General features: G+C 63.1%; 106 protein-coding genes, 1 tRNA gene and 2 pseudogenes. 62 read left to right on the top strand and 47 right to left on the bottom strand.

Annotated elements, in window-relative coordinates; all coding sequences use genetic code 11:
- Nucleotides 1-471: polyprenyl synthetase family protein (locus X726_RS153805; protein WP_023670157.1), on the bottom strand; the 471-nt coding region annotated here is incomplete at its 3' end.
- 132 nt (nucleotides 472-603) lie between these two features.
- On the opposite strand from X726_RS153805, the gene X726_RS153810 reads away from it, so the two are divergent.
- From X726_RS153810 to X726_RS153825, 4 genes are all read left to right on the top strand, one after another.
- Entirely contained in the window at nucleotides 604-1,311 is a 708-nt protein-coding gene (locus X726_RS153810; protein ID WP_050588540.1) for a transglycosylase domain-containing protein, read from the top strand.
- Nucleotides 1,312-1,464: 153 nt separating this feature from the next.
- Entirely contained in the window at nucleotides 1,465-1,647 is a 183-nt protein-coding gene (gene rpmF / locus X726_RS153815; protein WP_008834724.1) for a 50S ribosomal protein L32, read from the top strand.
- Between the two features lie 196 nt (nucleotides 1,648-1,843).
- Nucleotides 1,844-2,791, top strand: a complete 948-nt coding sequence (locus X726_RS153820) for an agmatinase (protein ID WP_023670155.1) — start codon at nucleotides 1,844-1,846, stop codon at nucleotides 2,789-2,791.
- Between the two features lie 192 nt (nucleotides 2,792-2,983).
- Complete coding sequence (locus tag X726_RS153825) at nucleotides 2,984-3,385, top strand: hypothetical protein (protein WP_023670154.1); 402 nt, start codon at nucleotides 2,984-2,986, stop codon at nucleotides 3,383-3,385.
- A 248-nt stretch (nucleotides 3,386-3,633) separates the two neighbouring features.
- Here the strand turns inward: X726_RS153825 and X726_RS153830 are convergent, their stop codons facing one another.
- The 3 genes from X726_RS153830 to X726_RS153840 form a co-directional block, all read right to left on the bottom strand.
- Nucleotides 3,634-4,065, bottom strand: a complete 432-nt coding sequence (locus X726_RS153830; protein WP_023670153.1) for a heme-binding protein — start codon at nucleotides 4,063-4,065, stop codon at nucleotides 3,634-3,636.
- Nucleotides 4,066-4,231: 166 nt separating this feature from the next.
- Nucleotides 4,232-4,465: a hypothetical protein gene (locus X726_RS153835; RefSeq protein WP_023670152.1), complete on the bottom strand. Its 234-nt coding sequence runs from the start codon at nucleotides 4,463-4,465 to the stop codon at nucleotides 4,232-4,234.
- A gap of 79 nt (nucleotides 4,466-4,544) precedes the next feature.
- Nucleotides 4,545-5,072 carry a helix-turn-helix domain-containing protein gene (locus X726_RS153840; protein WP_023670151.1) on the bottom strand — a complete coding sequence of 176 codons (528 nt, stop codon included), beginning with the start codon at nucleotides 5,070-5,072 and terminating at the stop codon, nucleotides 4,545-4,547.
- A gap of 114 nt (nucleotides 5,073-5,186) precedes the next feature.
- Here X726_RS153840 and X726_RS01000000166945 point away from each other — a divergent pair.
- The 5 genes and pseudogenes from X726_RS01000000166945 to X726_RS153855 all read left to right on the top strand — a co-directional run bounded on the left by X726_RS01000000166945 (nucleotide 5,187) and on the right by X726_RS153855 (nucleotide 8,001).
- Nucleotides 5,187-6,017: pseudogene (locus X726_RS01000000166945) on the top strand (alpha/beta hydrolase).
- 116 nt (nucleotides 6,018-6,133) lie between these two features.
- Nucleotides 6,134-6,790 carry a glutathione S-transferase family protein gene (locus tag X726_RS153845; RefSeq protein ID WP_023670150.1) on the top strand — a complete coding sequence of 219 codons (657 nt, stop codon included), beginning with the start codon at nucleotides 6,134-6,136 and terminating at the stop codon, nucleotides 6,788-6,790.
- Nucleotides 6,791-6,795: 5 nt separating this feature from the next.
- Nucleotides 6,796-7,122, top strand: a complete 327-nt coding sequence (locus tag X726_RS0135230; protein ID WP_023699361.1) for a metalloregulator ArsR/SmtB family transcription factor — start codon at nucleotides 6,796-6,798, stop codon at nucleotides 7,120-7,122.
- A gap of 23 nt (nucleotides 7,123-7,145) precedes the next feature.
- Complete coding sequence (locus X726_RS153850; RefSeq protein ID WP_032893136.1) at nucleotides 7,146-7,520, top strand: nuclear transport factor 2 family protein; 375 nt, start codon at nucleotides 7,146-7,148, stop codon at nucleotides 7,518-7,520.
- A gap of 16 nt (nucleotides 7,521-7,536) precedes the next feature.
- Entirely contained in the window at nucleotides 7,537-8,001 is a 465-nt protein-coding gene (locus tag X726_RS153855; RefSeq protein ID WP_023670148.1) for an SRPBCC family protein, read from the top strand.
- Nucleotides 8,002-8,030: 29 nt separating this feature from the next.
- Here X726_RS153855 and X726_RS153860 read toward each other — a convergent pair whose 3' ends face one another.
- The 3 genes from X726_RS153860 to X726_RS153870 all read right to left on the bottom strand — a co-directional run bounded on the left by X726_RS153860 (nucleotide 8,031) and on the right by X726_RS153870 (nucleotide 9,856).
- A complete protein-coding gene (locus tag X726_RS153860) occupies nucleotides 8,031-8,294 on the bottom strand; it encodes a metalloregulator ArsR/SmtB family transcription factor (protein WP_023670147.1) in 264 nt (87 codons plus the stop codon).
- Nucleotides 8,295-8,326: 32 nt separating this feature from the next.
- The gene (locus tag X726_RS153865; protein ID WP_023670146.1) at nucleotides 8,327-9,565 is read right to left on the bottom strand and encodes an MFS transporter; all 1,239 of its coding nucleotides are present in this window, start codon (nucleotides 9,563-9,565) and stop codon (nucleotides 8,327-8,329) included.
- 96 nt (nucleotides 9,566-9,661) lie between these two features.
- Nucleotides 9,662-9,856 carry a DUF1192 domain-containing protein gene (locus tag X726_RS153870; RefSeq protein WP_023670145.1) on the bottom strand — a complete coding sequence of 65 codons (195 nt, stop codon included), beginning with the start codon at nucleotides 9,854-9,856 and terminating at the stop codon, nucleotides 9,662-9,664.
- A 146-nt stretch (nucleotides 9,857-10,002) separates the two neighbouring features.
- On the opposite strand from X726_RS153870, the gene X726_RS153875 reads away from it, so the two are divergent.
- From X726_RS153875 to X726_RS153880, 3 genes are all read left to right on the top strand, one after another.
- On the top strand, nucleotides 10,003-11,013 hold the full coding sequence (locus tag X726_RS153875; RefSeq protein WP_033001843.1) for an NAD(P)H-quinone oxidoreductase: 1,011 nt from the start codon (nucleotides 10,003-10,005) through the stop codon (nucleotides 11,011-11,013).
- A gap of 357 nt (nucleotides 11,014-11,370) precedes the next feature.
- Nucleotides 11,371-11,511: a DUF1127 domain-containing protein gene (locus X726_RS1000000168945; protein ID WP_023670143.1), complete on the top strand. Its 141-nt coding sequence runs from the start codon at nucleotides 11,371-11,373 to the stop codon at nucleotides 11,509-11,511.
- A 326-nt stretch (nucleotides 11,512-11,837) separates the two neighbouring features.
- Nucleotides 11,838-12,530, top strand: coding sequence for a DUF1013 domain-containing protein (locus X726_RS153880; protein WP_023670142.1), 693 nt, complete (start codon nucleotides 11,838-11,840; stop codon nucleotides 12,528-12,530).
- A gap of 63 nt (nucleotides 12,531-12,593) precedes the next feature.
- Here X726_RS153880 and X726_RS153885 read toward each other — a convergent pair whose 3' ends face one another.
- The 3 genes from X726_RS153885 to X726_RS1000000168940 form a co-directional block, all read right to left on the bottom strand.
- On the bottom strand, nucleotides 12,594-13,313 hold the full coding sequence (locus X726_RS153885; RefSeq protein WP_023670141.1) for a YafY family protein: 720 nt from the start codon (nucleotides 13,311-13,313) through the stop codon (nucleotides 12,594-12,596).
- 126 nt (nucleotides 13,314-13,439) lie between these two features.
- A complete protein-coding gene (locus X726_RS153890; RefSeq protein WP_031205930.1) occupies nucleotides 13,440-13,850 on the bottom strand; it encodes a hypothetical protein in 411 nt (136 codons plus the stop codon).
- Between the two features lie 181 nt (nucleotides 13,851-14,031).
- On the bottom strand, nucleotides 14,032-14,202 hold the full coding sequence (locus X726_RS1000000168940) for a hypothetical protein (protein WP_023670139.1): 171 nt from the start codon (nucleotides 14,200-14,202) through the stop codon (nucleotides 14,032-14,034).
- 204 nt (nucleotides 14,203-14,406) lie between these two features.
- On the opposite strand from X726_RS1000000168940, the gene X726_RS1000000168935 reads away from it, so the two are divergent.
- Nucleotides 14,407-14,568 (top strand): hypothetical protein, encoded by a 162-nt coding sequence (locus tag X726_RS1000000168935; protein WP_023670137.1) that lies wholly within the window; start codon nucleotides 14,407-14,409, stop codon nucleotides 14,566-14,568.
- Between the two features lie 9 nt (nucleotides 14,569-14,577).
- Here X726_RS1000000168935 and X726_RS153895 read toward each other — a convergent pair whose 3' ends face one another.
- The 8 genes from X726_RS153895 to tkt form a co-directional block, all read right to left on the bottom strand.
- Nucleotides 14,578-14,802 carry a hypothetical protein gene (locus X726_RS153895; RefSeq protein WP_156941406.1) on the bottom strand — a complete coding sequence of 75 codons (225 nt, stop codon included), beginning with the start codon at nucleotides 14,800-14,802 and terminating at the stop codon, nucleotides 14,578-14,580.
- A gap of 121 nt (nucleotides 14,803-14,923) precedes the next feature.
- Nucleotides 14,924-15,637: an SGNH/GDSL hydrolase family protein gene (locus X726_RS153900; protein WP_023670135.1), complete on the bottom strand. Its 714-nt coding sequence runs from the start codon at nucleotides 15,635-15,637 to the stop codon at nucleotides 14,924-14,926.
- A 62-nt stretch (nucleotides 15,638-15,699) separates the two neighbouring features.
- Nucleotides 15,700-16,440: a thioredoxin family protein gene (locus X726_RS153905; protein ID WP_023670134.1), complete on the bottom strand. Its 741-nt coding sequence runs from the start codon at nucleotides 16,438-16,440 to the stop codon at nucleotides 15,700-15,702.
- A 172-nt stretch (nucleotides 16,441-16,612) separates the two neighbouring features.
- Nucleotides 16,613-17,638 carry a class I fructose-bisphosphate aldolase gene (locus tag X726_RS153910; RefSeq protein ID WP_023670133.1) on the bottom strand — a complete coding sequence of 342 codons (1,026 nt, stop codon included), beginning with the start codon at nucleotides 17,636-17,638 and terminating at the stop codon, nucleotides 16,613-16,615.
- Between the two features lie 120 nt (nucleotides 17,639-17,758).
- A complete protein-coding gene (locus tag X726_RS153915) occupies nucleotides 17,759-18,961 on the bottom strand; it encodes a phosphoglycerate kinase (RefSeq protein WP_023670132.1) in 1,203 nt (400 codons plus the stop codon).
- A gap of 145 nt (nucleotides 18,962-19,106) precedes the next feature.
- Nucleotides 19,107-20,993, bottom strand: a complete 1,887-nt coding sequence (locus X726_RS153920) for a potassium/proton antiporter (protein ID WP_023670131.1) — start codon at nucleotides 20,991-20,993, stop codon at nucleotides 19,107-19,109.
- A gap of 206 nt (nucleotides 20,994-21,199) precedes the next feature.
- Nucleotides 21,200-22,210, bottom strand: coding sequence for a type I glyceraldehyde-3-phosphate dehydrogenase (gap, locus tag X726_RS153925; RefSeq protein ID WP_023670130.1), 1,011 nt, complete (start codon nucleotides 22,208-22,210; stop codon nucleotides 21,200-21,202).
- A 155-nt stretch (nucleotides 22,211-22,365) separates the two neighbouring features.
- The gene (gene tkt, locus X726_RS153930; RefSeq protein ID WP_023670129.1) at nucleotides 22,366-24,357 is read right to left on the bottom strand and encodes a transketolase; all 1,992 of its coding nucleotides are present in this window, start codon (nucleotides 24,355-24,357) and stop codon (nucleotides 22,366-22,368) included.
- A gap of 273 nt (nucleotides 24,358-24,630) precedes the next feature.
- Between tkt and X726_RS153935 the strand changes: the two genes are divergently transcribed.
- The 4 genes from X726_RS153935 to X726_RS153950 all read left to right on the top strand — a co-directional run bounded on the left by X726_RS153935 (nucleotide 24,631) and on the right by X726_RS153950 (nucleotide 27,149).
- Nucleotides 24,631-24,903 (top strand): DUF4164 domain-containing protein, encoded by a 273-nt coding sequence (locus X726_RS153935; RefSeq protein ID WP_023670128.1) that lies wholly within the window; start codon nucleotides 24,631-24,633, stop codon nucleotides 24,901-24,903.
- A gap of 12 nt (nucleotides 24,904-24,915) precedes the next feature.
- Nucleotides 24,916-25,281 carry a cell division protein ZapA gene (locus X726_RS153940; RefSeq protein WP_023670127.1) on the top strand — a complete coding sequence of 122 codons (366 nt, stop codon included), beginning with the start codon at nucleotides 24,916-24,918 and terminating at the stop codon, nucleotides 25,279-25,281.
- 190 nt (nucleotides 25,282-25,471) lie between these two features.
- The gene (locus X726_RS153945; protein ID WP_023670126.1) at nucleotides 25,472-26,131 is read left to right on the top strand and encodes a peroxiredoxin; all 660 of its coding nucleotides are present in this window, start codon (nucleotides 25,472-25,474) and stop codon (nucleotides 26,129-26,131) included.
- Between the two features lie 145 nt (nucleotides 26,132-26,276).
- Entirely contained in the window at nucleotides 26,277-27,149 is an 873-nt protein-coding gene (locus X726_RS153950; protein WP_023670125.1) for an MBL fold metallo-hydrolase, read from the top strand.
- A gap of 151 nt (nucleotides 27,150-27,300) precedes the next feature.
- Here X726_RS153950 and rpoH read toward each other — a convergent pair whose 3' ends face one another.
- Both rpoH and X726_RS153960 read right to left on the bottom strand, forming a co-directional pair.
- Nucleotides 27,301-28,212 (bottom strand): RNA polymerase sigma factor RpoH, encoded by a 912-nt coding sequence (gene rpoH / locus X726_RS153955; RefSeq protein WP_023670124.1) that lies wholly within the window; start codon nucleotides 28,210-28,212, stop codon nucleotides 27,301-27,303.
- Between the two features lie 244 nt (nucleotides 28,213-28,456).
- Entirely contained in the window at nucleotides 28,457-29,515 is a 1,059-nt protein-coding gene (locus X726_RS153960) for an RluA family pseudouridine synthase (protein WP_023670123.1), read from the bottom strand.
- Nucleotides 29,516-29,540: 25 nt separating this feature from the next.
- On the opposite strand from X726_RS153960, the gene X726_RS153965 reads away from it, so the two are divergent.
- From X726_RS153965 to X726_RS153990, 6 genes are all read left to right on the top strand, one after another.
- Nucleotides 29,541-29,921, top strand: coding sequence for a hypothetical protein (locus X726_RS153965; RefSeq protein ID WP_023670122.1), 381 nt, complete (start codon nucleotides 29,541-29,543; stop codon nucleotides 29,919-29,921).
- Nucleotides 29,922-29,934: 13 nt separating this feature from the next.
- Nucleotides 29,935-30,342 (top strand): VOC family protein, encoded by a 408-nt coding sequence (locus X726_RS153970; RefSeq protein WP_023670121.1) that lies wholly within the window; start codon nucleotides 29,935-29,937, stop codon nucleotides 30,340-30,342.
- Between the two features lie 91 nt (nucleotides 30,343-30,433).
- Nucleotides 30,434-30,508, top strand: a tRNA-Glu gene (locus X726_RS153975).
- 594 nt (nucleotides 30,509-31,102) lie between these two features.
- Complete coding sequence (locus tag X726_RS153980) at nucleotides 31,103-31,684, top strand: VOC family protein (protein WP_023670120.1); 582 nt, start codon at nucleotides 31,103-31,105, stop codon at nucleotides 31,682-31,684.
- Nucleotides 31,685-31,709: 25 nt separating this feature from the next.
- Entirely contained in the window at nucleotides 31,710-32,585 is an 876-nt protein-coding gene (locus X726_RS153985; protein WP_023670119.1) for a glutathione S-transferase family protein, read from the top strand.
- A gap of 226 nt (nucleotides 32,586-32,811) precedes the next feature.
- The gene (locus tag X726_RS153990; RefSeq protein ID WP_023670118.1) at nucleotides 32,812-33,180 is read left to right on the top strand and encodes a hypothetical protein; all 369 of its coding nucleotides are present in this window, start codon (nucleotides 32,812-32,814) and stop codon (nucleotides 33,178-33,180) included.
- Nucleotides 33,181-33,288: 108 nt separating this feature from the next.
- On the opposite strand, the gene X726_RS153995 is transcribed toward X726_RS153990, so the two are convergent.
- Entirely contained in the window at nucleotides 33,289-33,504 is a 216-nt protein-coding gene (locus tag X726_RS153995) for a hypothetical protein (RefSeq protein WP_023670117.1), read from the bottom strand.
- A 292-nt stretch (nucleotides 33,505-33,796) separates the two neighbouring features.
- On the opposite strand from X726_RS153995, the gene X726_RS154000 reads away from it, so the two are divergent.
- Entirely contained in the window at nucleotides 33,797-34,708 is a 912-nt protein-coding gene (locus X726_RS154000; protein WP_023670116.1) for a DUF2865 domain-containing protein, read from the top strand.
- 118 nt (nucleotides 34,709-34,826) lie between these two features.
- On the opposite strand, the gene X726_RS154005 is transcribed toward X726_RS154000, so the two are convergent.
- Entirely contained in the window at nucleotides 34,827-35,183 is a 357-nt protein-coding gene (locus X726_RS154005) for a hypothetical protein (protein ID WP_023670115.1), read from the bottom strand.
- 242 nt (nucleotides 35,184-35,425) lie between these two features.
- Here X726_RS154005 and X726_RS154010 point away from each other — a divergent pair, with 242 nt between their 5' ends.
- The 7 genes from X726_RS154010 (at nucleotide 35,426) to phoB (ending at nucleotide 46,623) form a co-directional block, all read left to right on the top strand.
- Nucleotides 35,426-39,934 carry a PAS domain-containing protein gene (locus tag X726_RS154010; RefSeq protein WP_245272111.1) on the top strand — a complete coding sequence of 1,503 codons (4,509 nt, stop codon included), beginning with the start codon at nucleotides 35,426-35,428 and terminating at the stop codon, nucleotides 39,932-39,934.
- 496 nt (nucleotides 39,935-40,430) lie between these two features.
- Nucleotides 40,431-41,459 carry a substrate-binding domain-containing protein gene (locus X726_RS154015; protein ID WP_023670113.1) on the top strand — a complete coding sequence of 343 codons (1,029 nt, stop codon included), beginning with the start codon at nucleotides 40,431-40,433 and terminating at the stop codon, nucleotides 41,457-41,459.
- A 96-nt stretch (nucleotides 41,460-41,555) separates the two neighbouring features.
- Nucleotides 41,556-43,016, top strand: coding sequence for a phosphate ABC transporter permease subunit PstC (pstC, locus tag X726_RS154020; protein ID WP_023670112.1), 1,461 nt, complete (start codon nucleotides 41,556-41,558; stop codon nucleotides 43,014-43,016).
- Complete coding sequence (gene pstA, locus X726_RS154025) at nucleotides 43,013-44,329, top strand: phosphate ABC transporter permease PstA (RefSeq protein WP_023670111.1); 1,317 nt, start codon at nucleotides 43,013-43,015, stop codon at nucleotides 44,327-44,329. Before pstC ends, pstA begins: the two co-directional genes overlap by 4 nt.
- A gap of 17 nt (nucleotides 44,330-44,346) precedes the next feature.
- Complete coding sequence (pstB, locus tag X726_RS154030) at nucleotides 44,347-45,171, top strand: phosphate ABC transporter ATP-binding protein PstB (protein ID WP_023670110.1); 825 nt, start codon at nucleotides 44,347-44,349, stop codon at nucleotides 45,169-45,171.
- Nucleotides 45,172-45,212: 41 nt separating this feature from the next.
- Nucleotides 45,213-45,917 (top strand): phosphate signaling complex protein PhoU, encoded by a 705-nt coding sequence (gene phoU / locus X726_RS154035; RefSeq protein ID WP_023670109.1) that lies wholly within the window; start codon nucleotides 45,213-45,215, stop codon nucleotides 45,915-45,917.
- A 16-nt stretch (nucleotides 45,918-45,933) separates the two neighbouring features.
- On the top strand, nucleotides 45,934-46,623 hold the full coding sequence (gene phoB, locus X726_RS154040; RefSeq protein WP_031193203.1) for a phosphate regulon transcriptional regulator PhoB: 690 nt from the start codon (nucleotides 45,934-45,936) through the stop codon (nucleotides 46,621-46,623).
- A 30-nt stretch (nucleotides 46,624-46,653) separates the two neighbouring features.
- On the opposite strand, the gene X726_RS154045 is transcribed toward phoB, so the two are convergent.
- Nucleotides 46,654-47,889: an ROK family protein gene (locus X726_RS154045; RefSeq protein WP_023670107.1), complete on the bottom strand. Its 1,236-nt coding sequence runs from the start codon at nucleotides 47,887-47,889 to the stop codon at nucleotides 46,654-46,656.
- A gap of 265 nt (nucleotides 47,890-48,154) precedes the next feature.
- Here X726_RS154045 and xylF point away from each other — a divergent pair, with 265 nt between their 5' ends.
- The 4 genes from xylF to X726_RS154065 all read left to right on the top strand — a co-directional run bounded on the left by xylF (nucleotide 48,155) and on the right by X726_RS154065 (nucleotide 53,269).
- Nucleotides 48,155-49,195 carry a D-xylose ABC transporter substrate-binding protein gene (xylF, locus tag X726_RS154050; RefSeq protein ID WP_023670106.1) on the top strand — a complete coding sequence of 347 codons (1,041 nt, stop codon included), beginning with the start codon at nucleotides 48,155-48,157 and terminating at the stop codon, nucleotides 49,193-49,195.
- Between the two features lie 144 nt (nucleotides 49,196-49,339).
- On the top strand, nucleotides 49,340-50,656 hold the full coding sequence (locus tag X726_RS154055) for a sugar ABC transporter permease (RefSeq protein WP_023670105.1): 1,317 nt from the start codon (nucleotides 49,340-49,342) through the stop codon (nucleotides 50,654-50,656).
- Between the two features lie 12 nt (nucleotides 50,657-50,668).
- Nucleotides 50,669-51,466, top strand: a complete 798-nt coding sequence (locus X726_RS154060; RefSeq protein ID WP_023670104.1) for an ATP-binding cassette domain-containing protein — start codon at nucleotides 50,669-50,671, stop codon at nucleotides 51,464-51,466.
- A gap of 156 nt (nucleotides 51,467-51,622) precedes the next feature.
- Nucleotides 51,623-53,269, top strand: coding sequence for a CHASE domain-containing protein (locus X726_RS154065; RefSeq protein ID WP_023670103.1), 1,647 nt, complete (start codon nucleotides 51,623-51,625; stop codon nucleotides 53,267-53,269).
- A gap of 39 nt (nucleotides 53,270-53,308) precedes the next feature.
- On the opposite strand, the gene X726_RS154070 is transcribed toward X726_RS154065, so the two are convergent.
- The 6 genes from X726_RS154070 to X726_RS154095 form a co-directional block, all read right to left on the bottom strand.
- On the bottom strand, nucleotides 53,309-53,551 hold the full coding sequence (locus X726_RS154070; RefSeq protein WP_023670102.1) for a YMGG-like glycine zipper-containing protein: 243 nt from the start codon (nucleotides 53,549-53,551) through the stop codon (nucleotides 53,309-53,311).
- A gap of 83 nt (nucleotides 53,552-53,634) precedes the next feature.
- On the bottom strand, nucleotides 53,635-53,961 hold the full coding sequence (locus X726_RS154075; RefSeq protein WP_023670101.1) for a hypothetical protein: 327 nt from the start codon (nucleotides 53,959-53,961) through the stop codon (nucleotides 53,635-53,637).
- A 142-nt stretch (nucleotides 53,962-54,103) separates the two neighbouring features.
- Nucleotides 54,104-54,280: a hypothetical protein gene (locus tag X726_RS1000000171105; protein WP_023670100.1), complete on the bottom strand. Its 177-nt coding sequence runs from the start codon at nucleotides 54,278-54,280 to the stop codon at nucleotides 54,104-54,106.
- Between the two features lie 129 nt (nucleotides 54,281-54,409).
- Nucleotides 54,410-55,444 (bottom strand): PAS domain-containing sensor histidine kinase, encoded by a 1,035-nt coding sequence (locus X726_RS154085; RefSeq protein ID WP_023670099.1) that lies wholly within the window; start codon nucleotides 55,442-55,444, stop codon nucleotides 54,410-54,412.
- A 163-nt stretch (nucleotides 55,445-55,607) separates the two neighbouring features.
- Entirely contained in the window at nucleotides 55,608-55,775 is a 168-nt protein-coding gene (locus tag X726_RS1000000168930) for a DUF1328 domain-containing protein (protein WP_023670098.1), read from the bottom strand.
- Between the two features lie 220 nt (nucleotides 55,776-55,995).
- The gene (locus X726_RS154095) at nucleotides 55,996-56,790 is read right to left on the bottom strand and encodes a response regulator (protein WP_023670097.1); all 795 of its coding nucleotides are present in this window, start codon (nucleotides 56,788-56,790) and stop codon (nucleotides 55,996-55,998) included.
- Nucleotides 56,791-57,002: 212 nt separating this feature from the next.
- On the opposite strand from X726_RS154095, the gene X726_RS154100 reads away from it, so the two are divergent.
- Entirely contained in the window at nucleotides 57,003-57,206 is a 204-nt protein-coding gene (locus tag X726_RS154100) for a NepR family anti-sigma factor (RefSeq protein ID WP_023670096.1), read from the top strand.
- A 3-nt stretch (nucleotides 57,207-57,209) separates the two neighbouring features.
- On the top strand, nucleotides 57,210-57,761 hold the full coding sequence (locus X726_RS154105) for a sigma-70 family RNA polymerase sigma factor (protein WP_023670095.1): 552 nt from the start codon (nucleotides 57,210-57,212) through the stop codon (nucleotides 57,759-57,761).
- A gap of 55 nt (nucleotides 57,762-57,816) precedes the next feature.
- On the opposite strand, the gene X726_RS154110 is transcribed toward X726_RS154105, so the two are convergent.
- Nucleotides 57,817-58,134 (bottom strand): response regulator, encoded by a 318-nt coding sequence (locus X726_RS154110; RefSeq protein WP_050485906.1) that lies wholly within the window; start codon nucleotides 58,132-58,134, stop codon nucleotides 57,817-57,819.
- Between the two features lie 339 nt (nucleotides 58,135-58,473).
- Between X726_RS154110 and X726_RS154115 the strand changes: the two genes are divergently transcribed.
- The 3 genes from X726_RS154115 to X726_RS154125 all read left to right on the top strand — a co-directional run bounded on the left by X726_RS154115 (nucleotide 58,474) and on the right by X726_RS154125 (nucleotide 60,159).
- On the top strand, nucleotides 58,474-59,235 hold the full coding sequence (locus X726_RS154115; protein ID WP_023670093.1) for a Crp/Fnr family transcriptional regulator: 762 nt from the start codon (nucleotides 58,474-58,476) through the stop codon (nucleotides 59,233-59,235).
- A 124-nt stretch (nucleotides 59,236-59,359) separates the two neighbouring features.
- On the top strand, nucleotides 59,360-59,686 hold the full coding sequence (locus X726_RS154120) for a DUF883 family protein (RefSeq protein WP_023670092.1): 327 nt from the start codon (nucleotides 59,360-59,362) through the stop codon (nucleotides 59,684-59,686).
- An 11-nt stretch (nucleotides 59,687-59,697) separates the two neighbouring features.
- Complete coding sequence (locus X726_RS154125) at nucleotides 59,698-60,159, top strand: hypothetical protein (protein WP_023670091.1); 462 nt, start codon at nucleotides 59,698-59,700, stop codon at nucleotides 60,157-60,159.
- Nucleotides 60,160-60,322: 163 nt separating this feature from the next.
- Here the strand turns inward: X726_RS154125 and X726_RS154130 are convergent, their stop codons facing one another.
- Nucleotides 60,323-61,855 carry an HWE histidine kinase domain-containing protein gene (locus tag X726_RS154130; RefSeq protein ID WP_023670090.1) on the bottom strand — a complete coding sequence of 511 codons (1,533 nt, stop codon included), beginning with the start codon at nucleotides 61,853-61,855 and terminating at the stop codon, nucleotides 60,323-60,325.
- Nucleotides 61,856-62,009: 154 nt separating this feature from the next.
- On the opposite strand from X726_RS154130, the gene X726_RS154135 reads away from it, so the two are divergent.
- Nucleotides 62,010-62,237: a hypothetical protein gene (locus tag X726_RS154135; protein WP_023670089.1), complete on the top strand. Its 228-nt coding sequence runs from the start codon at nucleotides 62,010-62,012 to the stop codon at nucleotides 62,235-62,237.
- A 26-nt stretch (nucleotides 62,238-62,263) separates the two neighbouring features.
- Here X726_RS154135 and X726_RS154140 read toward each other — a convergent pair whose 3' ends face one another.
- A complete protein-coding gene (locus X726_RS154140; RefSeq protein WP_023670088.1) occupies nucleotides 62,264-63,184 on the bottom strand; it encodes a diacylglycerol kinase family protein in 921 nt (306 codons plus the stop codon).
- Between the two features lie 258 nt (nucleotides 63,185-63,442).
- Between X726_RS154140 and X726_RS154145 the strand changes: the two genes are divergently transcribed.
- Entirely contained in the window at nucleotides 63,443-64,747 is a 1,305-nt protein-coding gene (locus tag X726_RS154145) for a PRC-barrel domain-containing protein (protein ID WP_023670087.1), read from the top strand.
- An 88-nt stretch (nucleotides 64,748-64,835) separates the two neighbouring features.
- Here the strand turns inward: X726_RS154145 and X726_RS154150 are convergent, their stop codons facing one another.
- Nucleotides 64,836-66,383: an alkaline phosphatase family protein gene (locus tag X726_RS154150; protein ID WP_023670086.1), complete on the bottom strand. Its 1,548-nt coding sequence runs from the start codon at nucleotides 66,381-66,383 to the stop codon at nucleotides 64,836-64,838.
- Nucleotides 66,384-66,600: 217 nt separating this feature from the next.
- Between X726_RS154150 and X726_RS154155 the strand changes: the two genes are divergently transcribed.
- The 4 genes from X726_RS154155 to X726_RS154170 all read left to right on the top strand — a co-directional run bounded on the left by X726_RS154155 (nucleotide 66,601) and on the right by X726_RS154170 (nucleotide 69,770).
- The gene (locus tag X726_RS154155) at nucleotides 66,601-67,533 is read left to right on the top strand and encodes a VOC family protein (RefSeq protein ID WP_023670085.1); all 933 of its coding nucleotides are present in this window, start codon (nucleotides 66,601-66,603) and stop codon (nucleotides 67,531-67,533) included.
- Nucleotides 67,534-67,537: 4 nt separating this feature from the next.
- Nucleotides 67,538-68,170, top strand: a complete 633-nt coding sequence (locus tag X726_RS154160) for an alpha/beta hydrolase (protein ID WP_023670084.1) — start codon at nucleotides 67,538-67,540, stop codon at nucleotides 68,168-68,170.
- Nucleotides 68,163-68,462: a GNAT family N-acetyltransferase gene (locus X726_RS154165; protein ID WP_023670083.1), complete on the top strand. Its 300-nt coding sequence runs from the start codon at nucleotides 68,163-68,165 to the stop codon at nucleotides 68,460-68,462. The genes X726_RS154160 and X726_RS154165 overlap by 8 nt, the downstream gene beginning before the upstream one ends.
- 249 nt (nucleotides 68,463-68,711) lie before the next feature.
- The gene (locus X726_RS154170) at nucleotides 68,712-69,770 is read left to right on the top strand and encodes a dipeptidase (RefSeq protein ID WP_023670082.1); all 1,059 of its coding nucleotides are present in this window, start codon (nucleotides 68,712-68,714) and stop codon (nucleotides 69,768-69,770) included.
- A 3-nt stretch (nucleotides 69,771-69,773) separates the two neighbouring features.
- Here the strand turns inward: X726_RS154170 and X726_RS154175 are convergent, their stop codons facing one another.
- The 4 genes from X726_RS154175 to X726_RS154190 are packed head-to-tail and all read right to left on the bottom strand — an operon-like array spanning nucleotide 69,774 to nucleotide 74,471.
- Nucleotides 69,774-70,019: a hypothetical protein gene (locus X726_RS154175; protein ID WP_023670081.1), complete on the bottom strand. Its 246-nt coding sequence runs from the start codon at nucleotides 70,017-70,019 to the stop codon at nucleotides 69,774-69,776.
- Between the two features lie 2 nt (nucleotides 70,020-70,021).
- Nucleotides 70,022-71,248, bottom strand: a complete 1,227-nt coding sequence (locus X726_RS154180; RefSeq protein ID WP_023670080.1) for an aminomethyltransferase family protein — start codon at nucleotides 71,246-71,248, stop codon at nucleotides 70,022-70,024.
- A gap of 51 nt (nucleotides 71,249-71,299) precedes the next feature.
- Nucleotides 71,300-72,865 (bottom strand): NAD(P)/FAD-dependent oxidoreductase, encoded by a 1,566-nt coding sequence (locus X726_RS154185; RefSeq protein WP_023670079.1) that lies wholly within the window; start codon nucleotides 72,863-72,865, stop codon nucleotides 71,300-71,302.
- Nucleotides 72,852-74,471, bottom strand: a complete 1,620-nt coding sequence (locus X726_RS154190) for an NAD(P)/FAD-dependent oxidoreductase (protein ID WP_023670078.1) — start codon at nucleotides 74,469-74,471, stop codon at nucleotides 72,852-72,854. Before X726_RS154190 ends, X726_RS154185 begins: the two co-directional genes overlap by 14 nt.
- Nucleotides 74,472-74,673: 202 nt before the next feature.
- On the opposite strand from X726_RS154190, the gene X726_RS154195 reads away from it, so the two are divergent.
- The 5 genes from X726_RS154195 (at nucleotide 74,674) to X726_RS154215 (ending at nucleotide 79,808) form a co-directional block, all read left to right on the top strand.
- Entirely contained in the window at nucleotides 74,674-75,474 is an 801-nt protein-coding gene (locus X726_RS154195; protein ID WP_023670077.1) for a class I SAM-dependent methyltransferase, read from the top strand.
- 27 nt (nucleotides 75,475-75,501) lie between these two features.
- The gene (gene betI / locus X726_RS154200) at nucleotides 75,502-76,182 is read left to right on the top strand and encodes a transcriptional regulator BetI (RefSeq protein ID WP_023670076.1); all 681 of its coding nucleotides are present in this window, start codon (nucleotides 75,502-75,504) and stop codon (nucleotides 76,180-76,182) included.
- 58 nt (nucleotides 76,183-76,240) lie between these two features.
- Nucleotides 76,241-77,323 (top strand): ABC transporter substrate-binding protein, encoded by a 1,083-nt coding sequence (locus X726_RS154205; protein ID WP_023670075.1) that lies wholly within the window; start codon nucleotides 76,241-76,243, stop codon nucleotides 77,321-77,323.
- 116 nt (nucleotides 77,324-77,439) lie between these two features.
- Nucleotides 77,440-78,516 carry an extracellular solute-binding protein gene (locus tag X726_RS154210; RefSeq protein WP_023670074.1) on the top strand — a complete coding sequence of 359 codons (1,077 nt, stop codon included), beginning with the start codon at nucleotides 77,440-77,442 and terminating at the stop codon, nucleotides 78,514-78,516.
- Complete coding sequence (locus X726_RS154215; protein WP_023670073.1) at nucleotides 78,513-79,808, top strand: flavin monoamine oxidase family protein; 1,296 nt, start codon at nucleotides 78,513-78,515, stop codon at nucleotides 79,806-79,808. Before X726_RS154210 ends, X726_RS154215 begins: the two co-directional genes overlap by 4 nt.
- Before the next feature lie 40 nt (nucleotides 79,809-79,848).
- Here the strand turns inward: X726_RS154215 and X726_RS154220 are convergent, their stop codons facing one another.
- From X726_RS154220 to X726_RS154230, 3 genes are all read right to left on the bottom strand, one after another.
- Complete coding sequence (locus X726_RS154220) at nucleotides 79,849-80,922, bottom strand: ABC transporter ATP-binding protein (RefSeq protein WP_023670072.1); 1,074 nt, start codon at nucleotides 80,920-80,922, stop codon at nucleotides 79,849-79,851.
- A 91-nt stretch (nucleotides 80,923-81,013) separates the two neighbouring features.
- Complete coding sequence (locus tag X726_RS154225) at nucleotides 81,014-81,838, bottom strand: ABC transporter permease (protein ID WP_023670071.1); 825 nt, start codon at nucleotides 81,836-81,838, stop codon at nucleotides 81,014-81,016.
- Nucleotides 81,835-82,752, bottom strand: a complete 918-nt coding sequence (locus X726_RS154230) for an ABC transporter permease (protein WP_023670070.1) — start codon at nucleotides 82,750-82,752, stop codon at nucleotides 81,835-81,837. The genes X726_RS154225 and X726_RS154230 overlap by 4 nt, the downstream gene beginning before the upstream one ends.
- Nucleotides 82,753-83,045: 293 nt before the next feature.
- On the opposite strand from X726_RS154230, the gene X726_RS154235 reads away from it, so the two are divergent.
- Complete coding sequence (locus X726_RS154235; RefSeq protein ID WP_023670068.1) at nucleotides 83,046-84,458, top strand: aminotransferase; 1,413 nt, start codon at nucleotides 83,046-83,048, stop codon at nucleotides 84,456-84,458.
- Nucleotides 84,459-84,473: 15 nt separating this feature from the next.
- Here the strand turns inward: X726_RS154235 and X726_RS154240 are convergent, their stop codons facing one another.
- Nucleotides 84,474-85,676, bottom strand: coding sequence for an aromatic ring-hydroxylating dioxygenase subunit alpha (locus X726_RS154240; protein WP_023670067.1), 1,203 nt, complete (start codon nucleotides 85,674-85,676; stop codon nucleotides 84,474-84,476).
- 503 nt (nucleotides 85,677-86,179) lie between these two features.
- Here X726_RS154240 and X726_RS154245 point away from each other — a divergent pair.
- Nucleotides 86,180-86,560: a hypothetical protein gene (locus X726_RS154245; RefSeq protein WP_023670066.1), complete on the top strand. Its 381-nt coding sequence runs from the start codon at nucleotides 86,180-86,182 to the stop codon at nucleotides 86,558-86,560.
- A gap of 228 nt (nucleotides 86,561-86,788) precedes the next feature.
- Here X726_RS154245 and X726_RS154250 read toward each other — a convergent pair whose 3' ends face one another.
- Both X726_RS154250 and X726_RS154255 read right to left on the bottom strand, forming a co-directional pair.
- Nucleotides 86,789-88,879, bottom strand: a complete 2,091-nt coding sequence (locus X726_RS154250; protein WP_023670065.1) for a hybrid sensor histidine kinase/response regulator — start codon at nucleotides 88,877-88,879, stop codon at nucleotides 86,789-86,791.
- Between the two features lie 223 nt (nucleotides 88,880-89,102).
- Nucleotides 89,103-89,831, bottom strand: coding sequence for a response regulator transcription factor (locus tag X726_RS154255; protein ID WP_023670064.1), 729 nt, complete (start codon nucleotides 89,829-89,831; stop codon nucleotides 89,103-89,105).
- 94 nt (nucleotides 89,832-89,925) lie between these two features.
- Between X726_RS154255 and X726_RS154260 the strand changes: the two genes are divergently transcribed.
- The gene (locus X726_RS154260) at nucleotides 89,926-90,630 is read left to right on the top strand and encodes a response regulator transcription factor (protein ID WP_023670063.1); all 705 of its coding nucleotides are present in this window, start codon (nucleotides 89,926-89,928) and stop codon (nucleotides 90,628-90,630) included.
- Nucleotides 90,631-90,701: 71 nt separating this feature from the next.
- On the opposite strand, the gene X726_RS1000000168920 is transcribed toward X726_RS154260, so the two are convergent.
- Both X726_RS1000000168920 and X726_RS154265 read right to left on the bottom strand, forming a co-directional pair.
- Nucleotides 90,702-90,872 (bottom strand): hypothetical protein, encoded by a 171-nt coding sequence (locus tag X726_RS1000000168920; RefSeq protein WP_023670062.1) that lies wholly within the window; start codon nucleotides 90,870-90,872, stop codon nucleotides 90,702-90,704.
- A 33-nt stretch (nucleotides 90,873-90,905) separates the two neighbouring features.
- Entirely contained in the window at nucleotides 90,906-91,238 is a 333-nt protein-coding gene (locus X726_RS154265; RefSeq protein WP_023670061.1) for a hypothetical protein, read from the bottom strand.
- Between the two features lie 331 nt (nucleotides 91,239-91,569).
- Between X726_RS154265 and X726_RS154270 the strand changes: the two genes are divergently transcribed.
- Entirely contained in the window at nucleotides 91,570-92,031 is a 462-nt protein-coding gene (locus X726_RS154270; RefSeq protein ID WP_023670060.1) for a L,D-transpeptidase, read from the top strand.
- 164 nt (nucleotides 92,032-92,195) lie between these two features.
- Here the strand turns inward: X726_RS154270 and X726_RS154275 are convergent, their stop codons facing one another.
- Nucleotides 92,196-95,279 carry an efflux RND transporter permease subunit gene (locus tag X726_RS154275; protein ID WP_023670059.1) on the bottom strand — a complete coding sequence of 1,028 codons (3,084 nt, stop codon included), beginning with the start codon at nucleotides 95,277-95,279 and terminating at the stop codon, nucleotides 92,196-92,198.
- Complete coding sequence (locus tag X726_RS154280; protein ID WP_023670058.1) at nucleotides 95,276-96,580, bottom strand: efflux RND transporter periplasmic adaptor subunit; 1,305 nt, start codon at nucleotides 96,578-96,580, stop codon at nucleotides 95,276-95,278. Before X726_RS154280 ends, X726_RS154275 begins: the two co-directional genes overlap by 4 nt.
- 149 nt (nucleotides 96,581-96,729) lie before the next feature.
- Between X726_RS154280 and X726_RS154285 the strand changes: the two genes are divergently transcribed.
- The 7 genes and pseudogenes from X726_RS154285 to X726_RS1000000171680 all read left to right on the top strand — a co-directional run bounded on the left by X726_RS154285 (nucleotide 96,730) and on the right by X726_RS1000000171680 (nucleotide 103,536).
- Nucleotides 96,730-97,266 carry a TetR/AcrR family transcriptional regulator gene (locus X726_RS154285; RefSeq protein WP_023670057.1) on the top strand — a complete coding sequence of 179 codons (537 nt, stop codon included), beginning with the start codon at nucleotides 96,730-96,732 and terminating at the stop codon, nucleotides 97,264-97,266.
- A 348-nt stretch (nucleotides 97,267-97,614) separates the two neighbouring features.
- On the top strand, nucleotides 97,615-98,403 hold the full coding sequence (locus X726_RS154290) for a 3-hydroxybutyrate dehydrogenase (protein ID WP_023670056.1): 789 nt from the start codon (nucleotides 97,615-97,617) through the stop codon (nucleotides 98,401-98,403).
- A 140-nt stretch (nucleotides 98,404-98,543) separates the two neighbouring features.
- Nucleotides 98,544-99,362: a sulfurtransferase/chromate resistance protein gene (locus X726_RS154295; RefSeq protein WP_023670055.1), complete on the top strand. Its 819-nt coding sequence runs from the start codon at nucleotides 98,544-98,546 to the stop codon at nucleotides 99,360-99,362.
- The gene (chrA, locus tag X726_RS154300; RefSeq protein WP_023670054.1) at nucleotides 99,359-100,750 is read left to right on the top strand and encodes a chromate efflux transporter; all 1,392 of its coding nucleotides are present in this window, start codon (nucleotides 99,359-99,361) and stop codon (nucleotides 100,748-100,750) included. The genes X726_RS154295 and chrA overlap by 4 nt, the downstream gene beginning before the upstream one ends.
- Nucleotides 100,751-100,987: 237 nt before the next feature.
- Nucleotides 100,988-101,974 (top strand): methyltransferase, encoded by a 987-nt coding sequence (locus tag X726_RS154305; RefSeq protein ID WP_023670052.1) that lies wholly within the window; start codon nucleotides 100,988-100,990, stop codon nucleotides 101,972-101,974.
- Between the two features lie 343 nt (nucleotides 101,975-102,317).
- Nucleotides 102,318-102,458: pseudogene (locus X726_RS1000000171685) on the top strand (hypothetical protein); the annotation flags it as partial.
- A gap of 376 nt (nucleotides 102,459-102,834) precedes the next feature.
- Nucleotides 102,835-103,536 carry a hypothetical protein gene (locus X726_RS1000000171680; RefSeq protein WP_245272112.1) on the top strand — a complete coding sequence of 234 codons (702 nt, stop codon included), beginning with the start codon at nucleotides 102,835-102,837 and terminating at the stop codon, nucleotides 103,534-103,536.
- The last annotated feature ends 52 nt before the right edge of the window (nucleotides 103,537-103,588 follow it).

The following is a 103,588-nucleotide window of genomic DNA, read 5'->3' as shown; positions in this document are numbered from 1 at the left end:
GCGCGCCAGCGCCAGCACCAGCGCCGCCCTGCGCTCCGCCGGCAGCGCCGTCGCCTCATCGGCGAGGACATCGAAGGCAAGCGTCAGAAGCGCATCGCCGGCAAGTATGGCGGTGGCTTCATCGAAGGCCTTGTGCACGGTCGGCTGGCCGCGGCGCAGATCGTCGTCGTCCATGGCAGGCAGATCGTCATGGATCAGCGAATAGCAATGCACGCATTCGAGCGCCGCCGCCACGCGCATCGCCGCCTCGCCATCGGCGCCAAAAAGGGCGGCACTTTCCATGAGCAGGAAGGGGCGCAGCCGCTTGCCGCCGTTCAGCACGCCATGGCGCATGGCCGCCATCAGACGCTCCGGCCGGGCGATCTCGCCGGCAAGCGTGCGGCCGTCGAGCAGCAGCCTGAGCCCGGCCTCGATCGCCGCCGCCCGCCCCAGAAGTGCGGCCTCAAAGGCCAATTGCTCGTCTTTCGTCATGGCCGGGAGCGGTAGCCGACACTCAGACGTTGCGCAAGAAGCCTCGCGCCATTATGCCGGAGGCGGGAGAGTGGCGCGGGTGGGGGCGGCTTGACGGAACCGATCGTCGATCATGAAACCGAAGGGTTTGAGATGGCGCGACCGAGGCGCGTGAACCGCGCCGGTCTGAAGCGCCTCGCCCGGCGTTGCCTGGTCGTCGCCGCCGTGCTGGCGGCGATACCCGTTGGGCTGACCTTCCTCTATCTGCCGTCCTTCGTGCATCCGATATCGACCTTGATGGTCAAAGACCTCGCGACATTTTCCGGCTACGACCGGCGCTGGGTGTCGATCGACGATGTGTCGCCGGTGCTGGCCAATTCGGTGATCATGTCGGAGGACGGTCAGTTCTGCTTCCATCGCGGCATCGATCTCGGCGAATTGCGCGGCGTCGTCGACGATGCGCTGGCCGGCGAGGCGACGCGCGGCGCCTCGACCATCACCATGCAGACGGTGAAGAACCTTTTCCTGTGGTCGCGGCCGCTGGGCTCGGTGCGCAAGGTGGTCGAACTGCCGCTGGCCGTCTATTTCGACGCGGTGATGTCGAAACGGCGGATCATGGAGATCTACCTCAACATCGCCGAATGGGGGCCGGGCGTTTACGGCATCGAGGCGGCGGCCCAGCATCATTTCGGCGTTTCGGCCAAGCAGCTGTCGCGGCGGCAGGCGGCATTGCTGGCCGTCTCGCTGCCCAATCCGATCGCCCGCAATCCGGCCAAGCCCGGTCCGGGTCTGCGGCGGCTGGCGTCGCTGATCGAACGCCGCGCCGGCCGTTCGGGCGCGTATGTCGGTTGTCTTGATTAGGTCGAACCGCTGCCGGCTCAAAAAAAATCGCCACGGTGCTGGCCAAAACGGCGCAGGGCGTGTATAGGCACCCGACTTTCTCAGATTATGGCCCTGACGCGGCCCTTTCACGAGGGCTATCGGGGCATTTTGACCATGTAGTGGAGCATATCCATGGCCGTTCCGAAACGAAAAACCTCTCCGTCCAAGCGCGGCATGCGCCGCTCGGCCGACGCTCTCAAGGCCCCGACCTATGTCGAGGACAAGAATTCCGGCGAAATGCGCCGCCCGCACCATATCGACCTGAAGACCGGCATGTATCGCGGTCGCCAGGTGCTGACGCCCAAGGAAAGCTGAGACCAGCTTTCGAAGGGTTTGAATGCCAAAAGAACCGGCCATTGGCCGGTTTTTTTGCGTTTGGTGCGCGTCGCGCCGCCAACTATGCCAAAGACCGGGCGTCCGTGGCGATACAAGCTGCGGCGGCGGTGCTGTATTGAGTGATGCCTTGTCGCGGCGCTTCCGCGCGATGATCGGCCGGCTTCAGAGGGACCGCATGACCAAGCTCACCACAGCACCGCGCGATATCTTCCAGACCTTCATGAACTTCCCGCTGGTCGAGGACCTCGATGCGCTGAAGGCGGATGTCGCCATCATCGGCATGCCTTACGGCAGTCCCTACACGATCGACGAGTTGGTCAACGACCAGACCAACGCGCCGACGGCGGTGCGGCGCGCCTCGCAGCGCATCAGCCTCGGGCTCGACCGCTATGATTTCGACATTGGCGGAACCCTGTTCGACGGGCAGGACGTCAAGGTGGTCGATGTCGGCGATGTCGCCGGCGATGCCGCCGGCGGCCACTACAGGTTGGCCGAAGCGGCGATCCGAAAGATCCGCGTCGCCGGCGCCTTGCCGATCACCATTGGCGGCGATCACGGCATTCCGATCCCGATCCTGCGGGCGCTTGACGGCGAAGGGCCGATCACCCTGGTTCAGATCGATGCCCATCTCGACTGGCGCGACAATGTCAACGGGGTCAGGGAAGGCTATTCCAGCCCCATCCGCCGCGCTTCGGAGATGGCGCATATAGCCGGGATTTTCCAGCTCGGCATCCGCGGCCAGGGCAGCGCCCGGCTCGAGGAGGTCGAGGCGGCCCGCGCCTACGGCTCCAACATCGTCACCGCCAATGAATGGCAGGATATCGGTACGGCGGCGCTGCTCAAGCGCATCCCGGACCGTGGCCGCTATTACCTGACCATCGATGCCGACGGTCTCGATCCCGCTGTCATGCCGGCGGTCGAAGGGCCGGCGCCTGGCGGCATCAGCTACCGGCAGACGATCGAACTGATCAAGGGGCTGTTCGCCAAGGGACGTGTCGTCGGCATCGACATCGTCGAGATCGCGCCGGCGCGCGACGTCAACGAGATCACCTCGATGACCGCCGGCCTTTTCATCCTCAACGCTATCGGCGCCGCCGTGCGGACAGGCCAGTTCAAGCGCTGAATCCGGCGTGTCGGTGGTCAGCCGGGGCAACTGTGGCTGACAGGGTTGTTTCGCGCGGTCTTTTTCCGTGTTTGCGGGCGCTAGCGAAAAATCTTGACGGCGTGCCTGCGGGGCATTCTACAGAAGGTGCCCCCATTGTTTAGGCAATTCCTTGGGAAACCGCTTTCCTGGAATTGCTAGAGGAGACGCCTGATGTTCGGTGCCATCCCGCTGCTGATCGTGCCCTTCGTGGCCTACAATCTCGGACTCCTCGGAATATTCGGCAGCGGCGACGATCCGTGGGCGACCGAGATCTTCTCGTTCAGCATGATGTCGGGCGGGGTGTTCTCGATGACGCTCGGCGACCTGATGGTGGTGATCGGGCTGATCTTCCTGTTCCTCGAAATGGTGAAGTCGGTGCGCACCACGAACGCCTCGATCATGGACCATCTGTTGTCGACGCTGGTCTTCGTGGCGTTCCTGGTCGAATTCCTGCTGGTGAAGGGCGCGGCGCACTCCGTCTTCTTCACGCTGATGGTGATCGCCCTGTTCGATGTGCTGGCCGGGTTTTCGGTGTCGATGCGGTCGGCGAGTAGAGACATAAATTTGAACTAGCCGCCTTCGTTGGATGGTCGCATCCGTTCGCGATTGGCGTGGCTGCTCTTTCTGGTCGTCATCCTGGGGCGAAGCAAGGAGCGAAGCGACGCGGCGCAGACCCTGGGATCCATTCCGTGAAGCTAAGGCGTTGCAACGGTTCAGAATTCTGCTCCGCTTACACTTGCGGCAAAGGTCGCGGCATGGATCCCAGGGTCTTCGCGACGGAGTTTCGCTCCTGCTTCGCCCTGGGATGACGAAGCTCCCCCTCAGCCCGGATCGGCGGTGAAGCCCGCCGCTTCGATGCCAGCGATGGCGGCGGCTTCGTCATTGTCCGACGTATCTCCCGAAATTCCGACGGCGCCGATGACGGGGCCTGCCTTGTCGCGGATCAGCACGCCGCCGACGACCGGCAACACGCGTCCACCCGAGACGTCGGAAATGCCGGCGACGAGATGCGGCCGCTCCTTGGCGAAAGCCTCGACACGGCGCGAGCCCATGCCGATGGCCAGCGCCCCATAGGCCTTGCCGGCCGACATTTGCGGGCGCAGGAACGAGGCGCCGTCCTGACGCTGGAAGGCGACGAGATGCGCGCCGGCATCCAGCACGGAAACGCCGAGCGGTTTGAGCTTCATCTCGGCGCCCTTGGCGAAGGCGGCGTCGATGATGTGCTTGGCTTTTTCGAGGGTCAGTGCGGTCATGGCTGTCTCCTGATCAAAACGCGTCAATCATCGACCTGACATGCGGGATGCGAAATCCCGGTTGCGGTTGAAATTGGGAAAGCGGAAATGGCGGGCATTGCTGATCGTGGCACATGGCGGATACGATCCGCCGGCATCCAGATGGCGCGTCGATGAAGAGACCGAGTTATTTTTTCTTGGCTCGGGCCGCTTTCTTGACCGGAGCGGCGGGGGCGTTGGCGAGGTCTTCCGCTTCCTTGGCAAGGCGCAATGCCCGGAGCTTGTTGGTCTTGGCCTGGCGGGCGTCGGCCTCGGCGACATACTCCGCCATCGCCTTTTGCCGCACCGTGGCTGCCTCTTCCTGCTTCTTGAAACGCATATCTGCCCTGGCGCGGGCAGTATCCTTAGAGTTCTCGACCAAGAGCGTTATCCAATCCCGTAAATTATGTTTTTCAGCCCCTTGATAGCAGAGCCGGCCTGATAATGGGGAAATAAGTTGGTCAAGCGGCCGGGGCCTCGATGCCGCTCGACGCCTTGCGGGCTACCACCGCCTCATATCCGGCCTGCAATGTAGCGCGGACGGAAGGCTGCGCGGGTGTGGCGACAGGCGTGCCCAGATGGTCGTGGCGCAACTCGTCCATGAACTGCTCCCACATTGGCGGTCCGCCTTTCTCCAGCAGCTCGGCGCGGATCGAAAGCTCCTCGCTCACCGGCAGCCAGACGCGGCCCCAAGCGCCGAGATGCGCCATGATCGGCACCAGCGTGATGGCCATCTCGGTCAGGCTGTAGATCGCCTTCTGCTTGTGCGAGGGGTCGTCGGCCTTGGTCAGCATGCCGAGTTCCATCAGCCGCTTCAGCCGGTCGGCCAGGATATTGGAAGCGATGCCCTCGATCGAGCCGTTGAGCAGTTCGCGAAAGTGGCGTTTGCCGCCAAAAATCATGTCGCGCAGGATGATCAGGCTCCAGCGATCGCCGAACACTTCCAGCGACAGATTGATAGGGCATCCCGAGCGGTGTTCGGTTTTCATCCGACTCTCTCCAAAAACCAGTTGCATTATCGTATCAGTTTTATTATCGTGCAACCGATTGCAAAACGCAATCAGTTTGATTGGCCTTTGATTGGCCCATGCGAGGAGAGTCCCATGACACGGGCAGCAGCACCCGAAATCGTCTCCCAGACGTTTGGGGATCCGGCGATCCAACCGTTCTGCTGATCATGGGCGCCATGGCCTCGATGCTGTGGGGGCCGGAGGCGCTCTGCAAAAAACTCGCCGGCGAGGGCCGTTTCGTGATCCGCTACGACAATCGCGATACCGGCCTGTCGACCAAATATGCGCCGGGCGAGCCGCCGTATACCTTCGACGACATGGCGGACGATGCGGTGCTCGTCCTCGACGGTTGCGGCATCGGCGAGGCGCATTGGTCGGGATGTCGATGGGCGGCATGATCGCGCAACGACTGGTGTTGAAACATCCCTCGCGTGTCATCACACTGACGGTGATCAGCAGTTCGCCGGTGGGGATCGATACATCGCACCTGCCGGGGACGACCGAGGCCTATATGGAGCACTCGGCCGATGGCGCCAAGGTCGATTGGTCGGACCGCGACCAGGTGATCGGCTTCGTCGTCAAGGATGCGCGTGCGATCGCCAGCACCGCGCATCCCTTCGACGAGAAGGCGATGCGGGCGTTCGTCCAACAGGACTACGACCGATCCGGCGGCTTCCTGAGCGCGACTAACCATTTCATGCTGAAGAGCTGCGAGAATCTGAAAGGACGCCTGCGCGAGATCAAGGTTCCGCTGCTCGTCATTCACGGGACATCGGATCCGATCTTTCCGGTCGAGCATGGCGCAGCCCTTGCCGACGCTGTTGCCGGCGGGCGGCTTGTCCGCGTCGAAGGCGGTGGCCACGAACTGCATCCCGACACTGGGGCACGATCGTTGCCGCCATCGTCACGCATACCAAGCCCTGAAGGCAGTCTCGAACCTTGACACATTCGCCTCACGGAAATAGTTAAGTGAATGCTTCAGTGTTGGCGCTGGCTAGCACCGCTCCAGTATCGACGAACCGCAAACAGACGAGCAAAAAATGTCCCTGACGTTCCATTTCCATCCGCTGGCATCGTTCTGCTGGAAACCGCTGATAGCGTTTTACGAGAACGACACGCCCTTCACGCCGGTTGTCGTCAACCTCGGCGACGAGCAGTCGCGGGCAGCGTTCCTGAAGGTGTCGCCGACCGGCAAGATGCCGGCGCTGCGTGACGATGCACGCAACCGCACGGTGCTGGAATCGACCATCGTCATCGAATATCTGGCCGCGCATTATCCCGGGCCGGTCGAGCTCATCCCGGCCGAGGCCGACCTTGCCCTCCAGGTCCGCCAGGCCGACCGTTTCTACGATTTCTACGTGCAGGCGCCGATGCAGAAGATCGTCGGCGACAGGTTGCGCCCGCAGGACAAGACCGATCCGTTCGGGGTCGATGAGGCGCGCGCACAACTGCGCAACGCCTATGCGATCATCGAGGAGGAGATGCGCTCGAAACTCTGGGCGGCCGGGCCTACCTTCACCATGGCCGACTGCGCGGCCTCGCCGGCGCTGTTCTACGCCAACAAAGTCGAGCCATTCGGCGACAGCTATCCGGCCCTGAAACACTACCACGACCGCCTGCTCAAGCGGCCGTCCTTCGCCCGGGTGGTCGAGGAGGCGCAGCCCTACTTCAAGTTCTTTCCCTACAATAACGGCTGATCGCGATGCTGCACGATCCCGCCCAGCTCGACCTGATGTTCCAGGCGCTCGCAGACCCGGCCAGGCGCAGCATGGTCGAACGGCTGTCGCGTGGGCCGGCCTCGGTCAGCCAGTTGGCCGAACCGCTGGCGATGTCGCTGTCGGCCGTCGTCCAGCATCTCAACGTGCTCGAAGCAAGCGGGCTGGTGCGCTCGGAAAAGCTCGGCCGCGTGCGCACCTGCCAGATCGCGCCGCAGGCGCTGCGCAGCGCAGAACACTGGATCAACGAACGGCGGCTGACATGGGAGCGTCGGCTCGACCGGCTCGGCGATTTTCTCGCCGGGACCGAATGACCTGAAGCAGAGGAGAAATGACCATGCCCGGCAAAAGCAGAGCGGAGTTGATCCGCGGCTATTTTTCCGCCTACCAGGCGAATAACAAGGCTGCCGTCGCGGCGGTGCTCGCCGACGATTTCACCTTCACCAGCCCTTATGACGACGCCATCGACCGTGCGACCTATTTCGAGCGCTGCTGGCCGGACAGCCCGGCCTTCAGCTCGATCGTCATCGAGCGGATATGCGAGGACGAGGACGCCGCCTTTGTCCTCTATCGCTGCGAGACGGCGGACGGAAAGACCTTCCGCAACACCGAACTGCATCTGTTCCATGGCGACAGGTTGCGCGCCGTCGAAGTCTATTTCGGCGCGTCCTATCGCGACGGCGTCTTCGTCGCGCAGAAACCATCAAGCTGACCAAGAGGACCCGACCATGGCCGAACGATCCGTCGTCCACTCCACCTTCGTCCTCGAGCGCCTCTATCCAGTTGCGCCGGCGAAAGTCTATTTCGCGCTCAGCGATCCGGCCGCCAAGCGGCGCTGGTTCGCCGACCCCGACAACCCGATGACCCACAGGCACGAAATGGATTTTTGCGTCGGCGGCCAGGAGGTCAATGCCGGCGGGCCGAAGGACGGGCCGATCCACACCTATACCGCCACCTATCAGGACATCGTGCCCAACCAGCGCATCGTCTACAGCTACGACATGCTGTTCGGTGATGTCAGAATCTCGGTTTCGCTGGCGACAATTGAGCTTCGCCCGGAAGGCACGGGCACGCGTCTGGTGCTCACCGAGCAGGGCGCGTTTCTCGATGGGCACGACACACCGTCATCGCGCGAGCATGGTACCGGATTCCTGCTCGATGCGCTGGGCAAGGCGCTGGCAACGGACACTTGAAAGCCAGGGAGGCGAGCTGGAATCGCGGCCTATGCTTCCCAGAACTGATCAAGCCAAATATTGAGCTTGAGGAAGCCGCCACTGCTGACTGTATAGACCCGCCTCGTGCCCTCGGCCTTGGCCTGAACCAGACCGGCGTCCAGCAACACTTTCAAATGCTGGGACACGGCCGGGCGGGAGACTGGCAGGCCCGAAGCCAGTTCGTTGACGGTTTTCGGGCCACGCCGGAGCTCTTCCAGAAGATAGCGCCGGTTGGGGTCCGCAATCGCCATGAAGGCGTCAGAAAAGATCATGCCTATACTTGTGGGGCAAAGCTTTTCAAATCTCAACCGTCGGCTTCCGCTTTTCTGAGCCGCAGTGCTTCAGGGGTGACCGAGCGATCGGCCGGCTGGGTCTTGAAGGCGTCGCGGTCTTCGATCGGCACCGGCGCGCGGCGGCTGATGCGCAGCAACGTGTAGGCGGCGAGGCTGAGATGCGCCAGCGCGGTGGCCAGGAACAGGCCTTCGGGGCGGAGCCAACCCATCAGGGCGGCAGCCAGCAGGGGCCCGATCATGGTTCCGAAGCCATACAGAAGCAGCAGGCCGCCCGAGACCTTGACGAAATCCTCCGATCGGGCGTGGTCGTTGGCATGCGCCACGGCGATCGAATAGAGCGTGTAGGCAAAGGCGCCGTAGGCGGCGGCGAAGACAATGACGAGGACGGCGGAACGCGGTTCGAACAGGAAGATCAGGATGGCGAACAGTGCGGCGCCGAAAGCCGCGCCCGCCAGCACGAAACGGCGGTCGGTCTTGTCGGAGAGGCGTCCGGCCGGAAGCTGCATGGCCGCGCCGGCAATAACGACAAGGCTCATCATCAGTGCGATCTGGGCGGTGGAGATGCCGATACGGGCGCCGTAGACGGCGCCAAGCGTGCCCCAGGCGCCATTGGCGATGCCGACCAACAGGCAGGCGATCGCCGACACCGGCGAGTTGGCGTAGAGACCTTTGACGTCGAGCTTGACGTCCTGCAAAGGCTTGGGAGACGAAGCCGACGACACCGCGGTCGGGATCAGCGACAAGCAGAACAATATGCCGGTGATCATGAACAGCGACGCCGATCTGACGTCGCCGCCCGCAACGATCATCTGGCCGCCCATGATCGAGGCATAGGTGACCATCATGTAGAGGCCGAAGACGGTGCCGCGGTTCTCGTTGGTGGCCTTCTCGTTCAGCCAGCTTTCGATGACCATGAAGGCTCCGGCCATGGTGAAGCCGGTGAAGGCGCGCAGCAGGATCCAGACATATTCGTCGATGATCAGGCCGGTAAGCAGCGCCACGATGGCGCCCGAAGCGGCAAAGGCGCCGAACGCCCGGACGTGGCCGGCGCGGCGCACCAGGCGCGGTGCGAAGAAGCAGCCGGTGACGAAGCCACCGGCCCAGGCCGTGCCCATCAGACCGAGCGATGCGGTCGAAAACCCTTCGATCTGGCCGCGCAACGGCAACAACAGGCCGTGCAATCCCGAAGCTGCAAGCAGGAAAGCGGTGCCGCGAAGCAGCGAGAGGATCGGCCTGTAGCTTGCAAACATTGTTTGATCCGTCTGGAGATTCGGTGGCGGGGTCTGAAGACAGGCGCATTCGGGCTTTTCGGCGGCGGATGCTCAACGCCGAAACTAACGCGAAAACTAGCCGCGGCGAAACAGGGCTTCGGCCGCCGATTTGGTGCTGCCCTTGGTCTGGAGCTCGGCTTCGAGCCGGGCAATCTCCTCGCGCAGGATGCTGATCCGTTCGGTAAGGTCACCGACCGAAAGCAGCGACAGATCCTGTCCGATCTCATGCGGGCGGGCTTTCTTTTTGGGTTCGTCGTCGAAGATCGCCATCGTCGCTCCTCCCTATTCAGTATTGGGCTGATTTGGCCATTTGCCTGATCCGGCAATCAGCATACATAGGGCAGGGGCGCAGATGCAAACAGCCGGCAAGAAGCTGGCAGCCGGCGACAGACCGGCGGACCGAGACGGGAAATTTCATGGCGAGCGGACATAAAATTCCAGCCACGATGACGGCCATCGCAATCTCGCAACCGGGCGGGCCGCGGGTGCTGAAACCGGAAACGCGCGACGTGCCGGTGCCTGGTCCCGGCGAAATCCTGATCCGGGTGCGTGCGGCCGGCGTCAACCGCCCCGACGTGCAGCAGCGCAAGGGCGCCTATCCGGCGCCGCCCGGCGCCTCCGACCTGCCCGGTCTCGAGGCATCGGGCGAAGTGGCCGCCCTTGGCGACGAGATATCGCGCTGGCGCATCGGCGACCGGGTCTGCGCGCTGACGCCGGGGGGCGGTTATGCCGAATATGTCAAGGTTCATGCCGGCAGCGTGCTGCCGCTGCCCGCCGGCTTCACCCACACGGAGGCGGCCGCGGTTCCGGAAAACTATTTCACCGTCTGGCACAATGTGTTCGAGCGCGGCGGCTTGGAAAAGGGTGAGACGCTGCTGGTCCATGGCGGCTCATCGGGCATCGGCACCACGGCGATCCAGCTGGCGTCGGCCTTCGGCGCGTATGTCGTCACCACCGCCGGCAGCAAGGAAAAATGCGACGCCTGCCTGAAGCTCGGCGCCGACCGGGCGATCAACTACCGCGAGGAGGATTTCGTCGCGGCGGTCAAGGATGCGACTGGCGGCAAGGGGGCCGACGTCATTCTCGACATGGTCGGCGGCGACTATATCGCGCGCAACTACGAGGCCGCCGCGGTCGAGGGCAGGATCGTCCAGATCGCCGTCCAGGCCGGCGCGGTGGCGAGCGCCGATTTCTCGAAAATCATGGTCAAGCGGCTGACCCACACCGGCTCGACGCTGCGGCCTCGCACGGTCGAGTTCAAGGCGGCGCTCGTCGCCGCACTGGAAGCACAGGTGTGGCCGCTGCTCGGCACCCGGAAGGTAGCGCCGGTGATGGACATGATCTTCCCGCTGACCGACGCCTGGCGGGCGCATGAGCGCATGGAAGAGGGCGAGCATATAGGCAAGATCGTTCTCGACGTCGGCTAGATGGGGCGAGATTCAGGTGAGGCCGGCCTGCGAATGGCGGCTCCCTGCGCTTCCGGCCTTCCGCCGGCCGAAGCCCTCATGAGGGGTTGCGGCAGTTAAGGCTACGGCCGGCGTAGGCCGGTGCTTCGTACTGAAGTACGCTCCGCTCCGGTTCTCGGGAGCCGCCATTCTCTGCTCGGCCTGACCTGAACCTCGCGCCATGCTCCGCGCTCAGCCTGTCGGCAAGATGAACAGAAGCTTAATGCTGCAATGCAGCATTTGCATTGCGGCTATGCAAAGACGTCTGTTCAATTCGTGGGCAGCACTGCCTATCTAAACGTCATCGAAACGATTTGATCCAACAACTGGAGGACAACCATGAACCCGATCCGCGCTTTCCGTAACTGGCGTATGTACAACGAAACCGTGCGCGAGCTGAACAAGCTCAACGCCCGTCAGCTCAGCGACCTCGGCATCAGCCGCGGCGACATCGAGAGGATTGCCCGCAAGGCCATCTAATTCGAAGCCTGGTCGGCCGATGAGGCCTGACCACGCGGCAGAAGCAAGAGCCGCCGCAGACGGTATCCCGTCGCCGGTTCCGAGCCCGCTGGACCCTGTCCGGCGGGTTTTGTCGTTTTGGACCCCCTGTACAACTCGGCATCAATGATCGCCGGAGCCGAGGTCCTCCTGGCCTCCCCCGCTGTCCGGTGTCCGACGGCTGCGCCCTGCGCCAAAAACATTGCGAAACGGCAGCGGAGCGGTTATACAGGCCGCGAATTTCCCATTTTGGTGGCTCTAAACCACCGCCCGCGCGGGAACGCGGGCGAACGAGAAGGATTTTTGAAATGGCCAATACGCTGCTGATGCCCAAGGCGACCGCCGTCTGGCTGGTCGACAACACCGCGCTTTCCTTCGAGCAGATCGCGCAGTTCTGCGGGTTGCATCCGCTCGAGGTCAAGGCGATCGCCGACGGCGAATCGGCGCAGGGCATCAAGGGCATGGATCCGATCATGACCGGACAGCTGACCCGCGACGAGATCGCGCGCGCCGAGAAGGATCCGAACCAGCGCCTGAAACTGTCCGACCCCAAGGTGCGGGTGCCGGAATCCAAGCGCAAGGGTCCCCGCTACACACCGCTGTCGAAGCGCCAGGACCGGCCCAACGCCATCCTGTGGCTGGTCCGCAACCATCCGGAATTGAAGGACGCGCAGATTTCGCGCCTGGTCGGCACGACCAAGTCGACGATCGAACAGATCCGCGAGCGCAAGCACTGGAATTCGGCCAATCTGCAGCCGATGGACCCGGTGACGCTGGGTCTCGCTTCGCAGATCGACCTCGACATGGAAGTCAACCGCGCCTCGCGCGGCCGCGAGCAGGCGCAGCCTGTCGGCGACACGCTGCTGCCGGCTGCCGTGACCGAGCGCCTGGTGCCGGCGCCGGAGAAGCCGAAGGACGAGGATGCCGAGCTCGACGCAAACGCCGTGTTCGCCAAGCTCTCGGCGCTCAAGTCCAAGAAGGAAGATGCGGACGACGAGTAAGGTTTGCGACAGTTCATCAAAAAAGCCCGCTTCGAGCGGGCTTTTTCATTGATTATCGAAGTCTCAGCTGCGCGCCGCCCGGTCCGGCGTCATGCCATAGTCCTCCGAGCGTTCGACGGCGCGGTAGAAGTCGGCAAGCTGCTTGCCGCGCTCAGGCTTGAAGATGCGGCCGGCGATGACCACCGAGGCGATGCGGTCGATGCGGAAGGCGCGGAAATCGTCGCGCATCTCGCACCAGGCAACCAGCGTCCATACCTTGCCCCAGAACCACAGACCGAGCGGACGGATGTCACGCCCGGTGCTGCGGCCGGCCTCGTCGCGGTAGTCGATGGTCAGCACCTGTCGCTTCTCGACAGCGCGCTCGATCACGTCGATCGCCTCACGCGCGGCGTCGCTCACCACCCACATCGGCGTGTGGATCTCGGTGCGGGCGATGCGGTCCTTCTCGGCGTCGGGCAGGACGGCGCCGATCTTGACCAGCGCCTCGTCGGCCGCACGCGCCATGGCCGCGCCGCCAAAGGCCCGCACCATGCGGGCGCCGGCGACCAGCGCGACGATTTCGTCACGCGTGAACATCAGCGGCGGAAGGTCGAAACCCTCCCTCATCATGTAGCCGACGCCGGCCTCGCCGTCGATTGGCACTCCGGTCGACTGCAAATCGGCGATATCGCGGTAGATGGTCCGCTCGGAAACCTCGAGCCATGTGCCGAGCTTCTGGGCGGTGACCAGCCGGCCGCCACGCAGGTGCTGCACGATCTGAAAGAGCCTGTCGGCACGTCGCATCGTATGGTCCCTCGACTGCTTGTCTATGAATGTCATGGTCCCAAAACCGGTTCCGGGTGACATCCATGTCCTGTTTTATGCTTGTCGTTCTCCCAAAAACCGCTGCGCACTTTTGGGCGACACGCATTATGGTTTAAGTCCTTCGCGCCTGCGCTGCACGGCGACGAATTCCGCGCCGAAGGACAACTTCTTCGTTGTCGGCGTGTTCACGTCGAGCACACGCCAGTACGGCGTGATATCGTTCAGCGTCATGCCGCGTTCGAGATCCTCATTGGCGGCTTCGGCGACGGTTCGCAGATGATAACCGATGGTGACCGGACATGTCACTTGCGCCCCATGCTCGATGGCGAGCGCGGTGCGCAAGGCGCGTACATCCATCTCGAGGCCGTTGGGGATCGTGCGGATGAAATCATCGACCTGACGGGGCGTCGGCACCAGCATCGGCTGGCCCTCGACGACGTCGCCCATTGTGCGTGGCGTCGGCTTCACGCCGTTGACGCCCGGCGTGTTCAGCCTGTCGTTCCAGCTTTTCACCATTCATGTCTCCTGACACGTTTATGGCATGGTGCTCCTGACAGCATTCTGTCAGGAGCCTTCAGCATTGTCCGTAGCAGGCGCCAAAGTTTTTGCGCCAGCCCGAGGGGTCGCCGCCCGGGGGGCCATGTCAATGATCCGGGCGTTGCGGGGTTCGCATCCAAGCATTGTCATGTAAAACGCCTCAGATCTCGCGAATGCGGCTGTGACCCTCATACATATCCGGCCAGCCAATGTCCTTGCGGATGTCCGCGGGCAAGGAGTTCAGGAAGCGCTGGGTACGAACTTCATTGCGCATCGTGCGGATCTTGCCGACATAGTGCTGTACGCTGTTCAAAATACCAAAGCTGTTCATGACCATCTCCTCTTCTCTGATGGAGACACTATTGCATACCCCTCCTGACAGCAGTCTGTCAGGAGCATGTCAGGTCGTTGAAGAAAGCTGCGAGGTGCTTGGCGGTCGGTTCGGAAACGAGCCTTTTGTCAGGAATGGCCAAGTCGACCGAGACCATGCAAGAACCGCTTTGACAGCCTGTCGCGATGCTGCTCAAAGGCGGGCATGTCGAAACTCCTCGCGCTCGTCATCATCGGCATGATGGCCATTCAGCTGATCAAGCCGCTCGGCTGGCCGGGCCTGAAGCGGCGCGGCGATTTCTGGAAGCTGGCCCTGATCGCCATGGCGGCCATCGCGCTGGCGGGTGCGCTGGGGCACTGGACATAGCCTTGAGGGTCAGGTCGGGTCCACCGTTCCCATGGCAATCATCCGGATGGCGTTGAGGCTGGGCACGAAGAAGTAATCGCCACCGCGCGTCGTCATGAATTCCGGCAGGTTCGCCGCAATAAAAGGCGTGGCGCTGGCCGGGCCGGCCGGAATGACATGCTTGCTCGATTCGGCGCGGTTGCCGGTCAGCGTGCAGGTGTCGTTGCCGGTTTCGGAATCCAGGCCGTAGCTCATCCATTGCTGCTGGATGATATTCTGGCTCAGATCCATTGGAAGCAGGCTGCAATCAACAGTATTTGGAAATACTCATGTCAGTTCTCTGAAGCCCACCAGTCCGAGCTTGTGCCCCCTCAGGTCAATCGGCGAGCACCCATCCGACCAGATGTTCGGCCCAGGCGCGGTAACCGGCTTCCGAGGCATGAAAGCCATCGGAGGCAAAGCCGGCCTCCGGGTTGGTGATCGGCAGCCGTGGCGCCGGCACGGCGCCGCGCTCGAAACAGAGGCGCTCGCCCATGCGGTTCATTGCGGTAGCGCGGATTTCGAGAATCTTGCCGAGCAGCGGCGGCATGGCCGGCGCGCGGGTGAACTCCAGCACCGGCGACCACACCACGCGCGCCTCCGGCCATTTGGCACGCGAGGCGTAGAGCAGGCCACCGAACTCCTTCTTGAAGCGCGGTACCGAGTGGAAATTCTTGGTGTCGTTGGTGCCGATGGCGAGCACGATATGCGTCCACGGATCGGCCGACAGATTGGGCAGCACATGGTCGCGGATCTGGCCCGACGTTGCCGAGTTGAAGCCAGCGGCGCGCCAGCGCACGGCAAGGCCGGTTCGTTGCGCGATCATGACGGCAAGCTGCGCGGCAAGCCCGTTCTCGGAATTGCCGATGCCGACGGAAGCGGCCGAGGAATCGCCCAGCACCAGCAGCGAGATGGCCGGCGCCTTGCCCGATATTTCGTGCATGACCGGCCCTTGTGCCGGCAGCATGCGGGTGGTGCGGCGGCGCACGCCGAGGCCCTGCCAGAAATAGACGGGGTAGGCGAGCCAGGTAAGAAGGGCCGGGAAGCGCATGGCAATACCGTTAGAGGTTAACGGCAGCCTTAGCGCATGTTTGGGCGCAGGTGAACGCGCTTCTAGTCGCAGCAGTTCGGCTTATCCGCCTGCTTGTCCTGATATTCGTCATGCAGCCGCACCCAGTCCATCAGGCTATGATAAGGGCCATTTTCGCCGCGGCCCTTCGGTGTCATGTCGAGATAGTCGTAAGTGCCGATCTGGGCCTCGCCGCCGCGGGCGCGCGACATAAAGGTAAGGAATATGTCGCCGTTCTCGTCCTTGTAGAAAACACTGGTGCCGGGAAGGTCCTTTGACGTGCGCGGACGCGTCTCGAAATTGTAGGTGGTGTCGCCGGCCGCGATCTGCTTGTCGGTGAAGGAGACCTGCATGTCGAAGTTGAAATCCGAGGCGTAGGACGACACCCAGTCGAATTTCCAGCCCATACGCTGCTTGTAAGGCAGCAGTTCCGCCAGCGGCGCGCGCGCAACCACCACCAGCGACACGTCGTGGTGCCTGAGATGCTGATCGGCGCCGTCTATATGGTCGGCAAGGAAGGAGCATCCTTCGCAGCGGTGGTTCGATCCTGGCGTCATCATGAAGTGGTAGACGATCAGTTGGCTGTTGGCGCCGAACAGTCCGGCCAGGTTCTTCGGACCCTGCTCGGTTTCGAAGACATAGTCCTTGCGGATTTTCATCCAGGGCAGTTCACGCCGCTCGGCGGCGATGCGCTCACGCAACCGTGTCAATTCCTTCTCGCGCGCCAGATGCGCCTTGTGCGCCTCAAACCAGTCTTCACGCGAAACCACCTTGCTGCGAGTCATGAAGTTCTCCCTGTCTGTTCACCCAAGGACGTTTGGGGTGGGCAGAAACCGACATCGCCGTCAGCTTTTGCCGAAAAGGAGATAAGGATGGACGAACTCCGTCCAAGCCGGGCTTTGCATAAACAAACCCGGGCGCATCGGCCCGGGTTGTATGACAACGGGAGGACTGCGCTCAGGCGGCCTGTTCGAGGCTCGCCGTCCATTGTCCCAGCGCCGCCAGATGGTTCATGTGGGCACGATGGGTGAAGGCGGCCTGGCCGGCGGCGACGTTCGATGTCTTGCCGCTCCAGGCCTTTTGCGGGGCGGCCTGCAAGGCGCGGCCATAGGAGAAGGTCAGCTTCCACGGATGCGGGCCGATGGCGTTGATGGCGTTGAGGTTGGCGGTAGCCTCCTCGTCCGACTGCCCGCCCGAAAGGAAGGCGATGCCCGGCACCGCTGCCGGTACAGTTTCGCGGAACAGTTTTATGGTCTTTTCCGCGACCTCTTCGGGGCTGCTCACCTTGCCCGACTTCCTGCCGGCCAGCACCATGTTCGGCTTCAGGATGGTGCCTTCCAGCACAACGCGCGCTGCATGCAGCTCGTCATAGAGCTTGATCAGCGTTGCCTTCGAGATGTCGTAGCAGGTGTCAATGTCGTGCGCGCCGTCCATCAGCACTTCCGGCTCGACGATCGGCACGATGCCGGCCTCCTGGCACAGTGCGGCATAGCGGGCCAGCGCATGGGCGTTGGAGGCAATCGAATTGACCGAGGGCACGCCCTTGCCGGTGTCGATGTCGATCACCGCGCGCCATTTGGCGAAGCGGGCGCCGAGCTTGTAATAATCTGCGAGCCGCTCGCGCAAGCCGTCGAGGCCTTCGGTAACGGTATCGCCGGGAAAGCCGGCGAGTGGCTTGGCGCCGGCATCGACCTTAATGCCGGGAATGGCGCCCGCCGCCTTGATGATGTCGACCAGAGGCGTGCCGTCGGCAGCCTTCTGACGGATGGTCTCGTCGTAGAGAATGACGCCGGAGATGTACTTCGTCATTGCGTCCTTGGCGCGGAACATCATCTCGCGGTAGTCGCGGCGGCTATCGGCGGTCGATTCGACGCCGATAACGTCGAAGCGCTTCTTGATGGTGCCGGAGCTCTCATCGGCGGCCAGCAGGCCCTTGCCGCCGGCCACCATCGCGGCGGCAATGTCTTCGAGACGTTCGCTCATTTTTCTTCTCCTAAGGGGGTACGTTCCGCGCGTAACGGAAGTCTACCGCCAAAGGAATGGGATCGGAAAGCTCGAATCGATTGAAAGTTCCTGGCGTCCGTTTTTGCGCCCCCGATCCGGTCAGGCTTGTTTCTTCAGCACGTCGACGCCGGGCAGCGGCTTGCCTTCCATCCATTCGAGGAAAGCGCCGCCGGCGGTCGAGACATAGGTGAAGTCGTCGGCGACGCCGGCATGGTTGAGGGCGGCCACCGTATCGCCGCCACCGGCGACCGATACCAGCTTGCCGGCCCTGGTGCGGGCCGCCGCGTGCCTGGCCGCCGCCACCGTGGCGTGGTCGAAAGGCTCGATCTCGAAGGCGCCGAGCGGGCCGTTCCAGACCAGCGTCGCGGCGCGGTCGATCCATTCACCGATCGTCTTCACGGTCTTTTCGCCGACATCGAGGATCATGCCGTCAGCCGGGACATCCGAAATGGCAACGGTCTCGCTGGCCGCACCCGCCTTGAATTCCTTGGCGACGACGCCGTCGACAGGCAGGATGATGGCGCAGCCTGCCTCGGCGGCCTCGATCATGATCTGCTTGGCGGTCGCGGCAAGGTCATGCTCGCACAGCGACTTGCCGACAGCGGTGCCACGCGCGGCGAGAAAAGTGTTGGCCATGCCGCCGCCGATCACCAGCGCGTCGACCTTCTTCACCAGGTTCATCAACAGGTCGATCTTGGTCGACACCTTGGCGCCGCCGACAATGGCGACGACAGGGCGGACCGGATTGCCGAGCCCCTTCTCCAGCGCCTCGAGCTCGGCCTGCATGGTGCGGCCGGCATAGGACGGCAACAGCCGCGCCAGGCCTTCGGTCGAGGAGTGCGCCCGGTGGGCGGCGGAAAAGGCGTCGTTGACGAAGATATCGCCATTGGCGGCGAGCCGCTCTGTAAAGGCCGGGTCGTTCTTCTCCTCGGTCTTGTGGAAGCGGGTGTTTTCCAGCAGCAGCACATCGCCCTTGTTCATGGCGGCGACCGCACTGCCCGCCGTGTCGCCGACGCAGTCGCCGGCAAAGCCGACGGGGCGGCCAAGCACCTCCGCGGCAGCCTTGGCGATCGGCTCCAGCGAGAATTCGGGCGAGGGACCATCCTTCGGGCGGCCGAAATGCGCGAGCAGGATGACCTTGGCGCCCTTGCCGGACAGCTCGGCGATGGTCGGCGCGATGCGTTCGATGCGGGTGGCGTCGGTGACCTTGCCGTCGGCGACGGGCACGTTGAGGTCGACGCGCACCAGCACGCGCTTGCCGCTGATATTGCCGATATCGTCGAGTGTCTTGAAGGCGGCCATGCGGGTTCCTTTCCGTGGAAAATCGCCGGGACCATACCTCGCATCGATGACGATGCAAGGCTTGAGCCGGGGTGCGAGCTAAATTTTGAGATCAAGGCGAAGGCTGTCGTGATGATGCGGGACGTCAGCGTGAACCGATCGCTTGTCAGCCTTCTGTCGTTATCTTTTCCGCCGTCGGCTCAAGGGCCTTCTCATTGGCTGTCGCCTCTGCAGTCTGCGTCTCGGTCGGCTTGCGCCAGTTGCGGATGAAGGCGGAGACACGATCGCCGATCTCGCCGGCGCTCAGGAACACCGGAACCCGCGCCACCGGCGCGGTCGGCTCGAAGGAGAGGCCGAGACCGGTGATCTTGCCCTTGTCGTCGACGTCGCGGACGATCAATTCGATCGGGCCGATCAGCACCCGGTCGGCATATTCGGCATGGCCGCCAAGCCTTGCCGTCACCAGCGCGCCGACGGTGAGCTTCTGCTCGGCTTCGCTCAATCCCGGTGTGTATGCGGCCTCGAGCTCTGCGGCCGAGCGGGCGGGATCGACGGCGAAGGCGCCGAAGAAGTCGGCATCCTCGGGGTCGACTACGGCGCGGCTGGCAAACAGCTTGTCAAGCAGGCGCGGATAGCGGTCGGGCACGAAGATGTAAACCTGGTCGCCGGCCGCGAGCCGGCCCATGTCCTGGAAACGCATCGAGCGGCCGTCGCGCAGCACCAACGAGGGCCGTGCCCAGCGCGGGATACGCTCGCCGCGCGCCACCGGGCTGCCGGGCGCGACGCGGTAGGCGAGCAGTTCGTGGTGGGCGGAGCCCGGCAGTTCGAGTTCGACCTTGTCGAGCGGCCCGAGTCTCGCCGGCACGATCAGGCCGAGCCGGCGCGCCAGCGGACCGACCGACCAGCCCTGCACCACCAGCGATACCAGAACGATGATGAAGGCGACGTTGAAGATGGTGCGGCCGTTCTCCAGTCCGCCGAGCAGCGGGGTGATGGCAAGCAGGATGGACACGGCGCCGCGCAGGCCGACCCAGGAGACGAAGGCGATCTCGGGACGTGGCAGGCGGAACGGGATCAGGCAGAGCCAGACGGCGACCGGGCGCGCGACAAACATCAGGAACAGGCCGAGCAGCACCGCCGGCACCATGATCGCCGGAAACTGCGAGGGCGTCGCGAACAGGCCGAGGATCAGGAACATGATGATCTGTGCCAGCCACGACATGCCGTCCTGGAAGCGCTTCAGGATGGTGACGGCGCGGATGTCGGAGTTGCCGGCAATCAGCCCGGCGAGATAGACCGCCAGGAAGCCCGAGCCGCCAATGGCGCCGGCGGCGGCGAACACCATCAGCGACAGGGTCAGCACGAAGATCGGCAGCAAGCCATGGTCGAGGTTGAGCCGGTCGACGAGGCGCACGATGCCGAGCCCGCCAAGCACGCCGACGACGGCGCCGAGCCCCATATTGAGCAGGAAGCCGAGGATCAGGTCGGTGACCAGCACATGGGTCTCGGGATTGGCGTGGGCAGCGATGATCTCGACCAGCGTGATGGTCAGGAAGATGGCGATCGGGTCGTTGGTGCCGGATTCGACTTCCAGTGTCGCGCGCACGCGCTCGCGCAGATTGATCTCGCCGGCGCGCAGCAGGAAGAACACCGCAGCCGCGTCGGTCGAGGCGACGGCAGCTCCAAGCAGGAAGGATTCCAGCCAGCTGAGGTCGAGCAGGTAATAGGCGGCGGCGCCGAACAGGCCAGTGGTCAGGATTACGCCGAAGGTCGCCAGCGACAGCGCCGGTCCGGCCGCCTGGCGCAGCGCGTTGAGCGGCGTGCCGAAACCGGAATCGAACAGGATGACCGCCAGCGCCAGTGAGCCGGCAAAATATGCCACGCGCGCATTGTCGAATTCGATGCCGAGACCATCGACGCCGCTGGCGAGGCCGATGCAGAGGAAGAGCAGCAGCAACGGGGCGCCGAAGCGGAAGGCGATCAGGCTCGAGAACGCTGCGGCGACGACTAGCGCTGTGCCGACCAGCGTGACGAGATAGATCGCATGCTCCATCCGTGATTTGCCCCTCGAATTCCTCTTTCTCCCGATTCACGGGAGAGTGGGGCGAAGGCATGGCCGGTGCAAGGCGCAAGGATGGCTTTTTGCCTTATGCCGCTGATTTTCCGGCGTTTGGCGGCTCGGCGCGCCTTGCCCGGCGCGCTGACGAAAAACGCCCGGGCACAGCCGGGCGTTCGAAGCTGCGAGACGATGCCTTCAGATCAGGCGATGGTCTTGCCAAAGGCGACCGAGGTGTCGGCCATGCGGTTGGAGAAGCCCCACTCATTGTCGTACCAGGACAGCACCGAAACGAAGTTGCCGTCCATGACCTTGGTCTGGTCGAGCGCCAGGATCGACGAGCGCGGATCGTGGTTGAAGTCGATCGACACATTCGGATGATGGGTGACGCCGAGAATGCCCTTCAGCTTGCCGTTGGAGGCAGCGATCACCGCTTCGTTTATCTCCTGCACGGTGGTGGCGCGCTTGGCGATGAACTTGAAGTCGACGACCGAGACGTTAGGGGTCGGCACGCGGATCGAGATGCCGTCGAGCTTGCCCTTGAGGTCGGGCAGCACCAGGCCGATCGCCTTGGCCGCACCGGTCGAGGTCGGGATCTGCGACAGGGCAGCCGCGCGGCCGCGGTAGAGATCCTTGTGCATGGTGTCCAACGTCGGCTGGTCGCCGGTGTAGGAGTGGATCGTCGTCATCATGCCCTTTTCGATGCCGACGGTCTCGTGCAGCACTGCGGCGAGCGGCGCCAGGCAGTTGGTGGTGCAGGACGCATTCGAGATGACGATGTGGTCCTTGGTCAGCTTGTCGTGGTTGATGCCGTAGACGACGGTGAGGTCAGCACCTTCGGCAGGCGCGGAGACGACGACGCGCTTGGCGCCGGCGGTCAAATGCGCGGCAGCCTTGTCGCGGGCGGTGAAGATGCCGGTGCATTCGAGCGCGATGTCGATGCCGAGCTCCTTCCACGGCAGCTGCGCCGGGTCCTTGATCGCGGTGACCTTGAAGCTCTCCTTGCCGACGGTGATCTGGTCGCCCGAGACCGACACTTCGTGCGGGAAGCGGCCGTGCACGCTGTCATAGCGCAGCAGATGCGCGTTGGTCTCGACCGGGCCGAGGTCGTTGACGGCGACGACGTCGATGTCCTTGCGGCCGGATTCATGGATGGCGCGCAGGATGTTGCGGCCGATGCGGCCAAATCCGTTGATGGCAACTCTGACGGTCATTTTACTCTCCCTGGGAGCTGGAGGCGGCAGATGGGTCCGCAGCTTCATAGCGGCGGATGGCACAAGAATCCAGCCGCAGAAGGCCGAATTTAAATCGATTAGGTTGGTCCAGCCCCGCGAATCCGCCTTGGAGGTGCGCGGGACTGACCCTGATCTTACTTGCCGTGCAGGCGGGCTTCCGCCGCCTTGGCCGCGGCTTCGGCGGTGATGCCGAAATGCGGGTAGAGCTGCTCGATGGTGCCGGAAGCGCCGAAGCCGGTCATGCCGATGAAGATGCCGTCGGAGCCGATCAGGTGATCCCAGCCCTGGCGGATGCCGGCCTCGATCGCCATCTTGATCGGCGCGTTGCCGATCGTCTCCTTGCGGTAGGCGTCGCTCTGCTGGTCGAACAGTTCGAAGCAAGGCACCGAGACGACGCGGGTCGGGTGCCCATGCTTTTCAAGCAAATCACGGGCGCCGAGCGCGATCTCGACCTCGGAGCCCGTGGCGAAGATCGTCACCGCCGCTTCGCCGCTCGCCGCGGCCAGTTCATAGGCGCCCTGGCTGCTGAGGTTCCTGGCCGAGTGCTCGGTGCGCACCGTCGGCAGGTTCTGACGGGTCAGCGCCAGGGTGGACGGGGTCTTTTCCGATTCAATGGCGATCTGCCAGCATTCGGCGGTTTCCACCGCGTCGGCCGGGCGGAAGACATTGTGGTTGGGGATGGCGCGGAGCGCCGCCAGGTGCTCGACCGGCTGGTGGGTCGGGCCGTCTTCGCCCAAACCGATCGAATCATGGGTCATGACGAAGATCGAGCGGATGCCCATCAGCGACGCCAGCCGCATCGACGGACGGGCATAGTCGGAGAAGCACATGAAGGTGCCACCATAGGCGATGAGGCCGCCATGCAGCGTCAGGCCGTTGAGGGCGGCCGCCATGCCATGCTCGCGGATGCCGTAGTGGACATAGCGCTGGCCGTAATCGTCCGGCGTGATGTTCTTGGTCTGGCTGGTCTTAGTGTTGTTGGAGCCGGTGAGGTCGGCAGAGCCGCCGATGGTTTCCGGCACCGCGCCATTGATGACTTCCAGCGCCATTTCCGACGATTTGCGGGTGGCGACCTTCGGCTTGTCGGCCGACAGCTTCTTCTTGTAGTCAGCAATGACGGCATCGAAATTCGACGGCAGCTTGCCGGCGAGGCGGCGCTCGAACTCGGCCTTCAACTCAGGCTTGGCCTTGGCCAGGCGGCCTTCCCAGTCGGTGCGCGGCTTGACGCCGGCCTTGCCGGCGGTGCGCCAGGCGTCGAGAATGTCGGCCGGAATTTCGAAGGGCGGCGAGTCCCAGTTGAAGAATTTCCGCGCGCCTGCGATCTCGTCGGCGCCGAGCGGCGAACCGTGCGCCTTGTTGGTGCCGGCCTTGGTCGGGGCGCCGAAGCCGATGGTCGTCTTGCAGGCGATCATCGTCGGCTTGTCGGAATGGCGGGCGGCTTCGATGGCGTAGGCGATCGCCTCGGGGTCGGTGCCGTCAATGTGGCTGGCGTTCCAGCCCGAGGCCTGGAAGCGGGCGACCTGGTCGGTGTTGTCTGCAAGCGAAACCGGACCGTCGATTGAGATGTTGTTGTTGTCCCAGAAGACGATCAGCTTGTTGAGCTTGAGGTGGCCGGCCAGCGCGATGGCTTCCTGGGAAACACCTTCCATCAGGCAGCCGTCGCCGGCCAGCACATAGGTGTAGTGGTCGACGAGGTCGTTGCCGAAGGCGGCGTTCATGATGCGCTCGCCGAGCGCGAAGCCGACCGAATTGGCGAGACCCTGGCCGAGCGGGCCGGTCGTCGTCTCGATGCCGGTGGCATGGCCGTATTCGGGATGGCCGGCAGTCTTGGAACCCAGCTGGCGGAAATGCTTGATCTGGTCGAGGGTCATGTCCTCGTAACCGGTCAGATGCAGCAGCGAGTAGAGCAGCATAGAACCGTGGCCGGCCGACAGGATGAAGCGGTCTCGGTCCGGCCAATGGGGGTTCTTCGGATCATATTTCAGAAAGCGGGTGAACAGCACTGTGGCGATGTCGGCGCAGCCCATGGGCAGGCCGGGATGGCCGGACTGGGACTTCTCGACGGCGTCCATGGAGAGAAAACGGATCGCATTGGCCATCCGGTCATGTTGTTCACGCGACGTCATGGTACCTCCGGGGTGGGGATTTGTGGGCTTGGCAGAGCCCAGGAAAGAGTGCGCGACACATAGCAGCCACGGGCTTTTAGTCAACAAATCGGCTGCACATTTGCCGGTCTTGTGATGGCTTTGAGACCTTATGGGGCGACCTACATTAGCGTTAGCGGGGGACAGTCGCGAGAGCTTTGTTGACGTTGCCTTCACCCGGTGCCTAATGTTTCCTTGTTAACGCGTTCTGAACGCGAAGCGATTCGGTGATGGGCAGGGCACAGGACGAAGGCCATGACCGGCGAAACCACACTCAAGGAAGTCATCCACAGGCTGGGCAAGGCCATCGAGGGGCTGGAAAACGCCGTCGCGGCCAAGCTCGAGCACGAGCGCGACTATTCCGAAGCCGAGGCTGAGGTGCAGCGCATGAACGCCGACCGTTCACGGCTGGCGCAGGAACTCGACAATTCCGAAGCCCGCGCCGAACGGCTGGAAGATGCCAACAAGGAAGTGTCGCGCCGCTTGGTGACCGCCATGGAAACCATCCGCGCGGTGCTGGACAGGTAGGAGCTGCAGGCCATGGCACAGGTCACGGTTTCCATCGACGGCAAGCAGTATCGCATGGCTTGCGACGAGGGTCAGGAAGAGCACCTGATCGACCTCGCCGAGCGGTTCGACCGTTATGTCTCGCATCTGAAGGATTCGTTCGGCGAGATCGGCGACCAGCGGCTGACGGTGATGGCCGGCATCATGGTGATGGACGAGCTTTCGGAGCTGCAGAAGCGGGTCAAGGGCATGGAGACCGAAGTGCAGACGCTGCGCAAGACGCGCGACGAAGCGCTGACCAAGGCCGACAAGAACGACACCGTGCTGACCAGCGCGCTCGGCGCGCTCGCCCAGCGCATGGAAGACCTGGCCACGTCGCTGGCGGTCAACAAGGCCTGAGCCTTCCCCGCACAAACGAAAGATTGTCGGCCCAACGTCGGTCCGTAGAACGAAAGTGCTCGTTCCGTCGCCAATAATAGTTTCCTATTGTCCTGCAGCCGCGATTTTTGCGCTAAGATGCGGGAATGCCGGAGCGTTGACGCCGTCCACGGCCGCTCCTGACGAAATCTGTTGCTGGGGAAATAATGCCATGAGCCTTCGTATCAACGACATCGCGCCTGACTTCACCGCCGAGACCACGCAAGGGCCGATCAAGTTTCATGACTGGATCGGCGACGGCTGGGCGATCCTGTTCAGCCATCCGAAGAATTTCACCCCGGTCTGCACCACCGAGCTGGGCACGATGGCGGGGCTCGAAGGCGAGTTCAAGAAGCGCAACGTCAAGGTCATCGGCATTTCCGTCGATCCCGTTGCGAGCCACGACAAGTGGCAGGCCGACATCAAGACGGCGACCGGCCAGACGGTGAATTACCCGCTGATCGGCGACAAGGACCTCAAGGTGGCCAAGCTTTATGACATGCTGCCGGCGGGCGCCGGCGAGACGTCGGAAGGCCGCACGCCGGCCGACAACGCCACGGTGCGCTCGGTCTATGTCATCGGGCCGGACAAGAAGATCAAGCTGGTGCTGACCTACCCGATGACGACGGGCCGCAACTTCGACGAGATCCTGCGCGCGGTCGATTCCATGCAGCTGACCGCCAAGCACCAGGTGGCGACGCCGGCCAACTGGAAGCAGGGCGAGGATGTGATCATCACCGCCGCGGTTTCGAACGAAGATGCGGTCAAGCGTTTTGGCGCTTTCGAGACGATCCTGCCCTATCTCAGGAAGACCAAGCAGCCGTCAGCCTAGGTTTTCTCCGTCGGAGCTATTTCGGGCTTCAGTCCTATTTCTGGCAAGGCGTGCTTGACCGGCGCGCTTTGCCAGATGACCATGCTGTTGTTCAACCCGACGGAGAAAACGGTTCCTGTCGGGCAAGGGGCAGGGGGGCCGGACATTGGACATCGCTTCGGCCAAACCTGAGGTCGCCGGCTTCTACGACAAGCCGACCGGCGCCATCCAGTATGTCGTCACCGACCCGGTGACGAGACGCTGCGCCGTCATCGACCCGATCCTCGACTTCGACGAAAAATCCGGCGCGACGGCGACGAAGAATGCCGGCGCCTTGCTGGATTTTATCCGCGAAAACGGGCTGGAGCTCGAGTGGATTCTGGACACCCATCCGCATGCCGATCATTTCTCGGCGGCGCACTATCTCCGGGAAAAGACCGGCGCGCCGACGGCGATCGGCGACAGGATCGTCGAAGTCCAGGCGCTGTGGAAGGCGATCTACAACTGGCCGGATTTCCCCGCAGACGGCTCGCAGTGGGACCGGCTGTTTGGGGAAGGCGAAACGTTCATGATCGGCAACCTGCCGGTCAAGGTGCTGTTCTCGCCCGGCCACACGCTCGCCTCGATCACCTATGTCATTGGCGACGCAGCCTTCGTCCACGACACGCTGTTCATGCCCGACAGCGGCTCGGCAAGGACGGACTTTCCCGGCGGCAGTGCCGCGCGGCTGTGGCATTCGATTGAGGGCATTCTGGCGCTGCCGGACGATACGCGCGTGTTCGTCGGCCACGACTATCAGGCCGGCGGGCGCGAGCCGTGCTGGGAGAGCACGGTCGCCGAGCAGAGGGCAAAGAATATCCACCTCGTTGCGGCGCGCAGCGAAGCCGAGTTCGTCGCCTTGCGCGAAGCGCGCGACAAGACACTGCCGATGCCGCGGCTGATCCTGCATGCGCTGCAGGTCAACATGAATGGTGGACGGCTGCCGGAACCGGAGGCCAATGGGAGGCGGTATCTGAAGTTTCCGCTTGATGGGCTTTGAGAGGGCAGTTGGCGAAGCTGCCGATCTCCCCCCTTGCGGGGGAGATTGGATGTCAAGAATGCTTTCGCCAATCGCCAGCGTAAGCGTAAGACATAAAAAAGGCGGCGCCGGTTTCCCGACGCCGCCTTCTGTTCCTTAGCCGAACCCGGCTTTACGCCGCCGGCTGCGCCTCGATCGTGCGCAGCGCCTGCATCTGGCGCTTGGCGGCGGCCTTGACCGCGTCCTGCACCTTCTCGAAGGCGCGCACCTCGATCTGGCGCACGCGCTCGCGGCTGATGTCGAACTCGGAAGACAGCTCTTCCAGCGTCAGTGGCTCCTCGGCGAGGCGGCGGGCCTCGAAGATGCGCCGCTCACGATCGTTGAGCACGGCCAGAGCGCCCGACAGCATGCCGCGGCGGTTTTCCAGCTCGTCCTGCTCGATCAGCATGTCTTCCTGGCTTTCGTGGTCATCGACCAGCCAGTCCTGCCATTCGCCGGATTCACCCTCGCTGGCGCGGATCGGCGCGTTCAGCGACGCGTCGCCCGACAGGCGGCGGTTCATCGACACGACTTCGGCTTCCGACACGTTCAGCCTGGTGGCGATCTCGGTGATCTGGTCGGGCTTGAGGTCGCCATCGTCCAGCGCCTGGATCTTGCCCTTCACCTTGCGCAGGTTGAAGAACAGGCGCTTCTGATTGGCGGTCGTGCCCATCTTGACCAGGCTCCACGAGCGCAGGATGTACTCCTGGATCGAGGCCTTGATCCACCACATGGCGTAGGTCGCGAGGCGGAAGCCACGCTCGGGTTCGAATTTCTTGACGGCCTGCATCAGGCCGACATTGCCTTCCGAGATCACTTCGCCGATCGGCAGGCCGTAGCCGCGATAGCCCATGGCGATCTTGGCAACAAGCCGAAGATGGCTGGTGACGAGCTTGTGCGCAGCGGAAGTGTCTTCATGCTCGGCGTAGCGCTTGGCGAGCATGTACTCTTCCTGCGGCTGAAGCATCGGAAAGCGGCGGATTTCTTCCAGGTAGCGGCTGAGGCCGCCTTCGCCGGAAACAATACTGGGTAGTGACTGGGCCATGATTGCGCCCCCTCTCTATTGGAGTGATGCCCCCGAAACGCGGCGGGCATGTGACGCGAGCACCAAAAGGCTCGCCCGCGACAACTGATTTATATAGGAACAAAACCAGAAAAGACAGGCATTTGTTCAACACGAAACAGTGTGTCACGCTGAAGTGAACAATGCCGCTCAGGTTTTAGCTGGCTTGTTTAGACGCAATTCCGGACGGAAAACCGTTTCACACTTTTCCTGGAATTGCTCGGGTTCAGAGCTTGCGGAAGCCGCCGACGAGTTCCTCCATGTCCCCCGGTATCGGCGCCTCGAACCTCATCGGTAAATGGGTAGCCGGGTGCCGAAATGCAAGGAGCCAGGCATGCAAAGCTTGCCTGGAAAATGCCTTGACCTGGGTTTTCAGCGGCTCGGGCAGCCGGTTGGCCTTGGTGCGGAAGGCCTGGCCGTAATCCGGGTCGCCGATGACGGGGTGGCCGATATGAGCCATGTGGACGCGGATCTGGTGGGTGCGGCCGGTTTCCAGCCGGCATTCGACCAGGCTGGCGGCGGCAAACGGCTGCTGGTTTTCGCCGAAACGCTCCTTGACGGTGAAATGCGTGACGGCGTGGCGGGCGTCGTCACGGCCTTCCGGCACGACGGCGCGGCGCACGCGGTCGGCGGCACGGCCAAGCGGCGCGTCGACCGTTCCGGTCGGCCGCGACGGGATTCCCCAGACCAGCGCCAGATAAGCACGTTCGAGGTCGCCGGTGCGGCCGTGGTCGGCAAAGGCCTCCGACAGCGCCTTGTGGGCGCGGTCGGTCTTGGCCACCACCATGACGCCGCTGGTTTCCTTGTCCAGCCGATGGACGATGCCCGGCCGCCTGACGCCGCCAATGCCTGAGAGACTGTCGCCGCAGTGGTGGATCAGGGCATTGACCAGCGTGCCGGTCCAGTTGCCGGCGCCGGGATGGACGACGAGGCCGGCCGGCTTGTTGATGACGATCAACTCGTCGTCCTCATAAAGCACGTCGAGCGCGATGGCCTCGCCTTGCGGTTCGGCCGGTTCCGGCTCGGGCCTGACGACCGATACGCGCTCGCCGGCACTCATCTTGCGCTTGGTCTCGTCGACCGGCTTGCCGTCGATCGAAACGGCACCTTGCCGGATCAGCATCTGCACCCGGCTGCGCGACATGTCAGGCCCGAGGGCGCTCGCCAGCCATTGGTCGAGGCGCTGGCCGGCCGCTTCCGCGCCGGCTTCGAGCACGGTCGGCGCCGCCTCTATGAATTGTACAGCCTCTATCAATTCAGGGGTCTCTTCGTTATGAGCGCTCATCGAAAAAGTTCCGGAAAGTTCTGCCATGGCCCGGCCCGTTGCCGATGAAGAAGAAAAGCCGCTCGATCCCGAGATCGAAAAGGTGCGCGGCAGGCTCATCCGCTTCATGGCCATCAATCTCGGCCTGCTTTTGCTGGCCCTTATGGTGGTGATCGCGGCCATTGTCTACAAATCGCGCAGGGCGCCGCCCGCGAACCCGCCGCTCGCCAACGACATTCCAGTTCCGCCCGGCGAGCCGCTCGCGGCCGACATAGTGCTCCCGGTCGGAGCCAAGGTGATTAGCCAGGCTCTGTCGGGCAATCGCATTTCGATCGACGCCGAGCTCAGCGACGGCAGCCGCACCATCTTTGTCTACGACATCGCCGAGCGCCGTATCATCGGCCGCTTCGCCATCCGCAACAAATAGCCGGGCCGAAACAATGACCGGGTTTGCCGAACATCGCCGCATCGCAACCATCACGCTCGTCGTCGCCGACTATGACGAGGCGATCGCCTGGTATGTCGGCAAGCTTGGCTTTGTCCTCTGCGACGACATCGAGCTCGGCGACGGCAAGCGCTGGGTGACGGTAACGCCGGCGGTCGGGCAAGGGCCCCGGCTGCTTCTGGCGGAGGCGTTGGACGATGTGCAGAAGAGCCGCGTCGGCGACCAGACCGGAGGCCGCGTGGTTTTGTTTCTCGAAACCGATGATTTTGCCACGGACCATGCGACGATGCTGGAGAACGGCGTCGAGTTCCACGAAACGCCACGCCATGAGCCTTACGGCACCGTGGCGGTTTTCGCCGACCTCTATGGCAATCTGTGGGACCTGATCGAGCCGAAACGCTAGGTCCACGAACCGACATTGCACAGAAGCGGTCCGGCCGTTCGAAGCCAGTTGCTTTTTCCAAACCGTCAGCCTATATCGCCGGTTCTTGAACGCGCCCATCGTCTAGCGGTCAGGACACCGCCCTCTCACGGCGGGAACAGGGGTTCGATTCCCCTTGGGCGTACCAAGCAACGACTTTCCTTCCGCATCATCGAAAATTTCGGGCAGCAGCCGCGCGGATCGCGTGTGACCGCGAGGGTCGGCGGCATCAGCGAAATTCGGCAAGTCCGCGCACCCGAATACACCCAATTTAAGTCAGGCCGCGACCTTGAAAGCGTAGCGATCTCTGTTACTTGCGGTGCGGGGATAGCATCTGCGGCAACGCGGATTTGGTTGGGCATAGCAGGCATGAATTCGGCAAAAATGATATGCCCGTGCTGTCACGGCAGCGGGCAGGTTTTCGATTGCTTGAAATGGCGTGAGTCGAAAGGGCATTGCTGCCCGCAAGGCACGCATCGGGCCGGCTGTCCCGGGCAGACCATGGCATGTGCCGAATGCGCGGGCCTGGGTACCCTGGCGGAGGCCGAACTCAGAGCCGTTGCGTAGCCTCAGGTCATGCAACCTTAAGCCTCTTTCACCATCCAGCGCCGGCAGTCTCCGCGAGCTTCTGGCGCGGCGCTGCCAATTGCACTAGCATCACTGTACGAAGCCTAGCCAAAGGGCTCTTTGCGGCGCGCAAGACGCCGGGGAACATAGGCGAGGGTCGGCGAGGAGGAGACCGATGCAGAAACTGCAGTCGCAGGGCGTCCATCACATCACGCTCGTCGGCGCCGGCCGCCGGACCTCGATCGATTTCTGGGAAGGCGTGCTCGGCATGCCGTTCATTTTCGAGCAGCCCAACCTCGACAAGCCAAGCGAAAGCCATCTTTATTTCGATCCCGGCGACGGCAGGCTGATCACCGTCTTCACCGACGAGAGCCGCACGCCGGTCAAGCGGCGCACGCCCACCGAACCGGGCTGCGTCCATCATATTGCGTTCTCGGTGTCGCGCGTGACCTTCCTGCAGGCGGTCGCCCGGCTCGACGAGCGCGCCATCAAGCACAGCGGCGTCAAGGATCGCGGCTTCATGGATTCGATCTATTTCGAGGATCCGCTCGGCCTCTTGATCGAGCTGGCGTCCTATCGCTTTGAGCCGCCGGCCGGCTTCACCCACGCCGATGTGCTGATGCAGGCGCACAAGCTGCGCGTTGCGCGCGGCGACTACAACATCGCCGAAGTGCACCTTGCCGACGCGATCCAGACGCTGGTCGAACGGTCGCGCGCGACCTTGTCGGACGACCGGACGCCGAAGAATCCATACTGACGGCCAGCAAAAGGGGAGGACCATAATGGCAAAGACAGTTAAGAGCGCTGGCAAACCAGCGGCCAAGCCAGCAGCAAAAGCGGCAGCGAAGCCGGCCGCAAAGGCGGCCGTAAAGGCCGCGCCGAAGGCAGCCGCGAAGCCGGCCGCGAAAGCCGCGACAAAGCCGGCTGCCAAGAAATCCGCGCCGAAGGTCAAGGCGGCGAAAAAACCGGCGCTGAAGCTCTCGATGCTGAAGCCGAGCGTCAACAACATGACCGTCCGGGTGTTTGCCCGTGCGGCCGGGTTCGACGCCGCCGAGACTGACGCCTGGGGCCACACGCGCTCGCCCGAATATATGGCGCGCAATCCGGCGCATCTGACGCCGATGATCGAGGACAAGGGGCTGCCGCGCGGCGTGCTGTGGGAGAGCTGTGCCATCATGCAGTATCTCGCCAACAAGCACGGGCTGGAGAAATTCTATCCCAAGGCACCGGCCAAGCGGGCGATGGTCGACAGCGCCATGTTCTACCTGATCGGCACGCTCTACCCGTATGTGGCGCGCGCCACCTATCCGGCGCTGGGTTTCCCGCACTATGCCGGCGAGGTCGGCCATAGCGACGCTCATCCGGAGAAGAAGTCCGAGGCGCAGAAGGCCGCCATGGCGGCGATTGCCGAGCCGCTGGAGGTGTTTCACTCCTTCTTCAGGGACGGCAAGCCGTTCATCGGCGGCAAGCACCCGTCGATCGCCGACATACGCCTGGCATCGACGCTGGAGTTCCTGGCCGTCATCGACTATGCGCTGCCAAAATGGGCCAAGGAGTATGTCGCGGCGATGGAGAAGAAACTCGGTAAGGCCTATGCCGAGCCGGCCGGCGACGTGCGCGGCTACATCGCCTATGTGAAGTCGCAGGCCAGCGCGTAAAGCTAAGGATTCATTAACCAGAACGCTGTCTATTGAAGGCACCGCGCGACCACGGATGTACTGGCGCAAGGGTGAAGGGAAAGGTCGGCGCAATGCCGGCCTTTTGCTTTTCGCCGATGCGCCATCAGGCACGTCTCATGCTGTAAAGTCCGACATCAGGCATATTGCCATCGTCTGCTTCGACCCTACCATCATGGTCGGCGGACGACACACGAGGAGCTTTGCGATGAAGGGCGTAGCGAGAGTGTTTGCGATTGCCGGTGTTGTGTTGGTCGGAGGCTACCCGTGCAATGCCGCGCCGCTCGACACGATGGCGGAGGTCGGCGATGCCATCCAGGCGTGCTGGACGCCGCCGGCGGGTGTTGGAAATGCCAGCGTCACCTTGAGCTTCAGCTTCAAGCGCGACGGCACGCTGATCGGTCCGCCGCGGCCGACGGCGATCAAGGTCGATGGCGATGCGGATACCAGGAAGTCGTTCGTCGACGCCGCAACCACTGCCCTGCAAAAGTGCTTGCCGTTGAGCTTTTCGCCGACGCTGGCGCAAGGCCTCGCGGGCAATGTCTTCACCCTGCAATTCGCTTCGCCCAAGCAGTAGGCGAGCGGGCGAGCGTTTCACCGTTTCGCCGAAACGGCGACCCGCCCCCCGTTGTCTTGACGCAATTCCGGACGGAAACCGCTCGCACTTTTCCTGGAATTGCTCTGATCAGTTGTGCGGGCGCCTGATATCCACATGCCGCTGCAGTTCCGGCGCCTCGAAGACGTAGTCGGCCCAGGCGGATTCCGGAATCTGTCCGGCGAGATAGCATTCCAGCAACAGGCTCTGTTCGGGATCGAGCGCTCTCGGCGCCCGCTCATGGTCCAGCCCCAGCGAGTGGAACAGGTTCCTGGTCAGGCCAGAGACAGTGAAGTGAATAGACATCTTCGGTCTCCTTTGCCCGACACAACGCGAGACACCGGAGAAAGGTTTCATCCGCAAGGGCCGATAAGGCGGGATCGATGATTGCGGCGGCCTGGGCTCGCCGGAGCCTGGCTACGTCTCAATCTTGAAACAAAAGTGTAATAGCGAATTTACGGGAACCGGCATAATACACTCGGCATAAAATACCTGGCGGTTCTTGGCGTCTCTTCAATTAGACTTGCCTCACGCATTGAGGCTCAATCGGCTGGAGCGGCGATCGGCTCCACAGGGGTACAAGGACCAGGTGTCGCCGATGATGCATTTGTGGCTTGTCGTGACCTTTGCACTGGTGTCGGTAGCGGCAAGCGTCCTCGGCATTTCGGCTTCCCTTGCCGATCCATGCGCCGCGCTCAGGAGCCAGCTGGCACCGTCCGGCCGCAGCGGCGGGATCAGCTCCGAGCTTGCGCAGCTACGTCGCCAGCTTGCGGCGATCCAGGGGCTGGAGAGGCAACGCCGGTGCACGGCGCAAAGTGCGGTGGGGGGCTTCTTCAATGCTTGCGCCGACCTCGCCAAAAGCCGCACACAGGTGCAACGCCAGATCGCCGGCGCCGCGATTTCGCGCCGGGATGCGTCCGGACTGCAGGCCAGGCTCGTCGCGCTCGGCTGCACGCCCGCCGCCGGGCAACAAAGACAGCGTCCTGCTGGCGCCATGATCGGCAGCAATTCGATGCTGTTTTGCGTTCGTCTCTCCGACGGCTATTTCTTCCCGGCGCCGAAATCGCAGTTCGTGCAAGGCGGCGATGTCAAGGAGATGGTCGACCAGTGCCGCTACATCTGCGACGATGCCGGCGTCGACCTGTACACGCTCAGGGACCCAAGCCTTGAAACCGAAAAGATGGTCGCGCTCGATACGCGCACATCCTACAAGGACCTGCCGACGGCCTTCAAATATCGCAATGATGCGAACTTCAGGGCCTGCGACCTCAAGCGCTATCACCAGCGCGTTGCCGAGCTGAGAGCGCGCACGGTGACGCCAGCCAATATGGCCAACGCGATCATTCCTTTGCCGTCAGCGAAGCCGGATCTTGGCACCGTGGCGCAAATTCCCCAGCCTGGCGCAGACGCTGCAGAGGCCAGGGGCGCCGCCCAGCGACAGTCGGTCGAGCCATTGGCCGGCTCGCGGCCGGTCAGGGTGGTCGGGCCGGCTTTCTTCCCGGCGGAGTAACCTGCGCCTAGAGCGTTTCACCGTTTCACCGAAACGGCGAACCGCTCTATGTCTTTGTTTTACGCAATTCCGGACGGAAAACCGTTTCACACTTTTCCTGGAATTGCTCTAGTACCAGCTATTCGCAAACCATCCTGTAGCGTTTGCCGGGTTCGCTGACATTCTTGCAGGTGAGCGGATTGGCCGGTTCGGAAGCCATGCTGGGAGGGCTGGACCTGACGTGCCGCCTTGGCGCGGCTATTTGTGTTGTGTGCCTGCGTGCCGCGGGCCGGTAGGGCTCCTGCGGCGGCGGCGTCGGAAACACACCGGCTGCCGCCTGCATCCGGCTGGCCTCAGTCTGCGACGGATCGCGATCCCAGACCCGCCTGATATCGAGCGGCTTCGGGATCACCACCGTGCCGTCATAGCTGCGTGCGCAGCCGCTGCCCGCAAGCAGCGCCATGCACAGGAAACAAGGCACGATCCAACCGGTCATCAGCAACACCCCCGCCGACTTATAGCCCGGCCGGGGTTCCGCCGACAACCGGCGGAATACCGCAGGGCAATGTGGCTCTGGCCGCAGTCTGGATTGGTTATGGTTAGCGGATCATTAATGCTTCTCGGGCACATTCCGCCGGCGAACCGCTGAGGGGGTTCGGCCTTGGCTTTCGGGGTGGGAACGGGATGGCTGACGGGACTGTTGGAACACGCGGCGGACGCGGTTCCCGAAAAGGGGTGGTGAACGGCGAGGATACGTCCGTCGGGGGGTCGCCCGAAGCGCTGCGCGAACTGGTCGGGGCCGGCGCCGACTGGGTCTGGGAGACCGACGCCGAGCTGCGCTTTTCCTGGCTTTCGGAGAACTACCAGGCCGCCACCGGCATCGCTCCCGCCAGCATTCTTGGCCGTTTCCGCTTCGATTTCCTCAAGCAGATGGTGCACGGCAATCGACACGCCGCCGCGCATCTGGAGGATCTGCAGGCGCATCGGCCGTTTCGCGACTTTGTTTATGAGTTGAAGGGCGGCCGTCCCGGCTGCCGCTGGGTTTCGATCACCGGTTCCCCGCGGTTCGACGGCGAAGGCGAATTCATCGGCTATCGCGGCATCGGCCGCAACGTCACGGCACTGGCCGGTGCGCTGGACGAACTGCGGCAGGACGAGAGCGATCCGCCGGCCGGCGAGGCTACGCAGCACCTCGCCGATCTCGAGCGGACAATGGATGCCATGCATATGGGCGTCGTGGTGCTTGACGCGAAGTTCGACACGCTCATCGTCAACAAGGCCTATCGCGAGCTCTCCAGGATTCCCGACGGCGCCGTCACTGTCGGCGCGCCGTTCAGTCTGTTGATGGAACTCAACCGCCGCAACGGCATCTACGGCGATCTCGATGAACAGCAGTGGCGGCACTACCTAGCCACCCGCATCGAGGAGATCAGCGCCGGCTCGGTTGCGCCACGCGAATTTCTCCATGCCAACGGCAGGACGATGATGTTCTCGGTGACGGCATTGTCCGGCGGCAAGCGGCTGTTGACCTACTACGACGTCTCCGAGCTCAAGCGTCGCGACGCAGAGATCGAGAGTGCCAACGCCAAAATTACGGAGACCTTCGCCAATCTTCGCACGATGGTCGACCAGATGCCGATCGGCGTGCTCGTCCTTGATGCGGACATGCGCGCGGAGGTGATCAACCGCGCCTTCTATGATTTCTGGGAAATCGATCCCCGACGCGCCGGCATCGGCTGCGGCTTCCGCGAACTGATGCAGGCCAGCCGCGATATGGACCCGTACGGTGCTGACGATGCCGAATGGCAGGGCCACATCGCCGAGCGCGAAGCAGAAATCTCGGCCGGCCTGGTGGGCTCCAGGCAATTGCCACGCAATGACGGCCGTACGCTGATTGCATCGCTGGCGCCGCTCGCCGGCGGCAAAAGGCTGATCTCCTATGTCGACGTCACCAACATGAAAGATCGCGAGGCTGAACTCGCCCTAGCGCTGGAGAAATCGCGGCTGGCCGAGGCGGTGATCAACGGCGTCAAGGATCCGATCTTCGTCAAGGACGACAATCTGCGTTTCGTCTTCGTCAATGAGGCGTTTTCGGCACTGTTCGGACAGAGCCCGCAAGCGATGCTGGGCAGGCCCGGCGGCGACTTCCTCAAGCAAAAGGACGCCGCCCAATTCGAAGACAGCGAACGCGCCGTGCTGGCGACCGGCACGCCCTACGAGGTCGAGGAGACTTTCGACGCCGAGGGCGCCAGCCGCTCGCGCATCGTGCGCAAGAACCGCGTCGGCATGCCCAGCGGCCGCAACTATGTCGCCGGTTTCCTGTTCGACATCTCCGACATGAAGCGCCGCGAGACCGAAGCCGAGGACGCCCGCAAGAACCTCGCCACGGTGCTGGAGTCGCTGCCGGCGGCCGTCATCATCTATGACCGCGACGACAAGTTCGTCTTTGCAAACCGCAAGCTGCAGGACACGCTGCCGGAGCTGAAACCGGCATGGCAGCCCGGCCGCAGCTTCCGCGAGGCCCTGGAACTCGGACATTCGGTCGGCTATTTCCGATCGAGCGGCGATCGAGAAATCGATAGGCTCTATGAAGGCGACCCCGATGTCTGGCTCAATGCCATCCTCGCCCGCTATCGCCTGCCCAACTCGTCCTATGAGCGCCTCAATGCGGACGGCCGCTGGTATCAGGTCTACGATATGCGCACCGAGGACGGCACCTTCATCGGCGTGCGCGTCGACATCTCGGAGATCAAGAGCCGCGAAAAGGCGCTGCAGGAAAGCATGCGCCAGATCGACCTGTTCCGCCACGTCATGGACGAACTGCCGGTCGCCGCCTTCATCAAGGCGCAGGATCTGAGCATGGAATTCGTCAACAAGGCCTGGTGCGCGCTGACCGGCATCCCCAAGGAGGAAGTCATCGGCCGGACCGATCTCCAGCTTTTCGGCATCGACGACGCCGAAACCTACACCCATGACGACACCGAGGTCGTCGTCACCGGCCGCGGCCGCGAGATCGAGGAGCCCGTTACCCATCGCGACGGCACGGTGCGGCAATTGATGACGCGCAAGAGCCGGCTGGTGGCGCTCGATGGGTCGGTGCACCTTGTCGGCTCCAGCACCGACATCACCGACGTCAAGGCGCGCGAGCAGGCGCTGGAAGAGAGCATGCGCGAGAACGAGGTGTTCCGCAATCTCATCGACAACGTGCCGGTGTCGATCTACGCCAAGCGCTCCGACCTCAGGCAGTTCTACGTCAACAAGGGTTGGTGTGACCTCACCGGCCTCCGCAGGGAAGACGCGATCGGCAAGACGGACATCGAGATTTTCGGCGAAGACGGCGAAGCCTTCGTCAACAGCGATCTCGCCGTGCTGCGCACAGGCGATACACAGGAGATCGAGGAAACGGTGACGCTTGCCGACGGCAGCGTGCGCCACCAGTTCGCCCGCAAGGGCGCGATGATCGCGTCCGACGGTTCGCTCTATCTGATTGGGTCGACCACCGACATCACCGAACTGAAGCTGCGCGAGGCCGAACTGCGCGAGGCGCGCCAGCGCGCCGTGCTGGCCGACCGCGCCAAGTCGGAATTCCTGGCCAATATGAGCCACGAGATCCGCACGCCGATGAACGGCGTACTCGGCATGGCCGAGTTGCTGGCCAAATCCGACCTCGATCCCAAGCAGAAGACGTTCACCGATATCATCGTCAAGTCGGGTAACGCGCTCTTGACCATCATCAACGACATACTGGACTTCTCCAAGATCGATGCCGGACAGCTGGTGCTCGACCCTGCGCCCTTCAACCTGCCCGAAGCGATCGAGGATGTGGCGACGCTGATATCGACGCGCGCCAAGGAGAAGGACCTCGAGCTCATCGTGCGCGTCGAGCCGGGCCTGGAAAGCCTGTTCGTCGGCGATGTCGGTCGCGTCAGGCAGATCGTCACCAATCTGGTCGGCAACGCGGTGAAGTTTACCGACGAAGGCCACGTGCTGGTCGACGTGACCGGACAAAGGGGGCCGACGGGGACAAAGCTTACCGTTTCGGTCACCGACACCGGCATAGGCATTCCGCAGCAGAAACTGAAGCTCGTCTTCGAAAAATTCAGTCAGGCCGACACCTCGTCGACCAGACGCCACGAAGGCACAGGGCTCGGGCTCGCCATCACCTCGCGGCTGGTCGAGTTGATGGGCGGCGAGATCGGTGTCGAGAGCGCCGAAGGCAAGGGCTCGACCTTCTGGTTCACCGTGACATTGCCCAGGGCCGAGGAACAGACCGGACGGCGGATCATGCCGGTCGACGTGACCGGCTCACGGGTGCTGATCGTTGACGACAATGCCGTCAACCGATCGATCCTGAGCGAGCAGATGGCGTCATGGACCTTCGATTCCTGCGCCGCCGAAAGCGGACCCGAAGGGCTCAAGGTGCTGGTCGCCGCGGCTGCCTACGGCGTGCCGGTCGACTGCGTCGTGCTCGATTATCAGATGCCGGGGATGAGCGGCGCCGAAATGGCGCGCGTCGTGCGCAACACCGCAGGGCTGGCCGACACGCCGATCATCATGCTGACCTCGGTCGACCAGTCGCTCGCCAACACCAGCTATCGCGATCTCGGCATCGACGCCCAGCTGATCAAGCCGGCGCGTTCCTCGGTGCTTCTGGAAACGCTGGTCGCCACCATCCAGCGCCACCATCACAATATCACGGGCGGCCGTGTGCTGCCGGCGGCAAGCAGCGGTTCCGGCGGCGACAGGCACGAACCGTCGCCGGCAAAGCCGCCGCTCGCTGCATCGGAACGCGCCTTGCTGCAACCGCCGCCGGTTCGTGCCCGCGCCCGGGCCGCCGGGGACGAACGCCGGCTCGACATCCTCGTTGCCGAAGACAATGAGGTGAACCAGATGGTGTTCACCCAGATAATCGGCGAAACCGGCTACAGTTTCGAAATCGTCGGCAACGGGCGCAAGGCGCTCGATGCCTTCGGCCGGCTTAATCCGCGCATGATCCTGATGGACGTCTCGATGCCGGAGATGAACGGGCTCGAGGCCACCGCCGCAATTCGCCGGCTTGAAGAACATACGGGTATGCATATCCCGATCGTCGGCGTCACCGCGCATGCCTTGAAGGGCGACCGCGAGCGCTGCCTGGAAGCCGGCATGGACGACTATCTGCCCAAGCCGATCAGCCCCAGGGCGCTGCTCGAAAAGGTCGAGCGCTGGGTCGGCATATCAGGCGAAGCCCAACGAGACGCTGGATAGCAACCTGCGGCGCCGCCGGGATTCGGCCGCGCCGCAACAGCCAAGGCTATGGTGCGATCGCACCATATCAAAGCTAGCGCCCAGTCAGGACAATGGTCGCAACGAAACCGCTCATTCAGTTACGGGCGGGAGCAAGCGACCGCCGACAAGAAACAGCGTCGAATCTACCCCAACGGACCTGTTTTTGGCGATGGCTCGGCCAAGATTCGCTCTGGCCACGGGCAACGCGCTCCCGTCCGGTTTTTCTTTCTCGGCATCGCGGCCTGCGGTGTGCCGGGACTTGATGCCAGCACGAATTGCGCAAGCGTCTGATTCCAGCGGCAACTTCCATTCCCACCAACCGGCTTAAAGGGTGCGGCCCACAAGACGTCTGTGCGACGTTACCGGGCTGACACGAAACTGTCATGCGACTGTAATAATCGAAGGCTATTGGCCTCAGCGGGCGCCGGTTTGAAGAGGGCGCCAAGAGACCATCTTCCGAACAGGAGCAGGCCACATGAAGAAATTCCTCGTTACGGCATCGGCCGTGGCGGTAGCGTTCGCCGCATCGTCCGGTGTCGCCGCTGCGCGTGACCAGATCCAGGTCGCCGGTTCGTCGACCGTGCTGCCTTACGCCAAGATCGTCGCCGAGCAGTTCGGCGAAACCTTCACCAACTTCAAGACCCCGGTGGTCGAGTCCGGCGGCAGCGGCGCCGGCATCAAGGAGTTCTGCAAGGGCGTCGGCGAAGACACGATCGACATCGCCAACTCCTCGCGCCCGATCAAGAAGGACGAGCTGAAGTCCTGCGCCGACGCCGGCGTCAAGGACGTCCAGGAAGTCCGCATCGGCTATGACGGCATCGTCTTTGCCACCGACATCAAGGGTCCGGACTGGGCGCTGGTTCCCGCCGACATCTACAAGGCGCTCGCCGCCAAGCTGGTGGTCGACGGCAAGCTGGTCGACAACCCGAACACCAAGTGGAACCAGGTCAATCCGAAGCTGCCCGACTGGGATATCGCCGCCTATATCCCGGGTGAGAAGCACGGCACCCGTGAAGTGTTCGAGACCAAGCTGCTCGACGCCGGCTGCGACAAGGCCGCTTTGAAGGCTGCCGGCATCGCCGACGACAAGGAAATCGGCAAGACCTGCATCGCCATCCGCAAGGACGGCAAGGCTGTCGACATCGATGGCGACTACACCGAGACGCTGGCCCGCATCGACTCCAACAAGACCGGCGTTGGCGTGTTCGGCCTCGCCTTCTACGAGAACAATGCCGACAAGCTGAAGGTCGCTACCGTGGAAGGCATCGTGCCTTCGACGCAGACCATCGCCGATGGCACGTACCCCGTGTCGCGGCCGTTGTTCTTCTACGTCAAGAAGGCGCATCTGGGCGTCGTTCCCGGCCTCAAGGAATATGTCGAGTTCTTCCTTGATGACCAGATGATCGGCCCGGAAAGCCCGCTCGCCCAGTACGGCCTGGTTTCCGCTCCCGACGCCGAACGTCAGGGCCAGCGCGACGCCTTCGCCGCCGGAAAGACGATGTAATCAACCGACCGGATCAGGGCGCGGACCAAATCCGCGCCCTGATTTCGCCGCTTGCCGCAACGGTGGCGGCGATCTGAATTTTCCCTGGGGTGGGTGATGTCGTCCTTGCTCGTACTCGCCATAGTCATCGCCATAGGCGTGGTCGCTTTTGTGATCGGCCGCCAGCGCGCAGCGGCGCAGGATACCGGCAAGGTCAAGCCGCATTCGCGCGCGCATTATCATGGCTGGTGGGCCTTTCTGCTCGCGGTCCTGCCTGCCGTCCTGCTGCTCGCCGTCTGGGATATCGGCTCTTCCTTCTATCTCGACCGGCACATCCATGCCGCTTTGCCCGAGCGCACCGCCGACACAAAGGTGGCCAGCGAAGCGCTCGACGCCAGCCTGGTGAAGAGCCTGGCCAAGGGCCTGCGCCCGCTCGATGGCGATACCGCACTTCCCGCTACTTTCGCCGAATTGCAGCCGCTGCTCGCCGCCAAGGGCGTGGCACTGGCCAGCGACACACAGGACTATATGATCCCGATCGCGGTCGAGGCGAACCAGGTCCAGGACCGGCTCGGCCTGTTCGGCGCCGTGCTGACCTTCGCGCTGTCGGTCGCCGGCGCCTTCTATGCGCTGAGGCAGATCGCGCCGCGCGCCAGGGCGCGCAACAATGTCGAGAAGCTGATGCTGTGGGGGCTGCTTGCGGCCTCGACCATCGCCATCCTGACCACGGTCGGCATCGTGCTGTCGATGCTGTTCCAGACGATCACCTTCTTCGAGAGCGTATCGCCGATGAGCTTCTTCTTCGGCACGGTGTGGGATCCGCGTTTCGCCGCCGCCGGTTCCGGCGGCAGCCAGGGTCAGTTCGGCCTGATCCCGCTACTCGCCGGCACGCTCTACATCGCCGCCGTCGCCCTTCTGGTGGCAGTGCCGGTCGGGCTGATGTCGGCGGTCTACATGTCCGAATATGCCTCGCGCGGTGTGCGCTCGGTGGTCAAGCCGGCGTTGGAACTGCTGGCCGGCATTCCGACCATCGTCTACGGCATCTTCGCCGTTGTCACGCTCGGACCGTTCTTGCGCGACCTGTCGGCGGCACTCACCGGCGGCTCGCCCTTCATCCAGGGCCAGAGCATCTTCACCGCCGGTCTGGTGATGGGCGTCATGCTGATCCCGGTCGTGTCCTCTTTGTCCGACGACATCATCACCGCGGTGCCGCGCGCAATGCGTGACGGCTCGCTCGGCCTCGGCGCCACCCGCTCCGAGACGATCAAGCGGGTGATCCTGCCGGCGGCACTGCCCGGCATCGTCGGCGCCATCCTGTTGACGGCGTCGCGCGCCATCGGCGAGACGATGATCGTCGTGCTGGCGGCGGGCGTCGCCGCCAATCTGACGGCCAATCCGTTCGAGGCGATGACGACCATCACCGTCAAGATCGTCAACCAACTGACCGGCGACCTCGAGTTCAACTCGCCGCAGACGCTGGTCGCCTTCGCGCTCGGCCTGACGCTGTTCGCGCTGACGCTGGTGATGAACATCGTCGCCCTCTACATCGTGCGCAAGTACCGGGAGCAGTACGAATGACCGACATCCCCCTGGACACGATGGCGGGCGCCGTCGCGCGACCGCGCCGCGACATCGGGCTGAAGGCGCGCTATGCCGCCGAACGCCGGTTCCGCATCTATGGCGTGATTGCGATCTCGGTGGGCCTGGCGTTCCTGGCCATCATGCTGATCACCATCGTCTCGAAAGGCTACACCGCCTTCTGGCAGACGACGGTGACGCTGCCGGTCACCTTCGACGAGAAGGTGATCGATCCCTCCGGCAAGCGCGCGACCGACCCTACCGTGCTGATCAAGGCGAACTATCCCAAGCTCGCCGAAAACGCGCTGGTGGCCAAGCTCGGCATCGATCCGGCCAACAAGCCGATGATGCTGAAGCTCAAGGGCTTCCTGTCGGAAGGCGCCCGCGTCCAGCTGCGCGACATCGTCTCCGCCGATCCGTCGGTGATCGGCAGGACGCGTGACGTCGACATCCTGGCTGCCGCGAACCTCGACTCGGCCTTCAAGGGCCAGATCGACCTCGGCGTCGATGAAGCGCGCCGCAAGGTGTCCAACCAGCAGATCGACTGGATGAACAAGCTTAAAGCCGACGGCGTGATGGCCGAGCATTTCAACACCGGCCTGTTCACCTATGGCGCCTCCAGCCGGCCCGAAACGTCGGGCATGGGCGTGGCGATCATCGGCTCGTTCTACATGATGGTGATCGTGCTGTTGCTGGCGCTGCCGATCGGCGTCGCCGCCTCCATCTATCTGGAGGAATTCGCCAAGAAGAACCGCTTTACGGACCTGATCGAAGTCAACATCAACAATCTCGCGGCGGTGCCGTCGATCGTCTTCGGTCTGCTTGGCCTTGCCGTGTTCATCAACTTCCTCGGCATGCCGCGCTCGGCTTCCTTCGTCGGCGGCCTGGTGCTGACCTTGATGACATTGCCGACCATAATCATCACCACGCGCGCCGCCCTCGCCGCGGTGCCGCCGTCGATCCGCTCGGCGGCCCTAGGTCTCGGCGCCTCCAAGATGCAGATGGTGTTCCATCACATCCTGCCGCTTGCCGCCCCAGGCATCCTTACCGGCACCATCATCGGCCTGGCGCGTGCGCTCGGCGAGACAGCACCGCTGCTCTTGATCGGCATGGTCGCTTTCGTCGCCGATTATCCGACGACGCCTTTCGATCCGGCGACCGCGCTGCCGGTTCAGATCTATATGTGGGCAAACGAGGCTGAGCGCGCTTTTGTCGAGCGCATGTCCGGCGCCATCATCATCCTGCTCGTCTTCCTCATGGCCATGAACATCACCGCGATCGTGCTCCGGCGCCGCTTCGAGCGGCGCTGGTAGAAAAAAGGCAATTTGGTATGAACATCATGACCGAACAGTCCCTTGAGAATGCAGTGGGCGACAAAATGAACGCCAAGTCGAACGAAGTCATCAAGATGCGCGGCGACAAGGTCGGCGTCTTCTACGGCGAGAAGCAGGCGTTGTTCGACGTCAATCTCGACGTCCGCCAGAACCAGGTGACGGCGCTGATCGGCCCGTCCGGCTGCGGCAAGTCGACCTTCCTGCGCTGCCTCAACCGCATGAACGACACCATCGATTCGGCGCGGGTGACCGGCAAGATCACGCTCGATGAAGACGACATCTACGACAAGAACATCGATGTCGTCGAACTGCGCGCCCGCGTCGGCATGGTGTTCCAGAAACCCAACCCGTTCCCGAAGTCGATCTACGAGAACGTCGCCTACGGCCCGCGCATCCATGGGCTGGCCAAGCGCAAGTCCGACATGGACCAGATCGTCGAGCAGAGCCTGAAGAAGGCGGCGATCTGGAACGAGGTCAAGGACCGCCTGCAGGAGCCCGGCACCGGCCTGTCCGGCGGCCAGCAGCAGCGCCTGTGCATCGCGCGCGCCATCGCCGTGTCGCCGGAGGTGATCCTGATGGACGAGCCCTGCTCGGCGCTCGATCCGATCGCCACCGCCCGTGTCGAGGAGCTGATCGACGAACTGCGCCAGAACTACACGATCGTCATCGTCACCCACTCGATGCAGCAGGCGGCGCGCGTGTCGCAGCGCACGGCGATGTTCCATCTCGGCTATCTCGTCGAGGAGGGCGCCACCGACAAGATGTTCACCAACCCCGACGACAAGCGCACCCAGGACTACATTACCGGCCGCTTCGGCTGAGCCGTCCGGCGGGTGAATTTTCAGGCACGAGGACCAAGATCATGGGTGAACATACCGTCGCCTCCTTCGATGAAGAGCTCGGGCAGATCAGCAAGCTGATCCGCGACATGGGCGATCTGGCAGGCTCGATGGTCAGCGGCTCGACCAGGGCGCTGCTCAATTCGGACAATGCGCTGGCACAGCGTGTCGTTTCCGACGACGCCATCATGGATGCGCGCCAGCGCGAACTGGACGACCGCGCCATCACGCTGATCGCCAAGCGCCAGCCGATGGCCAACGATCTGCGCGCCGTGGTCGGCTCGATCCGCATGGCCGGCGACCTCGAGCGCATCGGCGATCTCGCCAAGAACATCGCCAAACGCGTCGGCACCGTGGGCTTGAGCGTCACGCCGCGCGACCTCTCGCACTCCATCGATGCCATGGCGCAACTGGTGCTGATCCAGGTGCAAGGCGTCGTCGAGGAATATGCCGCCACCGATGCGGCAGCTCTTGCAAAACTCAGGAATGACGACGAGCGCATCGACGTCAAATACACGTCCGTGTTTCGTGAGCTCTTGACCTACATGATGGAAGACCCTCGCAACATCACCGCCTGCACGCATCTCTTGTTCTGCGCCAAGAATCTTGAGCGCATCGGCGATCATGTCACCAACATCGCCGAAAATGCGTATTATGTGCTGACCGGCCAGCAATTGCCCGCCAATCGTCCGAAGCAGGACGAGACGGCGATGGCCACGCCGGCCTGATGAGGGTGAACTGCCTATGATCGCGCCACGCATCATGGTCGTGGAGGACGAGGAGCCGCTAGGCGTGCTCCTCCGCTACAACCTCGAATCCGAAGGCTATCACGTCGAGGTGGTGACACGCGGCGACGAGGCCGAGATCCGCCTGCAGGAAAACGTGCCCGATCTCCTGGTGCTCGACTGGATGGTGCCCGCTGTTTCCGGCATCGAGCTCTGTCGGCGGCTTAGAGTGCGGCCCGAAACCGAGCGGCTGCCGATCATCATGCTGACCGCGCGCGGTGAGGAAAGCGATCGCGTGCGCGGCCTGTCCACCGGTGCCGACGACTATCTGGTCAAGCCATTCTCGACGCCGGAGTTCATGGCGCGCGTGAAAGCGCTGCTGCGCCGGGCCAAGCCGGAAGTGCTGTCCAGCGTGCTCAAGGTCGGCGACATCGTGCTCGATCGAGAATCGCACCGGGTCTACCGCAAGAAGAGCGAGATCAGGCTCGGACCGACCGAGTTCCGGCTGCTCGAATTCATGATGCGCCATCCCGGCCGCGTGTTCTCGCGCAGCCAGCTGCTCGACAATGTCTGGGGCGAGACGATCTATATTGACGAGCGAACCGTCGACGTGCATGTCGGGCGGCTGCGCAAGGCCGTCAACAACGGCCGCATGCCGGATGTCATCCGTACCATTCGCGGCGCCGGCTACGCTATCAGGGAAGACTAGGATGCTGCGCGTCGCGCCGTTGCCGGCCATTCAGGCGACATGCTTGCCGGATTTTGCCTGAATGCCCGGCGCGAAAATCTCCTGGTCGACGAAGCCGAGCGCGCGCATGGCACAGCCTTCGCGGATCAGCGGCAGCTCGTTGGGCTCGGTGTCGAAGGAGATCGATTTCGAGTGCTGGCCGCCGGCGGTCTGGGCGATCGCTTCGCGCAATGCCGGTTCGATCAGGTCGAAGGCGGCAGCGCTGACGCCGACCATGGCGACGGGTGCCGGATCGATCAGAGCAAACAGGCTGCCGAGGCCGAAGCCGAGCGCCTCACCGGCCCTGCGATAGGCTTCGCGCTCCGGGCCATCGGTTTCGCGGGCGCGCGCGGCGAGTGCGCGCATATCAGCGTCGCCGATATCGACCGGCTCGGCATCTTCGCTCATCATTCTGGCGCTGCGCCAGATGGCGTAGTTTCCGGCATAGGCCTCGACGCAGCCGCGCCGCCCGCAGCGGCAGAGCGCGCCGCCCGGACGGTGGATCATGTGGCCGAACTCGCCGCCCGAGGAATGGGTGCCGGTGAACAGTTCGCCTTTCAGCACCAGTCCCATGCCGATGCCGTGCGACAAGAGGATGGCGATAAAATTGTCGCGGTAGCGCTCGGGCTGGCGCCATTGCAGCGCCACCGCCATCATATTGCAGTCGTTCTCCATGGTGGCCGGAATGCCGAATTCCGCTTCCAACATGTCGGCGAAGGCAATGTCGGTCAGTGGCGTGATTGGCGACCACAGCATGGCCCGCGCCTGCGAATCGGTGATGCCCTGGATGCCCATGGCAATGCGGGCGATGCTCTGGACGTCCAGGTCCGGGTCCTCGAGACGCCGCCGGACGATTGCTACGCATTCGCCGATCAGTTCGTCGCGCGGCATGGTCAGCGTGTCGAGCCGGCGCTGTTCTTCCGCGACCACCTGGCCGGCATAGTCGATGACGGTGACGGAGAGGAAGTTCAGCGACAGCACCACGGTCATCACCGCCGCCGCTTCCGGATTGAGGCCAAGGCCGACCTGCGGCCGGCCGCGTTTCAGCGAGCCGGTCTCGCCAGGCTTGCCTTCAATCAGGATGCCTTCTTGAATCAGATCAGACGAGATTGCCGATATGGTCGAATGGCTGAGGCCGGTGGTCGCCGCAATCTCGGTCCGCGACGGCTGGCCGGCCCGGCGCACGGCCGAAATCACCATCGCGCGGTTGCGACGGCGCAGATCGTCGTGGCGGATTCCAACCGACATTTGTTTCCTCCCGGCCTCCTCGCGCCTCATGATAGTGAAGGCGTTCGACGGCACCAGCCAAATATTGGCAGACGCCGGCAGCCCTGTCATTGTTTATTGCGGAGCTCGAAAAAATTCGGCAAGGCCATCAGAAACCATCAGAATCGATGTTGACAGCGCTTTATCATTGAACCAGTATTTTTTCGAGGCTCGAAAAAATGGAGCCTCTGTGTGCAGGCCTTCGGGCCGGTTTTGTCGCGCCGTGCGCGGCGCAGGGAGGGTTATAATGAACAGATTTGCAGCCGCCATGCTGGCGGGCGTCGCCATGTCGCTGGCGCTGGTCTCGGTCGCGCAGGCGAAGGACAAGGTCATCGGCGTGTCGTGGTCGAACTTCCAGGAAGAGCGCTGGAAGACCGACGAGGCGGCGATGAAAACGGCGATCGAGGCTGCCGGCGACAAGTACATTTCCGCCGACGCGCAGTCCAATCCCGGCAAGCAGCTGACCGACGTCGAAAGCCTGATCTCGCAGGGCGCCAACTCGCTGATCATCCTGGCGCAGGACGCCTCGGCCATCGGCCCGGCGGTGCAGAAGGCGCTGGACGAAGGCATTCCGGTCGTCGGCTATGACCGCCTGATCGAGAACAAGGACGTCTTCTACCTGACCTTCGACAACAAGGAAGTCGGCCGCATGCAGGCCCGCGAAGTGTTCAAGGCGAAGCCCGAAGGCAACTATGTCTTCATCAAGGGCTCTGGCTCGGATCCGAATGCCGATTTCCTGTTCTCGGGCTCGATGGAAGTGCTCAAGGAAGCCATCGACTCGGGCAAGATCAAGAATGTCGGCGAGGCCTATACCGATGGCTGGCTGCCGGCCAACGCCCAGAAGAACATGGAACAGTTCCTGACCGCCAACGACAACAAGGTCGATGCCGTGGTTGCGGCCAATGACGGCACCGCCGGCGGCGTTGTCGCCGCGCTGACGGCGCAGGGCCTCGCCGGAACGGTTCCGGTCTCGGGCCAGGATGGCGACCATGCCGCTCTGAACCGCATCGCACTCGGCACGCAGACGGTGTCGGTGTGGAAGGACGCGCGCGAACTCGGCAAGAACGCCGCCGAGATCGCCTCGCAGCTTGCCGATGGCAAGAAGACGGGCGACATTGCCGGCGCCAAGGACTTCACCACGCCTGGCGGCAACACCGTCAAGTCGCTGTTCCTGACCCCCGTCGCGATCACCAAGGACAACCTCAACGTCGTCATCGACGCCGGCTGGATCAAGAAGGACGAAGTCTGCACGGGCGTCGCCGCCGGCAGCGTCGCGGCTTGCAACTGATCTCGACGACTTGAAGAAATGAGGCGCCGCGGCTGTCAAGCCGCGGCGTTTTCTCTACGAGAATTGTGTGTTTCCGCCATCGGCGGCAAACTTCTAGGCTGTGGTCCGGCATCCGCGCCAGACGGCAAGCCGCTGGAGGACATCATGACCGACACGACCTCAAATCCGCAGGCCGATACGGCACGAGCGTCTGAACTCGGCGCGGTCGCCCGGTTCCTGAAAGCGACCGAGCTCGACACGCGCATGCTCGGCATGGTCGGCGCGCTGCTGGTCGTCTGGGTCGGCATACATATCCTGTCGGGTGGGCTTTTCCTGACGCCGCGCAATCTTTGGAACCTGTCGGTGCAGACGTCCTCGGTCGCGATCATGGCGACCGGCATGGTACTGGTCATCGTCATGCGCAACATCGACCTTTCGGTGGGCTCCGTCGAAGGCGTGATCGGCATGATCATGGGCGTGGCACAGGCCGAATTCCTCATTCGCGTCATCGGCTTCCAGCTTGGAAACCCCTGGCTCTGGGTCGTCGCGCTTGCCGCCGGCGTGGTGCTTGGTCTGCTGATCGGCGCGTTCCAGGGCTTCATCATCGCCTATATGCAGGTTCCGGCCTTCATCGTGACGCTTGGTGGCCTGCTGGTCTGGCGTGGCATGGCATGGCTCATCACCAGCGGGCGCACGGTCGCGCCACTCGACGCCACCTTCCAGCTGATGGGCGGCGGACCACGCGGCTCGATTGGCGCCGCTGCCAGCTGGATCGTCGGCATCGTCGCCTGCGCGGCGGTCGCCTTCGCGCTGCTCAACGGTCGCTCGCAGCGCAAGCGCTTCAGCTTTCCACTGCGCCCCGTCTGGGCCGAGACCCTGCTTGGCGTGGTCGCTTGCGCGGCCATCCTCGGCGCCGTGTGGATCGCCAATTCCTATCCATGGCCGATCGGCATCGTGCGCCAGTACGCACAGCAGAACGGCATCACCGTTCCCGAAGGCGGGCTGTTCATCGCGCATGGCATCGCCATACCGGTGCTGATGGCGGTGATTGTCGGCATCATCATGACGTTCATCACCAAGCGCACGCGTTTCGGCCGCTATGTCTTCGCCATCGGCGGCAATCCGGAGGCAGCGGAACTCGCCGGCATCAACACGCGCTGGGTGACCATGAAGGTGTTCATGATCATGGGTGTGCTGGCTGCAATCAGCGCGGCGATCTCGTCGGCCCGTCTCAATGCGTCAACCAATGCGCTGGGCACACTGGACGAGCTTTTGGTGATCGCGGCCGCTGTCATCGGCGGCACGTCGCTCGCGGGCGGCGCCGGAACGGTGATGGGCGCCATGCTCGGCGCGCTTCTGATGCAGTCGCTGCAATCCGGCATGGTGCTGCTCGGCATCGACTCGCCGCTCCAGAGCATTGTCGTTGGCGCTGTCCTGGTCATCGCCGTCTGGCTCGACACCGTCTACCGCAAGCGCGTCTAGGGAGGAACGATTATGGAAAAAACTGCTCCCACCGGTACGCCACTGATCGACATGCGCAACATCTCGATCGCGTTCGGTGGCATTCGCGCCGTCGACGATGCGTCCATCGATCTTTTCCCGGGCGAAGTGGTGGCGCTGCTTGGCCACAACGGCGCCGGTAAGTCGACGCTGATCAAGATCCTGTCGGGCGCCTACAAGCGCGATGCCGGCCAGATCTTGGTCAACGGCCAGGAGGCCTCGATCTCCAATCCGCGCGACGCCAAGAAATACGGCATCGAAACGATCTACCAGACGCTTGCGCTGGCCGACAATGTCGACGCTGCCGCCAACCTCTTCCTCGGCCGCGAACTGATGACCGCGTGGGGGACACTCGACGATGTCGCCATGGAGGCCGAGGCGCGCAAGGTGATGGGCCGGCTCAATCCGCGCTTCCAGCGCTTCAAGGAGCCCGTGATCAAGCTATCGGGCGGCCAGCGCCAGTCGGTGGCGATCGCACGCGCCATCCTGTTCAACGCCCGCATCCTGATCATGGACGAACCGACGGCCGCGCTTGGGCCGCAGGAGACGGCGCAGGTCGGCGAACTGGTAAAGCAGCTCAAGGCCGAGGGCATCGGCATTTTCCTGATCAGCCACGACATTCACGACGTGTTCGAGCTTGCCGACCGGGTCTGCGTAATGAAGAACGGCCAGGTCGTCGGCACCGCGCTCACCACCGATGTGACGCAGGACGAAGTGCTCGGCATGATCATCTTGGGAAAGTGTCCGCCCGGCGCCATTCCCGGTCCGGGTGCGCTGAAGATCGCGGCCTGAGACCACGCTATCGTCAGCTGTCATGTTCACTGATGCTCGAGATCGATAAGCCGGCTAAATATGCATGATATGCCAGCTGTCATTATGGCTTGGCCGCGCCATTGTCTTGCCGCGGCGACTTGCCCATAAAGGTCCCGAACCGTCCATGGGCCTGCGTTGAAGAAGTTTTTCCCGATCCTTGCCTTCATTGCCGTTGCACTGATCAGCCTGACGATGGCGGGCTTCGCCTATTTCGCGACCCAGGAAGCGGCGCGCATCAAGTTCGAGGCGACGGCCGACGACGCGCTCAACCGCATCGAAAGCCGTATCGATCTGCATCTGTCACTGCTGCGCTCGACGCAGGCGCTGTTCGACGCCCGCAATGGCGAGATTTCAGGTAGCGAATTCAAGGCCTTCTTCAGCGCCCTCGATGTCGATAACAATTTCGCCGGCCTGCGCGGCATCGGCTATCTCAGGCTGGCCAAGACCGGTGACGAAGCGGCGGTCGAGCGCGACATGTTGCGCGACCGCGGCGCCGCCCACACGGTCTATCCGGACACGACACAGCCATGGCGCACGCCCGTCGTGCTGTTCGAGCCGCTCGACCCTGCCAACGAATCCACCATCGGCTACGACATGTTCACCGAGCCGGTGCGGCGCGAGGCGATCGAAAAAGCGATGGCCGATGACGCACAGCACGCAAGCGGTCTGGTCCAGCTCGGCCAGGACACTGGCGCGGCGCAGACCTTTACCGGTTTCCTGGTCTTCGTCAGGCTCAATGTCGAAACCGCGCCGGATGGTATCAATGCGTCCAGATCATCGACATCAGGCCTTCTCTACGCGGCCTTCCGCGCCCGCGACCTGTTCCAGACCGCGCTCAGCCGCACGCCTTTGCTGCCGGTCAACACCGCGGTCTATGACGGCACGGCCGACGCCGACAATCTTCTGTTCCAGTCGGAAACGCCGCCGGTTGCGAGCTTTGGCGACAGGCTGTTGGTGACGCGCAAGATCATCGTCGCCGGTCGGCCGTGGACGGTGCTGTTCCGGCCGACAAGTGCATTTTCGCAACCGTCCTCGCGCGCCATTCCGGTCATGCTCGGGCTGTTCGGCCTGCTTCTGGCCGGGGCCATCGCGTTGGTGGCGCGCTACCAGGAGCGCGCCTACGACGCCAAGTCGCTGCTGCATGAAACGACGGAAAAAAGCCTGCTCGAAAAGGATTTGATGCTGCAGGAGATGAAGCATCGGATCAAGAATTCGATCACGCGGGTGCTGGCGATTGCGCGCCAGACGGCAGCGCAAGCAACCGACGTGAAGGAGTTCTCAACTTCCTTCTCAGCCCGCCTGCAGGCAATGGCGGCTTCCCAGGATATGCTGACGCGTTCGCGCTGGCAGAAGGCCGATCTTGGCGACCTGCTGCGCATCGAGCTCGGCCAGGTGTTCGGCAAGGAGCTTCCGGAAGGGATATTGTCAGGGCCTCAGGTGCTGCTCGACGAGAGGACGACGCAGGCGCTTGGCCTGACCTTTCACGAACTGGCGACGAATGCGCTGAAATATGGCGAGGCCGGCAATTCCGTGGGTGCGCTCAAGGTCGACTGGTCGTTCGAGGGGCGCGGGTCCGAGCGGATGCTGGTTCTGAACTGGCGCGAGGCCGGGCAGAAGGAACTCGAAGCGCCGGCGAAGACCGGCTTCGGCACCAAGCTGATCGACCTCAATGTCACGCGCGAATTGCGCGGCACGATTGCCCGAGATTTTCGCATCGATGGGCTTACGGTGGAAATCAGGATCCCGCAGCCTGATGCAGTCAAACAAACGGAGACCGGCTGACCGGTCTCCGTCGCGATTGTCTGACGCTTTTGAAGCGGATCAGCAGCGAGCGGTGTAGAGCCGGCCGCGATTGTCGCGATACTGGCAATAGCCGTTGCGCAGGTTGCGCACCAGCAGGCCGGAACCGGCGCCAACGGCTGCGCCGATCAGCGCACCCTTGCCGCCGCCGATCAGTCCGCCGGCCAAAGCACCGACACCGGCGCCGACACCGACATCCTGCTCGGTCGTGCTGCAGCCGCTGACGGCGACCACCGCAACCATGGCAATAATCAATTTCCGCATAGAATCTCTCCTCACTTTTGTCCTCACTTTAGTAAGCTCCAGCCGCTATTTAGCACGAAACAGCAGCCTTTGCCCGCTCGATCTTATTGTTGGCTAAGAGAGTCTTTTTCGCGGCGCGTGGCGTTCGACGCGACCACGACACTGGAAATCTGCAAAGACGCGTCGAGGGTGCCGTCCGGGCGCACGTTCCAGACGATCTGGTCGTAATCATCCTCCAGCGCGGGGTCGACCGTAAGACATTTGGCAACGACGTGCTCGGCCTGACCCTGCACGTCGCCGGCAGCGAATGGACGTTCTGCCGTGCATGCTTCGGCGGTTTCGAAAACACTGACCGGCACCGGCAGTTCACGACATTCGGTCATGTTGTTCGAACAGCCAATTACCAAAAGCAAAGCGGCGATGTGTTCCACGGCGATACGTCCTCTCGCCATAAGAACGGTCCACAGCCGTCAAAGTTCCTGTGCCGAAAGGGGCGTTAATAATTGGTCGGCTACGAGCTGGACAGCTTCTGAGCCAGGCTGCTTGGGAGCAGCGTGAACCTGAGCATCTGGCTCAGGCCAATTGCGACGCCACGATCAGCACAACAGCGGCGACGAGCGCGACAGCGGCGACGCGAAGCAAGGGATGCCAGGCGTGCTGCAAAGGCGAGGCTGAAGCGTCAGGATCCTGAAAGCCGCTCATGGACACCCGGGCGGCCTGCTCCAGCCTGTTCATATCGGCAACCGTCATGATCATTCCTCCCATACTCGCGTTGCAGGCTGCGGCCGAAACATCGGTTGAATCGGTCAAGATCCAGCAATCTCTGGGAACCACAGCATCGGATTTTATGGTGAACAGCCGGTTAAGGAATCCCGCCGCTCATTCGGTTTCGAAATTGCCGTGCGGAACGACGAGGCGATATTCGAGGCGGTCACTGGTGATCTCCAGCGTCGCCGTGCCGTTCAGCGATGCCGGCACGACACGTTCGAGGGCAACGCTGCCGAAGCGTTTCTCGGTGCGCCTGTTATCATTGGCGACAATGGCCTCGACCCAGGTCAGCGACAAAGCCGGCTTGTCTGCGGCCTCTGCGACGTTCGACAGATCGGCGGTTACCTCGACAAAGCCGTCCGGCCGCGCCAGGGCGCCGTAGCTGAATGAATTGACGGCGAGTTCGTGCATTGCCAGTCCAATATGAATGGCCGCGTTGGGATTGAGGTAGGGGTTGACGCCATTGAAGCGCAGGCTCTGCGCGGGATCGGCGCCGTAGCGAACGACCTGGCCGCGGATAAGCTCGCGAAGTGCTGCACCCCGCCAGTTCGACGACGTTACCAGATCCTGGGAGGAAGCCAGTGACTGCAGGCGGCCGCGAAAGCGCTTCAGGAAATCGTCGGGTGTCTCGGAATAGCGGCCGGTCTGGGTGGCAATACTCTGGATGATGGCCAACAGGTTCTTGGAGCGGTGGCTGACTTCGCGCAACAGCGTCTTCAGCGTCTGTTCGCGGCGTTTCTGCTCGGTGGTTTCCACCATCGTGGTGACGACGCCCTGAACGTCGCCGCGATGGCCCCGATCGGCATCGACCCATACCTGGAACCAGCGCATGCCATCACCGGTGGGAACACTCAGTTCAAGGCGTTCCGGATTGCCGGAAGCGATCACATTGCTTTTGGCGGCGGCGATTTGCTCAGCTTGCGCCGGTGGCAACGCGCCGTTGCTGTCGGCTGTGTCGGAAACCCACGGCGCACGCATGTTGCGGGCCCATACAGTCTTCAATTCACGATCCTGATAGAGGACGGAAATGCCGGCATTGTGCAGAGCGTGAAGCAAGGCCCGGCCAAGCTGCATTCCGCTTTCAGCCGGGTGCAGTGCGATCACCTCGTCGCCCTGTCCGCTCTCGCCTCCGCCAATGGAACGCATCAATCACCTGTCCACCTGATCAGGACCGAACGATTCACTTGGACTCAGTTCCTGAGTAGGTCCCCAGAAAAGGTCCGCCGGACGATGTCCCGTTGGAGGACATCGCCCGGCGGTGGCTGGAAACCGTTTGAGGGGTGCGGCTTCCAGTGTTCTTCGCCCGCTCCTACGATGCCCGTCTGAACAGGCCGGCCAGAAGCGAGATGACGAGGAAGGCGAGAAAGATGAAGAACAATATTTGCGCGATACCGGCCGAGGTACCGGCGATGCCGCCGAAACCAAGCGCGCCGGCGATGATCGCCACGACGAGAAATACGAGCGCCCAGTAGAGCATGATCTGTCTCCTTCCGATACTGGATCAAGAACGTGAGTGATTGCTGTTTGTTCCACCATTTGCCGAAAAAGAAGGTCTTTGGAAGAGGCCCGGACGCGAATTGATTCGCGCGCGTGAGCGCGATACGGCGCGACGGGCAGCCGCCGATCGCCGGGTTAGGCGATCGCCAGTGCCGCCAACGCTGCGAGGCGGCGAAAAGTTGGAGATTGAAGGCCCTACTTCACGCGGCGGCCTTGGCCTGCCGGTCGAAGAACAGCGCTTGGCTGATCAGCGCCTTGACCATGTCGGGATTGAACGGCTTGGTGACGAGGAAGGCCGGTTCAGGCCGCTCGCCGGTCAGCAGACGTTCGGGGAAGGCGGTGATGAAGATTACCGGCACCGAAGTCGACGACAGGATTTCGTTGACCGCATCGATACCCGAGCTGCCATCGGCAAGCTGAATGTCGGCCAGCACCATCTTCGGCCTTGTCTTGCCGAACATCGCCACCGCCTCGGTATGGGTGCGCGCGGTTCCGACCACGTGGTGGCCGAGGCTCTCGACCATTTCCTCGATGTCCATGGCGATCAGCGGCTCGTCCTCGATGATCAGCACATCGGTCGCCACCTGGCGAGAGATCTCGTTGCTCGCCTGGGCAAGCAGTTCGGAGAATTCCTTGGCGTCGACATCGAGAATTTCAGCTGCCTCGTCTTCACCGAAGCCTTCGACCGCGACCAGCAGGAAAGCCTGGCGTGGCCGTGGCGCAATGGCGTTCAGATTGGCGGCGGCGCGCTGCTCCCATGCCGATTGTGCCTGCTCCTGCGGAACGCGGATGGCAATGGAGGTGAACAGTTTGGCGAATACCTTGTAGAGCGCGATGCGGTCGCTTGACGCTTGCGGGAAGATGTCGACGTCGGCGATGATGGCTTCGAGCATCGCGGCTACCAGCGCATCGCCACTCTCCTGCGATCCGGATACGGCGCGTGAAAAGCGGCGCAGGAACGGCAGGTGCGGAGCGATGGTTGCGGAAAGGCTCATGGTAGACGTCTCCCTCAGATGACGTGATTGCATAGAGTGCAGGTCAAGCTGATTGCAAGCCCCAACACCCAAACGCGGGTTTTGCGAAAAAGTTCCGAGACTTGTGGAACGAAACCGTACGGGCGACGTTTGTGGTGCGATGGGCAACCAGACGAGGGGGCCGCTTTGCGTTGTGTAATGGGGCGGCTCGGGGCGCTGGATTTAAGGGCGAAATGAAGGACATGAATAAAGAAACGCTGGCTGGCGCCGCTGACAGGCGCCGGGCCAATTCCGGCGACCCGCTCGGGGCGAATTCGGAAATCGGCCGCAAACTCAAACAATATTATGACGAGCTGGTCTCGGACAATGTGCCGGATCGCTTTGCCCAGTTGCTCAGCCAATTGGAAAAGGCCGAACCTGCACAGAAGAAGGACTGAGGCATGGCAGCTGTCTCACAAGGGTTCAAGACCGACCTGCTCGGCTCGATCCCGAGCCTGCGGGCCTTTGCCGTGTCGCTGACGCAGAATGCCGACAAGGCCGACGATCTGGTGCAGGAGACGCTGGTCAAGGCTTGGGACAAGCATGAGAGCTTTCAGCCCGGCACCAATCTCAAGGCATGGCTGTTCACCATCCTGCGCAACGAGTTCTATTCCCAGATGCGCAAGCGCGGCCGCGAGGTGCAGGACAGCGACGGCATCATGACGGCCAGGCTTGCCGTTCATCCGGCTCAGCACGGCCAGCTTGACCTCAAGGATTTTCGCGGCGCGCTCGAGCAACTCCCCGAGGACCAGCGCGAAGCCATCATCCTCATCGGCGCTTCAGGCTTTTCCTATGAAGAGGCCGCCGAAATCTGCGGCTGTGCGGTCGGAACGATCAAAAGCCGGGTCAGCCGGGCCCGCACGCGGTTGCAGGAGATCCTGAAAATCTCCGGTGAAGACGAATACGGGCCGGACGCAATCTCGTCCCAGGTGACGGGTTCAAACGCTGCCTGACGGCGGAGGCCCGTTTGCGGGCCTGGGCTCTTTACACATACGCATCGAAGATATCTCAGACTGGCGCGCGGCCGCAGGCCGCCGCCAGAGCCTCGACGAGATCGGTCCCCGAATAAGGCTTGGTGACCAGGCGGATGCCGGGAAAAGACCCTTTGATCTCATCGGGGTCCGAATAGCCGGAGGCAAAGACAAACGGCAGGCCCGATTGGCGCAGCCGCGCGGCGAAATCGAGTGTGGACGTTCCGCCCAGCATGAGGTCCACGATAGCGGCGTCGAACTCGCCAACGACCTTCTGCTCATCGATCTCGGCCAGAGCGCGGGCAATCACTACGTCGTTCGCGCCATGGTCGCGGCAAAGCTGCTCGACATCCATGGCGATCAGGAATTCATCCTCCAAGACAAGAATTCGCAATCCCTCAAGCAATGGCGGCACTTGGCAATCTCTCCTCAATTCTTGCAGCATCGGGTACAGTGACTCCAGTCAACCGCATCGCGGACCTTGGGGGATCGGTCAGGCCTTAATCCGAAAAGTTCGCCCACCGGCTCTACTCCACAAGCGAGCTTCGAATTCGCCTCAGTGGAGTGTAGCGAGTCATGATCGCTATTTGCTATCCTGTCATTTAAAAAAGACATGCCATCGGCAGCGGAACCGCGGCCTTGCAAAGGCGTAGCACTCAGTCTCTGGCAAGAGACTTTCGAAAGAGGGATCGAAATGTCTGGCCAGAATGGTCGTTCGTTTTCCAGCCGTCAGTACCCATGCGAGATCTGCCCGCTTCGGCCATTGCCGGTGTTCCGGGAATTCGAGAAGCAGGAGCTTGCCTATGTCAGCATGTTCAAGAAGGGCGAACTGGCCGTCGACAAGGGCGCCACAGTGCTGGTCGAAGGCAGCCAAAGTGCTCATCTCTACACCGTGCTTTCGGGCTGGGCCTTCCGCTACAAACTATTGTCGGACGGCAGGCGCCAGATCCTGAACTACTCCATGCCCGGCGATCTTATCGGGCTGCAGGGCAGCCTGATGGGCGAAATGCAGCACTCGGTCGAGGCGCTGTCGCCCATGCTGTTGTGCGTCTTCGAGCGTGAAAACCTGCACGAGCTCTACCGCAACCATCCGGGCCTTGCTTACGACATTACCTGGCTGGCGTCGCGCGAGGAGCGCATGCTGGACGAGAACCTGCTCAGCGTCGGTCGGCGCACGGCGGTCGAGCGCACCGCCTATCTCATTGCCTTCATCGCCAGCCGCGCGGCGGCAGTCGGGCTCAACGGCAAGGCGCCGGTGCAAATCCCGATTACCCAGCAGCATGTCGCCGATACGCTCGGCCTGTCGCTGGTCCACACCAACAAGACGATCCGCAAGCTCATCGATCGCAAGCTGATCGCCTGGCGCGACGGCGGTTGCGAAGTGATCGACGGGGAGGGGCTGAAGGATCTCGCGCGCTGGGAGGGCCTAAGCGAAGGCCGTCGGCCACTGATCTGACAGGCAGGCCTCCATCTGGGGCTGGACTCGCACTTGCAAACACCCTTTCATGGATACGGTCTCCGATTTCGGAACCATGACGTGTGTCGGGCGTTTGAAGCCAAGCAAACGCAAGGAGTTTAGAATGGCAACTGCCGCAGGAAAAACCGCCAACGAAAGTCAGACGAACGCCGACCTGGAAGCCGACATTCGGCAGTTGAAGGCGGATATCGAAAAGTTGACCAAGCAATTGGCCAAGACCGGCGAACATGGTTACGGCACGGCGCGGCGCGCTGCTGCCGAAGGCGTCGACCAGTTGCGCGCGCAGGGCGAAGCCGTCTTCGACAGCCTGCGTGGCAACGCCAAGGATCTTGAGGCCCAGATCACGGCCAATGTGCGCGAGAAGCCGGTCACTTCACTGGCGATCGCGGCCGGCGTCGGCTTCCTGTTTGCGCTTCTTGCCCGGCGCTAGTTTCGACAGAGATGGGCATGCTGGCACCGCTTATCTCGGCCTTGGCCTCGGGTGAAGCCATTGCCGCCATGCGCCGCGCGCGCACGGCGGCAATCGTCTACGGGCTCGCCGCCGTGGCTGCCCTGTGCGGCCTCGGGTTTCTCCTGGGGGCGGCCTACATCTGGGCGGCTGACCGTTATGGCTCGATGGCCGCCTGTCTTGGCTTCGCCGCTGGTTTCCTGGTACTGGCCGGGCTTATCGTGCTCATTCATCAACTTGCGGCTGGAACGCATGCACGCCGACGTGCGCGAAGGCGCAATGCCGACCTGAAGGCGCTCGGTATCACCGCGGCGCTTGCCGTGCTGCCGGCCTTGCTCAAGGGGAAAGGCGGGAAGGGCGTCATTCTCGGCCCGATGATCGCGCTCGCGGCCTATGCCATCTACCGCGAGAACGTCAAGCCGGATCCGGGCGATCCAGACAGCGAAGCCGACTAAAGCGCGTCGCGCTGATACGCTGTTCCCGGGAAAACCGCTTCGCACTTCTGGAATCGCTTTTAATGCATGTCGCCCAGAAGTGTGCCGCGGTTCTGGGACAACGACATGCATCAAAACAAAGACTTAAAGCGCGTCGTATGAATCCGTTTCAGCGTGACGCGCTTTAGGCCGGCAGATCTTCAAGCGGCATCGATATTTCGGCGAACACGCCTTCGCTGCGGAATTCGTGGGTCACTTCGCTCGACAAAACCTTGGCGAGGCTGCGGCGGATCAGGATAGAGCCGAAGCCCTGGCGTTCCGGCGGGTCGACTTTCGGCCCGCCGCTTTCGCTCCAGGTCAGCACAAGGCGGCGCGCGCCTTTCTTGCCCGCCGCCTTCCAGTCGACATCGACCTTCCCCGAGCCAACCGACAGCGATCCGTATTGCAGCGCGTTGCTGGCCAGTTCGTGCATGATCAAACCGAGCCCCACCGCCTGGTCGGGCGAAAGCAGCAGATCCGGACCGGAGATCACGATGCGCGGCCGTTCTGCCGAATCGAACGGCTTGACCTCGATCTGCATCAGTTCGCGAATACCGATGCCGCGCCATTCGCGATCCGACAGCAGGTTATGGGCAGCGCCCAGCGCCTGCAGCCTGGCGCCGAAGGCTTCCAGGAATTCGCTTGGGCGGCGAGCGTGGCGAACGGTCTGCGTCGCCAGCGCCTGCACCGTCGCCAGCGTGTTCTTGACCCGATGGTTGAGCTCGCGCAGCAGCAGCCTTTGCCGGTCCTCGCCGAGCTTGCGTTCCGAGATGTCGTAGTTGACGCCAAAGATCAGCGTCGGCTTGCCTTCGCCGTCGCGCTCGATGACGCGGCCGCGGGTGACTATCCAGCGCGGCGGATCGAAGCCTTTGACCCGGTATTCGCCGAAATAGTCGTCGCTGCCGGTCAGGGCATCGCGAAAGCGCGTCTCGGTCTGGTAGACGTCGCGCGGGTCGATGGCGGCCAAAATGTCGCGCGCCCGCAGCCGGTTCGAACGCGGCAGGTTGAACAGCTCCGACAAACGCACGTCGCATTCGATCATGTCGGTGCGGATATCCCAGGCCCAACTGGCGAGCGAGGCGGCATCGAGCGCTATGGCTCGGCGCTTTTCCTCCTGCGCCAAAGCAGCCGTGGCAATGGCGCCGCTGCGGGTGGCGTCCTTGAGGGTAAACAGGCTGGCGGCGAGGCTGGCCAGCGATTTCAAATGATCGAGCGCGGCAGCGGACGGAAGTTCATGCGGCTCCCGGTCGAGTACGCACACCGTACCGACGCGCGCGCCGGCGACCACCATCGGCGCGCCGACATAAAAGCGGACATGGTGTTCGCCGGTGACCAGCGGGTTGCGGGAGAAGCGAGGGTCGATGCTGGCATCCGGCACCACCATGGGCTCGTCGCCGGCGGCAATGGTATGGGCGCAGAACGATATGTCGGTCGCGGTTTCGGTCTCGTTGAAGCCGACACAGGATTTGAACCACTGTCGTTCGGTGTCGAGCAGCGTGACGAGCGCGATCGGCGCCCGCATCACGGCGGCGGCAAGGCCGGTGATGCGATCGAAGTCGGGATCGGAGTCGGTGTCGATCGCGTCAAGCCCGTGCAGTACGGCAAGCCGCTCCGGCGCCGCCACGGCGCGGCGGACCTCAACCGGCAAACCAGCCTGCTTCGCCACCTTGCTATCCACCAAGCCCCCTCGCTTGCAGGCCCCACCCGCGGTGGCGCGCATCTTGCGCGGCCGTCGCGCGCCGGAACTTTTGTAGCAAGCAATCGTTACCCCACCATGTTTCGCCGGCGATGGTTTCATCGACCATGCCGGTTGCACGACAGGAACGCCGCCAATGACCAAGATCGCCCCTGAAAACAAAGCCCGTCAGGGGCGCTGGGGTTGGCACGGCCTGCGCATATTGGTCGCCGCGTTGCTCCTGGCTTTTATTGCTTGGGGAGCGGCCGAGATTTATGGCCAAAAGATAGATCCAGATACCCCTGAAAGCCAAGGGCAGCCCACCGGCCAGACCGCGCCGGCCAACCAGAGCTCGCCAGCCGGCGAGGGGCAGTCGGGCGGCTAGGGTTTTCCGCGTCATTCGTAATCGCATCAGGCGGCCTTCGCCTGGGCGGCTTGCGCCGGAACCAGGACGTTCAGTGCGCCAGGGTGGATCTGGATTGTCGTTTCGCGCTCCAGCTTGACCAGTTCGCCGTCGATGACGGCGCCGAATTTCTTGCTCCCGGTATGGATCTTCACGATTGCCTTGTCGGCCTGATGAGTTTCGACATGATCGCTGTCGCGCCACCTGCCTCGAGCCATGTCGAAGAGCGCCCTGACCAGCTCGCCACGCTGCCGCGCCACGGTGACATAGATGCCGAGCACGCCGCCGGCAGGATTGTCGGCATAAGGCAGATGGCCTTCGCCAAACAGATTGTTGGAAATGCCGATGCCGCTGATGCGGGTCACGATCTCGGCTTCGCCGACCGTCAATGTCACCTTCATGGCGGGAGGATTGTTGATCGTCGTCCAAGCGGCCTTGGCCGAAGCGCGAATCTTTCCCAAGCGCGAGGCGAATTCCATATTGTCGCGCAGCTTCACCATCCTGGCGTGCAGGCCGATCGAGAACTGATGCACGAACGGCCGGCCATTCGCGCTCGCGATATCGACCGCCATGATCTCGCCGTCGGCAAAGGACTTCAGCGCGCCATCGATGGTCTGCGGAATTCCAAGGCCGCGGGCGAACAGGTTCATTGTTCCCGCAGGCAGGACGGCCAGCGCCTTCTTGCCATTCATCAGCCGCCCCGCGGCGGCCGAAATGGTGCCGTCGCCGCCACCGGCCAGCACGACGTCGATGTCGCGCCGCGCGGCGACCTTGTCGAGCGCCGCGACAATCTCCTTGCCGGCGACGATGTCGATCTCGATGGAGTGACCAGCCGCCTCGAGCGTCTGGCGCATCCGGTCGGTTAGCGCTGAAAGATCGGTGGTCCGCAAGGTGCCGCCGTCCCGGTTCAGCACCGCTGCAAATCGCATGCCCCACTCCGTATTCTTTTTAGCGGCCGGAATGCCAGCCGCAGGCTGAAACGGGCAAGCTTGGCAAAGGTTCCATCGGCCGGGCGGGAATGTCGGGCGATTCCGCGGACTTGCCCAGGGTATTTCGATGCTGCCGTTTTTTCGGAACAAGCGCCTTGTCACAACGTTGTGATCCCATTGGAGGCGCCGCCTTCGGTCTCCCGGCAAGTGGTTTGCCGATTGCGGCGCGCACGAGATCACGCAAGAGGAGACTTAATCATGATCCGCACACTGTTCGCGACGACCGCACTCGCAACGCTGATCGCTACCGGTGCGTTTGCGCAGTCAACGACGACCCCGGCGACGACCCCAGCGCCGGCTGAAGCCCCTGCCACCATCGCGCCGGCGCCGCAACAGGCCGACGGCGCGCTGATGACCAATATCATCGGCGAGTCGGTGTACAATGGCACTGGCGACGATGCCCAGAAGATCGGTGACGTCAGCGACGTCGTCCTCGATGAAAACGGCCAGGCGAAATCCGCCATTATCGGCGTTGGCGGCTTCCTCGGCATAGGCAGCAAGAACGTCGCCTTTGACTACGGCAAGTTGCAATGGGTCGAGAGGAATGGTGACCGCTGGCTCGTCGCCGAGACAACGAAAGAAGCGTTGACGGCGCTGCCCGACTTCGACCGCAAGCCTTACGATCCGGCCTCGGCGCCTGCTTCCACGGCGCAGAACGACCCGCAGAAGCCGGTTGATCTCAACGCCGCGCCGTCAGAACCGGCGGTGAAACGCGCTGACGGCAATCTCGCAACCAACATCATCGGCGAGAATGTCTACAATGGCACTGGCGACGATGCCCAGAATATCGGCGACGTCAACGACATCGTGCTGACCAAGGATGGCAAGGCGCAGTCGCTGGTGATCGGCGTCGGCGGCTTCCTCGGCATGGGTGAAAAGAATGTCACCTATGATTTCGCCAAGGCGCGGTGGGCCGAAAAGAACGGCGATCGCTGGCTGGTGGCGCAGACGACCAAGGAGGAACTGCAGGCGCAGCCTGATTTCGACCGGAAGCCCTATGATCCGGCGCCCGTGACGACAACCTCCGACGCGACGCAGCCGACTGCTCCGGCTGCCCCGACGGCCGTTGCACCGGCTGACAATGCTCAGCCAGCGGACAAGACCGCGGAAGCTCCGGCCGGGACAAAGGCTACCGATCCGACGCAAACGGCAGCGATCGACAAGTCCACATTGACCGAAATGCCGGTCGGTAACATCAGAGGCGACGACCTGAAGGGCACCACCGTCTATGGCGCCAACGACGCCAAGGTCGGCGAGATCGGCGACGTCGTGCTCACGCCCGACAGCAAGCCGGATGCCGTCATCATCGATGTCGGCGGCTTTCTAGGCATCGGCGCCAAGGAGGTCGCGGTCGGCATGGACAAGCTCAAATTCATGACCGACAAGGACGGCAACAAATATCTCTACACCAACTTCACCAAGGAGCAGCTGCAGGCGCAGGCCGCCTATGACAAGGGCAGCTATGCTGAGAAGCGCGACCAGCAGCGGATGATGGTACAGTAAGGGAATAGGCAGTAGGGATTAGGCAGTAGGCGAAAAACCAAGCGACTAGGCATCAGGCCGCCGGAAACATTCTGCTGCCTGCTGCCTCCTACTGCCTGCCCACATACCCCACCACCCCCTGGCCCGTCAGCTCTGCAAGCGCCAGCGACTGGTCGAGATGCTCGGCGCGCCAGGCAAGCAGCCGCTCGGCAAATTCAAGCCGCACGCTGAGATAGGCCGGGTCGGCGGCAACGTTGGCCAGTTCGCCCGGATCCTTCTCCATGTCGAAGAGCAGCGGCGGCAGGCCGCCGCCGAAATGCACGTATTTGAATTTTTCCGTACGGATGACGGCGAGGTTGCACTGGCGCGAGCCGATGCCGAAATGCCGTTCGGCCTCACCGCTGGCAATCGAGCGGAAGTCGAACTCCCAATGCGCCGCGTCGCGCCAATCCTTAGGCGGTTCATCTTGCAGGAACGGTTTGAGCGAGCGGCCGTCGAGATGCAGCTGGGCGTCGGCGTCCAGCAGATCGAGCAAGGTCGGGAAGATGTCGACGGCTTCGGTGAAGTGGTTGACGGTCGAGCCGGCTGCATTGCCGTGACCCGGGTCGCGCACGATCAATGGGATGCGATAGCTGCCGTCGAAGAAGCCGCCTTTGCCCAGCATGAAATGGTCGCCCATCATCTCGGCGTGGTCCGAAGTCAGCACGATGATGGTGTCATCCCAGGCATTCGCCGTCTTGATCGCTTGCCAGATGCGGCCAAGCTGCGCGTCGACCTCCGAGATCATGCCGTAATAGATCGCGCGGATGGCCCGGATGTTGTCGTCGCCCCAGTCGCGCACGTGGCCGTCGGTGCCGGGGCGGAAGCTTCTCCGCTTCTGGCGACCAAGGTCGTAAGCCAGATAGGGATGGCTCTCAGCTTCCACCTGCCAACTTTCCTGGCGGCGGAAGGCAGGACCATCGGCTGGATCATACAGAGTGTCGTACGGCTGCGGCACGACAAAGGGCGGATGCGGGCTGATGAAGGAGACATGCGCGAACCATGGCGCATCCTGCTCGTCGAGCCAGCGAATGAATTCGCCGGCAAGAAAAGCGGTCGGCGTCTCGTCGCTGGAATAGACAGGCGGCGCATTGGTCACGGCGTCGCCCGCTTCCCCGCCCACGGGACGGTGAATGCCGGGAGAGCCCGCGCTGGTGTCGACGCCACGTGCCTTCAGCCATGACAGCCATGGTTTCTGATGCTCAGGCAGGAACTGGCGAACGCTGAAGCCGGGCAGCACGCCCTCATAGCTTTTCAGCCGGGGATCGCCCGGCGCCATCGTGCGCGGATCGGGCGAGACATCGGTGTAGCCGAACAAAGTCGGATCATAGCCGAGGGCGCGGGCCGAAAGCGCGATGTTGCCGTGGCGGGCGTCGAGCGGCGTGCCGTTGCGGCAAACGCGATTGTTCATCTGGTAGAGGCCGGTGTAGAGGCACGCGCGGGCCGGCGAGCAGGGCGCCGCGCCGCCGTAATGCCGCTTGAATAGGACGCCTTCGGCGGCGAGCGCATCGGCATTCGGCGTCTTCACCACGGGATGGCCGGCAGCCGACAGGCAATCGCCCCGCCATTGGTCGCAGGAGATGAATAGGACGTTCGGTCGTCTGCTTTTCGCGGCCAATGCTCTATCCTCTCACGTCGGGAAGACGTTCAATGAACCGGAATTTGGCGGCAGCGCAAGCCTGTCAGCCCTGCCTAAATGGTGAACGAAAATTTCCTGCTGTTCACTATTAGGATACAGTCCATTCTGAGTTTGCCGCCTTTGCCATTGCCGGGCGGCCCCTCATATAGGCGTGGACAGCGGCAACGGCCGCAAACCCAAGGGAAGGAGCAAGACAATGCTCGACCAGATCAAGGGCCTGCATCACGTGACGTCGATGGCCGGCGATGCGCGCCAGAATAATGATTTCTTCACGCACAAGCTCGGCCTGCGCCGGGTCAAGAAGACCGTCAACTTCGACGCGCCAGATGTCTATCACCTCTATTATGGTGACGAGCACGGTACGCCCGGCTCGGTGATGACCTATTTTCCGTTCCCCGACATTGCCAGGGGCCGCCACGGCGTCGGCGAGGTCGGTACCACGGCCTATTCGGTGCCGGCCGGCACGCTCGGCTATTGGGAAAAGCGCTTCGCCGATGAAGGCGTTGCGGGTGTCTCCCGCGAAGAGACGTTCGGCGAGAAGCGGCTGGCCTTCGCCGGTCCCGACGGCGACGGTTTCGCGCTGGTCGAAGACAAAGCGGACAGCCGCGCGCCATGGTTGAAAGGCGGCATTCCCGCTGATGAGGCGATACGCGGCTTCCACTCGGTCTCGCTCAGATTGAAGGATGGTGGCGCCACGGAAGAGCTGTTGAAGTTCATGGGCTATGAGCAAGTGGACAAGTCCGGCAGTGTCAGCCGGCTCGCCATCAAGAACGGCAACGGCGCTGATGTCGTAGACATCGAATCGCTGCCTACGGCGGGCTTTGCCAATCTCGGCGCCGGCTCGGTCCACCATGTCGCCTTCGCGGTGGAGAACCGCGCCCAGCAGCTCGAAGTGCGCAAGGCGCTGATCGATACGGGTTATGGCGTGACGCCGGTGATCGACCGCGACTATTTCTGGGCGATCTACTTCCGCACGCCGGGCGGCGTGCTGTTCGAAGTCGCCACCAATGAGCCGGGCTTCGACCGCGACGAGGACACCGCCCATCTCGGCGAAGCCCTGAAACTGCCGACGCAGCACCAGCATCTGCGGCCCTATCTTGAAGAGCATCTGCAGAAGCTGGAAGGCTGAGACGATGAGCAAGGAAGCTTACATCCATAAGGCGCTGCCGGGTTCGCCCGGCGGCCCGCTGCTCTTCGTCTTTCACGGCACCGGCGCGGACGAGAGCCAGCTGCTGTCGCTTGGGCGCGACCTCGCGCCACAGGCGACGATCGTGTCGCCGCGCGGCGATGTTTCCGAGCATGGTGCGGCGCGTTTCTTCCGCCGCACCGGCGAGGGCGTCTACGACATGGACGACCTCGCGCGGGCGACCGGCAAGATGGCCGGTTTCATCAAGGCGCAGGTGGCAGCGGCAAGGCCATTTTCGGTCTTGGGTCTCGGCTATTCCAACGGCGCCAACATCCTGGCGTCCGTAGTGTTCGCCGCGCCCGAGCTGTTCGATGCGGCGGTGCTGATGCACCCGCTGATCCCGTTCGAACCGCAGGTGCAGGGCAGCCTTGCCGGACGCCGCATCCTGGTCACCGCCGGCAAGCGCGACCCGATCTGCCCGCCCAACCTGACGTCGCGGCTGGAAGCCTATTTGCGTGCCGATGGCGCCGATGTCACAGTGGAGTGGCACGATGGCGGCCACGAAATTCGGCCAAACGAGATCGAAGCGGCAAGGCGGCTTTTCGCTGCCGTGCCGGTTGAAGGAGCAAGCGATGCCTGACGAATTGCCTGAGATCGAACTCGAGGACCGCGGCTCGAAGGGACGTTATGTGCTGCGCGGACCCGGCGGCGCCAAGGCGGAGATGACCTTTACCAAGGTCGGCGAGCACCAGATCATCATCGATCACACCGAAGTGCCGGACGTGTTTCGCGGCCAGGGCGCCGGCCTTCGGCTCGTCACCCGCGCCGTCGAGGATGCGCGGGCAGTGGGCAAGAAGATCATCCCGCTCTGCCCCTTCGCCAACGCCCAGTTCCGCCGCCATCCGGAATGGGCGGATGTGCTGAAGCAATAGACCTTTTTCCCTTCTCCCCTTGTGGGGTGAGCAGCCGGTTCGCCGCAGGCGAATTCATCGTGCCAGTGGCACGATGAAAGGCCGGCGAACGCCGGGACGCTGCGAAGCAGCGGGGACCGGCAGGTGGTTGGAGTCGCTCAGCCACAAGAGCGAACACCTCTCTGGCATTTGCGCAGTTCGGCCTTCTTGCCTAAGTACACAGTTCGCTGCGGTTCGTCCGCTCCTGCCAACTGACCGAATGGCTTCCTGATGACCGAACCCGATCTCGTCCCCGTCTTCGACGGCCACAACGACACGCTGCTGCGACTGTACCAGTCGAAAGACACCGACGTCGAAAAGCTGTTCATCGAGGGGACGCAGGGCGGTCATATAGATCTGCCGCGCGCCAAGAAGGGCGGCTTTGCCGGCGGCATGTTCGCGATCTTTCCACCGCCGGTCGAGAAGAGCAAACGCTCTGCGGTGCCGCCGGCGCCGAGCGACAATGAGCCGTTGCCGCCGGAACTGCCGCGCGCTGATGCGCTCAATTCCACCATCGGCATGGCCTCGATCCTGTTTCGGCTGGAGCGCGCGGGCGCGCTGACCGTCTGCCGCAGTGCCGGTGACATTCGCGAGGCGATGGCGAAAGGTTCGATCGCGGCGGTGTTTCATATTGAAGGCGTCGAGGCGATCGATCCCGAACTTACCTTGCTCGACGTGCTCTACGAAGCCGGCCTGCGCTCGCTCGGCATTGTCTGGAGCCGACCCAACGCCTTCGGCCATGGCGTCCCGTTCCGCTTTCCGTCGTCGCCCGATACCGGACCGGGGCTGACCGATGCCGGCAAGGCGCTGGTCAAGGCCTGCAATCAGCTCAAGATCATGATCGACCTGTCGCATCTCAACGAAAAGGGCTTTCGCGATGTCGCCGCACTCAGCGATGCGCCGCTGGTCGCCACCCATTCGAACGTGCATGCGCTGTGCACCCATTCGCGCAACCTGACGGACTGGCAGCTCGGCGCTATCCGCGAGACCGGCGGCATGGTCGGGCTCAACTTCGCCACCGGCTTCCTGCGCGAAGACGGACGGATGAACTCGGACACCAGCCTCGACATCATGGTGCGCCATGTCGACTCGCTGCTGCAGGCGCTGGGCGAGGACGGCGTCGGTCTCGGCTCCGATTTCGACGGCGCCATGATCCCGGCGGTCATCGGCGACGTTGCCGGTCTGCCGAAGCTGATAGATGCGCTGGCCGCGCGCGGTTTCGGACGCGCGTTGATCGAGAAGATCGCCTATCGCAACTGGCTGAGCGTTCTCGAAAGAACCATAGGCTGAGGCTTAAGCGCCCATGCGCTTCAGCCAATCCTGGCCGCCGCGATCCCTGATCATCGGCAGCGGGTTCTCCCAGTCCAGCCGCGCGCAGATGCGGTAGACTTCGAGCGTCTCGGCGCTCATTTCGCCGCGCTTGTAGAAGTACATGGCGGCGGCATAGCGGGCGCGACCCGACCATTTTTCGCCGAGCGGCGTGTTGACCAGCTGCCACTGTTCGGCGGCTTCCGCCTCATCATCCGGTTCGTTGGCCATGATCAGAAATCCGCCGGCGGATTGGCGGTGCGGCGGTCGAGCTTGATGAAGGGACGGGCCACCACCTTGGCCCGCTTCATCAGCTTCTGGTACTGCAACTCGCGCATTGCGTAGATCTCGACCCAGAGGTCTTCGACCATCCTATCACCATAGGGACGCGTCAGCGAGGCGATGGCGATATTGCGCTTGGCCATCGGCGACCACATGGCGGCGCTGACCAGCCCGACCTCCTGATGCTTCTTGTGATAGACGATGGCGTGTTCGGCCGGGATGTTGCCTTCGATCTCCAGCCCGACCAGCACATGGCGCAGCTTGCGTTTGGCGCGCGCGTCGAGCATGGCGCGGCGGCCATTGAAATGGCCTTTTCCCAAATCGACCATAAAGCCGAGACCGATCTCGTCCGGCATGCGCAGACGGTCGGCGCGAATGGCATGCTCGGCGGTGGTGAAGTCGGCATTGGCGACGATGAGGCCGGCTTCCAGCCGGGCGCGGTTGAGGGCGGCGTAGCCGATGGCGCGGATGCCGCGCAGTTCGCCTGCCGTCATCAGGCGGTCCCAGAGGCTGAGCGCTTTTTCGGCCGGCACGAACAGTTCGTAGCCGAGATCGCCGGTGAAGCCGGTGCGCGAGATGGTGATAGTGCCGCCATCGTGCGGGAACTCGGCGAGATCGAACACTTTGAGTTTTTCAAGGCCGGCAAAGCCGGCCTCGCGCAGCACGGCGAAGGAGGTTGGGCCTTGCAGAGCGAGACCAGCGACGCTTTCAGTCTCTTCTTCGACGGTCACTTCGAAACCGATGGCGCTGTCGAGCAGCCAGGGCAGGTGCCGCTCCTGCGAACACAGGCGGAAGCGGGTCGGCGACAGCCGGAACAGCGTGCCGTCATCGAGGACAAAACCTTCGTCGTCGCACCATGCGGTGTAGTGGACGCGGCCCGGTTTCAGCTTGGTGACATCGCGCAGCGTGACGCGATCGAGGAAGGCTTCGGCATCCGGCCCCTCGATGCGGTATTTGGTCATCGGCGAGATGTCGAACAAAGCCGCCTGGCTGCGGATGGCGAAGTATTCGAGTTCCTCGTCCCACAGCGAATGCGGCGCGCGATAGCCGGCCCAATTGTACCAGTCCTGAGTTTTGGCCAGCGCATCGATGCGCGGCTGGAACGGCGTGCCGAGACGCAGTGTGCGGAAATGCGACTGCGCTGTGGTGCGGGCGGCGTTGTTGATCGGACTCGTCATGACTGCATTCCTTCGCCGTAAAGTGCGGCGTTGACTGGCTGAAACATCCGATCATCCCTTCATCGCGATGATGCGCCGCGCCGCATTCAAACCAGGAGCACCCGAAACGCCGCCGCCCGGATGCGAACCGGCGCCGGCCAGGAACAGCCCCTCGATCGGCGTGTCGTAGCCCGACCAGCCGGAGACGGGCCGCGACATCAACATCTGGTCGGCATGCAATTCGCCGTGGTGCCAATGGCCGCCCGGCATGCGGCAATTGGCTTCGATATCGGCTGGCGTCAAAAGCTCGGCATGCAGCACGGACTTGCCGATACCGGGGGCGTACGCTTCGAGCTGCGCCATAACAGCCTTGAGGAATTTCGGCTTGCCGGCATCCCAACCCTCTTTCAGCGCATAAGGCGCGTATTGCACGATCGCCGACAGCACGCAGGCGCCGCTTGGCGCGAGCGACGGGTCGGAGAGCGACGGCAGTGTGATCTCCATCACCGGTTCGGCTGAGAACTCGCCATATTTCGAAGGGTTGAAGGCGCGCTCGACATGGTCGGCCGAGGGCGCGATGACCAGACGGCCCTTGTGATTATCGGCGCCGACGCCGAAAAATTGCGGTTGCCGTTCGAGCGCCAGATGGAGCTTCGCCGCGTCGCCCCTCATGCGGATGTTCTTTACCTTGCGCACGAAACCCGTGTCGATCTCGCGCGGGCCGACGAGATCGAGCATGGTCGTCGCCGGGTTGATGGCGGAGACGATCGTTCTGGCGTGCAGCACCTCGCCGCCGTCGAGGGTCACGCCGAGGGCGCGCCCTTTCTCGACGACTATTCTGGCCACGGGCGCTGCCGTGCGGATGGTGACGCCGGCTTTCTCCGCCGCCGCGCGAATGGCGGCAACGACCGCACCCATACCACCTTTCGGCAGCATCTGTGCCCCGGCCGCACCGTCAGTCTCGCCGGCCAGCCGGTAATAGAGGCCAAGCAGCGAGGTCGGCGAACGCGGGCCGAGGTGGCTGCCAAGCGTGGCGTCGAAGGCAAGCAGGCCCTTCAGCCTGAGATCGGCAAGCTGTTCGTCGAGCAGGTCGGCGACGTTCAACAGGAGCACCCGCAGGAAATCGCGCATGTCTTCCTTGCCGAGCTTTTTCAGCGCCACGGCCGTCTGGCCGAGCGCTGCGGTTTCAAGCAGGGACATGCCACCGAGATCGGGCGGGCGCCGCGACAGGAACGGTTTCAGGATGCCGGCATAGCGCATGAGTTGCGCGCGCAATTCCTTCCAGGCGGACTGCTCGGACGGAGTGGAGCCGGTCAGCACTTCGCCATAGGCGCCATGCAGGACAAGCGGCGGGCCGTCCCTCGCCAAGGCGACCGACGGAATGAAGTCTGCGCGGGTGACCTGCAGCCCGTGTTTCTCCAGCTCCAATGTCTTCACCACGTCGGGGTGCAGGCGGTTCAGCACATGCGCGATCGAGGAGACCCGAAAACCTGGCGCAAACTCTTCGGTGCGCGCCGCGCCGCCGACATCGCCGGCCGCTTCCAGCACCAGCACCTTGCGGCCGGCTTTCGCCAGAGTGGCGGCAGCGACAAGGCCGTTATGGCCGCCGCCTATGATGATGGCATCAAATGACGTCATGGGCCGGGCTCATATGGGAGGTCGATTTGGCGAGGTCGCGCAGGATCTCGGCTGCCGCATTGCGGCCGGGTGCGCCCATGACGCCGCCGCCGGGATGTGTCGAGGAGCCGCACATATAGAGCCCGCCGACCGGCGAGCGGTATTGTGCGTAGCCCGGCACCGGGCGGTTGAACAGCAGCTGGTCGAAGGTCAGCTCGCCCTGGAAAATGTTGCCTTCGGTGAGGCCGACCTCGGCTTCGATCTCGCGCGGCGTGCGCACCTCCATATGGACGATGCGGTCGCGGAAGCCTGGCGAGTATTCGGCGATCTGCGCAACTACGCTTTCGGCGAAACCGTCGCGGTCGGCATCGGTCCAGTCGCGGCCGTTCACCTTGGGCGGTGCGTACTGCACGAAGCAGCTCATGAAATGCTTGCCCGGCGGCGCCATGGTCGGGTCGAGCGTCGTTGGGATGACCATGTCGAGGAATGGGTCGGCCGACCAGCGACCGGCCTTCCAGTCGTCATAGGCGCGCTCCATGCGCTCCATGGAATCGGTGAAATGCATGTCGCCGCGATAAACGGGTGAATCCTTCGGCAGTGCCGGGAATTCCGGCAGAGAATCCAGCGCGATGTTGACCTTGCCGGAGGAGCCGCGGATCTTGAAGTTCCTGACCCGCCGCAGGAAAATGTCGGGCAGTTCCTTCTCCTCGACCAGTTTCAGGAATGTGCGTTTGACGTCGGCGTTGGAGACGACGAGCTTGCCGTAGACCTCCTCGCCGCCGGCCAGCACCACGCCCTTGGCCTTGCCTCGGCTCACCAGCACATGGTCGACCTCGGCGCCGGTGCGGATAGCGCCGCCGGACGCCTTGAATGAAGCGGCGAGCGCCTTGGTGACGGCGCCCATGCCGCCGCGCGCATAGCCCCAGGCGCCGACCGAGCCGTCGACCTCACCCATATAATGGTGCAGCAGCACGTAGGCTGTGCCGGGCGACATCGGCCCGAGCGCGGTACCGATAATGCCGGACAAAGCGAAGTTCGCCTTGATGACATCGGTCTCAAAATATTCGTCGAGGAATTCCGAGATCGACATGGTCCAGAAGCGCAGCGTCAGCGCCATTTCTTCTGATGACAGGCCGACGAATTTCTTGCCGAGATAGAGAAGCTCTCCGAGGTCGCGCGGCTTGAGACTGGCCGGGTCCGGTGCGGTGCGCATCAGCAGCGGCTGGATGAAACGGCACTGCCGCGTCACGTCGCGCGAATAGCGGTCATAGGCCTCCGCGTCGCGCCTGGAGAAGCGGGCGAATTCGCGCCGGTGCGCATCGTGGTCACGGTAGTTGGCGAGGTAGTCGCCGTCGCGGGTGAACACGGCGCCGCCTTCATAGGAAATAACCTGCAAGCCGAAACGCGGCAGTTCGAGGTCGCGCATGATCTCGGGGCGAAACAGCGAGCAGACATAGGAGCAGTTGGAGTAGAGGAAGCCCGGCGTCAGCTCGCGGCTGGTGGCGGCGCCGCCGACCCAGTCGTTCTTTTCCACCACCAGCACGTCGAGCCCGGCGCGTTGCAAATAGCAGGCGTTGACCAGGCCGTTGTGTCCGCCGCCGATGACGATCGCATCCCAAGCTTTCATTCGCGCCCAGCCTTCATGGTGCTCGACCCTTCATTTTTCGCGTGATTTGTCGCCGAATGCGCGGAATTTGGCACGGCAGCGGCTATTCTGTCCAGCCATTCTGAATGAATGTTCAACAAACGATATTGCGTTTTCCTGTTAATACGCTACGCTTTGCCGGCATTCGAACCTGCGCAATTCGGCTGACGGGACTTAAGGTCTGATGATCGAAACGGCAGATGGCGAGCCGGAATATGACGACGCCGCGATCCGCTTCCTCGAGGCGCTGTGGGGCGAGGGCTATCTGTCGCCGGGCGGACCAGACGAGGTCGACCGGGTGGTCGAAGGGCTGTCGCTCAGGGGCAAGACGATCCTCGACATCGGCTGCGGCTCCGGCGGCATCGCGCTGCATCTGGTGGAGCGCCACGGTGCTGCTCATGCCACCGGCTTCGACATCGAGCGGCCGGTGATCGAGGCGGCCAGAAAGCATGCCGCTGCACGAGGGCTTTCAGACCGCGCCAGCTTCGTCCAGGCGCCGCCGGGGCCGCTGCCTTTTGCCGACGCTTCGTTCGATGTCGTCTTCTCCAAGGATGCGCTGGTGCACGTGTCCGACAAGGACGCGCTGTTTGCCGAAATCTTCCGTGTGCTGAAGCCGGACGGCGTCTTTGCCGCCTCCGACTGGCTGATCGGCCATGACGGCGAGCCGTCATCTGAGATGAAGGCCTATGTCGCAGCCGAAGGCCTGTCCTTCGCCATGGCCTCGCCGGCACGCTATGCGCAAGCGATGCGCAGCGCCGGCTTTGCCGATGTCGCCGTCAGAGACCGCAATTCTTGGTATCGCAAGGTCGCGCGCGGCGAGCTGGAAAGGCTGAAAGGCCCGCTCTACGAGACGGCGGCAGTCGCGGTCGGAGCGGCCTATGTCGACAAGAACATCAAGACCTGGGAAGCCATGCAGAAGGTGCTTGACAGTGGCGAGCACCGTCCCACTCATCTTCGCGGGTGGAAGCCGGCTGTGGTGGGATAGCCGGCAAGGTGGAGCATGACGGCACCGATGAAAGCTGCAGCGCGCGAAGAGCGATCCTCCGACACGTCTGGAAAAACCGAACCGGAAAAACGCGGCCGCAAGGCGTCGAAGGAGGTCAGGCAACAGCAGCTGATCGAAGCGACCATCGATTCGCTGGCCAAGCGCGGTTATTCGGAAACGACGATGGCCGATGTCGCTGACGGCGCCGGCCTGTCGCGCGGCATCGTCAACTTCCATTTCGAGAGCAAGGAGAAGCTGCTCGTCGCCACGCTTGCCTATATGGCCGACGAATATGCGGCGCATTGGCGCGTCGCGCTGACCAAGGCCGGCGAGGATCCAGCCCGGCAGCTGCGGGCGCTGGTCGCCGCCGATTTCGACCGTTCGATCTGCAACAAGCGCAAGCTCGCGGCGTGGTGCGCGTTCTGGGGCGAGGCCAAGTCGCGGCCGACCTACCAGGCGCTGTGCGGCGCGCGCGACGCGGCCTACCAGAAGATCTTCATCGACCTCTGTGCCACGCTCAAGCAGGGCGGTGGTTACGCCTATGAGCCGCAGGTCATGGCCCTGGCGCTCAGCGCCATGCTGGAGGGCTTGTGGCTGCGGCTGATGATGGGGACCGAGGACGTCACCCGTGAGAGCGCGCTGCAGGCGGCAAACGAATTCCTGTCGGCCGCCTTTCCGAAGCACTACCCGCCGGACAGCGGACGTTGACAACAACCGGCGGATCCAAGCCGGAGCGAACAATCAAAAACAAAGAGGATGGAACAGCATGAAAAGAATAACCCGACGCCTGACACTGACATTGGCGCTGACGGCGACGCTGGCTGGTTCGGCCGCGGCGATTGCGGTCGCCGCCGACAAGGACCTGATCGTGTTCGACTGGTCGGGCTATGAGGACCTGAGCTTCCACCCCAGATATGTCGAGAAGAACGGCGACTCGCCGACCTTCGCCTTCTTCGGCGACGAGGACGAAGCCTTCGAGAAAGTGCGCTCCGGTTTCAAGGCCGATCTTGGCCATCCCTGCTCGCAGAGCGTGACAAAGTGGCGTGAGGCGGGGCTGCTGCAGCCGCTCGACACCTCGAAGATCACCGGCTGGAAGGATCTCAATCCCGGCATCATGGCGATGAAGGATCTGGCCACCACTTCGGACGGCAAGGCCTGGTTCATGCCGTGGGACTGGGGCAACACCCAGCTCACCTACAACTCCGACAAGATCGACGCGAAGGATGTGCAGTCGCTGAAGGCCTTCTCCGATCCCAAGTTCAAGGGGCGGGTCTCGATCGGCGACAATGTCGACGACGCCTATGCGCTGGCCAGCCTTGCCATGGGGCTCAAGGACTGGACCAAGATGACGGACGACCAGTTCAAGCAGGCGTCCGACTTCCTGCGCCAGGTGCACAAGAATGTCCGCTCCTACTGGACCGATACCACGGACGTCGTCCAGTTGCTGAGCGGCGGCGAGGTCGATCTCGCCTGGGCATGGAACGATGCCACGGTACAATCCGTCGCTGCCGGTGTGCCGATCAAGTCCAAGAAGGATACGGACGAAGGCATCTCGACCTGGGTCTGCGGCTACGTGCTGTTCAAGGACGCACCCGGCAATGTCGACAAGGCCTATGACTACCTCAACGCGATCAACGATCCCGAGACCGCCAAGGTGCTGGTCAAGGACTGGGGTTATGGCCAGGCCAACGCCAAGGGCATGGCCGGCGTCGACCCGGCGATCCTGAAAGAAAAGGGCTATGACGACGTGCAGAAATTCGTCGACAAGACCCTGTTCCAATCGCCCGTGCCGTCGTCGCTCAAGCTCAAGATGATCGCCGAATTCGAGAAGATCAAGGCAGGCTACTAAAGCTCTGTCCGGCCTCCTCCGTCTGCCTGTCAGTGCGCCGGGCAGACGGTCTCGCCAAGGCCGCTGAAATTCCGTAACGTCGCCCGGCCGCTTTTCGCGATGAGGAGTTTCGCGCCTTGAATTCCATGCTTCGCCGCCTCGCCCTTGCCGCTGCTCTTACAGTCGGCGCCGGCGCCGTGCTTGCTTATGCCGAAGGCGGCGGCGACCTCGTCGTGTTCGACTGGTCAGGCTATGAAGATCCGTTGCTGCACCCCGACTACACCGCCAAATACGGCGCCGAGCCGACCTTTGCTTTCTTCGGCGACGAGGAGGAAGCGTTCCAGAAGATGCGCGCCGGCTTCAAGGCCGACATCGCCCACCCCTGCTCGCAAAGCGTGACCAAGTGGCGCGCGGCCGGCATTCTGCAACCGCTCGACACCTCCCGGATCGCCGGCTGGAAGGATCTCAATCCCGGCATCATGGCGATGAAGGATCTCGCCGTCACCGCCGACGGCAAGGCCTGGTTCATGCCGTTCGACTGGGGCAACACTTCGCTGCTCTACCGCACCGACAAGGTCACGGCGGAGGAAGCGCAGTCGCTGAAGATTTTCGCCGATCCCAAATTCAAGGGCCGCGTCACCATCGGCGACAATGTCGATGACGCCTATGCGCTGGCCAGCCTGGTCATCGGCCTCAAGGACTGGACCAAGATGACCGACGCGCAGTTCCAGGAGGCGTCCGCCTTCCTGCGTGACGTCCACAAGAACATCCGCTTTTACTGGACCGACGACACCGACCTCAACCAGGCCTTTACCGGCAATGAGGTCGACCTCGTCTGGGGCTGGAATGAGACCTTCGTGACGCTCAAGGGCCAAGGCATGCCGATCGCCATGAACCGCGACACCAGGGAAGGCATATCCACCTGGGTGTGCGGCTATGTGCTGATGAAGGATGCGCCGGGCAAGCTCGATCAGGCCTATGATTTCCTCAGTGCGGTCAACGCGCATGCCGTGTCCGATTACTTGGTCAAGACCTTCGGCTACGGCCACGGCAACAGCGCCGGGATGGCCGCGATCGACCATCAGGTGCTGAGCGACCGTGGCTTCGACAATCTCGACAAGTTCTTGGACAAGACGCTGTTCCAGCAGCCGGTGCCGCCTGAGCTCAAGCAGCGCATGGTCACGGAATTCGAGAAGATCAAGGCCGGCTATTGAGCGACAGGACTGAAAGACCCGATGTCGTCATCGTCGGCGCCGGTTTCACCGGCCTGTCGGCTGCGCTTGAGCTGAGAAAGGCCGGCATCGATGTCGTGCTGCTCGAAGCACGCGACCGCGTCGGCGGCAGGGTCGAGGCTATTCGCAACGGGCTTGGCGAGCGCATCGACAGCGGCGGCCAGTTTTTCTGCGAAGACATGCCGGAGGTGACGGCGCTGGCCGCGTCCCGTGGCAAGGCCTTCGTCGAAACCTATGTGAATGGCGATTTCATCACCCATCCATCGCTGTCGGTCGAAGAGGCCGAACGGACCTATCATGGCGCGATGGCAATCCGCGAGCGGATGAATGCGATCGAGCCGGACGATCCCTCGATCGCCGGCATGAGCGCTGCCGCCTGGCTCGAACGCCAGCATGATCCCACTGACGCCAAGACGGCTTTTCGCTCGATGATCGAAGGCCTGTGGTGCCTGGCGATGGACAAGGTGCCGCTGTGGTACCTCATCGACAATGACCGCCGCATCACCAACGAGGTGCCTGAGCTGCAATATTCGCTGCTCGAAACCATGCAGTCGCTGGCCGAGGATATGGCCGGAGATCTCGGCGACAGGGTTTGGCTGAACGAGCCGGTTACGCGCATCGAGCACGGCCCGCAAGGGGTTCGTGCCGTCTCGGCAGGCAGCTCCATCGAAGCGCGAAAAGTGCTGGTCGCGCTGCCGCCGGCGACGGCCGCGAAGCTGGATTTCGCGCCCGCTCTGCCGCCGGCTCTCGCAAAGGCGCTCGGCGTCTGGGAAAGCGGTGCGGTGGTCAAGATCCTGGTGCGCTATCCCACGCCGTTCTGGCGCGAGCGCGACCTGTGCGGCATGGTGATGTGGCGCGACCTGCCGGGCCTGTTCGCCTGTGACGCCAGCAAGGATGCGCAACATGCCGCGCTGGTCGTCTTCGTCGGCGGACCACTGGCGTTGCGTTGGCGTCCGCTCGCGGACGCGGCGCTGCGTGCGGAGGTCACGGCAAGGCTCGTTGATGCCCTTGGCCCGGAGGCGGCCGGCATTATCGATTTCAGCCAGCGCGACTGGATCGATGACCGCTGGAGCGGCGGCGCCTACAGCGACCTAATTGTCGATGTGACGGCACGGGATGCCGAGCGCACGATCCGTGCCGGCGCTGCCCCGGTTCATTTAGCATCGTCGGAACTGTCGCCGTCATTCCCGGGCTATGTCGAAGGCGCCATCGTGATGGGGCGGATCGCAGCCAAACAGATCGCGACGGAACTTAAAATTCTTAGTGGAGCATGATCTTATTCCGAAAATCGGTTCCCACTTTTCGGGATCATGCTCAGTCCGCCATCGCCACCAGGGCCTCGGGATCGTAGCCGAGGCGGACCGACGTGCCGACGGGGATATCGTCGGCGCCGAAGTCGTTGGTCTCGGTGACCGACAGTGGCTTTTCCAATCCGGGTATCTCGACGATCAGGTGGGTGATCTCGCCAAAATAGTGGCGTTCGACCACCTTGCCGGCCACTTCGAATTTCGCCGTCGCATTGTCCCACAGCACGCGCAATCGCTCCGGCCTGATGCCCAGAGTGGCGCCGCCGCCATTGCGCATGAAGGCCTTCGGCTTGTCGGTCCTGACGCGGCCGAAGCCCAGCGTGTCGACGACCAGCGAGGCGGCATTCTCCTCTATAATCTGCGCTTTTACGAAATTCATGCCGCCGAGGAAATCGGCGACCTGGCGGTTGACCGGCCGCTGGTAGATTTCCTTGGGCGAGGCGACCTGGGCGATCTTGCCGCGGAACATTACGGCGATGCGGTCGGACATAGCGAGCGCCTCATACTGGTCATGGGTGACCAGCACGAAGGTGATGCCGACCGCCTGCTGCAGGCGGCGCAGTTCGACCTGCATCTGCTCGCGCAATTTCTTGTCGAGAGCCGACAGCGGCTCGTCGAGCAGCAGCACCTTGGGCCGCATCACCAAGGCGCGGGCGAGCGCCACGCGCTGGCGCTGGCCGCCGGAAAGCTCGGTGGCGAGGCGTTTGCCGAGGCCGGTGAGCGACACCTGCGCCAGCCCTTCCTCGACGCGGCGCTTTTCTTCCGTTCCTCCCAGCCTGAGCCGTTTCAGCCCATAGGCGACATTCTGCTCGACATTGAGATGCGGGAAGATGGCATAACTCTGGAATACCATGTTGGTCGGCCGGCGGTTGGCGGGGATGCCTTCCATCGACTGGCCGCCGACCGAGATCGAGCCGCTGGTCGGGTTGTCGAAACCGGCAATCATGCGCAGCAGCGTAGTCTTGCCGCAGCCGGAAGGGCCGAGCAGCGAAAAGAATTCGCCCTCCTTGATGGTCAGCGAGGCGTCGTCGAGCGCCTTGAACGCCCCATAGCTGCGGGTAACGCTGCGGATTTCGATCATTGCTCGGTCGGTTTGGGGTCGATCAGATTGGGCCCGCTCGGACTTATCTTGCTTGGATGGTTCATCCTGAGGCCGTTCGGCCCGGGACTGCTCAGGCATAGAGGCCTCCCTCGCTCTGGGTGCGTCTGGCCGCATGGCGGCGCAGGATCTCGGCAACGGTCATCAAAACGAAAGAGGCAACCAGCAGCAGCGTGCCCAGCGCCAACACACCCGGCAGCTTGGCGGCAAAGCGCAACTGGCCCCAGATATAGATCGGCAGCGTCGTCTCGGTGCCGGTCAGGAAGAAAGCGATGACGAACTCGTCGAGCGAGATGGTGAAGCAGACCAGGAGGCTGGAAATGATCGCCGGCGCCACCATCGGCAGCGTCACCCGCCGGAAGGTGCCGAAGGCACTCTCGCCGAGATCGGCGGAGGCTTCTTCGAGGCTGCGGTCGAAGCCCTCGAAACCGGCGGTCAGCACCGTCATCGAATAGGGAATGCAGATCAGGACATGGCCGAGTACGACGGTGAACAGCGAAAGGCTCAAGCCCAGTTGCAGCATGACCAGCAGCATGGAGATGGCGAGGATGATTTCCGGCAGCACCAGCGGCGCCATGATCAGGCCATTGATTGTGCGGCGGCCGGGATAGCGGTAGCGGGTGATCGAGCGGGCGGCGAGGATGCCGAGCAGCGTCGCCAGCACCGATGCCGAGATACCGACGATCAGGCTGTTCCAGGCGGCGTCAAGCAGCGCCGGCGTCTTCGGCAGGTCTTGGTACCATTTCAGCGTATAGCCGGTGAGAGGAAATTTTGGCGTCGGCGCGGTGTTGATCGAGAAGATCGGCAGGAAGATCACCGGCAGATAGAGAAAGACGACGTAGAGGAAGGCGTAGGCGGACAGCCAGCCGCCGGGAAAAAGGCGCCGCCTCGCTGTCATCGCGCCAGCCTCTGCAGCGCGCGGATGATGAGCACGGTGGCGCCCGCCATCAGCGTCACGACCAGCATGGTGGTCACGGACAGTGCCGCGCCGAGTGGCCAGTTGGAGGCCTTATGGAACTGCGACTCGATGGCATTGGCGATCATCACGCCATCCTTGCCGCCGACCAGCCTTGGGGTGACATAGTCGCCGACGGTGGGGATCATGACGATGAGAGCGGCCGAGATGACGCCCGGCTCCGACAGCGGCAGCGTCACGCGCAGGAAGGAGCGCAGCGGGCCGTCGCCAAGATCGGTGGCAGCCTCGACCAAGGTGCGGTCGACCTTCTCGAGCGAAACGAAGATCGGCAGGATGGCGAAGGCCGCCCAGGCGTGTGTGAGCGTGATGATGACGGCGCTGGAATTGTAGAGTAGCGCGGTCGATGGTTCGTCGATGATGCCGAGGCCCATCAGGCCGGAATTCAGCACGCCATTATAGCCGAGGATGACTTTCCATGACATCACGCGCAGGAGATAGCTGGTCCAGAACGGGATGGTAATCAGGAACAGCCACAGGCTCTTGTGGCGACCGCCATGGAACGAGATGAAATAGGCGATCGGATAGGCGAGGATGACGGTGAAAAAGCTCACCGTCAGCGAAATGTAGAGCGAGCGCCAGAGCAGATCGCGGTAGATCGGCTCGGTCAGCGCGATGCGATAATTCTCCAGCGTGAATGTATGGTCGATGGTGAGGTAGTTCTGCGTCCAGAAGGAGTGGGCGAAGACCACCAGGATCGGCACCAGCAGCAGGATCAAAGCGTAGACCAAGGTCGGGCTGATCAGGGCAAGGCCCTGGACGGACTCGGACTGCAGAAGGGCGTTTCGCCTTGCTCGCGTCATGCGCCGCGTGGGCACCCCTTCGGCAGCTACCGTCATTGCAGCGACCCGGGCGTGATCTCGGTTGCTGGCTCGAACTGTTCCGCCATGATGCTCCCTTCGACCGGGCCGGCTGCCTGTTCCCAATTTTTGCGGAGCGCGCTTTGCTGGCCGAGCTCCAAGCTTGCCGGCTTTCTTTCATCATGAGCGCATCCGTGCATTGAAATCAAGCGCTATTTCTGTAATATTGATTGAACGGACATTCAAAATGGAGTGAAGAAAGCCGGCTTTCCTGCCCTTGGCGCTTCATGTTCTGTCCGGTGAAAATTACGCTCAGACGATGCGAGGCAATGATGGCGGCTGCAAGAGACCTAAGAGCGATGGAAATGGCTGACGGTGGCGATGCGGTCGAGCTGGCCAAGCGCCATCTCATCCAGCCCTGGCCTTATGCCGGCTCGGTCGGCAATGAAGCGCGTGCGCTGATTGGCGAGGGCGATGGCATCTACATCACCGATGTAACAGGCAAGCGACTGATCGACGGGCCGGCCGGCATGTGGTGCATCAATGTCGGCCACCGCCGCGAGGAGCTGGCCAGGGTGATGTACGACCAGGCGATGATGCTGTCCTACAACACGCCCTGGTATACGATGAATGCGCCGTCGGCCGAGCTCGCCAAGCGCCTCGCCGATCATGCGCCGGGCGATCTCAGCCATACCTTCTTCACCACCGGCGGATCGTCGGCTGTCGAGACGGCACTGCGCTTCATGCAGTTCTACAACAATGTGCGCGGGCGGCCGGAAAAGAAGCTGATCCTCAGCCGCGGCGGCGCCTATCACGGCTCGACCTATCTGTCGGCCTCGCTCAACGGCCGGCCGCGCGACCGCGACTGGATGGACGGCGCCGACGATCTGGTCGTCAAACTGTCCTCGCCAGACCCGTTCCGGCGGCCGAAAGGCATTGACATCGCCGCCTTCTGCGATTTCCTGGTCGATCAGTTTCGCGATACGGTCGCCCGCGTCGGCGCAGAGAAGATCGGTGCTTTCGTCGGCGAACCGGTGCAGGCATCCGGCGGCGTCGTCGTGCCGCCGGATGGCTATCTCAAGCGCATTCGCGAAATCTGCAGGGACAACGATATCCTCTATATCTCCGATGAGGTGGTGACCGGCTTCGGGCGGCTCGGCCATGTCTTTGCCTCCGGCGATGGCTTCGGCATCGACCCCGACATGATCACCTTCGCCAAGGGCGTTACATCAGGCTATTTCCCGCTTGGCGGCGTCATCATCTCGGAGCGGCTGCTTCAGGAAATGCGCCGTTCCAACCATCCCGATGCGATGTTCGGCCATGGCCTGACCTATACCAGTCATCCCATCGGCTGCGCGGTGGCGCTGAAGAACCTCGATATCCTGGAAGACAGCGTGCTGGCCCACACGCGCGATGTCGCGCCCTATTTCCAGGCGCAGTTGAAGACGCTGGAGGAACTGCCGCTGGTTGGCGAAGTCCGCGGCATGGGCCTGATGGGCTGCGTCGAGTGCGTAGCCGACCGCGAAAGCAAGGATCCGCTGCAGCTCGACAAGGATGTCGGCAAGCGCATCGACGCGCATTGCCACGAACTCGGCCTCCTGGTCCGGCCGCTGATCAACATGTGCGTGATGTCGCCGCCGCTGATCATCACGCGAGAGCAGATCGACGACATGGTGGCGATCCTGCGCGAAGGCATTTCGCGGACCATGGATGATCTGCGCAAAGAGGGCGTGTGGCAGGGGTGACTGGCAGTTCCGCCCCTACACCTGCGAGCGCATAGCCTCATTGAGGTTCCACATGTCCTTCTCCTCCGGCGCCGTCTCCAGGCCCAGCACCGGGATCTGCTTGCGCAGATGGTCGTGGTGGGTGCGCACACCGTATTCGAGGTCGGAGAGATAAAAACCCTCGAAGGCCTCCGAGATCATGGACTCGTTTGACCAGACGGAAAGCTGCACGTCCTCGTTCATGGTGTCCCGGTCGATGCGGTAGGCGAGATAGCGGGCGGCCGCCTGTTCCCGGGTCTCGTCGGGGTAGCGGTAGATGGCGCCGCGCAGCAGCGTCTCGCCGGTCGACAGCGGGAACTCCTGATAGAACTGCACCGATTCCGGCATGATCGACAGCGCGTTGTTGGGGAAGATGCCGTAATAGATCCAGGCCCTGCGCAGATGCTCCGGCAGGTGTGAGGCATCGGGCGTGAGCTTGATGTATTCGCGCACGCTCCAGCGCCGGCCGGCATGCGGATTGTAGGTGGCAAACGAGCGCGACACGCCGTCGATGAACGGCTCGTCGAAATAGGTTGAGCCGTAGAGATCCTGCAGCGCCGGATGCGCCATGGCAACGTGGTAGCCTTCATTGTCGACGTCGCGCACCGACTTCCAGTTGACCGGCGTCTTCTGTGTCCAGATGCCCCAGGACGGCACCATCTCGGTCACATTGTAGTGTGCCATCTCGGCCTCGATCGGCTTCAACAGTTCGGCCACCGAAGGCTGCGGGCCGCCCTTGCGAAAGCGGACAAAGATGAAGCCCATCCATATCTCGAGGTTGAGCGGCATCAGGCCGAATTCGGTCTTGTCGAGCTCGGGGAAGGAGCGCGGCCGGGCGGCGCCGCGCAGCGTGCCGTCGAGATTGTAGACCCAGCCATGGAACGGGCAGACCAGCGCGTTCTTGCAGGTGCCCTGGCTGTCGGCGACGACGCGGCTGCCGCGATGCCGGCACATGTTGTTGAAGGCGCGCACGATGCCGTCCTTGCCGCGCACGATGAGCGCCCGCTCGCCGACCACGTCCATAGTCAGATAGTCGCCGGCATTCGGCACGTCGCAGACATGGCCGGCGATCTGCCAATGGTTCCGGAAGACGTATTCCTTCTCAAGTTCGAGAAGCGCGTCGGAGTGATAACTCCAGCCCGGCAGACCCCGCCGGTCCCAATCATTGGGGATCGCCACGTCACGGAGATGCGGGTTCATAAAAAAGCTCTTCTTTTATTGAATACTCATTCAATAAAACCATATTTTACATTGAAATGCAATGGCTTGTAGAAATCACAACTTTTCAAGTCGGCACAACAGGACCAGCTGAAAGCCAGAAAATCCCGGAATATCCGGGCGTTAACCGGGGGCGTGAAATAGCTGTCCGGCATGCGGATTTGGCCGTGCCGAGCTTGCAAACACGGCCCGCTCCGAGACGAAAATACCTGGCGTCCGCAAATTCGATCCGCAGTGTGAGCTTGTTCATAGTGCGGCCGACAGGAAGCGGGCTTGGTGCGTTCGCGGCCCGCCTGTCGTCAACATTTGATTGCCCGGATGAAACAGCTTCGCAAACGCATCTTGCCGTCGGCACATGACCGGATCTGTCCGGATATGCCCGAATTTCTTGTTTCAAACCTGTTACGCGGGCAAGCCAAGCGCATCATTCGCCCGTTACCAGGCGCGCTTAGGTTCGTTTCATAAGAAAACGAAGGGGAGCAGCAATGCATACGAAAGTCGAGATCACTAGCAACGAACGACGCGCCAAACTGGCACTGCGTCAGCGCGCCAGCGACCATCCGGTTGCGATGTTCTCCATGCTGGGCGCCTGCGCTCTGGCCGTCATGTTCCTGACACCGGCTTCCGGTCCGGCTTTTGCTTCGCTCAACCCGCCGGCCAATGTTGTCCAGGGCGCGCCGACCACCATCAAGACCGCCCGGCTGCCGGAGCCGGAAATCGATTTTGCCTGCCAGGGTCAGGCCTGGGGCGCCGAGAGCGCGGAGTGCCTGCGCGTCATCGCCGCCCAGTCCGGCGTGCACAAGGCGCGTTCCGTCCGCATGATCGCCAACGCAGCGCCGCTGACCACGACACCCAACGTTTTCTGAACCTCCCGAGCGCTTCCTCCCGCGCTCGTTCTTGGCTCCCGCCGCTTCCCTCGGTTGGGAGCCTCTTTTTTAGGGCCTATCGATATTCGGGTGAGGCCGGCCTGCGCATGGAGGTTCCCTGCGCTTCCGGTGCTCGCGTACTTCAAGTACGCTCCGCTCCGGTTCTCGGGAACCACCATTCTCGACTCCGCCTGACCCGAATCTCGATACGTGGGTGCTTCGGAAAACTTAGCCGGCGGCGGCGACCTGGTCGGCTATTGCCGAGAGTACGCCGCGGACGTCCAGCGTCGAGAACGGCTTTTCCAGGATTTGCGGGCGCTGCGGCGCCGGCAAGGCTTCGATCTCGGCCTTGGCGCCGATCAGGTCGCCGGTTACCAACACGAAGCGTTTGGCCAGCGCCAGGTTGTCGGCGAGCAATTCGCGGTAGATGGCAATGCCGCTGGTGCCGGGCATGCGCAAGTCGGAAAAGACGATGTCTGGCGGCATGTGGCCGGTCAAGGTCGCCGCCGCCGACGTCCAGGCCGGCACGACCCGCGACTTGATACCCATCAGTTCCAGGATGTCGGAGAGGGAGCCGGCGACGTCGGGTTCGTCGTCGATGATCAGCGCATGGCGCAAGCCGCTGGAACGAGCCGGGCTGTCGCCGGCTGCTGCCGCGCCGCCGGTGATTACCGGCAGCTGGACGACGAAGCGCGCGCCACGCGGCAGCACCTCCTCGAACCAGATATTGCCGTTGTGGCGCTCGACGATCGATTTCGAGATCGACAGGCCGATGCCGGTGCCGACGCCGACCGGCTTGGTGGTGAAATAGGATTCGAAGATGCGGCTGCGGATCGCCTCGGGAATGCCCGGTCCGTTGTCCTCGACCGAAAACCCGGGGTTGCCGCGATCGCTGCGGAATGTCCGCACCTTGATCAGGCGGTCGCCGCCGATACCGGCCAGAGCGTGTTGGCTGTTGATCAGGAAATTGGCGGCCACCTGCGTGACGTGGTCGGCATCGGCCATCGCCAGCAGCGGGCCGGGCGCGAAATCGGTGTCGATGATGATGCCGCTCGAGCGTGCGCCATAGGCGGTTACTTCGAGTGCGGCGCGGATCACCTGGTTGAGATCGGTCTCGGCCTGCGCCGCCGGATGCAGGCGCACCATCGACAGGAAGCTTTTGACGATGCGGCCGCAGCGCTCGGCAGCGGCGCGCACTTTCTCGGCGCGAACCTTGGTCTGCGGGTCGGTGGCGAATTCATGCAGCAGCGTCGACTGCGCAACGACCACGGCGAGCGGGTTGTTGAGCTCGTGCGAAACACCGGCCAGCAGTGAACCCATCGCCGCCATCTTCTCGTTCTGGTGCAGTTTTTCGCGCTGGCGGTTGATCTCTTCTTCGGCGCGCAGCTTATCGCGCAGATCGCGGATCGAACCGAAGATGAGCTGACGGTCAGCCACCCGCATCTCGGTCGCCGTCAATTCGATGGGAAACACCTCGCCGGCCGCATTCTGTGTCACGGTCTCAAGCCGTTGGCCAACCATCGGCGCGCCGCGGCCAGACATGTATTCGGCGCCCGAGACATAGCCCTTGCGGTAATATTCCGGCACCACGGTATCGAGCAGGTCCTTGCCGAGGATGTCGCTGCGCTGATAGCCGAACATCTTTTCGGCGGCCGGATTGAATTCGATGATCGAGCCGGTCTCGTCGATGACGATGATGGCGTCGAGCGACGCCTGCAGCATGGTGCGGCGGATGACTTCGCTGGCATGGGCGTCGGACGGCGAGTGCTCGATGGCGTCGCCGATGGCGAGCGCGATGATGTGCATCGTCGCCTCTTCCTCTTCGGTCCATTCGCGCTCGTTTAGGCAGTCATTGACCGCGAACGTGCCCCACAGATGACCGTGCGCGAACACCGATACCGACAGGAACGACTTGATGTGCTGCTTTTCGAAATCGGCCCTGAGGAACCCGTCGAGATCGCGCGTATGGCCGGCGAAGATCTTGCCTTGCCGCTCGTCCTCTCCAATCCGCTCCAGCAGCGGATCGGTATCGACGATCGACTGCATGATCACCGTCGGCGAAGCCAGTTCGCCGCCGAAGCGAGGATCGATCCAGTAGGCGGCGACCGATTGGGCGAAGCCCTGGCCGGGCAATTCGCGCAGCCTGAACAGGATGCCGCGCTGGCAATTCATGGCGCTGCAGAGCGTTTCGAGGATGGTTTCCATCTCGCGCTGCCAGTCGCCGGCATCGCGCAACCGGCGGACGACGCGCACAGCCGCCATCGCGGCGCTCTGGCGAGCGCCTTGCGGGTCCATACGTGGTGCTGGTTCAGCGGTCATGTCAGCCATCAGTAAAGGGCCGTCGAATTAGGCAGCTATGGAGCATTTCACGAAAAAGGTGAAACGCTCCATGTTTCAATGCAATCCCGAACGGAAAATCGCTACGCACTGTTCCTGGAATTGCTAGAGCGTTTCACCGTTTCACGGAAACGGAGAAGCCTCTATCTCTTTGTTTTTACGCAATTCCGGGCGGAAAACCGCGTACACTTTTCCTGTAATTGCTCTAGTGCCCGTCACCGGTCGGCAGCGAGAAGATATAGCCTTCGCCGCGCACTGTGCGCAAAAATTTCGGATTGGCCGGATCGGTTTCGATCTTCTTGCGCAGCCGCATGATGCGAATGTCGACGGCGCGCGACGATTCAGGATCCTCAACAAAACCAATCGCCTCGGAGATCGCCGATCGCGTCAACAGCCGGTTGGCGCGGGTCAGGAAAACCTCCAGCACATCGAACTCGCTCTTGGCCATGTCGATGACGGCGCCGTTGGCGCCGGTGACAAGCCTGCCGTCGAGGTCGGCCTGGAACGGGCCGAAGGTCAGGCGGCGGCCGCCATCGGCTTGTGTCTTCGCCGCCTGGGGCGGGCTCGGCTGCGGAACGCGGCGCAGCACGCTGCGCACACGAGCCAGCACCTCACGCAACTCGTAGGGCTTGACGATGTAGTCGTCGGCGCCAAGCTCCAGCCCGACAATGCGGTCGAGTGCGGTGCCGGCAGCCGTGGCATAGATGATGCCGACCGGTATTTTCGAGCGCAGCCAGCGGCCGAGCGACAGTCCGTCCTCGCCCGGCATGGCGATGTCGAGAATGGCCAAATGAAACGATTCCGTCTCCAGCAAGGCGCGCGCCTCGGCCGCGCTTCCGGCCTGGGTCACATCGTAGCCGTTGGCGCCGAGATACTCGGCGACCGCGTCCCGGAGATCGGGCTCGTCCTCGACGATGACAATCCGTGCCCGCACTATGGCCTCGCTCCCGCTTTCAGCGGAAAGTAGATTGGGTATAAACATGATGTCCAGCACTCATATCCGGTTGCGGGGGAACGGGAAGAAAAACATGGCTGCACGATCCGTCATCGCGCTGGTTTCCGTCGCCGATGTGGTGGCCGGCGATCTTGCCGATCATCTCGACCGGCGCGGCCATGACGTGCGCGAGGCGCGGCAGCCCTGGGAAGCTGAATCCCTGCTTTCGGCCGGAGGCATCGATATCGTCATCGTCGGCGACAGCCTCAGCCAGGCGGAAGGGCGGGACCTGCTCAGGCGTTATGGCGGCGGCCAGAGCGCGGACGGGAAGGCGGGGCCGGATTTCATCCTGATCTGCCGGCCGGCCGATCTGGTCGACAAGGTGCTGGCGCTCGAGCTTGGCGCCGCAGATGTCGTCGAAAGTCCGCTCAATGTCAGGGAGCTTGCCGCGCGCATCGGCGGCCTGCTGACGCGGCGCGGCAGGTCCGCCCAGGAACTGATCGTGCTGGAAAATGCCACCGTCGATTTGCGGTCGGCCATCGTCATGCACCGTTCGGGTACGGAAGAACAGCTGTCGCCGGGCCAGGTGGCGCTGCTCAGGCTGTTTCTGGCCAGCCCGCGCAAGGTGCTGACGCGCGACGACATCATTGCGGCGGCGCCCGCCGAAAATGCCGATGCCTTCGACCGCTCGATCGATTCGCGCATCGTGCGGCTGCGCCGCAAGCTCGACACCGAAACCATCACAACTATACGCGGCGCAGGCTACCGGTTCGACCCGCCGACGCAGCGCGCCGACTGAGGGTCGGGAGGCTGGATTGTTCCTCGGCTCGCCCAAAAAAGCTGCGCAATCTCGGGCGCCATGCATAGGCGTCAGCGCACCACCAGAAGCGATGGTCCCGACGGCAATTCGCTGGCGACTACAATTTCGCTGGCGGCATGCGCGCGGTCCTTCAGGAGAACCGTGGCGAGACCGGCAAAGCCGAGCAGGCCTTGTGCATAGAGCAGTACCGAAAGCACGGAGGCTGCAGATTTCGTCTTCATCGGTTGTCCCCAAAAATCAGAACCGCGGGTGCTTCAGGATAAACCCGAAGTGCCCGCGTCGCCCACGGAGCCCCCCGTTGCGACGCGGGCCTTCGGTCCTCTCGGCAGCAAGTTGCCGGAGGGGCCGCGCATCCACTTCAACCCGAGGCCGACCCGCCAGAGGGCCCTGAGACGGTTGATGCGCAGACTGGAGACAATCCAGACCAAGGCTATGAACAGCGCGGCATGCAGCGTCGAAATCTCACCCGAATTCATCACCGCCAGTTTCGTCATCGGGGTGCCGGCTACTGTGCCGATGCCGCCGACGACAAATGCGGCGATGCTTATCCTGAAGAGCCAGGACAGGGTGGTCGATTTGATGCTCATTTTCGTTGGCGCCGGCTGTTCTCGTTGGGATGACTGTGCCGCGAGCCTGTAACCAGATCATGCCGCCCAGGCCGCGCTTTGTTGCAAGTCGGTTTCGAGCGAAGCCAATCTTCTTTCATATAAGGACATCAGCACTTTCGTTTGGGAGCGCGGTGCGTGATCGGGAGTGCGCAGCGAAGGCGGAGCACGCTTCCCTTGTCCACCTTGCTTGTTAACCAGAGGAAACAGATTCGAAACACAAACGAGCCTCAGCGAAGTCAGTCTGAAACATGGCGCGGGGATAAGGCGGCCACCGAATTGACGCCGGCAGGACCGGCAAAGAGGAGCCATCATGTACAAAGCCATTTCCGCCAAACTCATCAACGTCACCGCCGCAGCCGGCGGCGCCGCGCTTCTGCTTGGCGCCGCCAACAGCACCGCCCATGCCGCGGCAAACCAGATCGTGGCGCGTGTTTCGCTGTCGCAGCAGACCATGGAAGTGCTGGTCGATGGCCGGCCGACTTTCGCCTGGAAGGTCTCGACCGGCGACAGTGCGCATGTCACGCCGACCGGCTCGTTCAAGCCGACCCGCATGCACGAGATGTGGCATTCGAAGAAATACGACAACGCGCCGATGCCGCATTCGGTCTTCTTCAGCGGCGGCTACGCCGTGCATGCGACCAACGCCATCAAGCGGCTGGGACGGCCGGCGTCGCATGGCTGCGTGCGGCTGCATCCCGACAATGCCGCCGACTTCTACCAGTTGGTCGAAACCTTCGGCCCGACCAACACCAGCATCGTCATCGTCAAGTAGCAGACTGCGTTTGGAGCGATGGTGCAGCGCAGCCGGCCAGGTCATGCCGCACCGCAAGTTCCCGCCTGAAGCTCCATCAGAGCTTCGCGGTAAATCAATCCAGTCAAAAAAGAGGCCGGAAATTTCCGGCCTCTTTTCGTTTGTCCGCTAACGCCGTTCGCAGCTCAGTCCGCGTGCACCGGCATCAGCTTCGGGTCTGGCTTTTCGGCGTGGTGCGGCAGGTCCTTGCTGGCGATGAAGGTGTAGAACATCGGCACCACGAACAGGGTGAACATGGTTCCGACCAGGATGCCGGTGAAGATCACGAGGCCCATCGAATAGCGCGCCGCCGCACCAGCACCACTGGACACGATCAGCGGCACGACGCCGAGCGCCATCGCCGCTGTCGTCATCAGGATCGGCCGCAAGCGCACCTTGGCCGAGGCGACGATCGCATCGCGCCGCCTCATGCCATGCAGCTCGCGCTGCTGGTTGGCGAACTCGACCAGAAGAATGCCATGCTTGGTGATCAGACCTATCAGTGTGATCAGGCCGACCTGCGTGTAGATATTGAGCGTTCCAAGCCCCAGATTGAGCGGCACGATGGCGCCAAAGATCGACAGTGGCACCGCCATCATGATGATCAGCGGGTCGCGGAAGCTTTCGAACTGCGCCGCCAGCACCAGATAGATGACGATTACGGCGGCTGCGAACGCGATAAGGATCGTGTTGCCCTGCTCCTTCTCCTGCCGGGACTGGCCGGAATAATCGATGAAGAAGGTATCGGGCAGGCTCTCCTTGGCAAGGTTCTCCAGGGTCTGCAGCCCGTCGCCCGTGGTGACGCCGGGAAGCGGCAGCGCTGATATCGTCGCCGAGTTCAGCTGGTTGAACTGCTCGATCGCGCCCGGCGCGGCGTTGGTCGAAATCTTCACCACCGCTGAAAGCGGCACCATTTCGCCGGTCACGCTACGCACGAAATATTCGCCGAGCTTCTCGGGATTGTCGCGGAATTCCTTCGGCACCTGCGGGATGATGTCGTAGCTGTTGGAGTCGCGGTCGAACTGAGCCACTTCGGCGCCGCCGACCAGCAGCGTCAGCGTCTGGCCGATGTCGGCGATCGGCAGGTTGAGAGCCGCCGCGCGGTCGCGGTCGATGGTCACCGTCACCTGCGGAGCGTCAAAGGACATCGAGTTTTGCACGACGATGAAGCGGCCGGAGGCCTGCGCCTTGTTCTTAATCTGCTCGGCCGCCTCGTAGACCTCGGCGGAACCACCGGTCGAGCGCACCACCATGGAGATCGGCAGGCCGCCGCCGGAGCCCGGCAGCGTCGGCGGCGCGAAGACGAAGGCCTCGACGCCGGCCACCTTGCCGAGGCGTCCCTGGATATCGGCTTGAAGCTCCTTTGAGTTGCGCTGGCGCTCGGCCCAATCCTTGAAGGCGAAGCCGACAAAGGCGCCGTTGGTGGCGCCGCCAAAGGCAACGGCGGAGAATTGCGCCCTGGTTTCGGGAATGTCCTTCACCAGGCCGAGGATCTGGTTGACGTAGGTCTCGGTGTAGTCCGAGGTCGCGTAGCGCGGTGCCGTCACGATAGACAAGAGGAAGCCCTGGTCCTCTTCCGGCGCCAGTTCGCTCGAGGTCTTGGTGAACATGAAGCCGGTGAGCGCAACCAGCGCCACGACCATCAGCAGCGTCACCGGTCGATTTCTCAAGGAGGCGGTGACCGCCCGCTCATAGACATGCTCGACACGGCTGAAGGTTCCGTCGACGACGCGCTGGAAGCGACTGTGCGATCCCGCCTTGAGCAGACGCGCCGCCATCATCGGCGTGATGGTGACGGCTATGAGGCCGGACAGCACCACCGAACCGGCGAGCGTCACCGCGAACTCGCGGAACAGCGCGCCGGTCAGGCCGCCGGTGAAGGCCAGCGGCGCGAACACGGCGGCGAGCGTGATGGTCATGGCCACGATGGCGGAGAAAATCTCGCGCATGCCGTTGAAGGCCGCCTGCATCGGCGACATGTGGTCCTCCTCCATGTGGCGATGGATGTTCTCCACCACCACGATAGCGTCGTCGACGACAAGGCCGATGGCCAGCACCATGGCCAGCAGCGACAGAAGGTTGATCGAATAGCCGACCGCAAACAAAAGGAAGCAGACGCCAACCAGCGACAGCGGGATGGTCACGATCGGCATCATCACCGAGCGGAATGAGCCGAGGAACAACAGGATGACCACGACGACGATGGCGACGGCTTCGGCGATGGTCTTGAACACTTCATCGATCGAGGCGCTGATCTGTTCGGTGGAATCGTAGACGATTTCGATGGTCATGCCTTTCGGCAGCGTCTCTTGAATCAAAGGCACGATCTTGTGGATCGCCTCCGCCGTTGTCAGCGGGTTGGCGGCCGGCGTCGGGAAGATGGCGAGGAAGGTGCCGGGCTTGCCATTGAAGCTCACCCTCGTGTCGGTGCTCTCGGCGGCAAGCTCGACTCGCGCCACGTCGCGCAAGCGCACCACCTGGCCGTCCGTCGAGCGCAGCGGAAGCTCGGCAAAGGCCTCAGGCGTCTGCAGCGTCGAGCGAACCGTGATCGAGGAGACGACATATTCGTTCTCGGTGTTGCCGGGCGCCGACAGGAAGTTGGAGTTGTTGATCGCCGCCAGCACTTCGGCGGCGGTGACGCCACGCGCAGCAAGCTTGACCGGGTCGATCCAGACCCGCATCGAATATTCCTCGGCGCCGAAGATCTGCACGTCGGCGACACCTTCGACCGTCGACATGCGCGGCCGCACCACCCGCTCGATATATTCGGTGAGCTGCTCCTTGCTCATGTTCGGATTCTGCATCGAGATGTACATCATCGCGAACTCTTGGCCGGTACCCTTGACGATGACCGGGTCCTTGGATGCATCCGGCAAGGTGCCGCGTACGCCCTGCACCTTCGACAGGACCTCGGTGAGCGCGACATCCGGATTGGAGCCGAGCTTCATCTGGACGACCACGGTGCTCGAAGACGGCCGGCTGGACGAGGTGACGTAGTCGATGTTCTCGGTCGAGGCGACGGCCCGCGCGATCGGGGCGGAGATGAAGCCCTGGATCAGGTCGGCGCTGGCGCCGGGATAGGCGGTGGTGATGGTGATCGCCGTCTCGTCAACCTTGGGATACTGCCGGATCGACAGGTTGAAGATGCCCTGGAAACCCAGGAGCAGGATCATGCAGGCGAGGACGGTGGAGAGGACCGGCCGGCGAATGAAGATGTCGGAAAAGTTCATTGCTGAGCCTGCTGGTTAGCCGACTTGCTGGGGTCAATGGTGTTGTCGACAGCGACGGACATGCCGTTGAAGAGACGGTTCTGACCGGCGGTGACGACCTCGTCACCGGCCTTGATGCCCTCGATGATCTCGACCATGCCGTCGTTGCGGCGGCCGGGCTTCACGAACACCTGCGACAGCACGAGCGCCGGCTTTTCCGGTTCTGCCGCGGGCTTCGCGGGGTCGACAGCCGGCTTGTCCGCGGGCTTCGCCGCGGCGTCTTCGGCAGCCGGTTTCGCGTCTGCCGGCTTTGCATCTGCCGCCGGCTTTGCTGCGTCGGCCCCCGCGGCAGGCTTTTCCTCGGGTTTCGCGGCTGGGGCGCCTTCCGCCGGCTTCGCCGGAACGACGACGAAGACGAAGTCGCCATAGAGGCTCGACGTCAATGCCGTCTGCGGCAAGGACAGAATGTTTTTCTCCTGCGGCAGCTCGACGCGAACCTGGACGAACTGGCCGGGCGTCAGCTTGCCGTCAGGGTTGGCGACCTCGCCGCGGACGGACACCAGGCGGCTTGAAGCGTCGATCTTGGGATCGATGCCGCGAATGGAGCCGGCAAACGGCATGTCGGCGCCGCCGCCGGTGCCGCCGAGGCCGAGCCGCACCGCCTGGCCTATCTTGAGCAGCGGCAGCTGCTGTTCGGGTACCGAGAAATCGACCCGCATGGTGTCCAGATCCTGCAAGGTCACCACTGCGTTGCCGGGCGAGAGATATTGGCCGAGGTCGATCTTGGGGATGCCCACGGTGCCGGCGAACGGCGCCGTCAGCTGCTTCTGATCGAGCACGGCCTGCAGCTTGTTGACCTGCGCGGCGGAGGCCGATGCAGCGGCTTGAGCGGTGTCGAGCGTGGCATCCGTTCCGACGCCGCGCCGCTGCAGCTCCAGCGCGCGTTCGAGCGCCGTCTTGTCGGACACGGACTGCGCCTTGGCCGCGACCAGATCCGCGCGTTCGACGGCATCGTCGAGCTGCAGCAGGACCGAATCGACCGGCACCTTCTGGTTGGCATGGAAAAGGATGTCCTTGACGATGCCGCTGGTCTCGACGGTAAGGTCGACACCGCGCACGGCGCGTACCGTGCCGATCGCCTCGACGCCCGGCGTCCAGTCGGAAGGCTTGACGACAACCGTCGATACGGTCGTCGCCGGCGGCTTCATGGTGGCGAAATACTGTTTGATAGCGTTGTCGCGGAACAGGTTGAAGCCGACAACGCCGACGCACACCAGAGCGAGCAGAAGCAGAATTGCGGTGATAGAGATGAAGCGCTTCACGAACTGTCCCCTCGGCCGGTGTCCGGCAAAATAGCCGAATAGCGGGACACTTATCGACGCCAGGTCCCGATTACAAATGACGGCGAACTTACTGTACCGTCTGGACGGTCTTGTCAATTCCGCCTAGGCTGGTGCGGGGGAAGGGATCGATGAAGACCCAAAGGGCAAATTCGCGCGACAAGATACTCGCCGCCGCCGCCGATGTCGCACGCGAGACCGGTCCCGGCAGCCTGTCGCTTGACGCCGTCGCCAGCCGCGCCGGCGTGTCGAAAGGCGGCCTGTTATATAACTTTCCGACCAAGGCCAAACTGATGCAGGGCCTGGTGGAGAATTACCTGCGCGCGTTCGAGCTGGCGCTGGAATCGGGCCGTGTCGCCGGCGCCAGCGGCGAGAGCCTGCTCGCCACCTATATCCGGCTCTCGGCGGATGATTGTGAGGAGCCGAAGCCGACGGCTTCGTGGATATTCTCGGCGATCGCCGAGGATCCGGATTTCCTGACGCCGATAAAAGCCTTCAAGTCACAGCTGCTGCAGCGGCTGAAGAGCGAGACGCCGGACCTCAAGACGCTGCTGGTCTGCTTTCTGGCCATCGAAGGGCTGCGCAGCATGAACCTCTTCGATTCCGACGTGCTGTCCGCCGACGAACGCCACTTGCTGGTATCGGCCCTACTGGAGATTGCGGGATAGCTTAGGGCGTCGCGGTCGAAGAAGCGATACGGGCCGGGCGGAAAGGACGGTTAGTAAGCGGCATGGCATAGGCACGCATCACGACATCGGCGATTTCAAGCTACAGCCCCCCTGATTCGTTGGATCGATGCTTCAGGAATGACTGCGCGAATGCGCGGCCGACTATGTTGCGCCGCACCATAACACTGCCGTGCCAGCCTTGACGTGTCAGCCTTGAGACGGCGCTCGGCGAGGCCGGCAAAGCGCGTTTTAGGGCTGTGATGGCGCCGGCATATGGTTATGGCATTGTCATGTTGCGGCGCACAAACTATGTGCCTTTGTAGTCCTCCTAACAGTCGCGAGATCTCCATGGGTTCCCTTTCTTCGAAGAATGCGCTCGTCACCGGATCGACCAGCGGCATTGGCCTGGCCATTGCCCGCGCCCTTGCCGCCGAGGGCTCCAACGTCACGATCAACGGCCTTGGCGAAGCCGCGGCGATCGAACAGGAGCGCGCCGGCATCGAGAAGGATTTCGGCGTCCAGTGCCGCTACTCCGGCGCCAACATGATGGACGGCGCAGCGGTGACCGCCATGGTGCGCGAAGCCGAGCAGGCCTTAGGCAGCCTCGACATTCTGGTCAACAATGCCGGGATACAGCATGTCGCGCCAATCGAGGAGTTTCCCGACGACAAGTGGGAAGCCATCATCCGCATCAATCTGCTTGCCGCCTTTTACGCGATCAAGGCCGTGGTGCCCGGCATGAAGGCGCGCAAATGGGGCCGCATCATCAACACCGCGTCGGCGCATGCACTGGTCGCCTCGCCGTTCAAGTCGGCTTACGTCTCGGCCAAGCACGGCATAGCGGGTCTGACCAAGACGGTAGCGCTGGAAGTCGCGCAGGACGGCATCACCGTCAACGCCATCGCGCCCGGCTATGTCTGGACGTCACTGGTCGAAAGGCAGATCCCCGACACGATGAAGGCGCGCGGCATGACCGAGGAACAGGTCAAGCGCGACGTGCTCCTGGCGGCACAGCCGACGAAGCAATTCGTCACCGTGGAGGAGCTCGCCGCGCTGACGCTGTTTCTGTGCTCGGACTCGGCCAGGCAGATTACCGGCACGACTTTGCCGATGGATGGCGGCTGGACGGCGCAGTAGGCGCGGTCCCCCGGCGCCGCTCTTTCCTTGACAAAGACGAAGGATCAATCCAGCATTGTGGCAAGGGGTTCCTTCGCGACGACCCCGTGAGGCGTCAGCCCAATGATCGCGTCCAAACTCTCACTCTGGAGGTGGACGCCATGCCGTCAACAACCGCAATCACCGTAGCGCAGCTTTCCCGCCTTGTCGGTCTGTCCGACGCGCCTGTTCTTGTCGATGTCCGCATCGACGAAGACTACGACGCCGATCCGCGGCTGCTTCCGGCCTCGTGCCGGCGCGACTTCAAGTCTGTTTCGAGCTGGGCGGCCGAGTTCACGGGGGCTCATGCTGTCGTCATCTGCCAGAAGGGGCTGAAGCTCTCGCAAGGCGTTGCCGCATGGCTGCGCCATGAGGGCATTGCTGCCGAATCCCTTGAAGGCGGCTTCGAGGCGTGGCAGGCGGCCAAGGGACTTCTGGTCAAGGCCGACAAGATACCGCCCCGCGACGACAAGGGCCGCACGGTCTGGGTGACGCGTGCCCGCCCCAAGGTCGACCGCATCGCCTGTCCCTGGCTGATCCGCCGCTTCGTCGATCCCTCGGCGGTGTTCCTGTTTGTCGAGCCGTCTGAAGTGCTGGCGGCCGCCGATCGGTTTGGGGCGGTTGCCTTCGACATCGACGACGTGTTCTGGAGCCATCGCGGCGAGCGCTGCACCTTCGACACGATGATCGAAGAGTTCGGGTTGCGGTCCGAAGCGCTCGATCGCCTTGCGCTGATCGTGCGTGCAGCCGATACGGCGCGCCTCGATCTCGTACCGCAGGCGGCCGGGTTCCTCGCTGCATCGCTCGGGCTGTCGCGCATGTTCCGCGACGATCTCGAACAGCTTGATGCCGGCATGCTGCTCTACGATGCGTTCTTCAGATGGTGCCGCGATGCCACTGACGAAACCCACAATTGGCCCAGCGCGGGCAAAGCGCCATGAGCGCCCTCGCCGCGGACGACGATGCACAGGCTACCGAGGCTCCGGTCGTCCCGACCTTCCGCCAAGCCGCGAAACTGTGGGCAAGGATCGGCCTGCTCTCCTTCGGCGGGCCGGCCGGACAGATCGCGCTGATGCACAAGGAATTGGTCGAGGATCGCCGCTGGATCGGCGAGCAGCGGTTCCTGCATGCGCTCAACTACTGCATGCTTCTGCCAGGCCCCGAGGCACAGCAGCTCGCCATCTATATCGGCTGGCTGCTGCACCGGACCGCCGGCGGCCTCGTCGCCGGCATCCTGTTCGTGCTGCCCGGTGCGTTTGTCATGCTGGGCCTCAGCATCTTCTACGTGCTTTACAATGATGCGCCTGTCATCGAGGCGCTGTTTTTCGGCATCAAGGCGGCGGTGCTGGCCGTCGTCGTCGAGGCGGTCCTCCGCATCGGCAAACGGGCGCTCAAGAACCGGGTGATGGTGGCGATCGCGGTGGCCGCGTTCCTTGCCATTTATGTCATCAGGCTGCCGTTTCCGCTGATCATCCTGGTTGCAGGGCTGACCGGCTGGATCGGCAACCGCTTGGCACCGGCGCGTTTTTCCGGAGCCGCACGCGGCAAGGACAATTTGCCCGATGTCAGGGGCGCCGTCGACGTCATGTTCGAACGCGGCGACCTCGCTCACACCAAGCCGACGAAATGGCACGCGCCGCGCACCATCGCGATCTGGCTGCCGATCTGGCTCGGGCCGGTCGTACTGATCCTGGCGCTGACCGGCCCTGCCAGTGTTTGGGCACAGCTTGGCGGCTTCTTCAGCCTGATGGCGGTGGTCACATTCGGCGGCGCCTACGCTGCGCTCTCCTATGTCGCGCAGGCAGCGGTGACCTCGTTCGGCTGGCTGGCGCCGGGTGAAATGGTCGATGGGCTTGGTCTGGCCGAGACGACGCCGGGACCATTGATCCTGGTGCTGCAGTTCGTCGGCTTCGTCGCCGCCTATCGTCACGCCGGTGCGATGGGACCGCTTGTGGCCGGATCGCTCGGCGCATTGCTGACGGTCTGGGTGACGTTCGTGCCGTGCTTCTTCTGGATCTTTCTGGGTGCCCCCTACATCGAGGCGCTGCGCGGCAACAAGGCGCTGTCGGCGGCGCTGAGTGCGATCACGGCGGCTGTGGTCGGCGTGGTGATGAACCTTGCGCTGTGGTTCGCACTGCATGTCGTCTTCGGCGCGGTGCACCGTTTTGGTCTTGGGATGGAGCTACCGGTGCTGTCGTCGCTGGATTGGCGCGCCGCGCTGCTGGCGGCGGCCGCCATGGTCGCTATGCTGAAACTGAGGATCGGCATGCTGCCGACATTGGCCGGCTCGGCGCTGGCCGGACTGGCGCTGCTGGCCTTGCCTGCGTAGCGTCCGAAGGCGCGACCAGCCATTATCACAGCCGGATTTTTGAGGTATGCCGGGCCGGCGCACAACGGTCGCGGGCGCTGGTAGGATCAGCGCTGGCCCCGGAGATACGCTTTACGTCGAACCCGATACCGCCAAGCTGAACCTGCTCGACGCGGAGAGCGGCGCGCTGGCGAACTGATTTGACGAGGTTGGCCGAGCTGTTCAAAGTCGATCCTGGATCGCACAACGGGATATGACATGGTGGATTCCGATCGGATCGACAAGCTGATCGCAGGGGTGCCCCCCGCCTTGGCGCTTCGTGCCGGGCTGGACCTTGGCATCTTCACCTGGCTCGGCGGCGATGCTGCGACTGCCGACAGCCTTGGGGCAGCGCTCAAAGTCGAGCCCGCTCGTCTGTCGCGGCTCCTCTACGCGCTCGCCAGCATCGGTCTCCTCGACGTCGAGGATGGTCAGTTTCGCAACGGAGCCGAAGCGTCGGAGTTTCTTGACGCGTCCAAGCCGACCTATCGCGGCGGCGATCATGTGCTGCTGCGCGAACTCTGGGGAGCCGACCTTTTGACCGCAGAGTCGCTGCGGCAGAATCGGCCGGCCGCGCTGCACGACTTTTCCGAAGCGGGGCCAGAATCCGCAGCGGCCTTCAGCCGCATGCTCGCACCGGGAGGGGTGATTTTCGGCCGAAATCTCGCCCGTGAACTGGACTTCTCGGCGGTCCGTTCGGTGATCGACATCGGCGGCGGCGCCGGGACCATTCTGGTCGGTCTTCGCGAGCGATGGCCGCATATTGCGGCGACTTTGATGGAACTCCCGACGGTCGCGGCGGTCGCACCAGCGATCCTGTCGGAATACGGTGCCGGCGATGTGGTTGTCGAAGAAGGCGACATAACGGTCGCGCCATCGACCGGCCGGCATGACTTGGCAATCCTGAAGGCTGTCGTCCAGGTCCTGCCGCCGGACCAGGCGCGCAGTTCGATCCTGAACGCGGCGCGTTGCCTCACCCAAGGAGGCGAGATCGCAATTGCGGGGTGGGGTGTCGTCGATGACGACCGTCTCGGCCCGCCTGAGGGTGTCTTTCTCAATCTCACCTTCCTGAACCTTTACCGCGCGGGCGAATCGTACACGGAAGGTCAGTATCGCGGGTGGATGGCCGGGGCTGGGTTCCGGGATATCTCCAGGTCGCAGCTGACCGACGGCACCACGTTGTTTCGTGGGCGCCTCACGGACTGATCGTGGCTGGAGTGGTTGGTTTCGGGCGTGTGTGGCCCTCAGAGCCAGCCCCGGACGGATTGCACAAAGTTCCTGAGGCGGCGTGAGCCGATCTTTCCCCTTACCGGCAGCGCGGTGTCCCCTGTCTTCTCGATAGCTACTTCGCAGAGGGGGCATTTAAATGTCACTTGGTCGACAACAAAGTTCGGGATAGCGGCATATTTCGCATTCGTCGATTGGGGCGGAACCTCCGACAGGATGTTGCGCGGTCGCTGCAACTTGCGCCTAGCTAGCCCGTTCGACTACGTCGAATCGGAATGGAGTTTTTAGACATTCGTTTATCTATTCGTGGTTTCTAATACATATGGCATCCAACGCGTTCACCCGGATTTGGTTTGCTTTGAGCCGCCTAAGGCGCGCCNCGAACGGTAACGTTGCCGTCATCGTTGCCTTCACCTTGCCGGTCGTGGTTGGCGGCGCCGGCCTCGGTGTGGAGACATCCTTCTGGTATTACAGCAGCCTCAAGCTGCAGGCCGTTGCCGATGCCGCGGCCTATGCCGGTGCGCTCGAGAAAGTCGCGGGTTCCGATAACCCGACCATCATCGCCGCCGCCACGCAGTCCGCCACCTCGAACAATTTTGCCACGCCGGGCACGATCCAGGTCAACACGCCGCCATTGTCCGGCCCGAACACCGCAAAGAAGGCGGTGGAGGTCATCGTCAAGCAGAACCTCGATCGCTACTTCACGGCGATTTTCAACCAGGCGCCCGTTGCCGAACAGGCAAGGGCGGTGGCGCTGATCAATGACGCCTCCAANGTCGGCCTCCCAGGCTGCGCTCTTTTCCGGCAACACCACCGTCAACCTCACCGGCTGTTCGGTCATGTCGGACTCGATTGCCTCGGACGCCATAAAGACGCAGGGCTCGGCGGTGCTCAAGGCCGACTGCTTGATCACGGTCGGCGGCATGGTGCTGAACAATCCAGCGACCACGGTCTGCAACTCCAATATCGCCCAAGCCTTGCCGGCAGCCGATCCTTTCTCCAGCCTGGCGACGCCGACAGCCGGCAACCCGTGCAAGTCTGTCAACGGCAACAAGACGTCGCAAACACTCCAGCCTGGCACCTACTGCAGCGGCATGAGCCTCAGCGGCAACGTCACCCTGCAGCCCGGCGTCTACGTCGTGCAGGGCGGTATGAAGGTCAACGCCAACGCGGTCGTCGCCGGCAGCGGGGTAACCATCTTCATGGCAGGCAGCAACACCGTCAGCATGAACGGCAACGCCAAGGTGACGCTGAGCGCGCCTACCTCCGGAGCCTATTCCGGCGTGCTGTTCTACGGCGACAGGACCGGGACTGCGGCACAGAGCACCTTCAACGGCACAGCGGACTCGCTTTTGACCGGCGCCATCTATTTTCCCAGGCAGCAGGTCAACTACCTTGGCAACTTCTCGGGGAACGGTGGCTGCACTCAGGTCGTCGCCGACACTATCCAGTGGTCAGGCAGTACGACGATCAAGCAGAACTGCAAAGGCCTCGGGATGGACGACATTCCGGCGGCACTGTCCGTTCAGCTTGTCGAGTAGCGGGATGGGTGGGCGGACCTTGCGCATTGTCCGGGACAAATCCGGGATAGCC

This window comes from Mesorhizobium sp. LSJC285A00, assembly GCF_000503155.1.
GTDB lineage: Bacteria > Pseudomonadota > Alphaproteobacteria > Rhizobiales > Rhizobiaceae > Mesorhizobium.
Note: the sequence above shows the minus strand (reverse complement) of the source record. Positions and strands in the feature narration are given on the sequence as shown.

Excerpts from the sequence above, each read along its gene's own strand:
- phoB (WP_031193203.1), top strand. The coding sequence starts at position 45,934 with ATGATCGCGCCACGCATCATGGTCGTGGAGGACGAGGAGCCGCTAGGC.
- X726_RS153915 (WP_023670132.1), bottom strand. The coding sequence starts at position 18,961 with ATGGCCGCCTTCAAGACACTCGACGATATCGGCAATATCAGCGGCAAG.
- X726_RS154110 (WP_050485906.1), bottom strand. The coding sequence starts at position 58,134 with ATGGATGTCGAGCAGCTTTGCCGCGACCATGGCGCGAACGACGTAGTG.
- X726_RS154140 (WP_023670088.1), bottom strand. The coding sequence starts at position 63,184 with ATGCGATTTGCAGCGGTGCTGAACCGGGACGGCGGCACCTTGCGGACC.
- X726_RS154225 (WP_023670071.1), bottom strand. The coding sequence starts at position 81,838 with ATGACAGCGAGGCGGCGCCTTTTTCCCGGCGGCTGGCTGTCCGCCTAC.
- xylF (WP_023670106.1), top strand. The coding sequence starts at position 48,155 with ATGAACAGATTTGCAGCCGCCATGCTGGCGGGCGTCGCCATGTCGCTG.
- X726_RS153935 (WP_023670128.1), top strand. The coding sequence starts at position 24,631 with ATGACCGGCGAAACCACACTCAAGGAAGTCATCCACAGGCTGGGCAAG.
- X726_RS1000000168920 (WP_023670062.1), bottom strand. The coding sequence starts at position 90,872 with ATGAAGACGAAATCTGCAGCCTCCGTGCTTTCGGTACTGCTCTATGCA.
- pstC (WP_023670112.1), top strand. The coding sequence starts at position 41,556 with ATGTCGTCCTTGCTCGTACTCGCCATAGTCATCGCCATAGGCGTGGTC.
- X726_RS154070 (WP_023670102.1), bottom strand. The coding sequence starts at position 53,551 with ATGCGGAAATTGATTATTGCCATGGTTGCGGTGGTCGCCGTCAGCGGC.
- X726_RS154170 (WP_023670082.1), top strand. The coding sequence starts at position 68,712 with ATGACCGAACCCGATCTCGTCCCCGTCTTCGACGGCCACAACGACACG.
- X726_RS153980 (WP_023670120.1), top strand. The coding sequence starts at position 31,103 with ATGCAGAAACTGCAGTCGCAGGGCGTCCATCACATCACGCTCGTCGGC.
- X726_RS153990 (WP_023670118.1), top strand. The coding sequence starts at position 32,812 with ATGAAGGGCGTAGCGAGAGTGTTTGCGATTGCCGGTGTTGTGTTGGTC.
- X726_RS154125 (WP_023670091.1), top strand. The coding sequence starts at position 59,698 with ATGGGCATGCTGGCACCGCTTATCTCGGCCTTGGCCTCGGGTGAAGCC.
- X726_RS154085 (WP_023670099.1), bottom strand. The coding sequence starts at position 55,444 with ATGCGTTCCATTGGCGGAGGCGAGAGCGGACAGGGCGACGAGGTGATC.
- X726_RS154275 (WP_023670059.1), bottom strand. The coding sequence starts at position 95,279 with ATGAACTTTTCCGACATCTTCATTCGCCGGCCGGTCCTCTCCACCGTC.
- X726_RS154285 (WP_023670057.1), top strand. The coding sequence starts at position 96,730 with ATGAAGACCCAAAGGGCAAATTCGCGCGACAAGATACTCGCCGCCGCC.
- X726_RS153885 (WP_023670141.1), bottom strand. The coding sequence starts at position 13,313 with ATGCGACGTGCCGACAGGCTCTTTCAGATCGTGCAGCACCTGCGTGGC.
- X726_RS153890 (WP_031205930.1), bottom strand. The coding sequence starts at position 13,850 with ATGGTGAAAAGCTGGAACGACAGGCTGAACACGCCGGGCGTCAACGGC.
- X726_RS153965 (WP_023670122.1), top strand. The coding sequence starts at position 29,541 with ATGGCCCGGCCCGTTGCCGATGAAGAAGAAAAGCCGCTCGATCCCGAG.
- X726_RS153985 (WP_023670119.1), top strand. The coding sequence starts at position 31,710 with ATGGCAAAGACAGTTAAGAGCGCTGGCAAACCAGCGGCCAAGCCAGCA.
- X726_RS153940 (WP_023670127.1), top strand. The coding sequence starts at position 24,916 with ATGGCACAGGTCACGGTTTCCATCGACGGCAAGCAGTATCGCATGGCT.
- X726_RS154295 (WP_023670055.1), top strand. The coding sequence starts at position 98,544 with ATGCCGTCAACAACCGCAATCACCGTAGCGCAGCTTTCCCGCCTTGTC.
- X726_RS154160 (WP_023670084.1), top strand. The coding sequence starts at position 67,538 with ATGAGCAAGGAAGCTTACATCCATAAGGCGCTGCCGGGTTCGCCCGGC.
- X726_RS154105 (WP_023670095.1), top strand. The coding sequence starts at position 57,210 with ATGGCAGCTGTCTCACAAGGGTTCAAGACCGACCTGCTCGGCTCGATC.
- X726_RS153895 (WP_156941406.1), bottom strand. The coding sequence starts at position 14,802 with ATGAGCTACGGCCTGGATTCCGAAACCGGCAACGACACCTGCACGCTG.
- X726_RS154175 (WP_023670081.1), bottom strand. The coding sequence starts at position 70,019 with ATGGCCAACGAACCGGATGATGAGGCGGAAGCCGCCGAACAGTGGCAG.
- X726_RS154190 (WP_023670078.1), bottom strand. The coding sequence starts at position 74,471 with ATGAAAGCTTGGGATGCGATCGTCATCGGCGGCGGACACAACGGCCTG.
- X726_RS0135230 (WP_023699361.1), top strand. The coding sequence starts at position 6,796 with ATGCTGCACGATCCCGCCCAGCTCGACCTGATGTTCCAGGCGCTCGCA.
- X726_RS153860 (WP_023670147.1), bottom strand. The coding sequence starts at position 8,294 with ATGATCTTTTCTGACGCCTTCATGGCGATTGCGGACCCCAACCGGCGC.
- X726_RS154015 (WP_023670113.1), top strand. The coding sequence starts at position 40,431 with ATGAAGAAATTCCTCGTTACGGCATCGGCCGTGGCGGTAGCGTTCGCC.
- X726_RS154095 (WP_023670097.1), bottom strand. The coding sequence starts at position 56,790 with ATGAGCCTTTCCGCAACCATCGCTCCGCACCTGCCGTTCCTGCGCCGC.
- X726_RS153875 (WP_033001843.1), top strand. The coding sequence starts at position 10,003 with ATGGCGAGCGGACATAAAATTCCAGCCACGATGACGGCCATCGCAATC.
- X726_RS154230 (WP_023670070.1), bottom strand. The coding sequence starts at position 82,752 with ATGACGGTAGCTGCCGAAGGGGTGCCCACGCGGCGCATGACGCGAGCA.
- X726_RS154185 (WP_023670079.1), bottom strand. The coding sequence starts at position 72,865 with ATGACGTCATTTGATGCCATCATCATAGGCGGCGGCCATAACGGCCTT.
- X726_RS153920 (WP_023670131.1), bottom strand. The coding sequence starts at position 20,993 with ATGGAGCATGCGATCTATCTCGTCACGCTGGTCGGCACAGCGCTAGTC.
- X726_RS154165 (WP_023670083.1), top strand. The coding sequence starts at position 68,163 with ATGCCTGACGAATTGCCTGAGATCGAACTCGAGGACCGCGGCTCGAAG.
- X726_RS154000 (WP_023670116.1), top strand. The coding sequence starts at position 33,797 with ATGATGCATTTGTGGCTTGTCGTGACCTTTGCACTGGTGTCGGTAGCG.
- tkt (WP_023670129.1), bottom strand. The coding sequence starts at position 24,357 with ATGACGTCGCGTGAACAACATGACCGGATGGCCAATGCGATCCGTTTT.
- X726_RS153995 (WP_023670117.1), bottom strand. The coding sequence starts at position 33,504 with ATGTCTATTCACTTCACTGTCTCTGGCCTGACCAGGAACCTGTTCCAC.
- X726_RS153840 (WP_023670151.1), bottom strand. The coding sequence starts at position 5,072 with ATGAAAACCGAACACCGCTCGGGATGCCCTATCAATCTGTCGCTGGAA.
- X726_RS154220 (WP_023670072.1), bottom strand. The coding sequence starts at position 80,922 with ATGATCGAAATCCGCAGCGTTACCCGCAGCTATGGGGCGTTCAAGGCG.
- X726_RS153820 (WP_023670155.1), top strand. The coding sequence starts at position 1,844 with ATGACCAAGCTCACCACAGCACCGCGCGATATCTTCCAGACCTTCATG.
- X726_RS154115 (WP_023670093.1), top strand. The coding sequence starts at position 58,474 with ATGTCTGGCCAGAATGGTCGTTCGTTTTCCAGCCGTCAGTACCCATGC.
- X726_RS1000000168940 (WP_023670139.1), bottom strand. The coding sequence starts at position 14,202 with ATGAACAGCTTTGGTATTTTGAACAGCGTACAGCACTATGTCGGCAAG.
- chrA (WP_023670054.1), top strand. The coding sequence starts at position 99,359 with ATGAGCGCCCTCGCCGCGGACGACGATGCACAGGCTACCGAGGCTCCG.
- X726_RS1000000171105 (WP_023670100.1), bottom strand. The coding sequence starts at position 54,280 with ATGACGGTTGCCGATATGAACAGGCTGGAGCAGGCCGCCCGGGTGTCC.
- X726_RS154100 (WP_023670096.1), top strand. The coding sequence starts at position 57,003 with ATGAAGGACATGAATAAAGAAACGCTGGCTGGCGCCGCTGACAGGCGC.
- X726_RS154055 (WP_023670105.1), top strand. The coding sequence starts at position 49,340 with ATGACCGACACGACCTCAAATCCGCAGGCCGATACGGCACGAGCGTCT.
- X726_RS153970 (WP_023670121.1), top strand. The coding sequence starts at position 29,935 with ATGACCGGGTTTGCCGAACATCGCCGCATCGCAACCATCACGCTCGTC.
- X726_RS153850 (WP_032893136.1), top strand. The coding sequence starts at position 7,146 with ATGCCCGGCAAAAGCAGAGCGGAGTTGATCCGCGGCTATTTTTCCGCC.
- X726_RS153825 (WP_023670154.1), top strand. The coding sequence starts at position 2,984 with ATGTTCGGTGCCATCCCGCTGCTGATCGTGCCCTTCGTGGCCTACAAT.
- X726_RS153855 (WP_023670148.1), top strand. The coding sequence starts at position 7,537 with ATGGCCGAACGATCCGTCGTCCACTCCACCTTCGTCCTCGAGCGCCTC.
- X726_RS154005 (WP_023670115.1), bottom strand. The coding sequence starts at position 35,183 with ATGACCGGTTGGATCGTGCCTTGTTTCCTGTGCATGGCGCTGCTTGCG.
- X726_RS1000000168930 (WP_023670098.1), bottom strand. The coding sequence starts at position 55,775 with ATGCTCTACTGGGCGCTCGTATTTCTCGTCGTGGCGATCATCGCCGGC.
- betI (WP_023670076.1), top strand. The coding sequence starts at position 75,502 with ATGAAAGCTGCAGCGCGCGAAGAGCGATCCTCCGACACGTCTGGAAAA.
- X726_RS153945 (WP_023670126.1), top strand. The coding sequence starts at position 25,472 with ATGAGCCTTCGTATCAACGACATCGCGCCTGACTTCACCGCCGAGACC.
- X726_RS153830 (WP_023670153.1), bottom strand. The coding sequence starts at position 4,065 with ATGACCGCACTGACCCTCGAAAAAGCCAAGCACATCATCGACGCCGCC.
- X726_RS154120 (WP_023670092.1), top strand. The coding sequence starts at position 59,360 with ATGGCAACTGCCGCAGGAAAAACCGCCAACGAAAGTCAGACGAACGCC.
- X726_RS1000000168935 (WP_023670137.1), top strand. The coding sequence starts at position 14,407 with ATGTCGAAACTCCTCGCGCTCGTCATCATCGGCATGATGGCCATTCAG.
- rpoH (WP_023670124.1), bottom strand. The coding sequence starts at position 28,212 with ATGGCCCAGTCACTACCCAGTATTGTTTCCGGCGAAGGCGGCCTCAGC.
- rpmF (WP_008834724.1), top strand. The coding sequence starts at position 1,465 with ATGGCCGTTCCGAAACGAAAAACCTCTCCGTCCAAGCGCGGCATGCGC.
- X726_RS154180 (WP_023670080.1), bottom strand. The coding sequence starts at position 71,248 with ATGACGAGTCCGATCAACAACGCCGCCCGCACCACAGCGCAGTCGCAT.
- X726_RS154195 (WP_023670077.1), top strand. The coding sequence starts at position 74,674 with ATGATCGAAACGGCAGATGGCGAGCCGGAATATGACGACGCCGCGATC.
- X726_RS154305 (WP_023670052.1), top strand. The coding sequence starts at position 100,988 with ATGGTGGATTCCGATCGGATCGACAAGCTGATCGCAGGGGTGCCCCCC.
- X726_RS153880 (WP_023670142.1), top strand. The coding sequence starts at position 11,838 with ATGGCCAATACGCTGCTGATGCCCAAGGCGACCGCCGTCTGGCTGGTC.
- X726_RS154245 (WP_023670066.1), top strand. The coding sequence starts at position 86,180 with ATGCATACGAAAGTCGAGATCACTAGCAACGAACGACGCGCCAAACTG.
- X726_RS1000000171680 (WP_245272112.1), top strand. The coding sequence starts at position 102,835 with ATGTCGGACTCGATTGCCTCGGACGCCATAAAGACGCAGGGCTCGGCG.
- X726_RS153910 (WP_023670133.1), bottom strand. The coding sequence starts at position 17,638 with ATGAGCGAACGTCTCGAAGACATTGCCGCCGCGATGGTGGCCGGCGGC.
- X726_RS153865 (WP_023670146.1), bottom strand. The coding sequence starts at position 9,565 with ATGTTTGCAAGCTACAGGCCGATCCTCTCGCTGCTTCGCGGCACCGCT.
- pstA (WP_023670111.1), top strand. The coding sequence starts at position 43,013 with ATGACCGACATCCCCCTGGACACGATGGCGGGCGCCGTCGCGCGACCG.
- X726_RS153810 (WP_050588540.1), top strand. The coding sequence starts at position 604 with ATGGCGCGACCGAGGCGCGTGAACCGCGCCGGTCTGAAGCGCCTCGCC.
- X726_RS154260 (WP_023670063.1), top strand. The coding sequence starts at position 89,926 with ATGGCTGCACGATCCGTCATCGCGCTGGTTTCCGTCGCCGATGTGGTG.
- gap (WP_023670130.1), bottom strand. The coding sequence starts at position 22,210 with ATGACCGTCAGAGTTGCCATCAACGGATTTGGCCGCATCGGCCGCAAC.
- pstB (WP_023670110.1), top strand. The coding sequence starts at position 44,347 with ATGAACATCATGACCGAACAGTCCCTTGAGAATGCAGTGGGCGACAAA.
- X726_RS1000000168945 (WP_023670143.1), top strand. The coding sequence starts at position 11,371 with ATGAACCCGATCCGCGCTTTCCGTAACTGGCGTATGTACAACGAAACC.
- X726_RS154290 (WP_023670056.1), top strand. The coding sequence starts at position 97,615 with ATGGGTTCCCTTTCTTCGAAGAATGCGCTCGTCACCGGATCGACCAGC.
- X726_RS153845 (WP_023670150.1), top strand. The coding sequence starts at position 6,134 with ATGTCCCTGACGTTCCATTTCCATCCGCTGGCATCGTTCTGCTGGAAA.
- X726_RS153960 (WP_023670123.1), bottom strand. The coding sequence starts at position 29,515 with ATGAGCGCTCATAACGAAGAGACCCCTGAATTGATAGAGGCTGTACAA.
- X726_RS154205 (WP_023670075.1), top strand. The coding sequence starts at position 76,241 with ATGAAAAGAATAACCCGACGCCTGACACTGACATTGGCGCTGACGGCG.
- X726_RS154155 (WP_023670085.1), top strand. The coding sequence starts at position 66,601 with ATGCTCGACCAGATCAAGGGCCTGCATCACGTGACGTCGATGGCCGGC.
- X726_RS154250 (WP_023670065.1), bottom strand. The coding sequence starts at position 88,879 with ATGACCGCTGAACCAGCACCACGTATGGACCCGCAAGGCGCTCGCCAG.
- phoU (WP_023670109.1), top strand. The coding sequence starts at position 45,213 with ATGGGTGAACATACCGTCGCCTCCTTCGATGAAGAGCTCGGGCAGATC.
- X726_RS154135 (WP_023670089.1), top strand. The coding sequence starts at position 62,010 with ATGACCAAGATCGCCCCTGAAAACAAAGCCCGTCAGGGGCGCTGGGGT.
- X726_RS153905 (WP_023670134.1), bottom strand. The coding sequence starts at position 16,440 with ATGACTCGCAGCAAGGTGGTTTCGCGTGAAGACTGGTTTGAGGCGCAC.
- X726_RS154235 (WP_023670068.1), top strand. The coding sequence starts at position 83,046 with ATGGCGGCTGCAAGAGACCTAAGAGCGATGGAAATGGCTGACGGTGGC.
- X726_RS154060 (WP_023670104.1), top strand. The coding sequence starts at position 50,669 with ATGGAAAAAACTGCTCCCACCGGTACGCCACTGATCGACATGCGCAAC.
- X726_RS154265 (WP_023670061.1), bottom strand. The coding sequence starts at position 91,238 with ATGAGCATCAAATCGACCACCCTGTCCTGGCTCTTCAGGATAAGCATC.
- X726_RS154045 (WP_023670107.1), bottom strand. The coding sequence starts at position 47,889 with ATGTCGGTTGGAATCCGCCACGACGATCTGCGCCGTCGCAACCGCGCG.
- X726_RS153900 (WP_023670135.1), bottom strand. The coding sequence starts at position 15,637 with ATGCGCTTCCCGGCCCTTCTTACCTGGCTCGCCTACCCCGTCTATTTC.
- X726_RS154145 (WP_023670087.1), top strand. The coding sequence starts at position 63,443 with ATGATCCGCACACTGTTCGCGACGACCGCACTCGCAACGCTGATCGCT.
- X726_RS154270 (WP_023670060.1), top strand. The coding sequence starts at position 91,570 with ATGTACAAAGCCATTTCCGCCAAACTCATCAACGTCACCGCCGCAGCC.
- X726_RS154240 (WP_023670067.1), bottom strand. The coding sequence starts at position 85,676 with ATGAACCCGCATCTCCGTGACGTGGCGATCCCCAATGATTGGGACCGG.
- X726_RS153870 (WP_023670145.1), bottom strand. The coding sequence starts at position 9,856 with ATGGCGATCTTCGACGACGAACCCAAAAAGAAAGCCCGCCCGCATGAG.